The sequence below is a fragment of the Gardnerella sp. c23Ub_4 genome, assembly GCF_055804115.1.
This window is the reverse complement of sequence record NZ_JANUYO010000001.1, coordinates 172,136-287,478: the sequence shown is the minus strand read 5'-3', so window position 1 is coordinate 287,478 and position 115,343 is coordinate 172,136. Positions and strand designations below refer to the sequence as shown.

94 protein-coding genes and 3 tRNA genes (1 of these 97 cut by a window edge) are annotated in these 115,343 nt (G+C 42.9%); 39 read left to right on the top strand and 58 right to left on the bottom strand.

Translation table 11 applies throughout. From position 1 onward, the window contains the following. Window positions 1-1,260, top strand: the 3' portion of a protein-coding gene (locus tag NYP67_RS01285) for a ParB/RepB/Spo0J family partition protein (protein WP_473411208.1). 105 nt of this gene lie to the left of the window's left edge; the window shows 1,260 of its 1,365 coding nt (coding positions 106-1,365); its start codon lies beyond the left edge, outside the window; its stop codon occupies window positions 1,258-1,260. Between the two features lie 64 nt (window positions 1,261-1,324). Here NYP67_RS01285 and trxB read toward each other — a convergent pair whose 3' ends face one another. The 5 genes from trxB to NYP67_RS01260 all read right to left on the bottom strand — a co-directional run bounded on the left by trxB (window position 1,325) and on the right by NYP67_RS01260 (window position 9,938). Beyond that, the gene (gene trxB / locus NYP67_RS01280) at window positions 1,325-2,278 is read right to left on the bottom strand and encodes a thioredoxin-disulfide reductase (protein WP_421778690.1); all 954 of its coding nucleotides are present in this window, start codon (window positions 2,276-2,278) and stop codon (window positions 1,325-1,327) included. A 37-nt stretch (window positions 2,279-2,315) separates the two neighbouring features. Continuing rightward, the gene (locus tag NYP67_RS01275; RefSeq protein WP_473411100.1) at window positions 2,316-4,916 is read right to left on the bottom strand and encodes a protein kinase family protein; all 2,601 of its coding nucleotides are present in this window, start codon (window positions 4,914-4,916) and stop codon (window positions 2,316-2,318) included. Window positions 4,917-5,045: 129 nt separating this feature from the next. Next, window positions 5,046-6,833, bottom strand: coding sequence for a murein biosynthesis integral membrane protein MurJ (murJ, locus tag NYP67_RS01270; protein ID WP_473411099.1), 1,788 nt, complete (start codon window positions 6,831-6,833; stop codon window positions 5,046-5,048). Continuing rightward, window positions 6,830-9,211: a DUF6049 family protein gene (locus NYP67_RS01265; RefSeq protein ID WP_473411098.1), complete on the bottom strand. Its 2,382-nt coding sequence runs from the start codon at window positions 9,209-9,211 to the stop codon at window positions 6,830-6,832. The genes murJ and NYP67_RS01265 overlap by 4 nt, the downstream gene beginning before the upstream one ends. Further along, the gene (locus NYP67_RS01260; protein WP_473411097.1) at window positions 9,174-9,938 is read right to left on the bottom strand and encodes an NUDIX hydrolase; all 765 of its coding nucleotides are present in this window, start codon (window positions 9,936-9,938) and stop codon (window positions 9,174-9,176) included. The genes NYP67_RS01265 and NYP67_RS01260 overlap by 38 nt, the downstream gene beginning before the upstream one ends. A gap of 42 nt (window positions 9,939-9,980) precedes the next feature. Here NYP67_RS01260 and NYP67_RS01255 point away from each other — a divergent pair, with 42 nt between their 5' ends. Further along, entirely contained in the window at window positions 9,981-11,450 is a 1,470-nt protein-coding gene (locus NYP67_RS01255; protein WP_473411096.1) for a CCA tRNA nucleotidyltransferase, read from the top strand. A 48-nt stretch (window positions 11,451-11,498) separates the two neighbouring features. On the opposite strand, the gene NYP67_RS01250 is transcribed toward NYP67_RS01255, so the two are convergent. From NYP67_RS01250 to NYP67_RS01225, 6 genes are all read right to left on the bottom strand, one after another. Beyond that, on the bottom strand, window positions 11,499-12,122 hold the full coding sequence (locus NYP67_RS01250) for a LytR C-terminal domain-containing protein (protein ID WP_016832410.1): 624 nt from the start codon (window positions 12,120-12,122) through the stop codon (window positions 11,499-11,501). Between the two features lie 114 nt (window positions 12,123-12,236). Further along, on the bottom strand, window positions 12,237-13,127 hold the full coding sequence (rsmA, locus tag NYP67_RS01245) for a 16S rRNA (adenine(1518)-N(6)/adenine(1519)-N(6))-dimethyltransferase RsmA (RefSeq protein WP_004131144.1): 891 nt from the start codon (window positions 13,125-13,127) through the stop codon (window positions 12,237-12,239). 3 nt (window positions 13,128-13,130) lie between these two features. Beyond that, window positions 13,131-14,588 carry an aggregation-promoting factor C-terminal-like domain-containing protein gene (locus NYP67_RS01240; RefSeq protein ID WP_004131142.1) on the bottom strand — a complete coding sequence of 486 codons (1,458 nt, stop codon included), beginning with the start codon at window positions 14,586-14,588 and terminating at the stop codon, window positions 13,131-13,133. 471 nt (window positions 14,589-15,059) lie between these two features. Next, window positions 15,060-15,136, bottom strand: a tRNA-Thr gene (locus NYP67_RS01235). Window positions 15,137-15,243: 107 nt separating this feature from the next. Continuing rightward, window positions 15,244-16,182, bottom strand: a complete 939-nt coding sequence (locus NYP67_RS01230; RefSeq protein ID WP_004131134.1) for a DsbA family protein — start codon at window positions 16,180-16,182, stop codon at window positions 15,244-15,246. Between the two features lie 84 nt (window positions 16,183-16,266). Beyond that, on the bottom strand, window positions 16,267-18,021 hold the full coding sequence (locus tag NYP67_RS01225; protein WP_101889484.1) for a serine/threonine-protein kinase: 1,755 nt from the start codon (window positions 18,019-18,021) through the stop codon (window positions 16,267-16,269). 348 nt (window positions 18,022-18,369) lie between these two features. Between NYP67_RS01225 and NYP67_RS01220 the strand changes: the two genes are divergently transcribed. From NYP67_RS01220 to NYP67_RS01210, 3 genes are all read left to right on the top strand, one after another. Then, a complete protein-coding gene (locus NYP67_RS01220) occupies window positions 18,370-19,497 on the top strand; it encodes an ABC transporter ATP-binding protein (protein ID WP_018639842.1) in 1,128 nt (375 codons plus the stop codon). Window positions 19,498-19,675: 178 nt separating this feature from the next. Continuing rightward, window positions 19,676-21,124 carry a DUF4032 domain-containing protein gene (locus NYP67_RS01215; protein WP_473411095.1) on the top strand — a complete coding sequence of 483 codons (1,449 nt, stop codon included), beginning with the start codon at window positions 19,676-19,678 and terminating at the stop codon, window positions 21,122-21,124. Window positions 21,125-21,399: 275 nt separating this feature from the next. Further along, complete coding sequence (locus NYP67_RS01210; protein ID WP_004131125.1) at window positions 21,400-21,846, top strand: RbsD/FucU family protein; 447 nt, start codon at window positions 21,400-21,402, stop codon at window positions 21,844-21,846. A 164-nt stretch (window positions 21,847-22,010) separates the two neighbouring features. Here NYP67_RS01210 and NYP67_RS01205 read toward each other — a convergent pair. Both NYP67_RS01205 and NYP67_RS01200 read right to left on the bottom strand, forming a co-directional pair. After that, window positions 22,011-22,083: transfer RNA gene (locus NYP67_RS01205), tRNA-Lys, on the bottom strand. A gap of 59 nt (window positions 22,084-22,142) precedes the next feature. Next, on the bottom strand, window positions 22,143-22,406 hold the full coding sequence (locus tag NYP67_RS01200; RefSeq protein ID WP_016635485.1) for a mycoredoxin: 264 nt from the start codon (window positions 22,404-22,406) through the stop codon (window positions 22,143-22,145). A gap of 205 nt (window positions 22,407-22,611) precedes the next feature. Between NYP67_RS01200 and ftsY the strand changes: the two genes are divergently transcribed. The 10 genes from ftsY (at window position 22,612) to NYP67_RS01150 (ending at window position 33,138) form a co-directional block, all read left to right on the top strand. Beyond that, the gene (ftsY, locus tag NYP67_RS01195) at window positions 22,612-23,733 is read left to right on the top strand and encodes a signal recognition particle-docking protein FtsY (protein WP_415680873.1); all 1,122 of its coding nucleotides are present in this window, start codon (window positions 22,612-22,614) and stop codon (window positions 23,731-23,733) included. Between the two features lie 121 nt (window positions 23,734-23,854). Further along, complete coding sequence (locus NYP67_RS01190; RefSeq protein ID WP_004131119.1) at window positions 23,855-25,372, top strand: ammonium transporter; 1,518 nt, start codon at window positions 23,855-23,857, stop codon at window positions 25,370-25,372. Between the two features lie 241 nt (window positions 25,373-25,613). Continuing rightward, a complete protein-coding gene (locus NYP67_RS01185) occupies window positions 25,614-26,969 on the top strand; it encodes an MATE family efflux transporter (RefSeq protein ID WP_004131118.1) in 1,356 nt (451 codons plus the stop codon). A 158-nt stretch (window positions 26,970-27,127) separates the two neighbouring features. Beyond that, window positions 27,128-28,591, top strand: a complete 1,464-nt coding sequence (dnaB, locus tag NYP67_RS01180) for a replicative DNA helicase (protein ID WP_415694443.1) — start codon at window positions 27,128-27,130, stop codon at window positions 28,589-28,591. Next, window positions 28,575-29,963: a Mur ligase family protein gene (locus NYP67_RS01175; protein WP_004132342.1), complete on the top strand. Its 1,389-nt coding sequence runs from the start codon at window positions 28,575-28,577 to the stop codon at window positions 29,961-29,963. The genes dnaB and NYP67_RS01175 overlap by 17 nt, the downstream gene beginning before the upstream one ends. A gap of 14 nt (window positions 29,964-29,977) precedes the next feature. Beyond that, the gene (locus NYP67_RS01170; protein ID WP_473411094.1) at window positions 29,978-30,784 is read left to right on the top strand and encodes a type 1 glutamine amidotransferase; all 807 of its coding nucleotides are present in this window, start codon (window positions 29,978-29,980) and stop codon (window positions 30,782-30,784) included. A gap of 80 nt (window positions 30,785-30,864) precedes the next feature. Continuing rightward, window positions 30,865-31,062 (top strand): type II toxin-antitoxin system HicA family toxin, encoded by a 198-nt coding sequence (locus NYP67_RS01165; protein ID WP_018634701.1) that lies wholly within the window; start codon window positions 30,865-30,867, stop codon window positions 31,060-31,062. Continuing rightward, window positions 31,062-31,481 (top strand): type II toxin-antitoxin system HicB family antitoxin, encoded by a 420-nt coding sequence (locus NYP67_RS01160; protein WP_004116411.1) that lies wholly within the window; start codon window positions 31,062-31,064, stop codon window positions 31,479-31,481. Before NYP67_RS01165 ends, NYP67_RS01160 begins: the two co-directional genes overlap by 1 nt. Window positions 31,482-31,697: 216 nt before the next feature. Further along, window positions 31,698-32,720: an amidase domain-containing protein gene (locus NYP67_RS01155; RefSeq protein WP_004131108.1), complete on the top strand. Its 1,023-nt coding sequence runs from the start codon at window positions 31,698-31,700 to the stop codon at window positions 32,718-32,720. Next, window positions 32,707-33,138 (top strand): hypothetical protein, encoded by a 432-nt coding sequence (locus NYP67_RS01150; RefSeq protein ID WP_004116406.1) that lies wholly within the window; start codon window positions 32,707-32,709, stop codon window positions 33,136-33,138. Before NYP67_RS01155 ends, NYP67_RS01150 begins: the two co-directional genes overlap by 14 nt. A 132-nt stretch (window positions 33,139-33,270) precedes the next feature. Here NYP67_RS01150 and upp read toward each other — a convergent pair whose 3' ends face one another. The 3 genes from upp to NYP67_RS01135 all read right to left on the bottom strand — a co-directional run bounded on the left by upp (window position 33,271) and on the right by NYP67_RS01135 (window position 36,111). Further along, a complete protein-coding gene (upp, locus tag NYP67_RS01145) occupies window positions 33,271-33,909 on the bottom strand; it encodes a uracil phosphoribosyltransferase (RefSeq protein WP_004120306.1) in 639 nt (212 codons plus the stop codon). Between the two features lie 284 nt (window positions 33,910-34,193). After that, the gene (locus NYP67_RS01140; RefSeq protein WP_016832426.1) at window positions 34,194-34,853 is read right to left on the bottom strand and encodes a hypothetical protein; all 660 of its coding nucleotides are present in this window, start codon (window positions 34,851-34,853) and stop codon (window positions 34,194-34,196) included. Window positions 34,854-34,899: 46 nt separating this feature from the next. Then, on the bottom strand, window positions 34,900-36,111 hold the full coding sequence (locus NYP67_RS01135) for an NUDIX hydrolase (protein WP_102704836.1): 1,212 nt from the start codon (window positions 36,109-36,111) through the stop codon (window positions 34,900-34,902). 223 nt (window positions 36,112-36,334) lie between these two features. On the opposite strand from NYP67_RS01135, the gene dcm reads away from it, so the two are divergent. Then, window positions 36,335-37,609, top strand: a complete 1,275-nt coding sequence (gene dcm / locus NYP67_RS01130) for a DNA (cytosine-5-)-methyltransferase (RefSeq protein WP_115757053.1) — start codon at window positions 36,335-36,337, stop codon at window positions 37,607-37,609. A gap of 97 nt (window positions 37,610-37,706) precedes the next feature. Then, on the top strand, window positions 37,707-39,203 hold the full coding sequence (locus NYP67_RS01125) for a Sau3AI family type II restriction endonuclease (RefSeq protein ID WP_115757051.1): 1,497 nt from the start codon (window positions 37,707-37,709) through the stop codon (window positions 39,201-39,203). A 635-nt stretch (window positions 39,204-39,838) separates the two neighbouring features. Here the strand turns inward: NYP67_RS01125 and nucS are convergent. The 31 genes from nucS to gatC form a co-directional block, all read right to left on the bottom strand. Continuing rightward, window positions 39,839-40,633, bottom strand: coding sequence for an endonuclease NucS (nucS, locus tag NYP67_RS01120; protein ID WP_473411093.1), 795 nt, complete (start codon window positions 40,631-40,633; stop codon window positions 39,839-39,841). Window positions 40,634-40,709: 76 nt separating this feature from the next. Next, window positions 40,710-42,182 (bottom strand): amino acid permease, encoded by a 1,473-nt coding sequence (locus NYP67_RS01115; RefSeq protein ID WP_004131089.1) that lies wholly within the window; start codon window positions 42,180-42,182, stop codon window positions 40,710-40,712. Between the two features lie 112 nt (window positions 42,183-42,294). Continuing rightward, window positions 42,295-45,087 carry an ABC transporter permease gene (locus tag NYP67_RS01110; protein ID WP_473411092.1) on the bottom strand — a complete coding sequence of 931 codons (2,793 nt, stop codon included), beginning with the start codon at window positions 45,085-45,087 and terminating at the stop codon, window positions 42,295-42,297. Window positions 45,088-45,093: 6 nt separating this feature from the next. Then, window positions 45,094-45,795, bottom strand: coding sequence for an ABC transporter ATP-binding protein (locus tag NYP67_RS01105; RefSeq protein ID WP_016636087.1), 702 nt, complete (start codon window positions 45,793-45,795; stop codon window positions 45,094-45,096). Between the two features lie 60 nt (window positions 45,796-45,855). Beyond that, on the bottom strand, window positions 45,856-46,476 hold the full coding sequence (locus NYP67_RS01100) for a DUF5701 family protein (RefSeq protein WP_004131086.1): 621 nt from the start codon (window positions 46,474-46,476) through the stop codon (window positions 45,856-45,858). A 51-nt stretch (window positions 46,477-46,527) separates the two neighbouring features. Next, on the bottom strand, window positions 46,528-47,595 hold the full coding sequence (locus NYP67_RS01095; protein ID WP_473411091.1) for an aspartate-semialdehyde dehydrogenase: 1,068 nt from the start codon (window positions 47,593-47,595) through the stop codon (window positions 46,528-46,530). An 87-nt stretch (window positions 47,596-47,682) separates the two neighbouring features. Further along, window positions 47,683-48,264, bottom strand: a complete 582-nt coding sequence (locus NYP67_RS01090; protein ID WP_004132324.1) for an ACT domain-containing protein — start codon at window positions 48,262-48,264, stop codon at window positions 47,683-47,685. Between the two features lie 105 nt (window positions 48,265-48,369). Then, on the bottom strand, window positions 48,370-49,134 hold the full coding sequence (locus NYP67_RS01085) for an aspartate kinase (protein WP_004131083.1): 765 nt from the start codon (window positions 49,132-49,134) through the stop codon (window positions 48,370-48,372). Window positions 49,135-49,321: 187 nt separating this feature from the next. Next, window positions 49,322-49,930: a recombination mediator RecR gene (gene recR, locus NYP67_RS01080; RefSeq protein ID WP_018632978.1), complete on the bottom strand. Its 609-nt coding sequence runs from the start codon at window positions 49,928-49,930 to the stop codon at window positions 49,322-49,324. Continuing rightward, on the bottom strand, window positions 49,931-52,201 hold the full coding sequence (dnaX, locus tag NYP67_RS01075; protein WP_473411090.1) for a DNA polymerase III subunit gamma/tau: 2,271 nt from the start codon (window positions 52,199-52,201) through the stop codon (window positions 49,931-49,933). It lies immediately after the preceding gene. Window positions 52,202-52,332: 131 nt separating this feature from the next. Beyond that, complete coding sequence (locus NYP67_RS01070; RefSeq protein WP_004132318.1) at window positions 52,333-52,737, bottom strand: Rv3654c family TadE-like protein; 405 nt, start codon at window positions 52,735-52,737, stop codon at window positions 52,333-52,335. Further along, a complete protein-coding gene (locus NYP67_RS01065; protein ID WP_396230268.1) occupies window positions 52,734-53,195 on the bottom strand; it encodes a TadE family protein in 462 nt (153 codons plus the stop codon). Before NYP67_RS01065 ends, NYP67_RS01070 begins: the two co-directional genes overlap by 4 nt. A gap of 181 nt (window positions 53,196-53,376) precedes the next feature. Beyond that, complete coding sequence (locus NYP67_RS01060; protein WP_115761453.1) at window positions 53,377-53,652, bottom strand: DUF4244 domain-containing protein; 276 nt, start codon at window positions 53,650-53,652, stop codon at window positions 53,377-53,379. Window positions 53,653-53,802: 150 nt separating this feature from the next. Further along, the gene (locus tag NYP67_RS01055; RefSeq protein ID WP_004132314.1) at window positions 53,803-54,420 is read right to left on the bottom strand and encodes a type II secretion system F family protein; all 618 of its coding nucleotides are present in this window, start codon (window positions 54,418-54,420) and stop codon (window positions 53,803-53,805) included. Between the two features lie 77 nt (window positions 54,421-54,497). Further along, entirely contained in the window at window positions 54,498-55,136 is a 639-nt protein-coding gene (locus tag NYP67_RS01050) for a type II secretion system F family protein (RefSeq protein WP_004131072.1), read from the bottom strand. Between the two features lie 81 nt (window positions 55,137-55,217). Continuing rightward, complete coding sequence (locus NYP67_RS01045) at window positions 55,218-56,252, bottom strand: CpaF family protein (protein WP_004131070.1); 1,035 nt, start codon at window positions 56,250-56,252, stop codon at window positions 55,218-55,220. Continuing rightward, window positions 56,233-57,366 carry a CpaE/TadZ family protein gene (locus NYP67_RS01040; RefSeq protein WP_018632991.1) on the bottom strand — a complete coding sequence of 378 codons (1,134 nt, stop codon included), beginning with the start codon at window positions 57,364-57,366 and terminating at the stop codon, window positions 56,233-56,235. Before NYP67_RS01040 ends, NYP67_RS01045 begins: the two co-directional genes overlap by 20 nt. A gap of 140 nt (window positions 57,367-57,506) precedes the next feature. Beyond that, a complete protein-coding gene (locus NYP67_RS01035) occupies window positions 57,507-58,865 on the bottom strand; it encodes a ClC family H(+)/Cl(-) exchange transporter (RefSeq protein WP_421778672.1) in 1,359 nt (452 codons plus the stop codon). A 131-nt stretch (window positions 58,866-58,996) separates the two neighbouring features. Then, window positions 58,997-59,416 carry a fluoride efflux transporter FluC gene (locus NYP67_RS01030; protein ID WP_020757983.1) on the bottom strand — a complete coding sequence of 140 codons (420 nt, stop codon included), beginning with the start codon at window positions 59,414-59,416 and terminating at the stop codon, window positions 58,997-58,999. After that, window positions 59,413-59,970, bottom strand: coding sequence for a fluoride efflux transporter FluC (locus NYP67_RS01025; RefSeq protein ID WP_115761457.1), 558 nt, complete (start codon window positions 59,968-59,970; stop codon window positions 59,413-59,415). The genes NYP67_RS01030 and NYP67_RS01025 overlap by 4 nt, the downstream gene beginning before the upstream one ends. A gap of 66 nt (window positions 59,971-60,036) precedes the next feature. Next, the gene (locus NYP67_RS01020; RefSeq protein WP_115761458.1) at window positions 60,037-61,338 is read right to left on the bottom strand and encodes an adenylosuccinate synthase; all 1,302 of its coding nucleotides are present in this window, start codon (window positions 61,336-61,338) and stop codon (window positions 60,037-60,039) included. A gap of 141 nt (window positions 61,339-61,479) precedes the next feature. Beyond that, window positions 61,480-62,535, bottom strand: a complete 1,056-nt coding sequence (gene fbaA, locus NYP67_RS01015) for a class II fructose-bisphosphate aldolase (protein ID WP_415680883.1) — start codon at window positions 62,533-62,535, stop codon at window positions 61,480-61,482. A gap of 54 nt (window positions 62,536-62,589) precedes the next feature. After that, window positions 62,590-62,967, bottom strand: a complete 378-nt coding sequence (locus NYP67_RS01010; RefSeq protein WP_102704890.1) for a chorismate mutase — start codon at window positions 62,965-62,967, stop codon at window positions 62,590-62,592. A 7-nt stretch (window positions 62,968-62,974) separates the two neighbouring features. After that, complete coding sequence (locus NYP67_RS01005; RefSeq protein WP_004132301.1) at window positions 62,975-63,472, bottom strand: Lrp/AsnC family transcriptional regulator; 498 nt, start codon at window positions 63,470-63,472, stop codon at window positions 62,975-62,977. Between the two features lie 292 nt (window positions 63,473-63,764). Then, entirely contained in the window at window positions 63,765-65,678 is a 1,914-nt protein-coding gene (rho, locus tag NYP67_RS01000) for a transcription termination factor Rho (RefSeq protein WP_032819478.1), read from the bottom strand. A gap of 188 nt (window positions 65,679-65,866) precedes the next feature. Then, window positions 65,867-67,486, bottom strand: a complete 1,620-nt coding sequence (locus NYP67_RS00995; protein WP_473411089.1) for an NAD(P)/FAD-dependent oxidoreductase — start codon at window positions 67,484-67,486, stop codon at window positions 65,867-65,869. A gap of 103 nt (window positions 67,487-67,589) precedes the next feature. Beyond that, a complete protein-coding gene (locus NYP67_RS00990) occupies window positions 67,590-67,904 on the bottom strand; it encodes a DUF2469 domain-containing protein (protein WP_004105898.1) in 315 nt (104 codons plus the stop codon). Further along, window positions 67,901-68,890, bottom strand: a complete 990-nt coding sequence (locus NYP67_RS00985) for a GNAT family N-acetyltransferase (RefSeq protein WP_248901432.1) — start codon at window positions 68,888-68,890, stop codon at window positions 67,901-67,903. Before NYP67_RS00985 ends, NYP67_RS00990 begins: the two co-directional genes overlap by 4 nt. A gap of 178 nt (window positions 68,891-69,068) precedes the next feature. After that, window positions 69,069-70,568: an Asp-tRNA(Asn)/Glu-tRNA(Gln) amidotransferase subunit GatB gene (gene gatB / locus NYP67_RS00980; RefSeq protein WP_016795486.1), complete on the bottom strand. Its 1,500-nt coding sequence runs from the start codon at window positions 70,566-70,568 to the stop codon at window positions 69,069-69,071. A gap of 32 nt (window positions 70,569-70,600) precedes the next feature. Then, window positions 70,601-72,142 (bottom strand): Asp-tRNA(Asn)/Glu-tRNA(Gln) amidotransferase subunit GatA, encoded by a 1,542-nt coding sequence (gene gatA, locus NYP67_RS00975; RefSeq protein WP_004574820.1) that lies wholly within the window; start codon window positions 72,140-72,142, stop codon window positions 70,601-70,603. 2 nt (window positions 72,143-72,144) lie between these two features. Beyond that, the gene (gatC, locus tag NYP67_RS00970) at window positions 72,145-72,441 is read right to left on the bottom strand and encodes an Asp-tRNA(Asn)/Glu-tRNA(Gln) amidotransferase subunit GatC (protein ID WP_004114131.1); all 297 of its coding nucleotides are present in this window, start codon (window positions 72,439-72,441) and stop codon (window positions 72,145-72,147) included. Window positions 72,442-72,939: 498 nt separating this feature from the next. On the opposite strand from gatC, the gene vly reads away from it, so the two are divergent. Then, window positions 72,940-74,490 (top strand): cholesterol-dependent cytolysin vaginolysin, encoded by a 1,551-nt coding sequence (gene vly, locus NYP67_RS00965; RefSeq protein WP_004574832.1) that lies wholly within the window; start codon window positions 72,940-72,942, stop codon window positions 74,488-74,490. Window positions 74,491-74,632: 142 nt separating this feature from the next. Here the strand turns inward: vly and NYP67_RS00960 are convergent, their stop codons facing one another. The 6 genes from NYP67_RS00960 to clpB all read right to left on the bottom strand — a co-directional run bounded on the left by NYP67_RS00960 (window position 74,633) and on the right by clpB (window position 82,682). Further along, entirely contained in the window at window positions 74,633-75,637 is a 1,005-nt protein-coding gene (locus tag NYP67_RS00960) for an ABC transporter permease subunit (protein ID WP_004114129.1), read from the bottom strand. Further along, on the bottom strand, window positions 75,634-76,653 hold the full coding sequence (locus tag NYP67_RS00955) for an ATP-binding cassette domain-containing protein (RefSeq protein ID WP_473411088.1): 1,020 nt from the start codon (window positions 76,651-76,653) through the stop codon (window positions 75,634-75,636). Before NYP67_RS00955 ends, NYP67_RS00960 begins: the two co-directional genes overlap by 4 nt. 131 nt (window positions 76,654-76,784) lie before the next feature. After that, entirely contained in the window at window positions 76,785-77,591 is an 807-nt protein-coding gene (locus NYP67_RS00950; RefSeq protein WP_004132281.1) for a TrmH family RNA methyltransferase, read from the bottom strand. A 70-nt stretch (window positions 77,592-77,661) separates the two neighbouring features. After that, complete coding sequence (locus NYP67_RS00945; protein WP_473411087.1) at window positions 77,662-78,510, bottom strand: hypothetical protein; 849 nt, start codon at window positions 78,508-78,510, stop codon at window positions 77,662-77,664. Between the two features lie 57 nt (window positions 78,511-78,567). Further along, window positions 78,568-79,908 (bottom strand): DNA recombination protein RmuC, encoded by a 1,341-nt coding sequence (locus NYP67_RS00940; RefSeq protein WP_473411086.1) that lies wholly within the window; start codon window positions 79,906-79,908, stop codon window positions 78,568-78,570. Window positions 79,909-80,087: 179 nt separating this feature from the next. Beyond that, on the bottom strand, window positions 80,088-82,682 hold the full coding sequence (clpB, locus tag NYP67_RS00935) for an ATP-dependent chaperone ClpB (protein WP_032840367.1): 2,595 nt from the start codon (window positions 82,680-82,682) through the stop codon (window positions 80,088-80,090). A 341-nt stretch (window positions 82,683-83,023) separates the two neighbouring features. On the opposite strand from clpB, the gene NYP67_RS00930 reads away from it, so the two are divergent. Next, on the top strand, window positions 83,024-83,839 hold the full coding sequence (locus tag NYP67_RS00930) for a fumarylacetoacetate hydrolase family protein (protein ID WP_473411085.1): 816 nt from the start codon (window positions 83,024-83,026) through the stop codon (window positions 83,837-83,839). 49 nt (window positions 83,840-83,888) lie between these two features. On the opposite strand, the gene NYP67_RS00925 is transcribed toward NYP67_RS00930, so the two are convergent. From NYP67_RS00925 to NYP67_RS00915, 3 genes are all read right to left on the bottom strand, one after another. Then, complete coding sequence (locus NYP67_RS00925; protein ID WP_115761465.1) at window positions 83,889-84,689, bottom strand: YggS family pyridoxal phosphate-dependent enzyme; 801 nt, start codon at window positions 84,687-84,689, stop codon at window positions 83,889-83,891. 34 nt (window positions 84,690-84,723) lie between these two features. Next, on the bottom strand, window positions 84,724-85,758 hold the full coding sequence (locus NYP67_RS00920) for a glutamyl-Q tRNA(Asp) synthetase (RefSeq protein WP_473411084.1): 1,035 nt from the start codon (window positions 85,756-85,758) through the stop codon (window positions 84,724-84,726). Window positions 85,759-85,843: 85 nt separating this feature from the next. After that, entirely contained in the window at window positions 85,844-86,575 is a 732-nt protein-coding gene (locus NYP67_RS00915; RefSeq protein ID WP_473411083.1) for an MIP/aquaporin family protein, read from the bottom strand. A 130-nt stretch (window positions 86,576-86,705) separates the two neighbouring features. On the opposite strand from NYP67_RS00915, the gene NYP67_RS00910 reads away from it, so the two are divergent. Together NYP67_RS00910 and NYP67_RS00905 are read left to right on the top strand one after the other, a co-directional pair. Beyond that, window positions 86,706-86,900 (top strand): hypothetical protein, encoded by a 195-nt coding sequence (locus NYP67_RS00910; RefSeq protein WP_473411082.1) that lies wholly within the window; start codon window positions 86,706-86,708, stop codon window positions 86,898-86,900. A gap of 282 nt (window positions 86,901-87,182) precedes the next feature. Further along, window positions 87,183-89,420: an RNA degradosome polyphosphate kinase gene (locus NYP67_RS00905; protein ID WP_004131519.1), complete on the top strand. Its 2,238-nt coding sequence runs from the start codon at window positions 87,183-87,185 to the stop codon at window positions 89,418-89,420. A gap of 370 nt (window positions 89,421-89,790) precedes the next feature. On the opposite strand, the gene NYP67_RS00900 is transcribed toward NYP67_RS00905, so the two are convergent. Beyond that, window positions 89,791-90,786, bottom strand: a complete 996-nt coding sequence (locus NYP67_RS00900; protein ID WP_473411081.1) for an FKBP-type peptidyl-prolyl cis-trans isomerase — start codon at window positions 90,784-90,786, stop codon at window positions 89,791-89,793. Window positions 90,787-91,070: 284 nt separating this feature from the next. Here NYP67_RS00900 and NYP67_RS00895 point away from each other — a divergent pair, with 284 nt between their 5' ends. The 4 genes from NYP67_RS00895 (at window position 91,071) to NYP67_RS00880 (ending at window position 95,469) form a co-directional block, all read left to right on the top strand. Beyond that, a complete protein-coding gene (locus tag NYP67_RS00895) occupies window positions 91,071-93,005 on the top strand; it encodes a hypothetical protein (protein WP_473411080.1) in 1,935 nt (644 codons plus the stop codon). Between the two features lie 21 nt (window positions 93,006-93,026). Beyond that, the gene (locus NYP67_RS00890; RefSeq protein WP_473411079.1) at window positions 93,027-94,046 is read left to right on the top strand and encodes a DUF8094 domain-containing protein; all 1,020 of its coding nucleotides are present in this window, start codon (window positions 93,027-93,029) and stop codon (window positions 94,044-94,046) included. Between the two features lie 75 nt (window positions 94,047-94,121). After that, window positions 94,122-95,141 carry a tetratricopeptide repeat protein gene (locus tag NYP67_RS00885; RefSeq protein ID WP_473411078.1) on the top strand — a complete coding sequence of 340 codons (1,020 nt, stop codon included), beginning with the start codon at window positions 94,122-94,124 and terminating at the stop codon, window positions 95,139-95,141. A gap of 88 nt (window positions 95,142-95,229) precedes the next feature. Then, window positions 95,230-95,469 carry a CopG family transcriptional regulator gene (locus NYP67_RS00880; protein ID WP_230479111.1) on the top strand — a complete coding sequence of 80 codons (240 nt, stop codon included), beginning with the start codon at window positions 95,230-95,232 and terminating at the stop codon, window positions 95,467-95,469. A gap of 54 nt (window positions 95,470-95,523) precedes the next feature. Here NYP67_RS00880 and NYP67_RS00875 read toward each other — a convergent pair. Then, a tRNA-Met gene (locus tag NYP67_RS00875) sits at window positions 95,524-95,597 on the bottom strand. A gap of 380 nt (window positions 95,598-95,977) precedes the next feature. Between NYP67_RS00875 and atpB the strand changes: the two genes are divergently transcribed. The 14 genes from atpB to NYP67_RS00805 all read left to right on the top strand — a co-directional run bounded on the left by atpB (window position 95,978) and on the right by NYP67_RS00805 (window position 115,078). Continuing rightward, window positions 95,978-96,838, top strand: a complete 861-nt coding sequence (gene atpB, locus NYP67_RS00870; RefSeq protein WP_473411077.1) for a F0F1 ATP synthase subunit A — start codon at window positions 95,978-95,980, stop codon at window positions 96,836-96,838. Window positions 96,839-96,928: 90 nt separating this feature from the next. After that, window positions 96,929-97,162, top strand: coding sequence for an ATP synthase F0 subunit C (atpE, locus tag NYP67_RS00865; RefSeq protein ID WP_004105752.1), 234 nt, complete (start codon window positions 96,929-96,931; stop codon window positions 97,160-97,162). A gap of 60 nt (window positions 97,163-97,222) precedes the next feature. Beyond that, complete coding sequence (locus tag NYP67_RS00860; protein WP_004131533.1) at window positions 97,223-97,765, top strand: F0F1 ATP synthase subunit B; 543 nt, start codon at window positions 97,223-97,225, stop codon at window positions 97,763-97,765. Between the two features lie 99 nt (window positions 97,766-97,864). Continuing rightward, window positions 97,865-98,446 (top strand): F0F1 ATP synthase subunit delta, encoded by a 582-nt coding sequence (locus tag NYP67_RS00855; RefSeq protein ID WP_004131534.1) that lies wholly within the window; start codon window positions 97,865-97,867, stop codon window positions 98,444-98,446. Window positions 98,447-98,462: 16 nt separating this feature from the next. Continuing rightward, on the top strand, window positions 98,463-100,139 hold the full coding sequence (gene atpA, locus NYP67_RS00850; RefSeq protein ID WP_004131535.1) for a F0F1 ATP synthase subunit alpha: 1,677 nt from the start codon (window positions 98,463-98,465) through the stop codon (window positions 100,137-100,139). A 3-nt stretch (window positions 100,140-100,142) separates the two neighbouring features. Beyond that, window positions 100,143-101,147 carry a F0F1 ATP synthase subunit gamma gene (locus NYP67_RS00845; RefSeq protein ID WP_004131536.1) on the top strand — a complete coding sequence of 335 codons (1,005 nt, stop codon included), beginning with the start codon at window positions 100,143-100,145 and terminating at the stop codon, window positions 101,145-101,147. 6 nt (window positions 101,148-101,153) lie between these two features. After that, entirely contained in the window at window positions 101,154-102,641 is a 1,488-nt protein-coding gene (gene atpD, locus NYP67_RS00840) for a F0F1 ATP synthase subunit beta (RefSeq protein WP_473411076.1), read from the top strand. Window positions 102,642-102,643: 2 nt separating this feature from the next. Next, window positions 102,644-102,958 carry a F0F1 ATP synthase subunit epsilon gene (locus tag NYP67_RS00835; RefSeq protein ID WP_004131539.1) on the top strand — a complete coding sequence of 105 codons (315 nt, stop codon included), beginning with the start codon at window positions 102,644-102,646 and terminating at the stop codon, window positions 102,956-102,958. A 305-nt stretch (window positions 102,959-103,263) separates the two neighbouring features. Further along, entirely contained in the window at window positions 103,264-105,153 is a 1,890-nt protein-coding gene (locus tag NYP67_RS00830; RefSeq protein WP_473411075.1) for a hypothetical protein, read from the top strand. Between the two features lie 523 nt (window positions 105,154-105,676). Beyond that, window positions 105,677-107,167 (top strand): ATP-binding protein, encoded by a 1,491-nt coding sequence (locus tag NYP67_RS00825; RefSeq protein WP_473411074.1) that lies wholly within the window; start codon window positions 105,677-105,679, stop codon window positions 107,165-107,167. Between the two features lie 523 nt (window positions 107,168-107,690). Continuing rightward, window positions 107,691-108,719 (top strand): FAD:protein FMN transferase, encoded by a 1,029-nt coding sequence (locus NYP67_RS00820; protein WP_060785890.1) that lies wholly within the window; start codon window positions 107,691-107,693, stop codon window positions 108,717-108,719. Between the two features lie 256 nt (window positions 108,720-108,975). Beyond that, window positions 108,976-110,580 (top strand): type I restriction-modification system subunit M, encoded by a 1,605-nt coding sequence (locus NYP67_RS00815; RefSeq protein WP_473411073.1) that lies wholly within the window; start codon window positions 108,976-108,978, stop codon window positions 110,578-110,580. Further along, entirely contained in the window at window positions 110,577-111,728 is a 1,152-nt protein-coding gene (locus NYP67_RS00810) for a restriction endonuclease subunit S (protein ID WP_473411072.1), read from the top strand. Before NYP67_RS00815 ends, NYP67_RS00810 begins: the two co-directional genes overlap by 4 nt. 38 nt (window positions 111,729-111,766) lie before the next feature. Next, entirely contained in the window at window positions 111,767-115,078 is a 3,312-nt protein-coding gene (locus tag NYP67_RS00805) for a type I restriction endonuclease subunit R (RefSeq protein ID WP_473411071.1), read from the top strand. The last annotated feature ends 265 nt before the right edge of the window (window positions 115,079-115,343 follow it).

The following is a 115,343-nucleotide window of genomic DNA, read 5'->3' as shown; positions in this document are numbered from 1 at the left end:
GTTTCACATGAAACATTAGAGAGTAGCGACACTTCGAGCACTGTTTCACGTGAAACAGACAGTAAAACCGTAGATAAAAATACGCAAAAAAATGTTTCACGTGAAACCAAAGTGTTTGTCAAAAAGACCGCCAAAGTTCCTAGCGTTGATGACTCAATTTCCCCGCATTTAAGCCAAAAATTAGATAAAAATAATTCTGTTTCACGTGAAACAGTGCCGTCAATCGCTAGCAAAAATAAGCATTCAGCAAAGCGAACTTCTATGCCGTCAATTGATGACGTTACAAGGCCAATTGACTTTTTCTTTGGTGATTCTGCTTCTAAGTCATTTGTTTCTTCAAAGCAAAAGAACGAAGATAATGATAAAAATAAAGTTGCAGAAAAAATATCGCAAGATAAACAAACAAGCCAAGCGCAAGATCTAAAGCCCATTGAAGGTGGCTATTTAGAGTATTTAGAGCCGAGCGATATTGTTCCAAACGCTCATCAGCCGCGTACGATTTTTGACGAAGAAGAGCTTCAAGAATTATCTGCTTCAATCAAAGAGGTTGGAGTTTTGCAGCCAATTGTTGTGCGAAAAATCAAGGATGTAAGTAAAGATGATTTACACAATGCTCATTATGAGTTAATAATGGGCGAGCGAAGGTGGAGAGCAACACAGCTAGCTGGTCTTAAAAAGATTCCAGCGATTGTTAGAACCACTTCGGATGAAAACATGCTTAGGGATGCCCTTTTGGAGAATTTGCACAGAGTTGCATTAAATCCGTTAGAAGAAGCTGCAGCTTACGCTCAAATGATTGATGATTTTGGACTTACGCAAATTCAGCTTTCTAAATCCGTTTCTAAGTCCCGTCCTCAAATCGCAAACACCTTGCGACTTTTGAATTTGCCAGCCAGCGTGCAAAAACATATTGCGTCGGGAGTGCTTTCTGCAGGTCACGCCCGCGCTCTTCTTGCATTAGCTTCTACAGAAGAAATGGAAAATCTCGCAAAACGTATTATTGCAGAAGGCTTATCGGTTCGCAGTACGGAAGAAATTGTTTCGATTAAAGTAGACAATGGAGACGATTCTTCTAGAAGAACTAGAGTTAAACGAAACAACAAGTGGGTGTCTTCTCCAATTAGAAAGCAGCTTGAAGATCGATTCTCCACAAAAGTTGCCATTAAAGGAAGCGAAAATCACGGAAGAATCGAAATAGTATTTTCTTCTCCAGAAGAACTGCATCGAATAGTCAATATTTTAGTAGATAAAAAAGATTAATAATAAACCCCCAATAAGCTGCTAATACAACTATTGGGGGTTATTGTTTCACGTGGAACAAAAATTATTCTTCGTTCAAATTAGTTAAATCATTCAAATAGGCTTGTGCATCAAGAGCCGCGCGGCAGCCCATGCCAGCAGCAGATATTGCTTGCCTATACACGCTATCTACAACATCGCCAGCAGCAAAAACGCCAGGAACTGAAGTTTTAGTAGATGCTCCTTGCACAGCAATAGTTCCATCTTCATTAAGCTCTAAAGCACCATTTAAGAAACTTGTAGATGGGGAGTGGCCAATAGCAACAAAAATTCCGCTTGCCTCAATATTTTGAGTCTCGCCAGTTTTAACATTCTTAACAGTTACAGATTGTGCATCTCCATCCACGCCGTTTACAGAGCAAACAACAGAATCTAAAACAAAATTGATTTTGCTGTTTTTGCGCGCGCGGTCAACCATAATCTTAGACGCGCGGAATGAATCGCGCCTATGAATAAGCGTTACGCAAGAGCCAAAACGAGTTAAGAAAAGCGCTTCTTCGAAAGCAGAATCACCACCGCCTACAACAACAATAGGCTTTTCCCTAAAGAAGAATCCGTCACAAGTTGCACAATAAGAAACACCGCGGCCCGAGTACTCCTGCTCTCCTGGAACGCCTAATTTGCGCACTTGTGAGCCCGTAGAAACGATTACAGCCTTAGATGTATAAGTTACACCATCGTCGGTTGTAACCGCTTTTAAATCGCCATTAAAATCTACGGAAACAACATCGTTAAGCAAGATTTGTGCTCCGAATTTTTCTGCCTGTTTTTGCATTGCTTCCATTAAGTCTGGGCCTAAAATGCCTTCTGCAAATCCTGGATAATTTTCCACTTCGGTAGTGTTCATAAGCTGCCCGCCAGGTGTTAGTGCTCCAGCAATAACTAGAGGGCTGTATCCAGCGCGCGCTAAATACAAAGCAGAAGTGTATCCAGCAGGACCAGAGCCAATAATAATTACGTTTTTTTGTACAGTTTTCATAAAATATTCCTAATATTCCTAATAGTTTTAATATTTTTTAGTAAATTCTAACGTAGTTTATATATAGCCCATTCATTGGTATAGACCCTTGTGGAACCCACAAGATAAAGTCTTGCGCAGTTATAGGCTTTTTGAACTTTACGTCTGTTACTCCGCTAGCGTCAAAAGTAAAGTCTGCAACTTTTTCTCCAGCGCTAGGATCGTTCTTGGAATTTGCAATCAAATACCCATGCCCGCCCGAAGAGCGAATCGAAACAACAAACCTGTATGCTTCTTGAGGCTGAGTTAAGTGCATGTAGTAGCCGTAGCCGCGCTGATTGCCCGTATCTTCCAAGAATTGCTGAATATCTATAGGGTAAGGCGTGTTGTTAGTAGGCATTTTAGGCTTTGGTACTTGCTTTACTTTCTTGCGTTTATTTTGTTTCTTATGCTTGTTTTTAAGGCTATTATTATCCTTATTGCTCTTATTCTTTTCGCCAGCCTTCTTTTCGCCAGCCTTACTCGTATTGTTCTTATTTGGTTGCTTTTCTTTAGATGAATCGCTTTTATCTTCCGAAAGAACGCCTTGACTTCCAAAAGGCACATTTTCAACACTTTGCGAATCCCAAGAATTAGATTTTGCAAAGTTTGATGGCGCTTCGTGAGAGTTAAAAAGACTATGCAAAGATATTGCAAAAACAACAACTACCAGCAATGCAACAACGCCAATAGCTAAGACTTTTGTAGAAAGTCCTCCAAAAATCTTAGCATCCGCAATATCTACATTGTTTTGATTTGAAGATTTCTTTGCTTTTAAGTCGTCTTGATGCTCGTGAGGCTGGAAGCTAGGAGGCATGGATGAGTGAGACAATAATCCAGCATTTTGGCTGCTGTAATCGCCATATTCCTCGTTTTCTAGCTCCTCTTCTCGCAATGCTCTAGCGGATTCTTCGCCAGGAGCAACAAAACGCCCATTGCTGTCTACAACAGGCACTCTTCCTGTTGATTCGGCTTCTAATGGCAAGATTTGCGGCTTAGAAAGCAACTCCGTGTGCTTTGTGTTACTGCTTAGAAGGTCTTCAAAGTCGAATCTTCTAGGCATTAGTGGAGAAGATAAGTCATCTTTTTGTGAATAATCGTTTCCAGAAGTTAGCGAGTCTAAAGTGTTTAACGCGCTTTTATTGCCATTTTCTTTTGCGTACGAGTCGTTTGTAGAATTATTGCCAATGTTTGCATTCTTGCTATTCTCGTTATTTTTATTTTCGCCAACCTTATTCTCTTCGCTTGCTTGCGATTTATCGGTTGAATAGCTAGGGAAGCTTGTGTATGTTGAAGACAAATTGTGGAAAATTGAATCATCGGCGTCTAGCTCAGTTGGAGCTAAAATATTCGCCATTTCTGCTGCAGCAATATCGTGGAAGTCGTAGTCCGTTCCAGTTGAATCGGACTCTGGCAAAGAATCAAGTTTTTTCCCAGAATTATCACCATTTCTTTTTAGCAAAGCACTTAAAGCACCAATGGTTTTGCTTGCATTTTTAAGACCAGTATTTTTAGCGTTTTTGCCAAACTTGTTAGGCTTTTCGTCTTCGTTTTTTATTGATAAATCACTTGAATCTAAAATACCAATAGATTCTTGACTTGATAGTTCGTTTTCAAGCAAATCTTCGTTCTTAGATAATCCTTCTGGAAAATCAATAAGATCATTGTCTTTGCAAGGTAAAAGTAATGCTTTTTGAATAGAAGATTCGCTTGCATCGTTGTTAAGAATAATATCTTTTTCGCTAAGCTTTTTAACAGGAGTATATGTGCCTAAAAGTGCCAGAAGCTCCCCAATAGATGCTATTGGAATAATGCTTGAATCCTTAGCAGAAGAAAGGCCTCTTTTGCAAATCATAACAAATTCGCCAGGAACGCCGTCTGCAAGTCTAGAAACGTTAAAAACTGTGTTATTTTGCGTGTATCCAGTGCGCGTAAGAAGAGCATATAAAAGCGCAGAAAGCTGATGTGTTGCAATGTTTTCTACACTTTGTGGCAAGTTTTTAGACTGTTCTTCGCTTTTATTTTGATTTTCGCTTTTGTTTTGCGAATCCTGCGAATTCTGTGAATCCTGCGCGTCTTGCTTATTTTTAGTATTCGGCTTATCTTGTTTGTCTTGCGAATCCTGATTTGTGTATTCAACAGTAACGTCTTTTAGTAGAGGGCTTATTGGCGCGCAAGCTAGCTCTACTCCATTATTTGTGATTCTTACCGTGTTTGTTGAAATAGCATAATGAGTTATTCCAGATGCAAGAAGTTTGCTAAGCGCGTTTGCTGCTTCGGCAACAATAGAGCGTATAGCTTCGTAGCTAAGTGTAGAGCTATGCGATTTTATGTAGTCGTCTACAGTTATTCCAGAATCCAACTCAGTTATAATAATAGCAACATCGTCTATGTTATGAATTTTTAGAACTGGCGTAAATTTGCGGATTCTAGAGAGTGCAAGAGTAGAAGATATAGTGTTTACTTCGGGAAGGAATCTACGGTCGCGCACAATAAAGAGCTGGCAATCTCTAGCAAGTATGCGGTCGCTAGCTTTCCATACTTGAACGCCTGCTTCTTCTCGCAAAGGTGATATTAGAGCATAGCGATTAAGTATAATATCTCCCAACTGAGGTTTCATCTACTCCCCGTCTTCCTACATGAGTAATGAATATGCGTAAATAATAAATTCCATCAATTATTTTAATTGCAGAATTTAGTAAACGCTCCTTATTTTTGCAATTATTGTTGTTTAATTATTTTGATTTAATTATTGCTCACTGTGTTGATTTATTTTCGATCTAATAATCCTAGTATGTGCATTTTTATTATTTTCACTATGATTAGTCTGTTTATTATTTAACTTGCTTTTATTGATGTTTTCAAGATTCAACAAAAATGGCAGTTTTACACCGATTCTTCTAAGAATTGGATTAATAAGACCTGCCAATTCGCTTGTTCTTAAAAGCAAAAGAGTAGATACGTAAACGATTACAAGAATAATAGTTATAATTGCGCAAACAAAAATCGCAAGCAACCATCGATTAACACCACGAAGCTTTGGTGAATCTAAAGAAATCCACTTGTAAACAAATTCTCTAGTCAAAATTCCAACAACAATAGAAACAATCGAAGCTGCAATCACCTTTATGTGAGTAACAATAAGCTGCTTATCGTCTAAATTATTGTTAAAACGAGACCTAATCATTTTAACAAGAGCAGGAAAAGTAAGAATGTAGCTAAATGATGCAGCTGCTGCTAAAGCGCTAACCCAGTAGTTTGGCGGAAGGAACTTTATGCAAGAAAACACAATAACAAGTTCTACGCAAAGTTGCGCTGCGCAAAACATAAATGGATGCTTTCCGTCTTCAAAAGCGTAGAATGTGCGTTGAATAATCAAATAGGCGCTAGATAGTGGCAAACCAATAGAAAGCATCATAAGAGGATCGGCCATCAAGTATGCTTCTTTTATGCTAATTGAAGGAAGCAGAGCCAAAGAGATAGGCATTGGAATAACAATAAAAGCAACGCTAAAGAAGCACATTAAAATGCTAACGCTTCTAATGCAAGAGCTTAAATCTGCGCGAACTGTAGATAAATCGTGTTGTGCAATCGACTTGGAGATCTTTGGAAAAACAGCGGTTGCAACCGATACAGCTATAAGCGAATATGGCAGAATAAACATTGTGTATGCGTTTTGAAAAGTGGCGTTTCCTGCAACATCAAATTGGCTTAATCCCAATGTTTCTTCGGCTATAGAAGGTGCGCTTGTTGTTATGTGAGTTGTGGCCATTGTAGAAAGCTGACTAACAGCCACGATTGCAAAGCTCCAAGCTGCAACGGGGCCCATAGAACGCAAGCCAATGCCACTAATGCCAAAACTTGGCTTATACTTTAATCCGATTTTTTTAAGAGGAATAAACAAAACAAGTGCTTGAGCTGCAACGCCTAAAGTCCAAAAGCCTGCAGTTAAAAGCATTGTAGTGTTGTTCCAAAAATGCGCAGGCTGCCTACTTGCATTTCCAAAAATCGCAATAAACACGCCAAATCCCGTGCAACTAACAATGTTTGCAGCAACCGAGCTCCAAGCGTACATTGCAAACTTGCCTTTAGCAGCCAGAACTTGGCCGAGTACGGTATAAAGGCCGTAGAAGAATATTTGAGGCATACACCATAGCGTAAAAGCGTTTGTAAGTGCAATCATTGCTGGGTTTGATCCAACGTAAAGCCATGTTAAAACAGGTGTGGCAATCGCCATTAAAATAGTTACGCCTAAAAGCAGAATAATAGCAAATGTTATTAGCTTATTTAGCCTATTTTTTGCATCTTGTTTTTCTAGAGTCTTAACGATTTGTGGAACAAGAACAGCGTTGAAAATTCCGCCAGAAACAAGCGTATAAATAAGCTGAGGAATCATAGACCCAGCCTGGTAAGCGTTTGCTGCCAAGCCAGTTGTGCCAAGGGCTGCGGCGAGCAAAATTGTTCTAATCTGGCCAGTTATTCTAGAAGCAGCTGTGCCGCTTGCCATTATAATCGAGTTGCGGCCTACTGAATTCATTCGTCTGGGTCCTTTTTACGATTAAACTGCCTCCAAAGCCCCAAAGCTCCAAGTGCAAAAGCAAATATTATAATAATCGTACCGCTTTTATCGCTGATTTGCAGCGTGCTTGTAATCGCTGTTTCTTTAGTGCCACTAAAAACGTTGTGGTTTCTATCTTCTAGAGCAAAAGTGGCTTTAACTTTGCTAGACGTTGTAGATCTAAGCGGCAAAATCACCTGGGATTCGCTATTTGCTGCGATTTTAACTGGTGTTTTTCTTCTAGTTACTATTTCCATAGAATTGGTATACGCAGTTAAATATACGCTAATTGGGTATGGGTTTGTGTTGCTTATTGTAATCGGCATAGTTGCTGTTTCGCTTACAAGAGTAACGTCTTTTGGAGGAATAATATTTATTCCAGAAATGAGCATTTTAGCCAAATCGTGAGTGCCATTTTTGGTTTGTGTCTGCGATTCGCTAGCGTTGTTCGATTTACTAGCGTTACCTGGTTTACTAGCGTAGTTGTTTGATTTGCTAGCGCTATTTAACGTACTATCTAGCTCTCTTTGAGCCATTGCGTCAAAAAGTTTAATAAGATTTTCGCTCCAGCTTTTGCTATTTTGATTAATTTTTAGCTTTGCATTTTGTTTTGCAAGAGATTGAGCATCTGATTCGCTAGTTTTATGATGATTAAGCTCATTGCAATCAAGAATGCTGTTTATAAATTGGTTTACTAGCATTCTATCGGAAGCTAGTTGGTTAATCTTAGCTTTGCTTGCGATTAATGATTTTCCTTCGATTGAACTCGCCTTAGGAACTGGGCTATATCCAAGGTGCTCTTTAGTAATCGCCTTTGATTGTGTTAAAGAATTTATATCTAGAAGACTAATCCAAGGCGATTTTTCTAGAATGCTTACAACTGATTCAATTAAGGGTATAGAAGAATCTGGGCTAAAAGTTAGTAGCAAATGCCTAGGCATATAAGGCTGTTCCATCTGATAGAAGGCGCTTTGCGCTGCAAGCCTGTTTAGAAGGCCTGCGCTAGTAGATTCTGCTGCTGATTGAACGTTTGTAAAATGTCCATTTATTAGCTCGTTAAGTGTTTCTTGGCAAGAAAGCACTTTTACTACGCCAGAAGATGTTTGAACCTCGTAAACACCATTTTTTACTGCAAAACGGTTTGCTAGAGGGTCGAATCCGCTAGTGGCCACTACTGTTTTGTATCCGTTTGCGGCAGCCTGTTCTAGTGCGCGTAGAGTCCATTTTTCGCCTGTTTGAAAAGCGTAGGAATCAATATTTAACGGCTCTGTTGTGGTATTTTCTAACACAGATGATTTTTTACTCCAAGAATCTAAACCAATTCCAGCTAGTTTATAAGAAACATGATTTTCAGATTCTGCATACCGGCTTATGTTAAAACCGTTATTTTGCATAAATACGGAAGGTGTAAATGTTGGTTCACTAAATTTAAGAGTGTTTGGGTCTGCTATTGTTTGCAACTTTGGATGCTTTTGAACAAGATTTATCAAAGAAGTAATGCGCTTAATACTGCTTTTACTAAGCCTGATTTTTCTGTTAGTTGTAGAACTTGCTGTAGAGCCTGTTGTAGAGCCTGACAAATCTTCTTGCGATTCACTAATCGTGTTAATAGAAGGAGAAATATTGTGCTTGCTAATGTTAAAACGCCAATCGGAAGATTTTGCGATTATTGGCATTAGTAAAGTCACATTAATTGGCGGAGTTTGAACGTTTTTAATGCCAATATTTGCTCGAGTTACAAACGATTTAACAGAATAATAATGCTTAAAATCTAAAGAAGAATACGTTATTGAAACAGGTTTTGGACCCCAATAAATAATGTTTGAAAGATTTTGACTGTTTGCATCAACGTCGATTTGCGCGCTATAGGATTTTCCGCTTGCAAGCGCTGGAACACTAATTTCGCCTATTAGCTGAGGCGTTGGAATCCTAGACTCGGCTTGGCTCCATTTTTGCAAGTCGGTTCTAGACATAAAAGTGTACCAAGGGTTAAAAGTGACTTGAATTTTGCCTTCTGGAAAATCTTTAGAACTGTTGTTTTTAAGCAGAAGACTAATGTGGTATCCGCTTTTATCTGTAAGAATCGAAGTTGACTTTACTATTTTTAGCGAAATTCCTTTGGATTTTGTGTTATACAAAGAGTAGGAGCTTAGGGAAGACTGATTAGCATACGCGACTTTTGGTGCGAAGAAAAATGGGAAAGTCGCAAGCAAGAGTGCCATTAGAATTGTGGTTACGCAAAGTCTTAAAAACGCGTTTTTTTGCGACTTACGCAACTGGTTTTTTGAAAAATCAATCACATTAATCACATTAGTAACGTTAATCACGGTTTTGCCGCCTATTCGCCTTTTTAGCATACATCCATGCTATTTTTCGTTCGTTTGGGTAGCTTAAAATGTCGTTAAGGTTCTTAAAATCAACCCAAATCGCGTCTTCTGCTTCGTGATCTGGGTCTCCAAGAACAGATAATTCGCCGCTAACATACTTAAGCGCAAAGTGGTGAACAAGTTTATGCACACGCTGGCTTGTTCCAGTAAACCAGTAGTCGATAGTTGCAATTGAATCAACAACTTCGCCAAGAATACCCGTTTCTTCGCGAATCTCCCTAACTGCTGTTTGTTGCGGTGTTTCGCCTTTTTCAATATGGCCTTTTGGCAAACACCATTCCATGTGGCCACTTCGCGAATGCCGTGCTATAACCGCGACACGCCCAAGAGAGTCAAAAACTAATCCTCCAGCGGAATATTCTCGAACAATAGGCAAATCCTGTGCGTCTAGAGAAGCAAAAGTTTTAGGGCCGTCATTAACTCTTCTTTGAGGCATTAATGCAGGAGAAGGAGCATTAATAGAAGATATTTGCTGCCTGGATTCCGTTATATTAACATGAATGTTTTCAACAGTGTAACTGCCCGAAAAGCCCGAAATATCAACAAAAATCGACTCCTCTTCTTCGGCTTGTTGTGGCTGAATTTTGCTTTTCATTCTAGCAACATCAAGAGGAGTGACTCGAATGCTTGGAGCGTTTTGGGTATGATTATCCGAGGCTCTGGCGAGCATGCGTCTTAAGTCTTTCGGAGTAACCATACACTCCACCTTACTCAATCCGCTGTGCATTGGGGTAACGGTATGCTGGAATGTAGTTTGATTTTTGCTGAAAGGGTGTTTTTAAGCGTGTCTGTGAACTTTGAAGTTTGGCCAGAAGCCATAGAGTTGGGTAAATTATTTGCCGATCACAATTACGAGTTGGCGCTTGTTGGCGGCCCTGTGCGAGACATGCTTTTGCATAGAATTTCGCACGATCTTGACTTTTGCACATCTGCTAAGCCAGAAGAGTTTGAACCACTTCTTAGGTCTTGGGGTCATGACGGTTTTTGGGACATGGGTCGAAAGTTTGGCACGCTTGGAGCTTTGAAGCGTAGAAAAGACGGAACCGAAGTAAAAGTAGAGATAACAACTTACAGATGCGATGCTTATAATCCAGATTCTAGAAAGCCAGAAGTAAAATATGGCGATACTTTGGAAGGTGATCTTTCTAGACGCGATTTTACTGTAAATGCAATGGCTTTGCGTGTACCAAGTCTAGAATTTGTGGATCCATTTGGCGGAGCAAGCGACTTATCTAAAGGTATTTTGCGAACTCCAGTAGACCCACGTCAATCTTTTGACGACGATCCTTTAAGAATGATGCGTGCTGTTCGCTTTGTTGCTCAACTTGGATTTAGCATTGAAGCAAGCACGGCTGAGGCCATTTTGAGCATGGTTTCTAGATTAGATATTGTTTCTGCGGAGCGCGTTCGCGACGAAATAACAAAGATGCTTCTTTCGGCAAATCCGCGCGCAGGAATTGAAGCAATGGTTGATTCTGGTATTGCAGATAGGGTTTTGCCAGAAATTCCTGCTTTGCGCTTAGAAATTGATGAGCATCACAGGCATAAGGATGTTTTCGAGCACACAATGATGGTTCTTGAGCGCGCAATAGCGCTTGAAACAGATGACGAAGGTGCTGTTCCTGGGCCTGATTTGACTTTGCGACTTGCGGCTCTTTTGCACGATATTGGCAAGCCGCGTACTAGAAAGTTTGAAGACGGCGGAAAAGTTAGCTTCCATCATCACGATATTGTTGGAGCTAAAATGACTCGAAAACGCATGAAAGCTTTGCATTTTGACCATCATATTATTGACGATGTAAGCGAGCTTGTGAATTTGCATTTGCGATTCCATGGCTACGTAGACGAGCCTTGGACGGATTCTGCAGTTAGAAGGTACGTTAAGGATTCTGGGCATTTGTACGAGCGGCTAAATCGCTTAACTCGCGCAGACGCTACTACACAAAACAGGCGCAAGTCGCTTATGTTTGAGCATGCTATGGACGAGATGGAAGATCGCGTACGCGAATTAAAAAAGCAGGAAGATTTTAACGCAATTCGTCCAGACTTGGATGGCAATGAAATCATGAATCTTCTTGGCCTAGAGCCTGGCCCGATTGTTGGGAAGGCATACAAGCACATGTTGGAATACAGACTAGATAATGGTCCTGTAGAGCACAGTGTTGCTGTTGAAGAGCTTAAAAAATGGTACGAAAGTCAAGCTGAATAAAGCGAATCACGCAAAGCGTCTATATAAGCGTCTATACAAGCTAGAATACTACTGAATAGGCTTGTGGTTTGCAGCTTTTGGAAGATTCTTAATTGTGTTATACGCTGCGCAGCCTCTAATCTCGTTAATCGTAGCTCCAGCAGCAGGAACGTCGGTTTTAGGACGAAGATTGCTAAAAGTGGTTCCTAAAACAACGTCAATAAGCTTATCTTGACGGTCGTCCATGCGCAAAATAGCGTCCTTAAAATTGGCAACTAGTGTATAAGCTTCGTTAATCGACTGTTTTCCAAAATAGATTGTTGTGCGCTTAACGCGTGTTTCGCTATTTCCAACTTCGATTAAGTTAAAACCGCGATTTCTAAGGCCTTCCCCGACTGCTCGCGCAAATCCGCGGAATTTTGTTCCATTTAGAACGCGTATAGAAACAGCGCGATTATCTATATAAGACGCTTTATTTTCGTCTTTGTTTTTTATAGCACAAGGCGCTTGAACGCCATAGTTTGGGTCTACTTCTGGAGTTCTAGGAGCAGCGATTCCAAAAAGATGCGATTGCACAATAAGAGCTAGAACAAAGGCAATTGCAACTCCGATTGCAACAGACGATAGCACAAATCGTTTTCTTTGATACATGAACTCTCTTCGGGCTAGTCGCTCGTCGTAAAACTGCGTCATGCTAACTTCCGATCTGTACTGTGTGCTTGTATTGTGCGCATTGTGCGTGCGTATGCGTATGCATAAGTGTTAGCTATTTTACTTACTATGCATGACGGCATTTATCAGCGTACTTTAACTGTTAAAAGCTTTAGACAGAGCTAAAAATTCGTCGCAAGTTAAAGTTTCGCCTCGTCTTGTTGAATCAATCTTAGAAAGTTCGTAGGCTTCTTTAGGAACAATGCCTTTCAGTGCTGCATTTAGCGTTTTTCTTCGCTGTTGGAATGCTGCATCAATAATCTTAAACACTTTTTCTTTTTCTTGCTCGCTGCCTTTTGGATTATCGTTTCTCTTAAAGTACACTAGCGCGGAGTCAACGTTTGGAGCAGGCCAAAATACGTTTCTGCCGATTAAACCCGCTTTTTGAGCAGTACCGTACCAAGCCAACTTTACGCTTGGAGTGCCATACGTTTTATTGCCAGGCTGCGCGCATAAGCGATCTGCAACTTCTTTTTGAACCATTACAAGAAAGCTTGTAAGATTATCGAATTTTTCTAAAAGAGTAAGAATAATCGGTGTTGCAACGTTGTATGGAAGATTTGCAACAAGCGTAAAGTGCGCCGCTTTTGCTAAATCGGGAACGTCTTGAGCGTTTACCTCTAACGCGTCTTTAAGAATCACATTAAACCGTTCTAAAGCATTAGGCATAAATTCTTTAACGGTTCTTGGCAAACGCTTAGCAAGATGCGGATCTATTTCTACAGCAGTAAGATTTGCGCCCGCTTGAAGAATCGCAAGTGTAAGAGAGCCAAGACCAGGGCCTACTTCCATAACAAAATCGTTTGAATTAATTTTTGACGCAGCAACGATTTTTTTAACTGTTCCTGGGTCAATAACAAAATTTTGACCAAACTTTTTTGTAGGCGTAATGCCCTCTTGTGCTGCGATTGCGCGAATATCTACTGCTCCAAGAAGACGGCCTTGTTGATTTTCAATATTATCTTTCGTCAATTTAATACCATCCAAACTTTAATACCATCCAGTTTCTTGTGAATGCTTCCACGCTTCGCTAGGATTTCCGTATTTACTTCTAATGTAACTAAGACCCCACGTTATTTGTATTGACGCATCTTCGTGCCAATTTGCTCCCGCGCTCGCCATTTTATCTGCTGGAAGTGATTGCGGAATTCCGTACGCGCCAGAGCCTTTATTTTCTGCGTTCCAGCGCCAATTCGATTCTTTTGTCCACAATTTAACAAGGTCTTCCCACATTGCTCCAGTCCAACCAAGTTGTGCGCACGCTGCTTGAGCGTAAAGTTTTGCTTGTTCGGGCGTTGCATGAACCATGCCGTTTGGGTTATCTGCGGGTGCAGGTGCGGGTGCAGGGGTTGGTGTTGGTGCAGGTGTTTGTTTTATAGCTTGTGAAGTTTCAGCAGTTTGCTTAGAATTTTGCTGATTGTTGTTATTATTTTGTTGAATGTTTTGATTTTGCGCGCCCTGTTGTGCGCTCTTGTTTTGTGTATTTTGTTGATTCGTGTTTGTTTTTTGCGATTGAGTTTGATTATTTGGTTTCTTGTTTTCTTCTTGTTTATTGATTCGTTTGCTTGGCTTAGACTCGTTTTGTGTTCTAGGAGTAGACTTTGCGCCAATTGCAACAATTTGATCAATCGACGGCTTAACAATTGACTGCTTTATTAGCGTTGCACTTTGAGCTTTGCCATCCACATAAGTCACGTTATACAAATCTATGCGCTCGCCATTTACGCCAGCTTGTTTAATAACACTAGCTCCTATTGCAAGACTTGGGTCGATTATGTTTACAGTGCTAAATGGAATAACAACGTTTCTAGATTCTTTTCCATGCGTTACTCTAAGAATGCGAAGCAATGTTTTTCCGTTTTCTTCGCTAACAGTTACTTGGTCTTCTTTTCCTAAGACTATTCCTAAAGAATCAAGAATGGAGCTTGCTGGCAGTGTTCCGTCTGGAACAACTCTTGTTTTGTTATCGCAAATAACTGTGACTGGTCCTTTTTTGTTTATAGAAAGTCCACCAGTAAGCTTGTTATAAATGTTTTGCAAATTAACAGTTATTTTTGCAGCATGATCTGCGTTTGCTTGGAAGAATCCGATTAATTGGTCAATGCTTGTTGCAACAGTCCAAAATGGTATTGTTACACCGTCTACTGTAATGGATGTTTGATAAGCGCTTCTAACGGTAACAGTTGCGCGATCTGCTAGTACGTCTCCCGAAGTACTAATAACTTGGTCGTGTGTTTTAACTGGTACTTTTTGTTCTTGTAGAAGTCTTTGTGTAGTAGATGCATAAGTTGTTACTACTTTAGTTTTGCCATTTATGATTAAAGCAATAGATTTACGCGCAGAAAGTGCAAAAATCCCAGTGCTAGAAATAACAAGAGCTAGAACGCATATAAAAACGCGTAGTCTTCTCATTATTACAAACCGCTGAGGCGTCCATCTGCGTGCCATTCAACCTCACTTTCAATGCAAAACTGAATTTTAATTATAGCAATGATTACAATCAGCCAAAAATAAGACTATAAGCATATGATCTAACTCATTAAAAATGCGTTAAGAAGAATCAGTCTTAAATTATAAAATTATAAAACTATAAAACTATAAAAGGTAAAGGGGGGCAGGAGAGAAGGGGATTTGTCCTGCCCCCATGAGGAGGAGCTGGTTGGGGGACGCTCCATCCTCATGCTCGGAAACCCTGAGTTGGGGGAAGGTTCCCGAGAACTTACTCAAGCGAAGTAATCAGCATAAAGTATTTTTGTAAGCTTTACGATTCATCATAAAATAAATCTATTTATAATTTATTATCTTATTATTGTTATTGTAAATTTACTAAAAACTTTTTATATGCTTATGACTCATAATATGCATACAAGTGGATTTTTATAATTTAGACCGTTTTTGTTATGCAAAACGCCTATAAAATGGAGCCTCCTGCCGGGGTCGAACCGGCGACCTGCCGCTTACAAGGCGGCCGCTCTGGCCATCTGAGCTAAGGAGGCGAGTTCTTGCACGCTAGTTAAAAATCTTCGCGAGCAAAACATTGATTAGTGTATCAGCACCCGTTGCCAAGTGCAACTTTTGGAACCAACACACTAATCAACAAGAACTAGTCAAGAGGATTTGGCTGATCTTTATCTGTTACCTTTGGCATAACACCTTCAACTCCAACCTTAGACTTGTCTAATCCAATAGACTTAAGAATTGCATCTGGAGTACTAAGCTTATTCTTACTAACCGCAACCATATCTAGCAACTTTCCGTTGATAGTGGTTGTTGGCGTTGTCATAGCTCCCTTATTCGCTCCACTAACATTCCACAAAGCCTTGCGATTTGGTGTATCGGCATTAATAGCGTTTTGCCAATCAAGATAATTTCTGTTGAATGCTTTGTTTGCCACTTCTTCGCTAACGCCCGCGTTTATGGCTTGCTCAATCAGCTTTTTGTTGCTAACAGGCTTGTAGTCGTCGCCTTCTTCTGGCTGGAAGTCTTCTGCAAAAATGTTGTTAATAAATTGAAGTAAGTGCGAAGGATTGTCGTCGTTAGAAGAAATGTATGCGATTGCGCCAGTTACGCGTGTTGAATAGTGGTCGCTAGAAATTCTATCCAAGAACGACATTGGGTGAATCTCAAGGTTGATTTGGCCGGCTTTCATCATTGCAATAAGCATTTGATCGGAATCGCGATTAAAATTACCGCATCCTGGGCACAGAGGATCGGCATAAACCGCTATAGTCGGAGCGTTTGGAGCCGTTGTGTTATAGCCGTTTTTGCTGATTAAAATTCCGCCTTGTTCGTTTGCGTACTTAGGCTTTTGATTAGTCGTAAGATTTTTAACAGCTCGTCTTGCTTGTTGAGCTTGCTCGACATTCTTTTGATTTTGCGCATTAGTGGCGTTAAGAGCTGTAATTCCAATTGCTGCAATCATGCCAATTAAAATGACAACAACAACAATTCCAACGATTGTTTGTTGGCGTAATTCTTTAGCTTTGCGCGCTTGAAGATTTTGATTTGATTGATTTTGCGCGCTTTTGCTACTGTTAGGCATGCCTATCCTTTCCCTGATTTTTACAAATAACATACATAAGTAAATTAATCTAAAAGAATAGTTTAGATTACGGTATCAACGGGCTTAATCGCCATCGGTTGCTTGCGATTTTCCCGCTCCGCAAATGGCCCCTGCTCCAACGGCGAATATTTTAGTTTTACCTAATATAAAAGAAATAATCCATCCTGCAATAAATCCAATAATGTATCCAATTGAAGTTGGTGAACAAATATCTGGAGCGTATGTTGGTAAAATCACGCTAATTGACCAAACTTGAACTTTGACTAATTGGCTAGATGCGTGGATTAAAATTGGATACACATATGCTCCAATAATGCCTGCTATTGCAAGAGTTAGGATTTTTTCAATCGAGTATGCGATTGCTTTAATAAAATGCCACGGTATGCTAGCGATTCTTATGAATACGTCTTTTCCGCCAACGGATTCGTTAGCGCATTTTCTGCGTACGCTTGAGCAAACATTGTATCCGATTGTTGCTGTAATTAGCATAAAAATAAGATTTGCTGCAAGCGCATCTATTGGAGAAATCGCAGCTAGTAAGCTTGCAAGAGTAAGGAATATAGCCGACGCCACTCGCCCACGAAATAAGTATTTATTTACGTTTGGATGCGGATTTTCGTCTGGATTAGGCAGCACAGCAATTTCGGGCGCTTGTTCTGGATCGTTTGCGACTTGTTCCGTCTCTGCAACTTGTTCTGGGTTGTGCGCGTAGACTTTGGTAATAGATGTGCTAGTGGCGTCTAGCAAAGATGTTGGCGCGGAATCTATTAAATCCGATTCTGTAGAGTGTAACAAAGTTGTATTGTCAACATTCTTAGAAACCCACATTTTTCTAGGGTTTTCTGGAAGTTTTTTTGTTTGAAAAGTCGTGTTAAAATCGTGAGTTTTGGCATTATTAGGTACAGTTTCTCCACTAAAGCTGTTCTCAAAAGGGTAGCTTGAATCCTGCCAGTCTGTAGGGTTCATGGCATCTTGGAAAATTGCGTTTTCAAGCTGTTCTGGAGTGCATCGCTCGCTTCTTTTAGGATTCAATGCGCTTTTGAACGCTTGCATTGTTCTTATTGGAAGGCCATTAAGATTTGCGTTCCCAGATGCTGCTCTTTCTAAAACTGCCATTATTGGCTTGGTTCCAAAAACAGGCTTTCCTGTTGCTGCAAAAGCTAAAACGGCAGCTACGCTCCACCAATCTGTAAGTTCGCTCGATTCTCCACCTTCAATGATTTCTGGAGCAATAAATCCTGGGGTTCCCATTACAAGGCCAGTTCGCGTAACATGCGACTCGCCCTGCCCCATAGATATTCCAAAATCAACTAAAATGGGGCCTGTAGTGGAAATCATTATGTTTGTAGGCTTAATATCTCGGTGAATTATGCCCGCGCTATGAACTGCTTTTACGGCGTCGATTAGTTTGTGCGCAAGTCGTTCTAAATCGCCACCAACGTATGGGCCGTTAATTGCAACGTCTTCTTTAAGATTGTGGCCGTCAATAAGTTCTGTGACTATAAAAGCGATTGAAGCATCAAGCTCCATGTCTACTATTGAGCACACGCCTTCGTGGTGTATTTTTTGCAAAGCTAGCGCCTCGCGCCTAAGTCTAAGTCTTGCTTGCTCTTGCGGATTGCTAACTTCTGCAGATTCCAAATCATCGTCTTGGTTTTCTAGCATTGATGCGCGCAAAATCTTCATTGCGTAAAAATGGCCGCCGTCGTCTTTTACTCGCCAAACGGAGCCCATCGCGCCGCCGCCTAGTCGCTCAATCAGCGTGTATCCGCCAACATTTTGGCCAGAGCGCAAGTCAAACATGCTCACATCTTCCATAATGCATTATGTTAGTGTGCAGCTATGCCAATTTGTTTTTTAACACTAAACACGCGATTTTATAAACAAATGTTTATATATCTACTGTAAAAGTAATCGTGTTTATAAGCCTTTGTTTATGAGTGATTTTTATACTCGACACGCCGAAGTGTTAGAAAATACTGTAATTTTGCTGTTTTTACTGAATAAACATGATATATTGAATCATGGCTCAACGAAGAGAACCTTCAATGAACCATGTAAGTAAATGTGGACGATTGACGCCGCCGATGTAGGACTTGGGGTCTTGAGTGCACACCCTTCACAACGGATCGTTCGGCACGTACCTGCCGATGAAAGGAAAATATCATGGCAGAAGTTGTATTTGATCATGTAACTCGAATCTACCCAGGCAACGATAAGCCTTCGGTTGATGATTTGAACATGACTATTAAGGATGGCGAGTTCCTTGTACTCGTTGGTCCATCTGGTTGCGGTAAGTCCACAACGCTGCGAATGTTGGCTGGTTTGGAAGAGGTTAACAAAGGTCGCATTCTTATTGGTGGTCAAGACGTTACTACAATGCAGCCAAAAGATCGCGATATTGCAATGGTGTTCCAGAACTACGCATTGTATCCACATATGACTGTTGCAGATAACATGGGCTTTGCTCTTAAGATTGCAGGCGTAAACAAGGAAGAAATCCGCAAGCGCGTTGAAAAAGCTGCTGAAGTTTTGGATTTGACTGAGTACTTGGATCGTAAGCCAAAGGCTTTGTCTGGTGGTCAGCGTCAGCGCGTTGCAATGGGCCGCGCAATTGTTCGTGAACCAAAAGTCTTCCTTATGGATGAGCCTCTTTCTAACCTTGATGCAAAGCTTCGCGTACAGACTCGTACACAGATTGCAGCCTTGCAGCGTCAGCTCGGCGTCACTACCCTTTACGTGACCCACGATCAGACTGAAGCTTTGACAATGGGTGACCGCATTGCTGTTATTAAGCTTGGCGTTTTGCAGCAGGTTGGCGCTCCAACCGAGCTTTACGATCGACCAGCAAACGTGTTTGTTGCAGGCTTCATTGGTTCCCCATCTATGAACATTAACCAGCATCCAGTGGTTGATGGCAAGGCTCAAATTGGCGAAGATTCCATCACTCTTCCTGCAGAAGCTGTTGATAAGCTTACGGAAGAAGATAAGGGTCAGATTATTGTTGGCTTCCGTCCAGAAGATGCAAGCTTGGCAACTTCCGACGATCCAAACGCCTTCTCCTTAAAGGTTGTAAACGTGGAAGATCTTGGCTCCGACGGTTACATCTACGGAAACATCATCACCGATGGATCTCCAGAAGAAGCATCTACAATGATGAGCGATCAGAACAAGCTCACAACGATTCGCGTGAACCCACGTGCGCTTCCAAAGGTTGGTGACGTTGTAAAGATTAAGATTGATCCATCCAAGATGCACCTGTTTGCACCTTCTACAGAGTTGCGTTTGAACTAGCGTTTTCTTGAGCGCTTGATTCTTGTTTGATTCTTGTTTTAAGCGCTCAAGATTTCTGTATAAGGGTATGGCGGGGTTCGCTAGGCGAGCCCCGTTTTTGCATGATTTAGCCGTTTTTAATTTATATTTAATTTATATTTGATTATTTGCGTTCATCTTTACATGTAGACTAGATTTTATGGAATGGAACGAAACTCCTTTAATGGATCCGCGCGCTGCACAAGCAACATCGGTTTCTGCTCTTAGCGAGACCGTATCTTCTGCGGAACCTCCAGCGTTGAAGATTACTGCTGCAAGCTCTAATCCTCAAATGTTTATGCTTCCTTGGGAGCTGCCGCTTTCTCAATGGCCTACAAATCTTTTTGTTAACCTTCCTCGAGGCATATCTAGGCACGTTGTGCGTTTTGTGCACGTAGGCGACGAAGTGTACGCAATGAAGGAGATTACTCGTCAAGTCGCGGAGCGCGAATATGAGCTTTTAAGACGTTTGCGCAAGCTGGAACTTCCAACAGTTAAGCCAATAGCGGTTGTTGCTGGTAGAAAAGATAAGAATGGTGAGCCGCTTGAAGCAATGCTTGTTACTCGTCATCTTAAATTCTCACTGCCTTATCGAGCACTATTTGCTAGAACCTTGCGCCCAGATACTGCGGAGCGTTTGATTGATGCTCTTGCTGTGCTTATGGTTCGCTTGCATCTTTCGGGATTCTATTGGGGAGATGTTTCGCTTTCTAACGTTCTGTTCTTGCGAGATGCAGACGCATTTACTGCGTTTTTGGTGGACGCGGAAACTGGCGATTTGCACGGAAGCCTTACCGAAGGCCAGCGCGAGTACGATATTGACTTAGCTCGCACAAATATAATCGGCGAATTAATGGATTTGAGTTCTGGCCAGCTTTTGCCTGGAGAAGTTGACGAAATTAGCATTGGAAACAGGCTTGTAGATCGATACCATTCGCTTTGGAGCACGCTTACAGACGTAGATAAGTTTAGTCCAGACGAAATGTGGCGTATTGAGCGCCGCGTGAATCGTCTTAACGAGCTTGGATTTGATGTAGACGAGCTTGAGATGAAGACTTCCGAAGATGGTCGAAGAGTTTTGGTTAGACCGCGAGTTGTGGACGCTGGATACGCTTCGCGCAAGCTTCTTCGACTAACTGGCTTAGATGTGCAAGAAAATCAGGCGCGCAGGCTTCTTAACGATTTAGACGCGTACCGCACCTCTACATGGCGTCAAGGTGAAGAGCTGGAGATTGTTGCTACAGACTGGATGCGCGAAGTGTTTGAGCCTACTGTTCGCATGATTCCGCCTGAGTTTAGGTCGCAGATTCAGCCAGCGCAGTTCTTCCATGAAGTTTTGGATCATCGTTGGTTTATGGCAGAGAGCGTAGGTCATGACGTTTCCATGCAAGATGCAGTAACAAGCTACATTAATAACGTCTTACCTCAATACAAGATGGATAAGCGTGTTTTGGCTGCGATTAATGCGGATGCGGATTCTGGCGTTGTAGACGACGAGTACACGTATTCCACGCCTGCGCCTGCAGCTGCTCCTGCAGCCGCTCCTGCGGTTGCGGCGAGCGACGACGATGACGAGTACGATCAAGACGCAAGTGTTTGGGCAAGCTGAGCTTTTTGTGAGCTTTTGCGTGCTTTTGTGAGCATTTTTGTTTTGCTAGCGTTTTAAGAGATTCCTTACTTTGCATCTGTTTTACACCTGTTTTACATTTGCTTTACTTTTGTTTAGTGAAGTGTGGAATTATTCTCTCTGAAATGTGGAATAATTCGTATTTATTTTAGGAATTTTGTTAATTTCTTTTGTGAATGGTGATAGAATTTTCTTGTTAGTTGTCAATGATTGCCAACTAATCATAGTTATTTATCAATTAATCAAGGGAGATTATTATGTTAAAAGGTGTAGATTCTATAATTCCTCCAGCGTTGCTGAAGGTTCTCTGCGAAATGGGCCATGGAGATGTTTTAGTATTGGCCGATGGAAATTTTCCAACTGAGTCTGTAGGAAAAGACGCTATAGTTGTACGCTGCGATGGTCATGGAACTTCGGAATTGCTAACTGCAATCTTAAAGTTGATGCCACTCGATCAATACACCGATAAGCCAGCTACACTTATGGAAGTTGTTCCAGGAGACCCTTGCGAAACTCCAATCTGGAAAGAATATGAAGATATTATTGCTAAATACGATAAACGTGGAGCAAGCACTTTAGGAACTCTTGAAAGATTTGCGTTCTACGATGAGGCAAAGAAGGCATATTGTGTTGTTGCCACGGGTGAGCGTGCTCAATACGCTAACATTATGCTGCGTAAGGGCGTGGTGTTTGCTGGAGAGTAGCGTAAATAGGTAAATAAGTTTATATTTATATGCTATTTATCTGTTATTTGCTTGTTATCTGTTTGTAGAGATATAGAAATCTAAGTGTTATAGCATAAAAGCACTGCGTTTAACAAGATGATTTGGAATTTAAGAACCATCTGCTACGTGCAGTGCTTATTTTGTGCCCCCTGTGGGACTCGAACCCACAACCCAAGACTTAAAAGGACTCTGCTCTGCCAATTGAGCTAAAGGGGCAACAAATGCCTAGTATACTACATTTTGTAGACTAATCCAACTTCTCCGATGTTGGCGTGTTAATTTGCAAGTTGTCCTAATTGCATAAGCTTATCTTTGATTTGACTTGCAGATGGCTCAACCATAAAGCTGCCGTCGCTAAAAGTCACAACAGGAATATGCTTCTGACCGCTAATTTCAACAGCTTTTTGAGCAGCTCCGTCTTCGGACTCAATATTGTGCCAAGTAAAAGCAACGTTAAACTGGTTAAGCGCGGACTTTGCGCGAATGCAATCGCCGCACCAATCGGCTCCGTAAACATTGACTAATGGCAAATTTTCCATAAAATATCACCCCAATTCAGTTTGATTGTAGAGTGGCCATTAAAGTGGCTTGCAAATGTAGCATAAATTTGCACTCATAATGGTCTGTAAAATCATTGTATTAGAACACTAATATTTGTGTAATTTTTGCGAATAATCAACAATTTTAACTAAAATTTGAGCAAATTCCCTTTAATGTGTCCCTTTAATTTCATAGGCTTATTATATGAACATGGTTATGGACTTAAATTTGGTTATATGGTTTACTGTTGGCGCAGTTATTTTAGCTGTTGCTTTAGTGGCGGTAGCTGTTGTTTTGCGAATTATTGGAAAATCGAATGGCCCAGTAATACCTACTAGCAAAGAAGACCCATTGTCTAGTAGTGCTGAAAATAATGGCGATTTTAGCGCACAATTACCAGAAAATGCAACGTCTAGAATGGCTAGGCTTAGAGGCAAGCTTGCAAATAGTCAAAATCCTTTTGGACGCGCGCTTTTTAACATTTTAAGCAAAGATAATATTAGTGAAGACGACTGGCAAGATGTAGAAGATACGCTTTTAATGGCAGATGTTGGCGCTCAAGCAAGCGAAGAATTAGTTGAGTCGCTTAAAAAAGACGCCAGGATTTCTGATGCTGCCAGCTCGCAAGAGGTTCGCGAAACATTGCGCGCGAAACTTCTGGATGTTGTTGGAGTCAAAGCAGATAGAAGTCTAAAAGCAGATTTGCAAGATGCAAATAAGCCAAGCGTAATCATGATGGTTGGCGTAAATGGCACTGGAAAAACCACTACTGCTGGCAAGCTTGCGCGACTAATGGTTTCTAAAAATCGTTCTGTAATTCTTGCTGCTGCCGATACTTTCCGCGCGGCTGCTGCCGATCAGCTTGAAACTTGGGCAAATGCTGCAGGCGTTAAAGTTGTTCGTAGTCAAAAAGATGGCGCAGATCCTGCTTCCGTGGCTTTTGATGGCGCTACAGCTGCCAAAGAAGAAAACGCAGACGTTTTGATTGTAGACACGGCTGGAAGGTTGCAAAATAAGGCAAATCTTATGGAAGAGCTTGGCAAAATCCGCCGCGTAATCGAGAAAACTGTTCCCGTAGACGAAGTGCTTTTAGTACTTGATGCTACAACTGGCCAAAATGGAATGGCTCAAGCAAAAGTTTTTGCTCAAGCTATTGGAATTACGGGCGTTGTGCTAACAAAGTTAGACGGCTCCGCAAAGGGTGGAATTGTGATTTCTGTTCAACGCGAGCTTGGAGTACCTGTAAAGCTTGTTGGATTAGGGGAAGGTCCAGACGACCTTGCGCCGTTTGATCCAGAAAGCTTTGTAGATGGCATTTTGGCGTGAGCTGCTTTTGGTTTTAGTCGCATTTTAGATTAAGTAATTTTGCTTTAGTAACTTTTAGCTTGAGTTGATTAGAATATAAATTAAATTGCAACCACCGATGGCTGCGTTTGTGAGGTGAAAAATGACCGCAATGGATCCGCAATGGGCGTTACTAGCTGCCGCATTAGTGTTTATAATTACGCCAGGAATCGCACTGTTTTATGGTGGCCGCGAGCGCGCAACGTCAATGGTTAACATGATGATGCTTTCCGCTGGTGCAATTGCGGTAACAACTATAGTTTGGACGCTTTGGGGTTGGTCAATGGCCTTTGCTGGAAAAGACATGATTGGCGGCGTTGTTGGAGACCCTGTAAGCGGATTGCTGCTACGCGATTCGATGGTGGCAGATCACGGCATTTTTACTTCGATGGACGCAAACACTGGTCTTGCTGGCGGAATTCCAGCGGCATTTAGACTTGCGTGCGCTGTTGTTGCTGTGGCTCTTATAACTGGAGCGCTTGCTGGTCGAGTGCGCTATGCGATTTGGCTAATATTCGTTGCTGTTTGGGTAACGCTTGTGTTTGCACCTCTTGCGCACATGGTTTGTGGAGGCGGTCTGCTTTCTCCTAATGGCGCTATATCTCAGGCTCTTGGAATCCAGGTTCATGATTTTGCAGGCGGATCTTTGTTGCATGTAGCTGCGGCAGTTTCGGCTTTAGCAATTGTTCTTATTATTGGCGGTCATGCTCATTTTCCTCTTAAGAATTTTGTTTTGCATACTAAATCTTTTGCGTCTTTGGGTGGCGCAAATTCGGAGCACAAGGGCAATTTAGTTCGCGCGCTTTTGATGGAAGTAGCAAAGTCTAATAAGACTAATGATTCTGCTGCTTCTAGCGATGATTCTAAAGCTAAGGGCGATTCTTCTTTAGAAAACGCTAGCGAGCTTGCGGTTAATGGCCATTTTTCCAATGTTTCTGCACGAGCTCCGCACAATGTTCCATTTGTTGTTCTTGGAATTTTCATCATTTGGTTTGGATGGCTTGGCTTAATGATTGGATCTTCTGTAGGTCTTCCAGGAGTTGCTGGATATGCATGGGTTAGCTCAACTATTACAGCGTCTGCGTCTATGCTTGCTTGGGGCGTTACGGAACGCTTGCGCTCGGGGTGCTTTAGTGCTGTTGGTGCAGCTAGTGGAATCATGGCTGGTTTGGCTGCTAGTGCTGCCGCTGCAGACGTTATAGCGCCTTTGTGGGCGGTTGTATTGGGTGCAATTGTTGGAGTTGTTACATGCCTTGCTACGCATTCTAAGACTTTTACTCGCTACGATGGTGCGCTACACGTTGTAAGCGTAAATGGCATTGCTGCGCTTATTGGCATTCTAGCTGTTGGATTATTTGCGGATGCAAGCGGATTGCTTTCCACTGGCGATTGGCATCAGCTAATTGCGCAAATATGCCTTCTTGCAATCACAATTCTTTATTCTGGAGCCGTTAGCGCGTTGCTTGCATTTGGATTAGAGAAGCTTTTTGGTTGGAGAATATCGGAAGCTAAAGAGCGTAAGGGCGTTGATTTAGCGGATCAAGGTGAGCGTGCGTACGATTTTTCTGGTATTGCTCAAGAAAAATCTGCGATTGACGCTGAAGATAAGACGCAAATGTGACACACTCGGATTGCGCAATGTGGATAAAACTTTTAGTTATCCACATTTTAGGCGTGTTGCTGTGTATATCTATAAAAGTTGTCCACAAATGGGGGATAACTTTGTGGATATCCTGCGGATAACTTTTTTGAAATCATATTCAGTTTGCAATTCAAAAAGTTTTATGATAGCGATTGCATAATTCAAGATAAATGATTCAATTACCAAAAAGGCATGAAAAGGCGTTAAATAGGCCATTATTATGAGCGATCAGAGTGAAAATGTTAACAAAAAAGACCTATTGAAACATATATTTTCTCTAGCTATTCCTACATTTGGCCAGCTTATTGCAGAGCCAGCGTTTGTTTTAGTAGACACTGCAATAGTTGGGCATTTAGGCAAAATGCAACTTGCAGGGCTTTCAATAGGCTCAACCGTGCTTTTAACAACAACGGGGCTATGCCTGTTTTTGGCGTACAACACCACAAGCCAAGTTGCAAGGCTACTGGGTGCTGGCAAAAATCGCCAAGGGCTAAGCGTTGGAATGGATGGATTGTGGCTTGCGCTTGGGCTTGGAGTTGTTTTAACGCTTGCTTTAATGCTGTTTGCGCGTCCGCTTTGTCAAAGCTTTGGTGCAAGTGGCGAAACGCTTAAAAACGCGATTATTTACACTCAAACTGTTATGCCTGGATTGTCCGCAATGTTGCTAATTTACGCTGCAAATGGCATTTTTAGAGGACTTAGCAAAGTAAAAATCACGCTTTTTGCTGCAATAAGTGGAGCTGTACTAAACGCTATTTTAGATATTCTATTTGTGTTTGGAATGAACCTTGGCATTGCCGGGTCTGGAATAGCAACGATGATAGCGCAATGGTATATGGGCATTGTTTTAACGCTACCAGCGATTTTTTGGGCAGCTCGAGAAAAAGCACGTTTGCGTCCACAAGCGCGTAACATACTTAAAAGCGCTGGAAGTGGCGTTCCGCTGTTTATACGCACATTGGCATTACGCGCGTGCATGGTGGCAACTGTTGCAGCTGCTGCGCGACTTGGAACGAACACTTTAGCTGCATATCAAGTTGCAAATTCTTGCTGGAATTTTGTTATGAACATATTAGACGCTATAGGAATTGCAGCTCAAACGATAGTCGCCTCCGCGCTTGGAGCTGGATTATTAAAACGCGCTAATGTAATCACAAAAGTTTGCGCGCAAGTAGGAGCATTAAGTAGCGTAATCGTTGGAATTCTAATGATATTTGCAGGATGGTTATGCTCTCCGCTGTTTAGTCCAAATGCAGAAGTGCAACTTTTGGTTTCAATCGGAATGACGATTCTTGGAATTTTCTTGCCTCTATCTGGATTTATGTGGGCTTTAGACGGAGTGTTAATCGGGGCTGGAGATCACAAGTATTTAGCCAAATCGTGCTCAATTACAGCAGTTGTGTATCTTATTGTAATTAGCGCGGTTTGTGTGGCAAATGTGGCTCTTTTTGCGGGAGATATTACTAAAACAATATCGCTGTGGGTTGCTCTTAACGCTGTGTATATTGGCGGACGCGCGCTTGGAAATTCGCTTAGAGTTAAAACGGATGATTGGATGAAGTGCGCAAATCTGTGATTTGTTAGGTTGATTTTTAAGTTGATTTGTGACTTGTGATTTGTGACTTGTTACTTTTAAGTTGATTTGTAAAATCGCAAAGCATTTAACTTACGATTTGTGTTAGTTTATATAAACTTTTGTTTGCGTGCTCCGTGCAGACGTTTATACTCGATTTTATGGCAGATAATGATATGTGGCAGTCAAATCGAAAAGACTCAAACCGATTAAACAACGCCAACGCTAATGTTAGCTTGTTTGACAAGGTTCCGCCTCACGACGAAGATGCGGAAATGGCCGTTTTGGGCGGAATGCTAATGAGCAAAGATGCTATTGGCGAAGTTTCGCAAATCCTAGAAACAGCAGACTTTTATATTCCAAAACATCAAACAATTTACGACGCGATTATAAGCCTGTTTTCTGGGTCGCAACCAGTAGACGTTGTTTTAGTTGCAAACGAGCTTCTAAAAGACGAAAACCTGGAGAAAATTGGCGGAGCAGATTACTTGCATAGCCTTGTAGCATGCGTTCCTACAGCTGCGAACGCGCTATATTACGCGGATATTGTGCACAAAAATGCGATTTTGCGAAACGTGATTGCTGCTGGAACAAAGATTGCGCAAATGGGGTATTCGGCTACGGGAGATCAAGCAGAAGATGTTGTGAACCTTGCGCAATCCGAAGTTTATGAGATGAGCTCTGGCAAAGTTCATCAAGATTATTCCGCTATTGGTCCAGTTGTGCAAGACGCTCTCGAACAGTTAGACAAGTTGCAAAGCAACGAGATTGAAAAAGGTGTTCCAACAGGATTTAGAGATATTGACGACATGACGCAAGGCTTGCAACCAGGGCAAATGGTAGTCGTAGCTGGTAGGCCTGCAATGGGAAAGTCAACTCTTGGAATCGACTTCGCTCGTTCTGCAGCGTTGCATCACAATATGACAACAATCGTGTTCTCGCTAGAAATGAACAAATTGGAGCTTGCTCAAAGAATAATCGCAGCCGAAACGGATATTCCAATGACGGCAATGCATCGCGGAACTGCAGAAGACATTACAACAGATAGGTGGACTAAGCTAAACGCGTTTTGGTCAAAAATGAAAGACGCTCCGCTTTTTATAGACGATAGTCCAAATATGAGTCTTATGGAAATTCGCGCAAAATGCAGGCGACTAAAGCAAACGAACGACTTAAAGCTAGTTGTAATCGACTATTTGCAGCTTATGACTTCTGGAAAGAAAGTTGAATCTAGGCAGCAAGAGGTCTCCGAGTTTTCGCGTGCGTTAAAGCTGCTTGCAAAAGAGCTAGAAGTGCCAGTTGTTGCATTAAGCCAGCTAAACCGAGGGCCAGAAATGCGAAACGATAAAAAGCCTCAGCTTTCGGATTTGCGCGAATCGGGATCTATCGAGCAAGACGCAGACGTTGTGTTTCTTGTGCATAGGCCTGATTTTTACAACAAAGAAGATCGCCCTGGCGAAGCAGACATTATTATGGCAAAGCATCGCAATGGTCCTACAGAAACGTTTAATCTAGCTTTTCTTGGAGCAACGTCTAAGTTTAAAGATATGCCGCAAGGATACCAGCCGCAATCATATGCGCAAGGGAACGATGCTGTTGGAGGCTATGATGGCCATGCTGCTTGATGCTTTTATGCCTGCTGTAGGAAAGCTGGTTCGCGCGGTTTCTAGAGCGTTGCGCCACGGTGGAAGCGCCTTACCAGGCAAAGTTGTAGAAACACTAGACCGTGGGTTTTTAGCTAGAACGCTAGGGAGTTTGCCTTACGGAGTTGTGCTAATTTCGGGAACTAATGGCAAAACTACTACGACTCGCATGGTTGCGTCTATGCTCAGAGATGCTGGATTGCGCGTGTTTACAAATCCTACGGGATCGAATTTTACGCGCGGAGTCGTGGCGTCGCTTGTGCAAGAAATGCCTGTTTTTGGCACAAAGTTAGATGCGGATATAGCTGTTTTAGAGCTTGATGAAGCTTATGCTGTGCATTTTGTAAATCAAATAAAGCCGCGCTATTCGCTTCTTCTAAACGTTATGCGAGATCAGTTAGATAGATTTGGCGAGATTGACACTACAGCTAAATTGCTGAGTAATGTTGCGCACGCGACTAAGCGAGTAGTTGTGTTAAATCGCGAAGATCCGCGAATTTCCGCGCTTTCTAAAGACGTTTTGTCGCCTTGCAAAGTAAAGTATTTTGGTTTGGATGATTCGTTAAGAAGCATGTTCCCAACCGACGACGATTTGCATAGTGATTTGTATGGCGATTTGGCTGGCGATTTGGATGGCGATTCGCGTAGTGATTCGCATGATGATTCGCGCAATCTTCCGCATGCAGATGTTGTTTTGGCAAAAGTTGATGGCAATAAAGCTGATTTTTTGATTGATGGTCATAGAAAAACTACGAGCGTTAAGTTGCGAGGCGTGTATAACGTTTTTAATGCTGCTGCTGCGTCTACGATTGTGCGCGCTATTTTGGCGGATGCTGCTAAAAAAGATGCAACGCTCGCAAAATTCAACGACGATGCGCTTATGGATGCGATTTCTCGCGTAACGCCAGCATTTGGGCGAGGTGAAGTAATCGAAGTTAACGGCGCTCCTGTGGAGCTTGTTCTAGTGAAAAATCCTATTGGATTTAGACTTGCGCTCGCTTCTTGTAAGCCTGCAAATCATGACACAATGATTGCAATTTGCGACGAATACGCGGACGGTCGAGACATGAGCTGGCTGTGGGACGTTGATTTTACGAGCCTTAGCAGCACTGGAGTCGCTTGCGTTTCTGGCACACGCGCGTGGGATATGGCTTTGCGTTTGCAATACGACAAAGTTGCTTCTAGAAACGTGAACACTGATTTAGAAGAAGACGTTAAAGCCTTTGTAAATGGCGATTTTAGTAGCGATGATAAAAATGCAAAACGCATATATTGCACATACACTGCAATGCTTCGCGTGCGAGCTACATTGGGGCAAATCGCAAGCGTTAAAGACGTTGGAGTTGGAAAGTAAAGAAAGTAGTCGTAATGAATAATATGAGTGATATTAATGATATTAGTCAAGCGAACGCTACTAATAAAGCCGAAAATCGCGTATTAGACATTGTGTCGCTGTACCCGAAAGACATGAATATTTACGGCGACTATGGCAATGTGCTTACGATTATGCGTAGAGCGGAATTGTACGGTTACAAGCCTGTGCTTAACGAGTACAATGTTGGTGATGCTTGGCCAAAGCGAGTAGATATGATTCTTGGCGGAGGTGGCCAAGATCATGGTCAAAGTAGAGTTACAGATGATTTATTTGCACGCGCAGACGCGATTCGTGATCTTGCAAAAAATGGCGTTCCAATGCTTATGATTTGCGGGCTTTACCAGCTTTTTGGAGAGTATTTTGAAACCGTTGATGGGCAAAAGCTTCAAGGAATTGGAATACTTGGCGAGCATACGGTTGGTAAAGACGTGCGCATGATTGGAAATCTTGTGGAGCATAGTGCCGATTTTGGAGATATTGTGGGCTATGAGAATCATTCTGGGCGCACAAGCTTGCAAGATGGAACGCAGCCACTTGGATTGGTTGATGGCGAAAATTGCGGAAATAACGGTGAAGATCACACGGAAGGCGCTCGCAAGTACAACGTTATTGGCACTTATATGCACGGTTCGGTTTTGCCAAAAAATCCGCGTTTGTCTGACTTTTTAATTCGCACAGCTGCGCAAAATCGTTATGGAGAATTTGCGCCAAAGCAAAGTGACGCTCAGCGCGCAGAGCTTGCTAAATTAGACGAATTAGCAGATCGCGCTCGCCAAGTGGCCGTAACTCGTCCGCGGTAAATTAACATAGGCATATGCGCGATTTAGTAAAAATTTGATTGATTATTTTATTTTATGCGCATAGTGTGTATAATCTTTTTATGAGATACAAAGAGATTGAAAAACGTCTTAAGAAGGACGGCTGGATACTTTTTGCACAGCGTGGAAGTCATTGTCAATTCGTACATAAAACTAAAACAGGTAAAGTCACAGTGCCTAAACATCCAGGTGATATTAACCCATCTGTTGTTAAGTCAATTTGGCGTCAGGCGGGAATTAGTGAAGCAAAGGTGAAATGATGAAATTAGCGTATCCTGTTATTCTTACTCCATACGAAGATAATAGTGGGGGTTTTGTTGCAGAAGTCCCTGATTTGCCAGGGTGTGTAACTGGCGGTAGTAATCTTGCAGAGGCTCTGATTATGGCAGAAGATGCAGCAAGTGGATGGGTTCTTACAGAACTCGAAAGTGGTAAGACTGCGCCAAAAGCTAGTGATATTAGTGATATTGTTGTAGAAAATCCTAATTCAAAGTTGTCTATGGTTGCGCTTGATATGGATTCCTATGCTGCAAAATACGGTTCTCAGGCAGTTCGTAAAAATGTTACTGTTCCAGCTTGGCTTGACACTTGGGCACAAAAAGCTGGCATCAGCTACAGTGGGGCTTTGCGCGATGCTTTAGAGGCTTTATATGCTAAAGGAGCTGTGAATAAAGCTTAGTTGTATTATTAGCTATATTATCTGATTTGTTATGCAATATTGCACAATCAATTAATACAAAAGCCTGCTGAAGCTTGCAAAGTGTTGCAAATCAGTAGGCTATTTAAATGTAGAACTGATGAGTATATGATTACATAGCCGCTGTGTATATTTGACAACTGGTATTTATTGTGATAAAATAATGAAAAGGGATTTTATATAATAATGGAGTTATATATGAAAAACAAAGTTGTCTTGCATTATACATTTATAGCTGCGCTATTTTCTATTATTTTAATATTGTCATTTGCTAATGTTGCTCAAGCTGAATCATCTGACTATAAATCAGAGACTTATGTAGATTTTCCCAAAAAGCAGCATAAGACAAAATTTCAGAGTATGTATTTTTCTTTACTAGATACTTATGAAAATCCAGAGTTAGTAAAAAAGTTCTATATTTCAAAATATTTTACAGAATTACAAAGAATACAGAGCGAAGCTATGCTTCCTTCTCTTAGTGAAGAAACAGCTACTATTTACAAAAATTCTCTTTTTAATTCCTCGCATAAAGATAACAATAATGTAACAAAAATATTGCAATTTCTAGATATATATGAGAATAAATATGAAAATAATCAGATTCTATCAGAATTGCATAAATTAGAGTTAAAAGTATTAAAAAATGAACTAACACAAAAGGAAGCTATTAATATTGCAAAATTGTGGCTTCCATCAAAGCAGGAGGTTACACCTCGCAAACCTTTACTTACTGAGAGAAATTCAGGCATAAATCTTGAAGCGGCCAGAGCATATGCGCGAGAATGGGCGTGGAAAATAAATCCAAAATATGGTGAAGAAAAAAGTAAGTTAATATTTCCGGCAGATTGCACAAATTTCGCTTCGCAAATTCTATATGCTGGTGGTATTGGTATGGATAAGCATAATGATGTATTTAAAGGGTGGTGGTGGAAAGCTAGAGGAGATCGTTCGGTTTCTTGGATTAATGCCAATGTTTTTAAAAATTATATGGGGTATGGATTTAGTACAAGTTATTGGGGAATGTTAGTAGATAATGTTAGGGATGGAGATTTTATTGGTGTTGATGAAAGTAATGATGGTACTGTCGATCACATAGGGTTTGTATTCCTAAAAAGCAACGGTAGATTGCGTATAGCTCAACACACTGAAAATTATTTAGATTGGGATAAGAATTGGTATTCATTCAATGGTGAAGGAGCTTATTATCGTGTTCGTCGTTAAATATTGGAAAGAATGGTTTTTACCATTATCTTTTGTATTTTTAGCAGTTTTATTGCTTATTAAAATGCCAGGAAAGTATCCAGCAGATTTTGATTTAAGTCTTTTGGGTGTTGTGTTAGTTTCAATTATTTCACCAATAATTCAAATGATTGTTGGGTTGTGTAATAGAGGATTAATTCGTAAGAAAATATTAATTATTATTGATAGCATATTAATACTTGCTGGCTTTATTGAAATATTCTTTGGCCAATTTATTGTTGTACATGTTTTGAATCGTGGAATGGTCAAGTACACAATGGATCGTGGACCGCAAGTTAATGTTGCTACTGTTGCAGCTGCATCTATCGTAGTTGTCTCAATGGTATTATGGAGTATTCACGAACTGGAATTTAATAGTAATAAAATTAAACGAATATGAGACCGACAAATAATTAAAGATGTAAATACAAAAGCCTGCTGAAGCTTGCAAAGTGTTGCAAATCAGCAGGCTATTTTGTAGTTTTATTTCTAGCTTTTGATTCTAGTTTTCGTTTGATTTAGCTGGTGATTATTAGTCAATCAAGCCGTACAAACGATCGCCAGCGTCGCCAAGACCTGGAACAATATAAGCTTTGTCGTTCAAATGCTCATCTACAGCGCAAACAACAACCTTAAAGTCAATAGAAGGATCAATCTCCTTCTCAATGCGCTCCAAGCCTTCTGGCGCTGCCAAAATGTTAATAGCAGTAACATCTTTAGCGCCGCGCTCTGCCAAATAATGCGTAGCAGCAATAAGAGTGCCACCAGTAGCAAGCATTGGGTCAAGAAGGAAGCATTGACGACCAGTCAAATCTTCTGGTAAACGATTAGCATAAGTGACGATGTCGAGAGTTTGCTCGTCTCGCTTCATGCCAAGGAATCCAACCTCAGCGGTTGGAAGAAGGCGAGTCATGCCGTCGAGCATACCAAGACCAGCGCGCAAAACAGGCACAACCATTGGGCGTGGGCGGTTCAAATGCTTGCCAGTCATCTTGCAAATAGGAGTTTCAATCTCGCGATCGCTAACTTCCAAATTGCGTGTTGCTTCGTATGCTTCGAGAGTTACCAATTCGGAAACTAACTCGCGGAAAATATTAGATGGTGTATTCTTATCTCGCAAAACGGTGAGCTTGTGGTCCACCAGCGGATGATGTAAAACATGAAGATCCATACCTTCTAGATTAGTGCAAGCATTGCACGTTAAGCTAGCGGCGTGCCGTGATTATTTAGAAAAAATATAAACAATTGTTAATGAGGGTATAAACAATTGTTAATGAAGGTTGAATTTTGTGAATTGTTGGAGAATATAAAACATCTTAAAAACGCTGACTTGCGAAAGCGCCTGTCGGCGCAAACGCCGCTCGCAGCGGCAAAAAATGGAGCCCGGGGCTTAAGCACAAGCCAGCGTCACTCCCGAGTATACATGCTTTTCGATTTCAGCGCGCCGCGAATAATCTAATCAAGCTTGCCTGCCTGCCATAATTTTGCGCCGCTAGCAAAGTCTAAAGAAAGCGCGTGCATGTTTGCGCAAGTGTGCAAAACGTTGGCAATTTTTTGCGCGCTGCTGCTTTCAGAATTTTGCGTCTGGCCTAGTCTTTTTGCGTACGTGCGCATTCCGCGCGAAATAATCGCGCTAAACGCAGAAGCGCGATATAGCGCAACAGCAAAATCGCCAGTAAACGCGCCAGAAAGAATCGAGTCTGCAAGTCGCGCAATATCTTCTTTTGTAGGAGACTCGTCAACTCCAGTAATCGCCGAAGCGCTAGTGGCCTCTGGCTCGCCAATGCGCCAATATGCAGCATAAGAGTCGCCATTCTTGCGTAGTGATGTTCTAAGCAAATACAGTCTCCAAAGCATTCCAGGAAGCGATTGTGCCTCTGCTTTACTCCACAAATCCGCAATAATCTCAATGCCTTCGTTTTCTACCAAGTTAAGCACGCGCGCAACAATCTCGGGAGTTTGCGTTTTATGAACGCGGTTCAGCAAGACGGCTGCGGAAGTGTGGCTAATCTCGCTTACGATTTGCGGGTCGGTGCCACCTTCGATTTGCGCGAGCATGGCTGGATCCATTTGCGCTGGCCTGCTAGGGCGATTTGCGCCGATTGGACTTGGCATAAACGCAGATCTACTCGAGTGAATTGAGCCAGATTTTGAATTTAGATTAGTAGACAATTGGCAAAACCTTTTCTATGTTTACGATTTTAGGGCCTTTTTCGGTGCTTATAATATGCAAAACTACAGCACTTCCTGTAGGCATGTATGGGGATTTTTGACTAAGTATGCGTTTATTTGCTTTTGGCTTAGAGATATCCCGTAAATGCGCAAAAAATGTTCCAATAATTGGGCGATGCAGACACATAACTGTTGTTGTTTCTGATTTTGTTTCTGATTTTGCTGTTGCTGTGTTGCCATCGCTAGCTTCATCTATAAGATTTTTGATTTCACTTACTAGCACGTTTAGAGTTGACTTTGGATTTTTCTCGTGAAAATCTTCTGTAAGCTCCGCCACTTTTTCTATATTGATTGAAGAGTTTTTTGCAAAAGCGTCTACAGTTTCCAAGCATCGTTTCCAAGGAGACGAAACAATTTTGTTTGGAGCATAGCAAGCAAGCTCGCGACCAAGCGCGTAGGAGGCGGCGGAGCCAAGAGGCGTGATCGGGCGAGTTGCTTCGCTTCCTTGCCAAGCTTTTCGCGATTCCGCTTTTCCGTGACGCACAAGAATAAGCGTTTTATAATTTGCTTGCCCAGATTTGATTCGCTCAAGGAATGCGTCTAAAACAAGTTGATCACTATCGTGCGTAAGTTTTTTGCGTGCGTCTTTGGGCGCAAGCCAAATAACATTGCCGATTTCCGTAGGCTTTGCTGGTTTTATTGGGCCAAATGCTGGAAGTCGTTTTATTGCATCGCTTTCGCTTATTTCGCGCATCATCCAGTAGTGGATTCGCTTGATTACTTCTGGCTGACTGTTATTTTGCGAGCCGCTTTTTGTGCTGCTTTTTGCAGACGATTTTTTGCCTTCGTTTTCGAGTGGATACTCGATTTGCGCAATGTGCGGCCCCAGTGTAACCGCGTATCCTGTTTCTTCGCCAACTTCGCGCACAGCAGTGTGACGATGCGATTCATGGGCTTCGTTCTTACCTTTTGGCCAGCTCCAATCGTTGTATTTTGGGCGGTAAACAAGGCAAAGCTCTATGTTGTTTTCGTTTAACACTTGATTGCAAGCGTTGGAATCGCTGCCAACATTACCGAAATCTTCGTTTGGATTTGTGCTGTTCGGCTTGCTTGGCTCGCTCTTTTTGCTAGTAGTTTTGCGCAAGCGGTAGATGATTCCGCCAGCTGCTTCAACATATCTCTTCGCTGCTGTTGCACTCATATTCACTATTTTAGCGTTTTTCTTTCGCAACTTTTAGTTGTGCTTTAATCTTTTATGTTTTTAATGTTTTATATTTTGTACATAGTCATGACTGATATAAAAGTGCGTAGAAAATCGGATTTGGGATTGGAATTTATAGTTGAATTAAATTTGATCTTTTTGTGTATTGAATTTATACTAAATTATGTAGTTGTTGAAATTCGCTAGTGCTGTGAGGGTTTATATGTCCAAGACAATAAAAGTTGCTGAACTTTTTGCAGGAGTAGGTGGATTTCGTCTTGGATTAGAAGGATATATGCCTTCCGAAGGAAACGATTTTACGGCAGTTCCAGCAGGGCCTTTCAAAACAGTTTGGGCAAATCAGTGGGAACCTGCTGGGCAAGAATCCAAGCAATTTGCGTGGAGATGCTATGAGAAGCGTTTTGGTAAAGGTAGCTGTGTTAATGAAGATATAGCAGAAGTGCTCAAAAAATTTGAACACGGGGAATGTGATATTCCAGATTTTGACATGCTTGTTGGTGGTTTTCCTTGTCAAGATTATTCTGTGGCAAAACCGTTAGCATTGTCTTCTGGAATTGACGGCAAAAAAGGCGTTCTGTGGTGGAGTATTAATAAAATGTTGGAATTGCGCCACCCTAAATATGTTCTACTTGAAAATGTTGACCGTTTATTAAAATCACCTGCCGCACAGCGCGGTAGGGATTTTGCCATTATTCTCTCTTGTCTTTTTCGCTTGGGGTATAGCGTAGAATGGCGTGTTATTAATGCTGCTGAGTATGGAATGCCGCAAAGGCGTAGACGCGTATATATTTTTGCAGAGCATGATTCTAAAAAATGGCCCAACAAGCTTTCTCAGCTTTTGCAAAACGGTGTTATAGCACGAGCTTTCCCAATATCTGTTGCAGAAAAAAATGCTGCGCAATATGAATTTTCTATTAGTGACAATCCGTATGCTATATCTCAAGATTTCGGCAAACAAGCTAAAGTGAGTCTATTCCAGAATGCTGGTGTTATGCAAGATGGAGTAGTTTATACCGTTAAAACGGATGCTGTGTTTTCTGGCAATGCAATGACACTAGGTAGCGTTTTAGTCGATGCCAATCAAGTGCCTAAAGAATATTGGATTGAAGAAGATAAGCTTGCTTCTTGGCAGTATCTTAAAGGCGGTAAAAGGGAGTTGCGAACAGCTTCGAATGGATTTGAGTACATGTATTCCGAGGGGCCTGTTGCTTTTCCAGATAAAATTGATGCACCAAGCAGAACTATTCTTACAGGTGAAGGTGGGAAAAGCGCTAGCAGGACAAAACATGTTGTTATGCAAGATGGCAGATTGAGAAGGCTCGTTCCAGATGAGCTAGACCAGCTGCAAATGTTCCCTAAAGGTTGGACGAATGATGGAATGAGTGATGGCCATAGAGCGTTTTGTATGGGAAATGCGCTGGTTACTGGTATTCCTCATAAAATTGGTGAAATTCTCGCTAATGACATTTTGGTATAAAGTTCATATCTAAATAATTATGATTATTTGTAGGTTGCGTAGGAATTGAGTTAATAGGAAAATGTAATAAATAAAGTTGTGCGTAAGAAGAGACAGAATGGTGGAAAACATGTTTAATCATATAGGTGATAATCGCAAGTTTTCGGACATTGACGAAATAACCGCTCTTCTTACTGGAATCAATGGCAAAACTTTTCGCGAGATTGATAAAACTGGTCGTGGTGAAAAAGCAGGCAACAAGGGTTCTTTAGGCAATATTATTGAAGAATCAGTTTTCGGGTATTCTATAAATTCCGATAAGCAACCAGATATTATGGTTGCTGATGAATTTTATGAATTGAAAGTTACGCCTATTCGTTCAAATAAGAAAAATAAAATAGTTGCTAAAGAACGTTTGGTCGTTGATATTATCAACTATTTGACGCTGTGTAATGAGGTTTTTGATAATTCATCATTTTGGCAAAAAGCGCGTCAGATGATTATTATTTATTATCTTGATAACAGGATTGATAAAATTAACCAATCCAGACTTGATTGCACTATTTACGGTTCTTTTGTATTGAAATATGAACCTGGTGAGCTAGAAACAATTCGTAAAGATTGGGAATACATAAAAAACAAAGTAGCTTCTGGTTATGCAGATAGGTTAAGCGAGTCCGATACTAATTATCTTGCTGCTTGCACTAAGGGAGAAACGGCTGCAAAGTCGTTGAGAGATGCTCCTGCGCCAAGTGGATTTGAAAGTAAATATATACGTGCAAAACAACGCGCGTTTTCGTATAAGCCTAGCTATATGACCATTGTTGCACAAAGAGTTTTAGGTGACGGTAGTCTTTTTGAACGGTTGCCAATATCTATTAACGAAAATCTTAATGATTATGTGCAAAAGAAGATTGGGCAATATGTTGGTTCTAAAATTTCTGATTTGGCCAACAAATTTAATGTGGAGCTTAAAACGCATTATTCTTTTAATTCGCAGCTTGCACTGAAGATGTTGGGTGTAAAAAAGAACAGAATAGAAGAAATTGAACAGTTTGCTGCAGCGAGTGTGACTCAATTAAAAACTACTGTTTTGTATGATGATGGTAAACCAGAGCAGAATATGTCTTTCCCTGCATTAAAAGAGGATGATTGGGCCGAATTGGCAGATCCAAATATGCAGTGGCATGATTCACGATTGTATAAGTTCTTTGAGAATAATAAGTTCTATTTTGTTGTTTTTAAAAGCAATGGGAAAAATAGAAAATCAACTTGCTATAAAGATGATGTTTTAGTTGGTGGTTTTTTATGGAATATGCCCGAAGAAGATATTGAAAAATATGTTGCGCCTGCATGGAATAAAGTGCATGAGATTATGATATCTGGTAAATCTACTGGCTATGGAACGGATGAGAATCAGCTCCCTAAGATGTCATTTAATCACGTATTTCATATGAGGCCACACGGTAAAAATGGCAATGATGTTATAACACTTCCAAACGGTGAAACTATCACCAAACAATGTTGGTGGCTAGATAGGCTGTACATTGCCAAAATAGTTGCTGAGCATATTGGTCAGATATCGCAGGAGATGGTGCCCGAGATAATCAGGTGATTACAGCTTCAGCTTCCAATCCTTAAGAAGATAGGAATAGAACTGCTATATAGTATGTGAACAATATTATAAACACTCAATTTTCACATAAATTCTCCCAAAACTGGCAAATTATGGCGTAAAAAACTTCCTAAAACTGGCAAATTATTGCTCAAAAAACCTCCTAAAACTGGCAAATAATTACTCAAAAAATCTCCTAAAACTGGCAAATTATGGCGTAAAAAACCTCCAAAAACTGGCAAATTGTATGTAAGTTTGTGAGATTTAGTGTAAGTTAGTGGCGCTTGCGGGAGCGCGGGCGTGCGTGCGAATCGCTCGTGCGGAGTTTAGTATTGGCTTATAGCAAATCAGTTGCCAGTTTTCATATATTTACGCTGCCTACTTGTTATTTTCCTAGTGCTTTTACTGTCATCTTCACTGTCGTAATATCACAGTCATGACTGTGATAAAAGTGTTGTGACTGTCATTTTTTCGATTTTGAACGTGATTTGCTATATTTTGACAGTGATATTTCGCGATTTGACCGAGATGTGCTGATTTATGACAGTCATTCTGGCTGACATGACTGTGTGTATGCGCGACTGTGTGTATGCGCGACTGTGTGGATCCACGCAGAACGCGATTCGTGAGTATGCCTAAAAAAGTCGCAGCTCGTCTGAATCAGCACCGCGCATATCGTCATAATCCAAAATAAGGCAAGTAAATCCTCTGTCTTGTGCAAGAACGCGCGCTTGTGGACTAATTGTTTGAGCTGCAAAAATGCCGCGAACGGGCTTAAGAAGTGGGTCGCGGTTTAGCAATTCGCAATATCGCGTAAGCTGCTCAACGCCGTCAATGCCGCCATTTCGCTTAATCTCAATAGCAACGTGAACGCCGTTAGAATCCTTAGCCATAATATCCACTGGTCCAATCGCAGTAGGGTATTCGCGTCGAACAAGCTTTGCGCCTTTGCCAATGCGTTCAATTTGCTCTGCTAAGTAATGCTGTAAATGCTCTTCCACGCCGTCTTTAACAAGACCTGGGTCTTCGCCTAAATCGTAGGAAGAATCGCTATAAACGTGTTGCAAAACTATGCGAAGTATGTCGTTGCCCTTTTTTGCTGCGATTTTTAGAACAGTTCCATTTGCAAAAACAGATTCGGCATTAGACACGGTATTAGATTCTTCGCTAGATTCATTAGATTCGCTATCTAATTCAGATTCGCCAGATTCGCCAGATTCACTATCAGATTCTTCAGAATCGCCAGAATCCTTCTCAACGTGCATCGTGCACGGAGCAACCATCCAATTTAGTGGTTTATAAGAGCCAATCTCCGAAAAAATAAGCACGCTTCCGTCTTCTTTAATAAGCAAAACGCGCTTAGCTGTTGGAAGACTTGCGTTAAGCCTACCCGTGTATTTTGCACTACAATCCGCAACAATAATTCGCACACAAAAAGCGTAGCATAAATCGCGTAACTATCTGCACAAAAACTATCTACCCAAAACTTCCGCTAAATCGCGTAAACTATCTGCCCAAAGCCGCCGCTAAATCGCGATTCTGCCAGCGCTGATGCAACGCGCAATAGCCTCCAAAAAGCAAGAGCCAAATAAGGCCGCCAATCGCAGATCCACGAGTGTCTTCGCTAATAAACAGCGTTATGTACACAAACACAAAGAACGCAATCGTTAGCGAATTAAGCAACTTATAGTGCGGCATAACAAAGCCGTCTGGCATAAAATCAGCCGAAGCGCGGTACTTTCTGTGCGTAACCATAATCAAAATGTAAATCATGATTATTACTGCCGAAGATGCAGAAGCAAACACAATAAACGCGCCATGCACTCCAGGAATTGAGTTAATAAGCGGCGAGAACAGGATTAGTGCAGCAGAGAAAATGATTGCTCGCGCAGGAACCTTAGTGCGCGAAACCTTGCGCAAATGCGAAAGAACAGGAGAATTAGATTCCAGAGCAATTTGATACATGTGCCTTCCTGCAGAATAAAGCAGTGAATTAAGCGCAGAAGACGCTGCTGTAATAACAACAAAGAACACGAGCGCCGAAGCCCAATGAAGTCCCGCATATTGGAAAACCATAATAAACGGAGACATGTAAACGCCTTTAGAATCGGTAGCTTTAAATTGTTGCCAAGGAACAATCAGCATGATTGAAGCGAGCGCTCCAACGTAGAAAATCAAGATTCGCATAATGATTTCATTAATCGCCTTTGGCAAAACTTGGCGAGGATTCTTAGTTTCCGAAACTGTAACGCCTACAAACTCAATAAGCTGGTATGCATAGAACACCATTTGGAAGCTCATCAAAAATGCCAGCCATCCATTTGGCATAAGCGAGAAGTTGTTGAAAATATTGTCAAAGCCTGCGTGGCCTGCAGGATTTGCAACGCCACTAATCTCCGTTGCAGGGTAATGGTAGCCAATAATAACCATCACGGCAGCAGTTACAATAAGGGCAACGATTAGCGTTATTTTGATCATTGAGAACCAAAACTCTGTTTCGCCAAATAGCTTTACAGCAACCAGATTTATGCACACTAAAGCAGCCAAAAACGCTACTTCTATAAGCCATTTCCAGCTGCTAACGTCTATGCCAAAAGTTTGGAAGAAAGTAACGCAATACGTGCTAACTGCCGTAATCTCACTCATGCCAATAAGCACAAGCACTATCCAATACGACCATCCTGCAAAATTGCCCCAGCCTTTGCCTAAATATCGCGTAATAAAGCTAATAAACGTGTGCTGATTTGGGTCTTTATACATGAGTTCGCCAATGCCACGCATAAGCAAAAACATGATTAGGCCAACAATTATGTACACAAACATAATGCTTGGGCCTGTAAGACTAATGGATTTGCCCGAGCCTAAGAATAGGCCAGTGCCGATTGTTCCACCTATAGCAATGAATTGAACGTGTCTTTTTGTAAGGCTGCGCTCCATCTTGTTAGTGTGACCATTGTTTGTGTGGTCAATATCACTCATTGCTATAACTCCATTCTTTTAGACGTGAGCTTTCAATTTTATAGGAACCCTTAAATATTGGATTATTTATATTATTTGGATTATTGTTAAACATTTTTTAACGCATATAGGATTATTCCACACTTTTAAGCGAACTTACAGGGTCAATGCGGTCCAATGCGGGATTAGTTGACCATTGAACAATCAAAGCAAAAATCAGCGTTGCAAAGCCAGCAATCGCATAGCTTAATGGAGAAACCTCAACCTCAAAATACAGTGCAGGCATCTTTAATGCGTTTGTTAATAGACTTGCGACCAATCTTCCAAGAGGTAAGCCAACAATCACGCCGATTAGAGTAAGAGTAAACATCTCTTTATGAACGTAAGCGTGAACTTCTCTACGGTAGAATCCAAGAACTTTTAGCGTTGCCATCTCTCGCGAGCGCTCCGAAATATTTGTGCTTGCTAACGTGAATAGCACGGCTAATGCTAAGCCAGCAGCCAAAGTTACTATAAGCGCAACAACTGCATTCATTAAATCGAAGCTAAAAGCGTGTTTCATACGCGTAATGCTCATAACAGCTAGAATGCCGTTTTTGTTTGCAAACTGATCTGCGTAACGCATTTTTGCGTCATCGTTTCCGCGAAGGCGCATCATTAGTGCATTATTCTTAACATTTTTCCCATTTTTAAAACCGAATATTCTTTCATAGCAACGAGAAGTCATATAAATGTTTGAACCAATAAGATTACGCACGATTGCGCGCAACTTCACTTTTGCACGCTTAAAACTTGAGTTTGTTATTGTAATGTAGTCTCCACTCGAAATGCCCAGCGAAGATGATGCGCTTTGTGAAAGAAGCGGACCCGAGTCATCAAGCGAAATATTTTGCAAATTATTGTTAACATCTTGAAGGCGAATCATTTTAGACAACGTTGCCGAATCTTTAACAACTACGATTTGCACGCTTTCGGAATCTTCAACGCTGCTATTATGTGATTTGCTGTTAGATTTGCTGTTAGAATTACCATTATTCGCATTGCTTTTTGCGATTTCTCCAGAGCTAATGTAGGCAGGCAAAATGGCATCAACAAGATTGTTGGATTTATCTTTTTGCACGCTTTTCTTCATATTCTGGAATGCATCTGGAGTAGAAATAGAAATCATATCGTAGTGGTAAATGCCGTCATATTGGCGTATTCCAAGAGTTGCTACAGTATCGTTTAACGCTAAAGCACATACGATTAATGCCGTGCAACCAGCTACGCCACCAATCGTCATAAATAATCTGCTTTTAAAACGAGCTAGATTTCTTATAGATACTTTGTTTAGGAAGCTTAGACGATTCCAAATAAAAGGTAATCGTTCAAGAATCACGCGAGCTCCAGCTTTTGGAGATTTTGGACGCAATAATGCCGCTGGAACTTGCCTTGTCTCCCTCCAGCTTACGATTATTGTGCATATTGCAACTGGTATTACAAACGCGAGCACACAAAGCGAACCGTAAAGCCAGTCGTATCGCAAAACAACTCCAGGAACTGTGTACAATCCGCGCAAAATCTTAAGTAGTAAAGATGGAATCGCTAAGAATCCTAGAATATCGCCTATTCCACCGCCTATAAAGCATGCAAAAATCGCAAAGAAAGCGTGTCTTGTTATTGCTGCGCAACGACCATACCCTAAGCTTAAGTATGTTCCAATTAGCCCTCGCTCTTCTTCTACCATTCTTGCCATGGATGTAAGGCTCATCATCATTGCTACTACAAGAAAAAGCACTGGGAAGGCATATCCAAGTGACTGAATTGAAGCTACGTCGGATCTTAAGCTAGCATAGCTTCCATTCTCAACGCGAGTAGTAATATACCATTTTGCTTTAGGAACATTCTTTTTTACTTCTGTCTTAATTTTTGCGTAAATTTGCGCACGAGCCTTAGCTAAAACCGAGTTGGGAGCGTTTTTAAGCATTGGCATGTTGACTATAGTTTGATCTACTTTTTGATTAGCTTGGTCTTCTATAACTTGATTTGTGCGCGCTTCTTCGCAATCATTTTGCACGCCATTTTTAATTTGGTTTGAAGCATTTGCCACAATTGCGCGATACTTTTGTGAAAAATTGTTAACTCGTTGAGTCTCATCTAGGCGCACAGAAATAGACGTGTATGGAAGATTATTTGTGTTTTCAGTAATCGCAGAGGTAAAAATTGGGTAGCGCGATACTACAGAATTGCGGAAAGCTTTTGATTGATACCCTTTTGGATTGTCTAAATCGTTTATGTCTAGCACGCTTCCTGTGATTAGAAGCTTATATTTTTGATTTTGATTCGGTTGATTAGACGAATTATTTTGATTATTTTGATTAGCATGATTAGCGTTCTGTTGCATACTCAAAAACAGTGTGCTACCAACGCGCAATCCACTATCGTGCAAAAATCGCTCAGTTACGGCAGCTTGGTGATTATTAGTTGGCATATTGCCGCGCAGTAGATGCAGTCGATTTAGATTTTTAGAATTGTGATTATATTGAACGAGGTTCATTGCGTAAGACAAACTGGCATTATTTAGCGGGTGGGCGGTGGCTTTAAAAGACTTTTCGCCCTCGGCTTCGCTAACAATGGGCAATTTTTTGATTGCTTTAACATCGTTTTTAGTTAATCCAAGAGTAGATACGATTTGCAAGTCGTAAGCTTTGAGATTTGTGTAAACATTGTTTGCACCAAGAAGCATGTCGTTGCAGCCTGCGTAGATGCCTGTCATAACAGCAACTCCAAGCATTGCTATAACGGCGAGTACGCAAAAACGGCGCCATTCATGAATCCACATTCGTACGGCGCTAATAAAAACTATTGGCAAAATGGAGTGTGCGCGCTTAGTGCGAATCGCAGTTTTACGCTTGATTATCTTGGATTTTACAGTCTCAATACTCACTACAAATCACCATTCAATATCTGCAATTGCTGTAGGATTTTCTTGAACAGTTTCGCTTACGACTTTCCCAGAATGGAATCGCACAACTTTGTGTGCCATAGGAGCAATCGCCGCGTTATGCGTAATAATAAGAACCGTCATGCCTTCTTTTTGACAAATATCTTGAAGTAATTGCAAAACAGCTTTTCCAGTTTCGTAATCTAATGCGCCCGTTGGCTCGTCGCATAAAAGCAGCTTAGGTTTTTTAGCTAGTGCGCGCGCAATAGAAACTCGCTGCTGCTCGCCGCCCGAAAGCTGGGCTGGAAAATTGTTAAGTCTGTTTTCCAAGCCTACGTCAATAAGTGTTTGAGCTGGGTCAAAATGATCCGAGCAAATCTGGGAAGCAAGCTCCACGTTTTCTAATGCCGTTAAATTTGGAACAAGATTATAAAATTGAAAAACAAATCCAATATCTTCTCTTCGATACTTTACAAGCCCACGGCCATTTAGCTTTGTAACATTTAAATCGCCAACAGTTACGCTACCGCTTGTTGCTGTATCCATGCCGCCTAAAATATTCAATGCTGTAGTTTTTCCAGCTCCCGAAGCGCCTAAAATAACAGTTAGTTTGCCGCGCTCGGCTGTAAAACTGGCATCATCTAGCGCTCGCACGACGCCTGTACCAGATGGGTACTCTTTTACAACATGATCAAATGTTATGTATGCCAAAATTACACCTTACTTATGGGACTTGCTGGGTTTTCTGGGTTTGCGGGGTTTGCGGATGCTCTATTGAAACAGCGATACGCCGCGTCTTGCAGTACAATATGCGTTGCCAAGCCAAGTGTGCCTTGAATTTGGCCAAACAGCGCCAAGACGCGCGGCTCCTTGACTTATCCAAATACTTGGAACCCTTCCATCGGAGCTTTTTGAGCCTAAAAGATTAAATCCATTCTTACTCTCAAGCCAATCAGGATGCTGCGTTGCAATCGCTAATCCTTCTTCTAAAGTTAAAGGAAGGCGCTCGTCGGAGTCTATAAGCTTTCTAGCAACATCTGGCTCGCGATTCAAATACGATGTACCCGTATGTGGGTCAATCGCAAGGTAAAATGGCCCTTCTGGAGGCTCAAAACCATCTTGTGGCAAGAAACTAGCTATATCTCGAGGCGGCATTGTTGTAAACCCAGCCATTCGCTCAATGCTAGTTCGAGAAATCAAAGATTCTGGCGAAACTAGCTCGCGAGTAGGAACAAGAAGAATGTTTGTTCCCAAATCGCTTTGCTCAAGCGCGCGAATGAGTGGCAATGCTAAAGCGCGAAACGCCGCTGCGCTCATATCTGCAACATCTGGGTAGCCGAGAGCCACAATGCGGTCAAGCTGCTTTTGTATTTCTTGCGAAGCAATAGACATAATTACATCTTACGTAAAATTTTCTACAATCGCGAGTGCGACCTAGCTCGATTAATACGCAAATCCGCGCTTTTTAGCTACGATTTCCGCCAATTGTACAGCGTTAAGCGCAGCGCCTTTGCGAAGATTGTCGTTTGTAATAAACATTGCTAATCCGCGCTTTCCATCAACTGCTTGGTCTTGGCGAATGCGTCCAACGTAGCTTGCGGACTTTCCTGCAGCAAGCTGAGGAGTAGGAATATCGTCTAGCGCAACGCCGTCGGCCGATTTCAACACATCGCGAGCCATCTCTGGAGTTACATCGCGATTAAATTCGGCATTAATGCTCATTCCGTGGCCTGTAAAAACTCCTACGCGCACGCATGTGCAGCTTGCTGCAAGATTTGGCAAGTGCAAAATCTTACGACTTTCGTTGCGAAGCTTTTGCTCCTCGTCGGTTTCTTGCGATCCGTCATCAACAATCGCGCCAATAAATGGCACAACGTTGAATGCGATTGTGCGCGCAACTTTTGTTGGCTGCGGAAAATCAATCGCATCTCCATCAAACACAAGCTTATCCGCTCCCTGATCTAAAGCCGCTTGCGCTTCGTTCATAAGTTGCAACGCGCCAGCTCTGCCAGCTCCCGAAACCGCCTGGTAAGAAGATACAATAAGTCGTTTTAAGCCAAAAGCGTCAGAAAGCGGTTTTAGAACAGGCATGCACGCCATTGTTGTGCAATTTGGATTAGCAACAATTCCACGCGGAATATCGTTCAAATCTTGCGGATTTACTTCTGCAACTACAAGAGGCACATCGTTATGCATACGCCATTGAGAAGAGTTGTCGATTACTATTGCGCCAGCATCCGCAAATCGCGGCGCCCACACTTTGGATGTTCCACCGCCTGCAGAGAAAATCGCAATGTCTATTCCGCTTAAATCTGCTTTTTCTACGTCTTCTACAACAACATCTTTGCCGCGATAGTTCAAAACAGTTCCAGCAGAGTGTGCGGAAGCCAAAAATCGCAAGTTTTTAATTGGAAAATCGCGCTCGTCTAATACGCGGCGCATAACCATTCCGACTTGGCCAGTGGCACCTAAAACCGCAAGGTTTACGCCCGTGTTGCTTATAATTGCCATTTTGTCTCCCTTATTCTGCGATTATTTTGCGATTTTCTTTGATTTTTGCGATTATTTAAGCGTGATTTTGCGTGATTTTGCGCGCGATTAGCGTCCGCTTCCTCCATAAACAACGGCTTCGACTTTGCTTGCGTCTAATCCGTAGGCTGTGTGAAGAGCGCGAACCGCCTCGTCGAGCTGCTTTACTGGAACAATCGCCGCAATGCGAATCTCGGATGTGGAAATCATAAGAATATTAATTCCGTGATCGCTTAGAGCTGTAAAGAAGGTGGCTGCAAGACCAGAATAGGTTTTCATTCCAACGCCAACAACTGCGACTTTTCCAACAGAAGGGTCCACGTCCATAGACGTAAATTGCAATTCGCCGCGCGCGCCCTGCAAAACCTTGCAAACGGCGTCTAAAGCCGAGCTTGGAGCTGTAAGAGATATGTCTGCCGTCTCTGTGGATGCGCTTGCCTGGGCAATCATGTCTATGTTAACGTCTGCAGCAGCAAGAGTTGTAAATACTTTTGCAGCGTTTCCAGGCTTATCGGGAACGCCTCGAAGAGTAATCATAGACTCGCTTCTATCGTGCGCAACGCCAGAAATCACAGGGGTCTCTGGGCCTAAGTCTGGGAATAAATCGCCCATTGTTGAACGAATATCTACATTTGCTATTTTATTTGCCATTTTGCCGCCTTCTGTCTATTGCCTATGTCTATTGTCTTTTCTTATTTACTTTGTATTATTTACCGTCTTATTTTGTGTTTTATGCCTATATCTTTTAATAAATAATTAACTTAGATTTGGCAGGCTCTTTGGATCTACGCCATTAGGAACAACCAAAGTGCCATTTCTGTGCGAAAAAGAGCTTCGAACGTGCAATGGCATGCTAAATCGTTGCGCATATTCAACGCATCGCAAAGCCAAAACGCGCGATCCGCAAGACGACATTTCTAGCATTGAATCGTAGTCAATAACGGGGATTCGCTTTGCTGTTGGAACAATTCTAGGGTCTGCTGTAAAAACGCCATCAACGTCTGTGTAAATCTCGCAAATATCCGCACCCAAAGCTACAGCCAGCGCCACTGCCGAAGTATCTGAGCCGCCTCGCCCAAGCGTTGTGTCGTCGCCAATCTCGCTAATTCCTTGGAATCCTGCAACAATAGCAACACTGCCTTTTTTAAGCGCGTGCTGAACGCGATCTGGCTTAACAGCGCGAATATGCGCCGCTCCAAATTGCGCGTCCGTCATAAAACCAGCTTGCGAGCCTGTAAAAGAGTATGCGTGCGAGCCTTGCGCGTGAATCGCCATTGCTAGAAGGCTCATAGAAATGCGCTCTCCTGCAGTCATAAGCATATCCATCTCTCGTGCAGGCGGATGCGCATTTACGCTCATTGCTTGGTCAATCAGATTGTCTGTTGTGTCTCCCATAGCAGAAACAACAACCGCAACGTCGTTTCCAGCAGCTTTTGTATCGAGAATCCTTTTTGCTACGCGTTGAATTGCGTCCGTGTCTTCTACAGACGAACCGCCGTATTTCTGCACTATAAGAGCCACTCTAACCCCTTATGTTCAGCCGTATGCTTCTAAAGCACGCGCGTTAGAAGAACTAATCTAAAATCAGACTACAAAATCAGATTACCAAGCGTGCTCTATTTATTTTTATTTTGCAATATATTAGTGGCGTGCATTCTGGCTAGCGGCTGCTTGCGACTTTTCCGCGTGCAATTTCCGCGTGCAATCTCTAAACATCTTGCCTTCCTGCAAAAGCGCGCCCAAGAGTCACTTCGTCTGCATACTCAAGGTCTCCACCAACTGGCAATCCGCTTGCAAGCCTAGTCACCTTTATATCAAGCGGCTCAAGCAGTCGTGCTAAATACGTAACTGTTGCTTCGCCTTCTATATTTGGATCTAGCGCTAAAATAACCTCTTTTATTTGCGCGTCTTTTAAGCGCTCAAGTAGTTGCGTTATTTTTAAGTCTGCAGGTCCCACGTTTGCCATTGGATTAATCGCTCCGCCTAAAACGTGGTAAACGCCTGCGTACTCGTGCGTGCGCTCAATGCTCATAATGTCTTTTGGCTCTTCTACAACGCATATTTTTGTGTGATCTCTTCTAGGGTCTAAGCAAACAACGCAAGGGCTTTGTTCGCACACGTTACCGCAAATTTCGCAAAATCGCACGTTTTCTTTTAAGTCGTTAATCGAGTTGATTAGTTCTTGCGCTTGCGCGTTAGAAGACGAAAGTATGTAAAATGCAATTCGTTGTGCGCCTTTTGGGCCGATTCCAGGAAGGCTAGAAAATGCGTCTATAACTCTGCCGATTGCGCCTTCGTACGATGACACATTATGCATTTATTCCTCTTGCTTTCTTTTACGAGCATGCGCGTTTTTAGGATTATTTGGGTCGCTTGCGCCGAATTCTTTTACAGATTTGACTTCAAACATTTTTTCCAAGTCGTCTATGCTCAAATTTGTAGCGGATTCTAAAGACTCGTCTTGCATTGAGCATTCGTCTTCTTGAGCGCCATTTATGCCCTCTGCAGAATGAGTTTGTGCTTGTGACGACTCTTGCGACGACTCTTGCGACGGAGCTTGTTCTTGCAATGATTCTTGCGATTGATAAGATTCTTGCGTTTCTTGCACGTTTTGCGCACTGTTAACTGGCTTTATTGCTTGCTTTTCTTGCTGACTATGCAGTGCTTGCGATTGCTGAGTTTTATCTTGCGACTGCGTTTTATTTTGCGCTCGCGCAGGTGCAATTGCGTCTCCCATTGGAGCGGAAGCCATACTAGCCCAAGCGTCATCTTGTGATGCGTCTAAATGATCATCTAAAGGGTTATCTAAATGATCATCTAAAGAATTATCTAAAGGGTTATCACCGCCTAAAGGGCTATCAGCATTTAACTCGCTTTTCTCGCTTGTGTTTTTGCCAAATCCTTTTACAATTCCAGCTTTGCGCATAAGTAATTCGCGCTTAACTTGCGCAAGCTTTTGCGGATCCATTTTTGCTACAGACTCAACTTTTTGTCCATTTTCCGCAACAGAATCAGGCGCGATTGAAACATCTTTACCAAAAACGTCTTTTACTTTGCTCATAACAACAACTGGCACTTTTTTGCCATCGTAAGGAGCAGTCGTGCAAAGAGCAAGAGCAAAAGCATGCTGACTTATAGGCTCATCAAATGTTAAAACAAGCTTTCTTTTTAGCGGATTGCTTTCGTCTAATCTAACTTTTGGAACGTGATTTATTTCTACGTATTCGCGAACATCGCTTGGAAGACTTTTAACAAGATTGTTCCAAGCTTCGTCAACGTCTAAAATTTGAGGCGCGCTTGTAGTTGCGCTTGCATTTGCATTTGTGCTAGCGTTTGCGTTTTCTGGCTGTTCTGGCCACTTTGCAGCTGTTTCTGCAGTTTCAATCGCATTTGCCGCAGCCGACCCAATAAAATGCTTTACGTTCGCTTTTGGCGCTTCAACATTTTTTGCATAAACTTGTGTTTGAATGTTTTCGCTCGAATCCGTTCTAGTGCAAAGTAAGCGTGCAACAAGAATTTCAAGATTCATTCTAGGCGAAACAGCATTTGCCATTCCTGAAAAAGCATTATTTACGATTTCTGCCATTCTAGACAAGCTTCGCAAAGTGAGCTGACTTGATTGACGTTGCAAAACTTGCATGTCTTCTGGCGATAAATCCCCAAGCAAGTTTTTAGCACTATCTACTCCAGCAGAAGCCAATAGTAACAAATCGCGCAAGCGACCAAGCAAATCTTCTACAAACTTGCGACTATCGAAGCCTCCAACAATAACCTTTTGCACAGTTTCGTAAAGTTTTGCTCCGTCTTTTTCAATAAGAGCGTCAACAACATCTCCGATTAAGTTAGAAGGCGTAAATCCAAGAAGAGCAACCGCAGAATCTAGCGATATAACGCCATCTACGGAGCCAATCATCAATTGATCTAACACAGAAAGCGTGTCTCGCATGGAGCCGCCGCCTGCGCGCATGGCAAGTCGAAGAACGCCTTTTTGTGCTTTAATGCCTTCTTTTTGGCAAATACTCTCTAAATACGGCCCCATTACTTCTGGCGGAACTAGTCTAAACGGGTAGTGGTGAGTTCTAGAACGAATTGTTCCAATCACCTTATCTGGCTCAGTTGTAGCAAAAATAAACATAACGTGCTCAGGCGGCTCTTCCACAATCTTAAGCAAAGCGTTAAAGCCTTGAGGAGTTACCATATGAGCTTCGTCTAAAATAAAAATCTTATATCTATCTCTTGCTGGTGCGAATCCTGCACGCTCGCGTAATTCTCTAGCGTCGTCAACGCCGTTGTGACTTGCTGCGTCTATTTCTACAACGTCTATAGAACCTGGGCCGCCTGTTGCAAGATCTTTACAGCTTTGGCATTTTCCGCACGGCTTAGAAGTTGGCCCTTGTTCACAATTAATGCATCGCGCTAAAATTCGTGCCGAACTTGTTTTTCCACATCCGCGCGGTCCAGAAAACAGATACGCGTGCGTAATTTTGCCTTGATCAAGTGCTCTAATAAGCGGAATCGTAACCTGATTTTGACCAATAACACCTTCAAAAGTGTCTGGTCTATATCTTCGATACAACGCAAGTGCCATAACTATAACCTACCGCCAACTAGATATTAACTTAAATCCGCTTACTGTTTAAGCAAATCATCTGTTCCATTTTAATCATCTAAGTACTGACATGCTAACGATGCGCACTCTACTACATGTTACATTATGGTTCACTCGCTACAATCCACTAAACCCGCTTTAGCGCTTACTGTTATTCTAGAGGCCATTGGAACGTGTAAAGGAACGCTTAATTTTAGCGATACATCGTTATCTTTTTCCACACAAGACTCAATTTTTGCATTGTTTGCTGTAGCCGTGTTTTGCGCGATTTTGCAAGCGTCTCCGTGCATGTTTTGTATAGCAACTGCTCCCGATATTGCCGCTGCATTTGCTAACGCGTAGGCGCGATGTTTTGAAACAAGAATCGTTCCAATAACCGCACAAAGAACCAGAATAGAGCAGATTGCGGTTACTAATCCTATGCCAAGCATAGTTCCAGATCCGCAATCCGCTCCGTGCAAATGTTTAGCTTCTAAGCATTGCGTTATTAATCGCTTAGCTCTTTTTTGATTCATATTAAAACCTGACTAATGCGCGCTTCTACTTGCATTGGCAAAATCTTCAGCGGGTCTGGCACAACTGGGCAACTAACAACAATATCTGCCATATTTTCAACATATTCGACTTTTACAGAACTATTTTTTCCAGATACTTTATGCACTATATTTTGAGCTTCTTTAGAATCGTGTGTTGATGCAATGTAGTAGGCAACTTGGCCTGCTGCATCGTTGCAATTCATTGTATTTACTACTGATTTGCCTACAAAAATTAACACTATAGCAAGAATCGCAACTGTAGGTAGAATAATCGCAAATTCTGCGGTTACTGCACCTAAATCTTTAGCATCTTTAACATTTTTAGTATCTTTAGTGAATTTAGTGCTTTTAGTTTGCTTGTAACTATTTATGCTTGTATTTTTTGCATTCCTTTTGTTGAAAATATTCAAAAATATATAATTCTTCATTTTTCTCATTTCTTTCGCATTAGTGAATCTCCATTATTAGTGTTTATGCTTAGTTCTTTAGCATTTCTTTAATCTTGTTTAACTGAATCTTGTTTAACTGAATCTCGTTTAATCTCATCAAATCTTGTTAAATATCAACAAGAGCTTAGAATGTTTCACGCAATGTTTCACGCGTATATTCTTCTGTACATTAGCTAACGTGCAAAGCTCTTTTAACAAGTTCGCTAATAGCTGTGTGCACAGCTTCCGACTTAGCAATAGCAATAAGAACTGTTGCAAAAGCTGTAGCAGCTATAAGAACAACCGCATATTCTGCAGTAACCGCTCCTTCGTCTAGTTTCTTTAGACTGTTATCCAAGCGGTTTTGCATACTATTGCACGCCTGTTCTGCTTTAATCAATCCTTTGTTTGCGTTTGTTGTAAACTTGCAACAAAGTTTTGAAAATGCTTTAGCAATTGTTTTCATGTTACTTACCTTCCTTTCTTTTATTTATTGTTTATTTTTTATTTATGTACCCAGTTTGGATACAAATTTTTAAGTGCCATTTTTAAGACTTTTATATGCGACTTTTTATATAAAATCGTTTTCACTGCGATTTTTCACTTCGATTTGCAGCTAGTGCATAAATGATGCAACTGTTGGCAAAATGCCAACAAAAATAAACGCTGGCAAAAAGCACAATCCAACTGGTAAAAGAAGTCGTACAGAAAGTTTAGAACTTTCTTTTTTTGCAACATTCTTCATTGATTGCTCGTAGTTTTGCAAAACGGCGTTAAGTACTGGTACGGGGGAGCTTCCGTAAATCCAAGATTCACGCAAAGAATTTTTTAGCCATGTGCTCAAAATCAAAGACGTGTAAGCGTTCTTATCTTTTTTACTAAAGCAAACATGTGGCTCACTCCAAGCTTCTCTCCAAGTGCTGCCCGAAATAAGCGCCTTAGAAACGCGACTTAGCCAAATTCCTTTTGATGCAGGCAAAGAACAACCAACTACGTCTAGTGCTCTAGTTATTGCAACACCACTTTTTAGTGCAACTATTATCATTTGCAAACCAAGAATCGGATCTATATCGCTTAGTATGTTTTGTCTAAAATCATAAGTGTTTTGCATAAAAACGCTCGGTTTAACGGCGCGCTCATAGAGTGAGCTAGATGCCATTTGCTTAGAAAAAAGTTTGCACAAAATAATTATGTATGCAACTAAAATAAGCCAAATAATAATTGCTCTTAGCATTTATCCTCCTTTACTGCATTAAGTTTTGACTAAAAATACTTCTTAGATTATTTTTTTATTGCTGTTTTGATTGCGTTTTAATTGCCATTAAAAGAAGCAGATTGCATTGCGTTTCTAGAATTTTTAAGGATGCGCGCAACCCAAATAACTCCAACCGCGTAAAATGCCATTCCAACGCCTAAAAGCGTATAGCCCTTGTAGTTTGTAAAAATCATTAGTATTGGGTTTGCTCCCAAAAGCTGACCAGTTAAAAGAGACAAAAATGGCAGTGCAATAAGCAACTTAATAGTGGCTTTTGGCATTGCAAAAACTTCCGCGCTTAAATCATCAACCCTTTTGTTTGCATAATAAGAATCCGCAACAGATTGAACGCAATCTGCCATTGGGCAGCCAATCGAATTACTTAATTTGTATACACTCATAAGAGATTGCGCTATTTTACGAATGTCTTTTTGTTTTTTGGCATTTTTATAATTTTTTGTATTCTTTGTATTCTTCGCGTTTTTGAAAGAGCTATCTAAACTAGACGTGATTGTGCTTTCGCTTAGTCTAGAATCAAACCACTGTAATATGGATTCTGCATTTATTTGCTTGTTGTATGCTTTGCGCGCATTGCCATTAGCATTGCAATCTGAGCATACGCCAATAATTGACTCAAACGAAGCTCCCGATTTTAATGATGCAACAAGAGATGCTAGCGACTCTTCAATACTCATGTTAAATCCTTTGTTAGCTTATTTTGCTTGTTAGTTTGCTTGTTAGTTTGCCTTATTTTTGCCCGTTTTGCTTTTTGCTTGTTAAGCTCTTAAAACTATTTGCGAATTTAGTGGCAAATGCCATTTAGACGAAAACTCTTTCCATGCTAAAGTGGCCTCTATTTGCGTGTCTTTAACTCTTAAAACAGGAACGCCTTCTAGTGCGCCAGAATCATTAGATCTTAAAACTCCAAGCTCCTTTACAACGCGTATCCCGTTTACGCGCTCGACGTGAATAACAACGTCGAATGCGTCTGCAGCAAGAGCGCAAAGTGCCATTGGCTCCAGCCCTGCGAGCAGACCAAGTGCCATTAATCGTGCTGGAACTTTTTGCACTTTATCTGCGTGCAAAGTCGTCATTCCGCCTTTGTGTCCGCACGTAAAAACGCGCAATAAATCAGCGATTTCTTTTCCTCTGCATTCTCCCAAAATGATTCTGTCTGGCCGCATTCGCAAAGTGGCTTTTACAAGCTCTTGTAAATCAATGCATCCTGCGCCTTCAACGTTTGCCTCTCTTGTTGCTAAAGAAACGTAATCGTTAGAAACGCATCCCAATTCCCTAGTTTCTTCAACAGTAACTATTCTGTCTTTTGGATTACAAGAAGCTAACAGAGCCTTCATAAGTGTTGTTTTTCCCGAACCTGTGCTACCTGTAATCAAAATATTTGCGCGACTTTCAACAAGTAAATAAAGAATTCTAGATAGTTCAATTGGAAACATGCCTTTGCTACTAAGCTCCGTTAAACAGTAGTGTTTTAGTGCAGGGAAGCGAATAGAAATGGCAGCTCCGCTCAAAACTATCGGTGCAATAAGCGCGTGAATTCGCACACCAAGTGGACTAGAAGCGTCTGCAATTGGGCATGCGTCGTCTAATCGTTTACCCAATTGAGCACAAAGCCAGACGGCATATTCGCGCAAAACACTGGGATTATCAAACGGGATTCTTGGATTGTATTCATTAAGCCCAAGTCCAAAGTCTGCCCAAACTCTTCCCTCGTCTGTAACAACAATATCCGTTACATTTGGATTATCTGCAATATCTTGCAAAATTCCAAAATCAATATCTTGTAAAGCCATGCCTACCACCAACTATTTTTGAAAATCTGCCAAACGCATAAGAAGAATCACCTTGCGTGCTAGATGCCATTAAACCCGATTTGCGCGAGTCGCCAAGCAGCCATATGGTGATTTTTTCTACCGCACTTTGCGCGCATTTTGGTATGCTTCTAATCCCATACCCACCAATTATGTCTTCGTACATCTTAGAATCGTGACCAATTGGGCCTTCTACATTGCAAAGTAAATAATCACAAGCTTCTGTAATCTCTACTGGGCAAAATCTGTTAGAAAGTCCGCGTGGATTTAAGCCTGCAACAATATAAGTTAGATTTTCCGCGTAATTTTTATGATCCAACTCTAGATTTTTTAGATGCGCTCGCAATCGAGCTAAACCTAAAACGCTAAGCTCCGATGCAAAAATTGTTGGAACATTCGCTAGAGTTGGAAGACTTTGTAAAAGCCTTCTTGCCGAAAATCCAGATCCAATATCTACAATCACAACGTCGCAAGCTTTAGCAAGACCTCTAATTGCGGCCTCAATAACCCATGGCTTAGGCTCCTGATTTTTCCAAGGTGAGTAGGCCAGAATATCCACATTGTTCCAATGCAAAAGCTCGCAACGCAAAACGTAACCGTCTAGTCTTCCTAAAGGAGCTTGAACCTCTTGCAATCTTCTGCCTTCGTCTTGCTCCAATCCAAGTAAAACATCTAAACCGCCATTAGAAATATCTGCATCGATTAAAGCTACAACGTATTTTTTACTAGCAATATTGCTTGCAAGAAGTGCAAGAGTAGTGCTTAAGCCAATTCCGCTATTTGCTGCAGAACCAATTACAACATTTTTTGGAAAAGGCTTTAGCGAGTAGTTCAAGCTTCCAGTAGTTTTTTGAGCAACACTATTATTGCGATCGTCTTGAAGAACACGATTGCTTATAACGCCAAAATCTTTGTTAAACGTAGGATTTTCAGCCAGTTCACAACTGCGATTAAAAGATGCAATAACAGTTGAGTCGTTAACATTGTTAGACTGATTAATGGCGTTTTTAAGCGCACTCGCCTGCGGAGGGTATGTGTTAAGTACCCTAGCGGCGCACGAAGGCGCATCGTAATTATCAATACTCATATTGCTCATGCAGCTATTGAATCGCATACAAAATAAATAAGCAATACTTTTGTAAGAATGTGGTTAAAGGCTCAATAAACGTTGCAAATCCGCCAAAAAGTTATCCACATTGCTGTTTTAGCGTATTTTTGTATAAGCGTATAAGCATATTAGCGCACGAGTTTTGGATTGGAAGCCATGTACCTTTCCAGAAGTTCGCCATAGATTGGCTTAGTGTGCAAAATATCGGATACAAGAAGCGCAATAAAAGCAGATGCAGCAACTGGAAGAGTGTGAATCATTGTTCCCGACATTTCTACAGTTAGCAAAATCGAAGTGAGCGGAGCTTTTACAGAAGCCGAAAGCGTGCCAGCCATAACACACACTGTAAAAATTGGCATTAGCTTTGCGTCAATGCCAAGAATCGGAATGCTTATTATTGCGCGCGCAGCAACGCCGCCTGCTAGCGCTCCAACAGCAAGAATTGGCATAAAAATTCCGCCAGGCGCTCCGCACCCAAAGCTTGTAGAAGTAAATAGCATTTTTGCAACAAACAGAATGCACAGAAGCGCTATGCTTGCTTTTCCATATTCAGAGAGCTTAACAAGATTCGAGCCTCCGCCAAGAACTTCTGGCAAATATAAGCCAACAGGAATCGCGATTAAGCATGCTATAGATACAGGAGCCCACTTTGGCAAATATTTATACATCGTTTGCAATCCAAGTAAGGATCTATTCATTAAAGAGCCAATAAGTCCCGCAAAAATGCCAAGCGGAATCAGCCAAAAATGAAGTGTCATTGGTAAGTCTGGAATCCTTCCAAAGTCTAAAACAGGTCGAAGTCCAAAGCATGTTTGAGACACAAAGTCCGCGCAAATAGATGCAGCAGCAGCTCCCATAAGAACTGTAGAAGACAATCCGTGTTGAACTTCTTCCATAGCAAACATAAGCCCAGAAAGTGGAGCGCTAAATGCTGCAGATAAGCCAGCTGCAGCTCCAGCGGTTACAACATAGTGTTCTTGCGTATCGTTTTTATTGCCTTTTCTAAAAATGCGAGACATCATTTGCGCGCCGCAAGCTCCGATTTGAATCGAAGGGCCTTCGCGCCCAAGAGATAAGCCAAATAGCGAACCCAACAATCCGCCTACAAATCGAACAGGCAAAATAGTGTTCCAACACATTTTTAGACCGCGCTGAACGTATCCAACAACTTGTGGAATGCCGCTTCCAGACGCCATGCTTTCTTTGCGACTCATCCAGCCAATAAAGAATCCAGCAACAATCGCAAAAATCACGCAAGGCGCAATCCAAAGCATGTTTTGCAGCATTCGCGCATACATCCATCGCGCAAAATCGGTTCCGTACTCAATCCCAAGTCTATAAGTTGCTACAAGCGCTCCCGAAACAAGGCCAACAACTACGCCTGCAAGAACCATCTTCCATCTAAGATGCTTAAGTGTTTTAAGAATGCGATCCGAAAAGTCGCGCAAAAAGTCGCGTATAAAACCGCCTACGTTCTTTAAAGTCACAATAAACCTATTCTTAAATCAAATCGCAAACAAATACACAAAGCATTTTAACATTTTAATAACACAATAAACGTTAATTAATAAAATACATTAATTAATAAATAAAATACGTCAATTAATAAAATTAAAAACTAAGACTTTAGAAGTAAAAACATTACAAAACACGGTCCAGCGTATGCAATAAATGCGCACAAGAATGGCACTATTAGTTCGCTAATAAAAAGACATAGTCCAAGCTTGATTTTCTTTAGCTTAAACAGGCTTACGATTTCTAAGATTGCGGTTGAAAACGTTGAAAATCCGCCTAAAAATCCCAATGCGCACGTGTAGATAATAGTCGAAGCAAAAGTTAAATCGTATATAATCGAAGAACTTAAAAATACAACTAAGCCCATTATAAAAGACGCAAAAGCGTTGATTAGCAAAGTCGCGATTGGAAAATCATGGTTATAAACGCGCCCGATTGCGTCAGATATTGCGCAACGAAGAACGGCGCCAAGTCCCGCAAAAACAAGAGGCAGCCAAAAAAGAACGTATGCGTAAGACATCATTTTGCACCGCCCCTGTTAGCGTCTATTTTATTGATGGCGTTTGCATCACCAGCATTTTTTACGCTGCCATTGCCTTTAAAAGCAAAAATTTTATCTCCAATTAGACTCCCAACAAGCACTGCTAAAACGCCAAGAACCATAGACAACGCCATAATGGCAATTACTTCTACAATGTTCATTGCAGTAAATGCGGAATGCGCGCCCTCAAAGGCAAAAGTAGACATTGTTGAAAGTCCGCCGCAAAATCCTGTGCAAAAGCCGTATTTTATTAAGTCTTTATTTTTGCTGCGCAATCTATTTGCTACAAGCGAACTTACTAAAGCAAGAATAAAACATGCTAAAACGTTAGATAAAAGAGTTGCAAAAGTAAAGCGGCTAAAAAGCATAGAATATCCCGAATCCCAATGCATGCCGTACGTAAAAACGCCTATTTCACTACGCACAAAAGCGCCAAGCAATCCGCCAATAAAAACAACAAAATAGATTTTTAATCCAAGTGATTTATGCTGGCGCTTTTTAGGCAAATCTGGGCGATTTTTTCTCGGAACACTCATATTTTTAGCCGCCTTAAATCGCATTTAATATGTATTTAGTCAACTATTTAGTCAGCATTAATAGCATTAATCGATCAACGAATGAACGCTAATAATGTGGTCGCGCTGAGGGCCAGTGCCAATTGCAGAAACACGGCAATGGGAAAGTTCTTCCAAGCGCTTTACGTAGCTTTGAGTGTTTGCAGGCAAGTCTTCAAACTTGTGCACTTTAGAGATATCTTCGCTCCAGCCTGGAAGCATCTCGTAAATTGGCTTAGCGCTAGCAAACAAAGACTGATCTACTGGCATCTCGTCCACACGCTCAACGCTTCCGTCAGTTAAAGTTACATCGTAAGCTACGCAAACGGGAATCTCTTTTAAGCCAGTCAAAACATCTAGCTTTGTAAGAACAATATCAGTTAGGCCATTTACGCGAGTAGCATAACGGCTAACAACAGAGTCAAACCATCCGCATCGGCGAGGGCGACCAGTAGTTACGCCATATTCGTGACCCTGCTCGCGCAGCCAATCGCCGCTTTCGTCCAAAAGCTCTGTAGGGAATGGGCCTTCGCCAACGCGCGTAATATAAGCCTTAGCAACACCGATTACGCGATTAATGCGAGTAGGACCAACGCCCGTACCCGTGCAAGCGCCTCCAGCTGTAGGATTAGAAGACGTTACAAATGGGTATGTTCCGTGGTCAACGTCTAGCATAGTTGCCTGGCCGCCTTCAAAAAGCACGGTTTTACCATTTTCCATTGCCTGGTTTAGCACAAGCGAAGTGTCGGCAACGTATGGCTTTAAGCGCTTTCCAAGTTCTACGAGCTGGCTTGTAACGGCATCAATATCAATTGGGTGCTGGTTGTAGAGCTTAACAAGCATTTGATTCTTTTGATGCAAGCTGGCTTCTACTTTATCTCGCAAATGATCCGCGTTAAACAAATCGTGTACGCGAATTCCAACGCGATTAATCTTATCGGCATAAGTCGGTCCAATTCCGCGACCCGTTGTGCCAATCTTGTGCTTTCCAAGGAATCGCTCCGTAACTTTATCGATTACGCGATGATAAGGCGTAATAACATGCGCAGACTCGCTAACAAGCAGCTTCGAGCAGTCAACGCCGCGTGATTCTAGCGCGTCAATCTCTTCAAAAAGAACCTCTGGGTCTACAACAACGCCGTTTCCAATAACGGGAGTTACGTTTGGGCTGATTATGCCGCTAGGAAGTAAGTGCAATGCGTAAGATTCGTTTCCTACAACAACAGTGTGGCCAGCATTATTGCCGCCATTAAAACGTGCAACAATATCTACCTTAGAACCAATTAAATCAGTTGCTTTACCTTTGCCTTCGTCACCCCATTGAGCGCCAATAAGCACAATTCCAGGCATGCTGAACCTCCATTTTTGAGCTAACGTTGCCCAAATAAACACAATTCCTACGTGTTAAGATTATCGCAAAGCCAATACCGAATAATGCCAAATAACGCCTAATAATATTTGCGATTGCGCTATTTTAGAGCTGTTCTAAAGCTATTTTAAAGCTTTTCCAGCAGACCCAAGCTGCACGCATGCTTCAACAACACGCTGAGCCATTGCTTTTTCTGCCTCTTTGCCCCAAGACCTTGGGTCGTAAAGTTTCTTGGCACCAACTTCGCCGTCGATTTTAAGAACCGAGTCGTAGTTGTGGAACATGTGGTCGGCGATTGCGCGCGTAAAAGCGTATTGCGTATCTGTGTCAATATTCATTTTTACAACGCCATATTTTACAGCTTGCGCAATTTCTTCTGCTGTAGAGCCAGATCCGCCATGGAACACTAGCAAGAATGGTTTTGTTGGCACGCCAAACTTGCGATTGCACAAATCAAGCTTGTACTTGTTGTATACAGCGCTTTGAATGTTGTCTAATAACTGCGGCCTAAGCTTAACAACGCCCGGCTTGTATGCTCCATGAACGTTTCCAAACGTAAAAGCTGCCATGTATTTTGCGCAGTCCTCTAAACCTAATCGCTCAACAACGCGCATAGCGTCTTGGGGAGTGGAGTACAGCTTTTCGTCAATATCTGCTCTGTGGCCGTCTTCTTCGCCGCCAACTGCGCCGATTTCAATCTCTAGAATCGTGCGCGCTTTATTTGACTCTTCTAGCAATTCTTCTGCAATGTCTAGATTGTGCTCAAGTTTAACTGTGGATCCATCCCACATATGCGACTGGAAAATCGGCTCTTTGCCGTTCGCAACTTGATCTGCTTCATAAGCTAAAAGTGGCCTAATCCAATCGTCTAAATAGGCTTCTGCACAATGATCTGTGTGCAATGCAACCGTAATGTTTGGGTATTGTGCAGCAACTTGATGCGCGAATTGCGCAAATGCGATTGATCCAACAACGCGATTATTTACGCACTGGCCAGAAAAATATGCGGATCCTCCAACAGACACTTGAATAATTCCGTCGCTTTGTGCTTCGGCAAATCCTTGTAGTGCTGCGTTTAAGGTCTGTGTGCTAGTAACGTTAATCGCAGGGTAGGCGTATCCGCCTTTGCTGGCTGCATCAAGCATTTGTGCGTAACGTTCAACGGTTGCAATAGTCATATTTTTATTATGACTCTAAGCGCGCATATTTTTCAGATTTTGCTAGATTTGTTACTATTTTTGATTATTTTTGATTTCTTGATGACGCTTTTTTGCGGCAGCTACAACAAAATGTAGATACTCTAGCGCGATTTCTTCTTTTAATCCAGATTCTTCAGCAATTTTTTTAAGTCGATTCGCCTGGCGATTTTCCCTAGACTTATCTTCTGTAGCAAGATTTGCGCGAGCTTTTATTTCTCCGACTTTTTCCGTAACTTTAAAGCGCTCTGCTAGAAGCGAAACAATTGCATTGTCAATATTGTCAATCGACTGACGCAGCGCAAAAATCTCATTCATTGAATCGTTGCAATCACTATAATCGCTGCAATCGTTGCAATGCGATTCATCAAAATATTCGCGTGCGTCAATCGACTCTTTAGAAAAGTTGAACATGCTATTTTTAGTCAAAATAAGTTTGCAAAACCATTGTTGTTTCTGTGCTAACTGGAACAACACGATGAATTGTGTTGATTAGTTCTTCTAGCTTGCTAGGAGTTGCAACGCGAACAACAAGCATAAAGCTTGGGCTTCCAGTAATCGAATAGCACGCTTCAATGCCGTCAATGTCTTTCAACTTGGTTGGAACGGAAGCTTCTTGCTCAAAATCAAGAGGCGTAACCGCCACGAATGCGCTTACTGGCAAGCCTCTGCGCTCGTAGTCAATCAAAGCGCGATATCCAGTTATGATTCCTTTGCGCTCGAGCTTTTGAACTCTGGATTGCACAGCGGAAACAGACAGTCCAGAAGCTTTGGCTAGCTTGGTTAATGTTGCACGGCCATCGTGCTCAAGAATATCTACAATAATTGCATCCGTAGAATCGATCGGAGCAACTGTGCTCGCGCTGGTTTCTAAGCCAGAAGGAATATTATTTTCAATCCTATGAGAGTTTCCCGTCATGCGATCTCCATCCTCATACAGCGCCACCAAAATCTTTGTTTTGCTTCTTCGACTTTAGCTGCGCCCCCTGCAGTCTCTTCAATCGTATCGTATTTTTTAATGAAAAAGAACAAAATTAGATAAAAAATCACGGTTTTTCACATTATTTAACACATGTTTACATATATAAACTTTTGACCATTCTATTTTTATGTATGTTTTTTGTATGTTTTATGCATGAGATTATTAAAAATGCCTCATGATTATTAAATCAAGAGGCATTTAATTTAGATTATTATTTTACGCGAAAACTTTACGCGATTGCGCCTGTTCCGCCATTTGTGGAATTGTTGGCTTGCTGAACAATAGCCGCAAGAAAATCGCGATTAGAAGCGGTCTTCTTTAAGCGCGGAACCAAAGTCTGATAAGCCTGTTCTGGCTCCAGTCCGCCGAACAATCGCCTCAAGCGATAAATAATCGGCAACTCTTGAGCAGGAGTAATCAACTCTTCGCGGCGCGTGCCAGAAGAATTGATATCTACAGCTGGGAACAGTCGCTTATCTGCCAAATCGCGGCTCAAACGAAGCTCCATGTTTCCAGTGCCCTTAAACTCTTCGAAAATAACTTCATCCATCTTTGAACCAGTTTCCACCAAAGCAGAAGAAATAATAGTCAAAGAGCCGCCATTTTCAATGTTTCGTGCAGCACCAAAGAACTTCTTAGGAGGGTAAAGCGCTTGAGCGTCTACGCCGCCAGAAAGAATACGGCCAGAAGCAGGAGCAGCAATATTGTATGCGCGAGCAAGGCGAGTCATGGAATCAAGAAGAACAACAACATCTTGGCCAAGCTCTACAAGCCTCTTAGCACGCTCAATCGCAAGCTCTGCAACAGTAGTGTGGTCTGATGCTGGGCGGTCGAATGTAGAAGAAATAACCTCGCCCTGAACAGTGCGCTCCATGTCTGTAACTTCTTCTGGGCGTTCGTCTACAAGAACAACCATCAAATGTACTTCTGGATTGTTAACAGCAATCGCGTTAGCAATATTTTGCAAAGTGATTGTTTTACCAGCCTTAGGAGGCGAAACAATCAAACCACGCTGACCCTTGCCAATAGGTGCCACAAGATCAATGATTCTGCCAAGCATGCGATTTGGCGTAGTCTCTTGCTTTAAGCGTTCATGCGGATACAAAGGTGTGAGCTTAGCAAATTGTGGGCGATTTTGAGACTCTTCTACGCTCATGCCGTTAATGCTGTCAACACTTTGCAAAGGAACGAACTTTTGACGCTGATTCCTGCGATCTCCCTCGCGAGGAGCGCGAATAGAGCCTTGAACCGCATCTCCCTTGCGTAAGCCGTACTTTTTGATTTGGCTCATAGAAACATAAACGTCATTTGGACCAGGCAAATAGCCAGAAGTACGCACAAATGCGTAAGATTCAAGCACATCTACAATGCCAGCAACTGGAACAAGCTCTTCTTTTGGCTCTTCGCGACGTGGAGCTTGCTCGTGAATCTCGTGCTCTTCACGAATCTCGGAGCGTTCCGCACGTTCAGTACGTTCCGCTTTAGAATCGTAGTCGTCTCTAGTGCGTCGCGTTCTGCGCTGGAATCTATCAGATCTTTCTGCTTTAGAAGTGTAATCATTTTCTTCGCTAGAGCGAGTAGACATACGCATTCTGCGCGATTCCGAGTTGCGGTTAGCGTTTGGAGCAGAAGACTTTTCGCTTGGCAAAGTGGCAAGAATCTGATCTAAATTAGCATCCACTTCGTCTGTTTTAGCAAAATTACTACCATTATTTTGCTCAGCGTTTACGCTTGCATTTGTACGAGCGTTATCTTCTCTCGTAACATTTGCAGAGCCTTCTTTGCGATATCGATGAGTCTGATTTTCGCGCGCAAAATTGCGATTACGCGTCCCACTATTTGCATCGCTTGAATCAGAAGAATCATTAAAATCGCGATTCGTGTCAATGCTCGAGCGGAGTTCAAAAGAAGATGAATTGTTTTGCGTTTCGTCGTCGCTTTGAGAAACACGATTTATTCGTAAAGTGCTTTTAGGAACATGAACGCTAACACCAGCTGGAGCATCCCCACCATTGCGCGCAGCAGTTAGCGTAGCAACCAAATCTGGCTTGCGCATTGTAGACGTACCGCGCAGACCCATTTGCTTTGCAAGATCCTTAAGCTCCGAAAGCTTCATATCATCAAGATTTTGGCTTGTTGCCACAGTTATGCCTTTCCCTAACTCCAAGATAGACTGCTTGGAGCTTTACGTGGAAGATTACGGAAAATCCGTTGTGAATATAACGACAAACACATATCAATGTGTATTAATCGCTGATAAATGTATGCTACTACACTCATACGACTCACAACACACGCGTGGCAATGCAGACGTTATAAACGTTACAAGCGCTACTTCTTTTCGTGATACGATTTTTCGGTATTAACAGACCAAACGTTATCTTTAGACTTCTTACCACTATCGATGTTTTGTACAGCTTCAATAGCAGTTGCCATTGAGTGATCCTGGTTATTGTAGCGGTGCTGGCCATTTCTACCAACGCAATACAAGTTGCCAAAACCGTCTAAGTACTTAACAAGCTCAGGCATTTGAGCATAAGTGTCAAAGTAAGCAGGGTAGGCCTTTGGAACGCGTTCGCGATGAGCGTCTAAAACGTCATCTTCGCTGTCAATAACTTGCATGCGAATCAGCTCGTCAATGGCGTTTTTGCGAGCCTCTTCGTCGCTCATATTCCAAAAATCGTCGCCTTCGCTGCAGAAGTATTCAAGACCAATCCAAACGGTATTATCAACATCCTTAACAAGGTATGGACTCCAGTTGTTAAAGATTTGCAAACGTCCAACCTTGTAGCCAGGGTCTTGAACGTAAATCCAGCAATCTGGCACAATAGGTGGGTTGCCAAGCGTTGGAATGTCGGTAGTGTTGCGCAAACGCATGCGCTTAACAAGCAAGCCAACAGTCACAAAATCGCGGTAAGGAAGGCCAGACGCAACTTTTTGCAAGTCTTGTGGAACTTCTGCATTTGCATCGCCATGCGCGCCTTGCTCAATAGACGCAACCAAATCTTTAATTGGCATAGACGAAATAAACTGATCTGCACGAAGCTCGCTGCGTTCGCCATTTTGATTTTCAACAACAACGCTGCAAATCTTGCCGTCCGCCTGCTTTATGGCAACAACCTTAGAGCCAGTTAAAACAGTAGCGCCATTTTCTCGGCAACGGCGTTCAACAGTCTCCCAAAGCTGACCTGGACCAAGCTTAGGGTACCAAAATTCCTCAATTAAAGAAGTCTCAACTTCTTTCTGGCTTGCCTTATTTTTAGGCATAAGCTTAGAAATAGCGTTCTTCAAAACTTCAACAATGCTCAAGCCTTTAACGCGCTGAGCGCCCCAATCGGCAGAAATCTGGCTTGGATGCCTTCCCCAAAGCTTTTCGGTGTATCCTTCAAAGAACATGGAATACAGCTTTTTGCCAAAGCGATTAATGTAGAAGTTTTCGAGGTTTGTTTCTGGCAACTTGTGAATCATGGACCAAAGGTAGCTAAAACCAACTTTCATGGTAAGAGCAAAGCCCATAGATCGCAAGGTGGATGCAGAAAGAGAGATAGGGTAGTCAAAGAAATGATGATTCCAGAAGATTCTAGAAACACGATGACGCTTAAGCATAACCTCATCTTCCACTTCTGGGTCTGGGCCTCCAGCCTCTAAATCGTGATGCCTGCCAAGCTTCTTATCGTCGTAAGAAGGAGCGCCCTGAAGAGGCAGCATATCTCGCCACCATTGCATAATGCGATCGTCTTTAGAGAAGAATCGGTGTCCGCCAATATCCATGCGGTTTCCGTTGTATTTTACGGTGCGAGAAATGCCACCAAACTCGCTGGTTGCCTCAAGAACAGTCACATCGTAGCGGCTAGAGCCGCCATCTTTTACAAGCTCCCAAGCTGCCGTCAACCCTGCCGGACCGCCACCAATAATCACTACAGATTGTTTCTGGGATTGTGTATCAGCCAATTTTCCTCCATAACTAAAAACCGCTTTATAAAGTCAAAAACGCAAAATTGCAAGCACGTATATGTATTAAAATCTAAACGTAAGCTTTACTAGCATACTCTTATCACGCGATAGATTCTGGAATATCGATATCCGTTTTTTGAACTTCCTCAACGTTTACGTCTTTGAAAGTAACGATTCTAACGTTTTTTACAAATCGCGAAGGTCGGTAAACATCCCACACCCAAGCGTCTGTTAATTGAACGTCAAAGTACACGTCTTGACCTGCGGAGCGCACGTTAAAATCAACCTTATTTGCCAAGTAGAATCGGCGTTCTGTTTCTACAACGTACGTAAAAAGCTTAATAACGTCACGATATTCCTTGTATAACGCAAGTTCGGCGTCTGTTTCGTAATTGTCGAGGTCTTCGGCGCTCATCGCTTCCCTTCCGTTGGTGTGATTGATGTGATTGGTGCGATTGACGTATTTGATGTAGTTTTATCGGCTGCTTCGTCTTCTTGAGCACGCTTGCGGCCTCGTCCTATAATACGCCACCATGCGCGCTTAGAAGAATCATGTGTGTGCTTAGCACTAGACTCGGCTTGTTCGGTTGCTTGCGACTTGCGCAAATCGCCATTTTTAACTGGGATTGCAATCGAATGCTCGTGCGCGCTTAGGGCCTCGCAAACTCCAGGATTATCTTCGATAACGTGTAATCCAAAAGCGTCTAGCGAGCGAATCGCATCGTACTCGTCTACAAGAGTGTCCATAACAACAAAATCTTGATACTTTTGGCTTTGAGAATCCCAAAGCGCATCGCGAGCAGTTCCCGTCTTCATAAATCCAAGCGACTGATATACCGAAAGTGAGCGCGTGTTTGTTGCAGGAACGCCAACCCAAATCCTGTGCAAAGCAAGACCAACCTCGCTTGGCGCAAAACCGTAAGTCATAACTCTAGGCATTGCATCCCTAGAATACCCACGACCCCTATAGTCGCGTCCTAGAATCACCTGGATCCTAGCGGATTTAGACCAACCGTCAATGTCAATCAAAAATATCATTCCAATAATATTGCCATTAGCATTTTCGGAGTCATCAATAAAATCTGGCACAATTGACCATGCGATTGTTGGGCGCGATTGAGCGTCGCTAGAGGCGGCATCATGATTAGATTTTGCCTCAGTGCTTCCAGCCGAAGACCATTGCACCGAACGATTCACCCACGCGTGAACCATGGCGCGCTCCGATTGCGAATCTTTGCCTGTTATAACGGCTGCTCCATCAAAAGCATGCAATGCGTCCAGTTGCGCCAAATCTTCGATTGTTGCTGGCCTAAGACGTGCCATTTCGCCGCGTATTGGTGGAATTGTAATATTTTCTGGCAACTCGCGGTGGCTTGTAGAATCAGCATTGAATCCTTGCATATTCACCTTTTTCGTACAATCGACTTACGTGTTACAAAAGCTTACAAAAAGCGCTACAGCGATTAGTAAAAACCGCGTTATAAAATCGCACTTTTTGCACCCTATACAATGCTATAAAACACAAAGTTAAAACGCAAAGTATAAAGCGCAAAAAGTGCAAAGTAAAAGCTAATCTAAACTAGCCCTTGATTTTTGCCATTACAATCTTAGTAACAGCTTTAGCATCAGCCTGACCCTTAGTTGCGCGCATAACAGCACCAATAATCGCGCCCATCGGCTTCATATTGCCTGCCTTAAGCTTTTCTGCAACTTCAGGATCGGCTGCAAGAGCAGCGTCAACAGCAGCTTCCAAAGCGCCGTCATCGTTCATAACCTTGAATCCGTGCTTATTAACAACTTCATCAGGCTTGCCCTCGCCGGCCAAAACGCATGCAACAGTTTGCTTAGCGAGCTTATCGTTAAGCTTACCGTCTGCAATTAGCTTTTCAACTTGCGCCACATCTTGCGGAGTAATAGGCAATTCTTCCAAAGTTACGCCACGAGTGTTTGCTTCGCGAGCAAGCTCACCAAGCCACCACTTCTTAGCGCCAGCAGCACTTGCACCAGCTTTAACGGTTTCTTCAACCAAATCAAGAGCATCCGCGTTAAGAATATCTCGCATTTCAAGATCGCTAATGCCCCATTCGCTTTGCAAACGGTTACGGCGCTCGCGAGGCATTTCTGGCATTTGTGCCTTCATGCGCTCAATATGCTCCTTAGTGATGTGGAGCATAACCAAATCTGGGTCTGGGAAGTAGCGATAATCGTCGGCGTCCGACTTTACTCGGCCGCCAGCAGTAGTCTGAGTTGCCTCATCCCAGTGACGAGTCTCCTGCAAAATCTCGCCGCCTTCGCTCAAAATAGCAGCCTGGCGACGAATTTCGTATTGAAGCGTCTTTTCGATTCCGCGGAATGTGTTCACATTCTTAGTTTCCGAGCGCGTACCGAATGAATCGGTTGGCTTTCTGCGGAGCGAAACGTTTACGTCTGCGCGCATATTGCCCTGCTCCATACGAGCATGGGAGATGTTGAGAGCGCGAACAATATCGCGAATAGCGCGCATGTATGCGCCTGCGATTTCTGGAGCGCGGCTGCCAGCACCTTCGATTGGCTTAGTTACAATCTCGATTAAAGGAACGCCTGCGCGATTGTAATCAACCAAAGAATGATTTGCGCCTTCAATACGACCGTCAGCGCCGCCAACGTGAGTATTCTTACCAGCATCATCCTCAATGTGAGCGCGCTCAATCGGAACTCGGAACACAGTGCCATCTTCCAGCTCAACATCCAAGTAACCATTGCCATTAGTAGGCTTATCGTACTGGGAAATCTGATAATCGCGAGGCATATCTGGGTAGAAGTAGTTTTTACGAGCAAATTGGCTCCACTCAGCAATCTCGCAATGCAATGCCAAACCGAGCTTAATCGCGTAATCAACTGCAGTCTTGTTTACAACTGGCAAAGAGCCTGGCAAACCAAGGCTTACAGGAGTTAGCTGAGTATTTGGCTCGCCACCAAAAGATACTTCTGCTGGGCAAAACAGCTTTGTGCGCGTGCTAAGCTCAACGTGAGTTTCCAAGCCGAAAACTGGGTCAAACTGCTCCACAGCATCGGCGTATTTCATAAGTTTTTCAGCCATGAGAATCCTTCTTATTTAAGCTTTATTTCACTTTACTTAGCCAATGAATCGAGCCAACCAGCTTTAAGCGACTTCCAGATTGGGCCGCTCCACTTTTCTTCGAGCGCTGCTTCCAACGCTGCTGCAGGCTTGTACATCTTTTCATCATGGCATTGCGGAGCAATAATCTGAATGCCAACAGGCAAGCCATCATCGCTCAAGCCAGCTGGGAGGCTCAAAGCTGGAACGCCAGCCATGTTTGCAGGAATCGTAGCAATATCGTTCATGTACATAGAGAGTGGATCGTTCATCTTCTCACCAAACTTGAATGCCGTTGTAGGGCTTGTTGGGGAGACTAGAACATCTACCTTATTAAACGCTTCTTCAAAGTCGCGAATAATAAGCGTACGAACCTTTTGTGCAGAGCCATACCAAGCGTCGTAGTAGCCAGCGGAAAGTGCGTAAGTGCCAAGAATAATACGGCGCTTTACTTCGTCGCCAAAGCCAGCTTCGCGAGTTGCAGCCATCATGTTTGCAGCAGTTTGAGGCTTATCTGCTGGTGGCATTACGCGCAAACCGTAGCGCATGCCGTCGTAGCGAGCCAAATTAGAGCTAACTTCGGAAGGCATAATAATGTAGTAAGCAGCCAGCGAGTAAGGGAAGTGAGGGCAGGAAACTTCCGTAACCTCTGCACCCATATCCTTAAGCAGCTGCACAGCCTCATTAAAGCGAGCTTCAACGCCTGGCTGGAAGCCATCGCCACTAAGCTCCTTAACAAGACCAACTTTTACGCCCTTCAAATCTCGGCGAGCGCCCTCGCGCGCAGCCTGAGCCATTGGAGGAACAGGAGCTGGAATCGAAGTGGAATCGCGCCTATCGTTGCCGCCAATAATCTCTTGCAAAAGTGCAGAGTCAAGAACGGTACGAGAAACAGGTCCAATCTGATCCAAGGAACTTGCCATAGCGATTGCACCAAAACGGCTAACACCGCCATAAGTTGGCTTTGCGCCGACTGTACCAGTTAAAGCACCTGGCTGACGAATAGAGCCACCTGTATCTGTACCCAAAGCAATAGGAGCCTCGAATGCAGCAACAGCTGCAGCTGAACCGCCGCCGGAACCACCAGGAACACGCTCAGTATCCCAAGGATTGCAAGTAGTTTGATAAGCAGAATGTTCTGTAGAAGAACCTTGAGCAAACTCATCCAAATTAGTCTTGCCGAGAATTGGCATGCCAGCTGCTTTGAGCTTTTCAATAACAGTAGCATCGTAAGGCGGAACCCAGCCTTCAAGAATCTTAGATGCTGCAGTAGTAGGAATGCCCTTAGTAACAATCATGTCTTTAATGGCAATTGGAACGCCTGCAAGCTCAGGTAAGCCTTCGGCTTCGCCATTAGCGTTCTTTTTATCAAAAGCATCTGCTTGTTCAAGTGCAACATCTGCAGAAACATGCAAGAATGCTTTGATTTCTGGCTCGGCTGCTTCGATTACTGCCAAGTGAGCTTCAACAAGCTCGCGGCTAGAAACTTCTTTAGCTTTTACAGCTTTTGCCATATCGGCAGCAGAAAGCTTTACTAAATCTTGAGTATTAGTCATGTTTATTCCTCCCCCAAAATTCGAGGTGCTACAAACATGCCAGACTCACTTCTAGGAGCGCCAGAAAGCGCTTCTTCTTGAGTCAATGGCGTAGCAGGCTCGTCTGGGCGCAAATACGCTTCAAGAGGTACTGGATTTGCAGTAGGTGGCACATCTTCGCCAGCAACTTCCTGCACTTTGTTAATAGATTCTGCAATGACGTTTAATTCGCCTTGCAAGCGACTGATTTCTTCGTCGCTAAGCGCAATCTGGGATAGAACGCCCAGATGCTCAATTTCTTCGCGTGTGAATGTTGGCATAACCTCAACTATATGTGTGATGCGTGACCTTCTTATAGAAGAAAAAAGCAATATTGATAAAAGATTTACACACGTTACTGTAGAAATATTTTCCCAATTTTAGAACATGATTGTCGATCCATATTTTCTAGGGAAAATTATGTGTAATATTAAAAAAATTTTATTAGTGAGACAATAAGCGAAATAACAATTATTATCACATACAGTTTTCATAAAATTAACGAGTATAAAATAGTGAAGACGAGGGTCTATGCATGTCAACACGCCATGAAATGGAAATAATTCAATAAAAGAATGTTGGCATTCCAACCTTCTTCATACGTTTATTTGCAGAATAAAAAAATTTGTTTTATTTCACTATCCCAGAAATAAAAAAGCATGTAATAATTAAATGCTATGAGATATTAAGCTAATGCAGCGAAGCATTCCATGCATAGAAGCAAATAAGTTACGGTATCTCATAAAAAATAACATAAAATATAAAATTGAAGGACACATATGAATAACACAAAGTTCTACCGTAATGCAGCAATGTTGCTCCTCGCGGGCGCAACTATTATTCCACAATGCTTAGCAGCACCAGCAATGGCCGCTCCTGCAGCTAAGGATTCTGAGCCAACCGCATCTTGCGCAGCCAAGAAGGACTCGTTGAATAATTATTTGTGGGATTTGCAATACGATAAAACAAACATTCTCGCCCGTCATGGCGAAACCATTGACAACAAATTCTCTAGCGATAGCTTCAACAAGGGCGATGAATTCGTTGTTGTTGAGCATCAGAAGAAGAACATCACAAATACAACTTCAAACTTGTCGGTTACTTCCGCCAACGATGATCGCGTATACCCAGGTGCTCTTTTCCGCGCTGACCAGAATTTGATGGACAATATGCCAAGCCTGATTTCCGCAAACCGCGCTCCAATCACGTTGAGCGTTGATTTGCCAGGCTTCCACGGCGGCGAAAGTGCTGTAACTGTTCAGCGCCCAACCAAGAGCTCTGTAACTTCCACAGTGAACGGCTTAGTTTCCAAGTGGAATGCACAGTACGCTGCAAGCCATCATGTTGCAGCTCGCATGCAGTACGATTCTGCAAGCGCACAAAGCATGAACCAGCTCAAGGCAAAGTTTGGTGCTGATTTCGCCAAGATTGGCGTTCCGCTGAAGATTGATTTCGACGCTGTGCACAAGGGCGAAAAGCAGACTCAAATTGTGAACTTCAAGCAGACCTACTACACCGTAAGTGTTGATGCTCCAGATAGCCCAGCTGACTTCTTCGCACCATGCACTACGCCAGAAAGCTTGAAGAGCCGCGGAGTAGACAGCAAGCGTCCGCCAGTATATGTGTCCAACGTAGCTTACGGCCGTTCAATGTACGTAAAGTTCGACACCCGCAGCAAGAGCACCGATTTCCAGGCTGCTGTTGAAGCTGCAATCAAGGGTGTTGAAATCAAGCCAAATACCGAGTTCCACCGCATTTTGCAGAACACTTCTGTAACTGCTGTAATTCTCGGCGGCAGCGCAAACGGTGCAGCCAAGGTTATTACCGGCAACGTCGACACGTTGAAGGCTTTGATTCAAGAAGGCGCAAATTTGAGCACCTCCAGCCCAGCAGTTCCAATTGCTTACACCACTTCCTTCGTCAAGGATAACGAAGTAGCAACTTTGCAAACCAATAGCGATTACGTTGAAACCAAGGTTTCTTCCTACCGCGACGGCTACTTGACTTTGGATCACCGTGGAGCTTACGTAGCTCGCTACTACATCTACTGGGATGAGTACGGCACCGAAATTGACGGCACTCCTTACGTGCGTTCTCGCGCTTGGGAAGGCAATGGCAAGTATCGTACAGCTCACTTCAACACCACTATTCAGTTCAAGGGCAATGTGCGTAACCTCCGCATCAAGCTTGTTGAGAAGACCGGCTTGGCTTGGGAACCATGGCGTACAGTATATGACCGTTCCGATTTGCCACTGGTTCGCCAGCGCACAATCAAGAACTGGGGCACCACCTTGTGGCCACGAGTTGCTGAAACTGTGAAGAACGACTGATACTTATCACAATTTCAAAAAATAACTTAATAAAGATAATTTAATAAATAATAAATTAAATATAAGTGAATACAATTAAGGGCTTTATCTTGTAGTCGGTTACGAGATAAAGCCCTTGTTGTTTGCTAAATATTATTTGTAGTTAAATATCGCGATGTTTTTCAACAACGTGGCCAATTGCATACATGACTACGCCCCAAGCGAGAACCACCAAGCCTGATTGCCACCATGTAAAAACATATGCGTTTGGTGGAAGTTGCCGCCCAGAACTAGCGGAGACTCCTAAGAATTGGCTTGCAGCATTGCCTGGCAAAATCTGAATAAGTATTGAAGTCCACTTCGCAAAATTGCTTGCAAGCATAATAATGCTAACAATGGCCTGCAGAATCATCACGGCTCCAATAACGCACATAATTCCGCCAGCAGTTGACTTGCAAATCATGCCAAAACCGTAGGCCATTGCTGACACAACAACCATAATTGCAGGAGAGCCAAGGAACAGAGTAAGCGGCAATTTCCACACGTTGCTTCCCGATAATCCGGAAATGTTATCTCCCATAAAAGCTAATTCTGCAGCAGCTAAAGAAACTGCCATTGCAATAAGTTGGGCTACAAAAACATAGATTGCAACCGCAATAAACTTAGCCGTAAAGAACATACCCCTTTTAGGTACAGCCGTAAGAGAAGCCTGAATTGAAGTCGTAGAATGTTCCGCAGTTACAGCAAGCACTGCAAAAATCGCCAAAACAATCAAAGATATAGAAGCAAAGCTAACGACCAAGCGGAAAATGCTTTCTTGAGATGCAATAAGGTCACTTTTATCGCTCGGTCCAACAGTAATTGCAGCGCTTGATTTACTTTGATTTGCTCCATTCTTAATGTCAACTTTAGACATTGCTTTCTGCACAAGCGCGATTATAAAGCTGAAAATTACTGGCAAAACAATTGTTAATGCCATGCACCACCACGTAGACGCAAGTCCGCGCAGCTTAACAATTTCAGATTTAAGCGTGTGCATAAATGTAAGGCGTAAGTGCTGAGCGTTCATGCTACGGCCAGTCTTGTATGCGTTAGATTGATATGCATTAGATTGGTGTGCGTTAGATTCAGCCAATTGCACTTGCTGATTTGCTACTTGCTCACTCATTTTGCACTCCCATCATTATTAGATTGCTCTACGTTTTGCTCACTCGGCTTTTGTTCACTCGGCTTCGAGCCGCTGCTAGGAACAGCCTTCGTTACATACTGCTCTTGACCGTGTGTAAGAGCCAAATATGCTTCCTCAAGTGACGCGTGCTCGTAATTAAGCTGATATACCAAAATTTGATTATCCGCAATTTCTCGCGCAATTTGACTTAGTTCGCAATCTGTTATTCTAAAAAGTTCGCCTTCTTGAACGTCTTGAGGTGTGCGATTATCTGGCAAAATCTTGCACTCAGGATGATTTTGAGCAAGCACTTGCTTTAGCTTTTCGCCTTCTGGAGTTACAAGTCGCACAGCGTGCTGCGAATGTGCATCAACAAAATCTTGAACCGTTGTGCGCTTCAAAATTTCGCCATGCGCAATAATCACAAGATTATCTGCAGTAAGCGCAACCTCGCTCATTAAGTGGGAACTAAGTAAAATTGCACGGCCTTCGCTTGCGTAATACTTGCATAATTCGCGAACCCACTTAACGCCCTCTGGGTCTAAGCCGTTAATTGGCTCGTCCAAAATAAGATTGTGTGGGTCTGCTAAAAGTGCTGCAGCAATCGAAAGACGCTGACTCATACCAAGCGAGAAGGATCCCGCTTTGCGGGTTTTAACACTTGATAATCCAGTAATATCAATCACTTCGTCAACGCGCTTTTTTGATATTCCGTGAGTTAACGCGAGTGAATACAGGTGATTGTAAGCCGTACGGCCCCTGTGAGCAGACTTTGCGTCAAGAACTGCTCCAACTTCTGTCATTGGAGAGGCAATTTTTGCGTAAGGTTTGCCGTCAATAAGAGAAGTGCCACTATTGGCATGAATAAGATTTAACACACAACGCATGGTAGTAGATTTACCAGCGCCGTTAGGGCCCAAAAAGCCCGTGACTTTACCGTCTTCGGCAATAAAAGAAACGTCGTTAAGCGCTGTTTTTTTGCCAAAACGCTTTGTAATATGTTGGAATTCTAACATAAATTAACAATATCACAAATAAAAAAAATACACCTAAAATGTAAGTGTTTATGAGTACAGGCTAATGCGTTTTAATTAATATTTTTGTTGAGATTTTGCTGCTGAAATTTCAATTAATTGCTTATTAATATTCAGCAATTTGGTGCTGCATGCTGAGCAATCCACGCGTGCATGGAAACAGCCGCGGCTGCTCCTGCGTTTAGCGAGCGAACAGAGCCAAATTGCGAAATGTAAACAACGTCATCTGCCATTTCTAGTGCTTTTTTAGAAAGACCCGGACCTTCTGCACCAAAAAGCATAAGGCAACGTTTAGGGAACTTGTATGTTTCCATAGCAACTGCGCCTGGAATAATATCTAGCGCTATAACGCGCGCATTTTTAGCGTCTTGTTCTTGAGATTTTGCGATTTTTTCGGCTTCTTTATTGCCTTCTGCTTGTGCTTTAAGCAAAAGTTGATGCGCTTCTTCTGCTTCTTTAAGCATATTTTCGCGCCAATTAGTTACTAGAGTTTCAATAGTTGGGCAGCACTCAACGTATTGGTATAGCTCGGTCATTAACGAGCCTTTACGATTCCATTTATGAGGCCCTACGATATACACTTTTTTCGCAGTAAACGCGTTTGCAGTGCGAACCATAGAGCCTATGTTGAAATCGTGAGTCCAATTTTCTACAGCTACTTCAAACTCATGACGACCTTTAGAATCGAGATCCGCTTTTATGGCTTCTACTTTCCAGTACCGGTAACAGTCTAAAACGTTACGCTGGTCGCCTTTGTCTAGTAATTCAGTGCTAAACCGCGCATCATAATTTGGCGATTCTGGATTATTTGGACGAGGCTCACCTGGGTGTTCTTCTTCCCACGGGCCAACTCCTATAGGTCGAAATTCTGGCTCATCGGAAGCTTTTGCAGCCAAAGTAATTGGATTCGGTTCGTGCATGTGTGAGTTTTGCTCCGTTTAATACTTTTGCTTAGTATTGGCAGCTAGTCTTTGCAGCTAGTCATTACAGCTAGTCTTGGCAGCCGTCTGTTGCGCAATCGCCTGTGCAACCTGACTTGCAGTGGCCTCCGCAGCAGTTGTCTTCGCAGCATGGCTCAGTGCAACCGTCATGAGCACAATCACCAGTGCACTCTACCTTGCAATGGCCACCGCAGCAATTATCTTCACAGCAAGGCTCAGTGCAACCATCGTTAGCACAATCTCCCGTGCATTTAACCTCGCAATGACCGCCACAGCAGTTGTCGTTGCAGCAATCTTCGTGATCTGCATCTGCACGTAATTCTTCTTCACTGAAAGCTTGAACAAATGCCATTTTAGTACTCTCCTCGCTTATTGGATTTACTAATTGAAGATGCCTCGTGCCTTGTTCGTCGGCGTCAACACCACCAATTAATGCAACTATAGCAAGAATTTGCGCGCCTTGCTGATTAACAATGCCAAAATCAAGACTTAATTCATTTCCGTGTCGTAAAGTCACAAGCGAAGAAGTTTGAACATACGATTTTTCAGAAAGCCAAGAATCAAGCAACAATACTCGCTTGCCTTTAACTGACGGACCTTTTGTTGCAGGGAAAACAAAATCCATAACGAAGCCGTCGAGTGCAATTCCTTTACGTTCTGCAGCATGAATAAGTGCAAAAACCATCGGCACTGCAGCAGCAGTTAATGCTCCAACTGCGTCAACATCGCGCTCTAACGAATACCCAGCTTTCTCAATTGCATCAAAAAGAACATCACCAACCAGCTTAGAGCCGCGCTGATTAAAAGTAACAGAAAACAGTTCGCTAAATGGTTTCGCACTCATATCCGCACAAAGCATGCGTTTAAGTTCCGCGCGTTCCTCTTGTAATTCTGTCATTTTTGCACTCCTTAGCGTTAGAGTTCTTCAATTTTTGATGCTTTGATGTTTTTACGCTTAATGATCTTCTACTGATACTTCTGGAGCGCTCAGCTCTTTAACATCAGCTTTATCAGAATCGATAAGATCTATTGAAGCAATAACTTTACTTTGATCTAACTTCTGAAGTTTACGCGCTGTTACCAACACTCGCGACTCAAGCGAGGAAGCAAACTTATTGTAAGCTGCGACTGTTCTTGCCAAAGATACGCCAAGTTTTGAAGCATTTTCTCCAAGAACCGCAAAGCGATCGTACAATTCTCGAGATAAATCGAAAAGTTCTTTTGCGTCATCTGTAAGACTTTGCTGCTGCCATGCGTATGCAACAGACTTAAGCACGGCCCACAAAGTAACTGGGGAAGTGAGTGCTACTTTTTGCGCAAAAGCATCATCCATAAGCGTTGGGTCCGCTTCAAGAGCTGCCTGAAGCAACGCTTCGTTTGGAATAAACGCAACTACAAAATCTGGTGCTGTTTCAAAAGCCTGCCAATACGCTTTAGCTCCCAATACTCGCACGTGTTCTCGCAAAGCCTTAGCGTGCGCTTTTAGAAGCTCACTTCTTCTAGCCAATTCTTCGTCACTTGCATTATCTGGAATTTCACAAGCACGTTGATAATCCGCATATGGAACTTTTGCATCAACTGGAATTGTTTTGCCTCCTGGCAGATGCACAACCATATCTGGCCTCTGCTGTTCGCCATTTACTCCCGTTACAACAACTTGCGTATCAAAATCAACATGCTCAAGCAAGCCTGCGGATTCCACAATATTCTTTAGCTGAGCCTCGCCCCAAGCTCCGCGAACCTTGTTATTACGCAATGCTGCAGAAAGCGAACTTGTTTCGCGGTCAAGCCTTGTTTGCTGCTCGCTTAATCCTTTAAGCTGAGTGCTCAGCACACCCATTTCTTGCTTGCGGCCTTCTTCAATCTGCGAAACTTTATTCTTCAAAGCTTCGAGATTGTCTTTTACTGGAGCAAGCGCTTCCAAGACTTTGCCTTGCTCTTTCAAAGTTTTTTCACGATTTAACCGTTCGCGTTCTTCTCGTTCTGCTCGCAATTGTTCTTCGCGATTCACTCGCAATTGTTCTGCTTGCTGCGCTTTAGCAAGTTCTGCTTCAACAAACTTTAATCGCTCAGCAAGCTGCTCTGATTGTGTGCGATATCGTATAGCCTGATTGCCATTTTCTTGAGCTTGAGCGCGCGCTTGCTCGTACTGCGAGCGCAATTCGTTAAATTCGCGTTGACTTACGCCATTAACGCCTTGCGTTCCAGAGTTGTGCTTAACAATAGCCAACACAACAATGGCGGTTATTACAACAGCAACCACCATTAAAACAAACATCACAATATTATCGAACATACGTTCTATTAAACACTACTGGTTCGACTTTTGAAACATAATTAGACACGCGTATTATTGCATAGAAAAATAAGCGTTATGCAACAAAATAGCGCGCTGCCTACTGGAAAATAATCCAACAAACAGCGCGCTTTGTTTTATTTGACTACATTATTTGGCTACATTGAAGAATGCAGGCACTACGCAATCTTTAGGGTCACATGGTCGCTAGTATTCTCACAATCCGCAACTACGCGAGCACCATCATGCACCTTTCCAGAAAGCAGCAATCGAGCAAGCTGATCGCCAATTTCCGTTTGAACCAATCTACGCAAAGGACGAGCACCATAAACTGGATCATAGCCATGCTCCGCAAGCCAAGCGCGAGCAGAGTCACTCACATCCAAGCTAATGCGGCGGTCGCTCAAGCGTGCAGCCACTTGACGAACTTGAATATCCACAATTCCACCAAGCTCTTCGCGGCTCAACGGATGGAACATAACAAGCTCATCCAAACGGTTGATGAACTCTGGCTTAAACTCAGCGTGAACAGCGTTCATAACAGCCTTGCGTTTAGCAGTATCGTCCAAGCCTTCTTGCACAAGGAATTGCGAGCCCAAGTTTGATGTCATAATCAAAATCGTATTCGTAAAATCAACCGTTCTACCCTGACCGTCAGTCAAACGACCATCATCCAAAACCTGCAACAAAATGTCGAATACTTCTGGATGTGCCTTCTCAACTTCGTCAAAAAGCACTACAGAATACGGGCGCCTACGCACAGCTTCAGTAAGCTGACCGCCTTCCTCGTAGCCAATGTAGCCAGGAGCAGCACCGATTAGACGAGAAACGGAAGCCTTTTCCATGTACTCGCTCATATCGATGCGAACCATTGCACGCTCGTCGTCAAACAAAAAGTCAGCAAGAGCCTTTGCAAGCTCCGTCTTACCAACGCCAGTAGGACCCAAGAATAGGAACGAACCAGTTGGGCGATTTGGGTCTGCAATTCCAGCACGGCTTCTGCGCACAGCATCCGCTATAGCCTGGATTGCTTCGCTTTGGCCAACAACGCGCTTAGAAAGCTCCTTTTCCATGTTTAGCAGCTTCTCATTTTCGCCTTGCATTAAACGACCAACAGGAATACCCGTCCATTCGCTAACAACTCCAGCAATAGAATCAGCATCAACCTGGTCTGGAACCATTGGCTCTTTCGCTTCACTCTTAGCATTAGCAGCCTGTGATTCCGCTTCTTCCAAAGCTTTTTGAATGCTTGGAATTTCGCCATACAAAATACGGCTTGCTTGCTCCAAATTGCCTTCGCGCGTGAATTTGTCGGCTTCTACGCGCTTAGCATCGAGTTGCGCTCGCAAATCGCCAACCTTGTTATGGCCAGCTTTTTCCGCATCCCAACGCGCTTTCAATCCAGAAAGCTTTTCACGAGAGTTAGCTAATTCTTCCTGCAACTTTTCTAAGCGTTCGCGCGCAGCAGCATCTTCCGCTTTCTTTAATTGCATTTCTTCCATTTCAAGACGCGTAACTTTGCGCTGCAATTCGTCGATTTCTTCTGGCTGAGAATCAAGCTCCATACGCAAGTGAGCTGCCGCTTCATCCACCAAATCAATCGCCTTATCTGGAAGTTGTCTACCAGTAATATAACGGTTTGAAAGCGTTGCTGCAGCTACGATTGCATCGTCACTAATCGTCACCTTGTGATGCGCTTCGTAACGTTGCTTAAGCCCACGCAAAATCGTCACCGTATCTTCAACAGAAGGCTCGCCAACAAACACTTGCTGGAATCTGCGCTCAAGAGCGGAATCCTTTTCAATATGCTCGCGATACTCGTTAAGCGTAGTTGCGCCAACCAAGCGCAGCTCGCCGCGCGCAAGCATTGGCTTAAGCATATTGCCAGCATCCATTGAACCTTCTGCAGATCCTGCGCCAACAACAGTGTGAATTTCGTCAATAAACGTAATAATTTGACCGTCTGATTGTTGAATTTCCTTCAACACTGCCTTTAAGCGTTCCTCAAACTCGCCGCGATACTTCGAACCTGCAACCATCGAAGCTAAGTCGAGGCTGATAAGACGCTTATTTTGCAAAGTCGTAGGCACATCTCCTGCAACAATTCGCTGAGCCAATCCTTCTACAACTGCCGTTTTACCAACGCCAGGCTCGCCAATTAGCACAGGATTGTTCTTCGTGCGGCGAGAAAGAATCTGAATCACGCGACGAATCTCCTGATCGCGCCCAATCACAGGGTCAAGCTTTCCCTCACGAGCGCGCGCAGTCATATCAACCGAATACTTTTCGAGCGCTTTGTAGTTGCCTTCCGCGTCCGGACTTGTCACTTTCGCACCTCCGCGCACAGTTGGCACAGCCTTGCGCAACGCATCTGCCGAAACATTGTGCTTTTTGAAAATATCTGCAACAGAATTCGGCGCGCTTGCAACTATGCCAATAAGCATGTGTTCCGTAGAAACGTATTCGTCTCCCATTTCGCGCATCTCTTTTTCGGCTTGACTTAGCGCAGCTAAAAGCTGACGACTTGCATCTGGCTTAGTTGTAGTTGAGCCAGTAGATGAAGGCAATGCCACTAATGCGTTGCGAATTTCAGCTCCGATTTGTTGCGCATCTGCACCAGCCTGAGCAATAAGCGCGCGCACGACGCCCTGCTCTTGGCGAAGCAAGGCATCGGCCAAATGTAACGTATCAACTTGCGCATTGCCAGCTGCCGCCGCGCTTTGCACAGCATCACTTAATGCATCTTGCGCTAAGGTTGTAAACTTTTGTTCCATATTTACCCCCATTTGCACCGCTATCTAGCGGATTTTAGGTGATTTGCGTGCGATTTTTGCAATTACACTCAAACCACATTCTGTCAATTTCTAAAACTTGAGTCTACTACACTCAAGTTTTGTTTTCAAGATGTTTGTGGCGTTTCCTTAAATCTTCGGTTGCTTGCGACTTTTCCGCAGCAAAGTCGTCAATCGCAAAGTCGTCAGTCAAATATCAAAAATAAATAAGTATCAAAAATAAATAAGTATCAAAAATAAATAAGTATCAAAAATAAATAAGTATCAAAAATAAATAAGTATCAAAAATAAATAAGTATTAAATATGTCGTAATCTTAAAAATATGAGAATTGCACGTTTTTCCTATAATGAAGTTCCTCAATACGCGTTTGTTCAAAAAGACGAAGCAGACGGCAAGGATTATTTAGTAGCGCTAGAAGGTCATCCACTAAGCCCTCAAGGAGTTAAGCCAACAGGCAAGCGCTACGAGTTAGATGCCGATGGCGTGCGCCTGCTTGCGCCAGTGATTCCTTCAAAAGTCTACGGATTGGTAAAAAACTACGATACGCGTTCTGCTGAAGAGCGCGCATCTTCTGCTGCGGCCGCGTCGCATACTGCAGCGGATATGGTGATTTTTACAAAGCCAAGTACTTCTGTAGTCGGTCCAGACGATCCGATTGTTATTCCTGCTTTTTCGAACGATATGAATTTTGAGCCAGAAGTGGCTGTTGTTATGGGCAAAATCGCCAAAAATGTGTCGGCAGATGCTGCAATGGACTATGTTTTTGGCTTTACTTGCGTAAATGACGTGACTTTGCGCGATTGCGCAGGCAGCGACCCAATGTTTACGCGCGCAAAGGGCTTTGACACTTCTTGCCCACTTGGCCCATGGATTACAACAGAGCTAAATTGGCGAGACGCGCATATATCCTTTACGCTTAATGGTAAAGATGTGACAGAGGCGGACGGCACTACAGCACGATTAATCCACAGTATTCCAGAGCAAATTGCTGCGATTTCAAGCTTCTCAACGCTTCTTCCAGGAGATGTGATTTTGACTGGAACGCCGTATCCAGCAGGAACTTTGCGCGCTGGTGACGAAGCGATTGTGCATGTAGATGGCATTGGTTCGCTGCGCAATGTGATTATGCATGCGTAACGGCAATAAAAGTAAAAGATAAAAATCAGAAGCTAGACAAAACTTAATACTACACAAATGCGCGCGGGCCAAAGATTGCCGAACCGATTCGAACCATCGTCGAACCTTCGGCAATCGCCCACGCAAAATCGCCGGACATTCCCATTGAAAGCTCTAATTTTGCAGAGTTTCCATCATGATCTTGCGCTAGTTGTTCACTCACGCAATCTCTAATTTCTCGCAATTTTGCGAAACCACTTCTCACTATTTTTTCATCATTCACGCGCGCTCCAAGCGTCATTAATCCGCGCAAATTAAGCGATGGCAAACTAGATATAGCGAGTGCTTCGTCAATCGCACGTTCTGGAGCGCACCCAGATTTCGTAGCTTCTCCCGAAACGTTCACTTCCAGCATAACGTTTGTGCAAAGTCCCAAATTTTGCGCGCGAGCAGATATTTTTTGTGCAAGATCAATGCCATCAACCGACTGAATCCCATTTGCAAGCGGCAAAACTTTGTTTATTTTATTGCTTTGCAGCTGACCAATTAAGTAGAGCGGAATTTCGCCGTTTACACCAACGCTTAAGCCTTCTTTAGCAGCCTCTGCGCGTAAAATCTCGGCTTTTGCAACAATTTCTTGCGTACGATTTTCCCCAATTACGCGCACTTCAGCACGAAGCGCTGCCATGATTTCGCCAACATCGCGCGTTTTAGTTGCAGCAAGCAGCGTAACAGACCCAGCTTTGCGCCCGTAACGCGATTCGGCTTGAGCAATGGTGTCTTGCACGATGTGCACGCCGTCGGCAATTTGACGCGTACGAACACAATCAACCTCAGTATTCGCTAAATCTTTTTGCGTCATATATGCCATTTATTGCCCCAATCTATCAGTCTAAATACATAGTTTAGTCGAGGAAGGGCACGGATTTGTCGGCTAGGTTTGCGCGAACAGAATCCCACGGCGTGTCAAAGTTTTCAAACAACGCAAGCGCATCGTTTGCGCTCATATCTACAGGCTGATTTTGACCAGGATTCCTGTATCCCAAAAGATACATGCAATAGCCAATCATGCGCTCGGCGCTCCAGCCAGATTCTCGAAGCGCGCCAACGTCTAGCGAGTGCTTACTTTTTGCGAGTCGCTCTCCTTGAGCGTTATCAATCAGTGGCAAATGCGCAAATTTTGGCTGCACATAATGCACGCCATGAGCTGCAAAAAATCCAGACTTTTCTAGCAGCTCACCAATCCAAATCTGAAGCGCAGCAGAACGAAGCAAATCGCGGCCGCGCACAATATCATTTACTCCGCTTAAAACATCGTCAACAACAACAGCAAGCTGATAAGAAAAAACGCCATCCGCGCGGCGAATCACCATGTCTCCCAAATCGCGATTAATGTTAAACGATTGCTCCCCAAAAATCGCGTCTTCAAAACTCACATTCGCTTGCGGCGAATCAGCCGAGGGAACAGCAAGTCGTAAAGAATGTTGCTGATGATTTTGCAAACGCTTTTCGATTTGTGCCAGGCCTTCCGCAGTTTTGCGCAGATTTCTGCACGTACTCGGGTAGCGTATAAATCCGTCGCCTTCTTGCGGCGCTGCGATTGCTCGAATATCGGAACGCGAGCAAAAACACGGGTAAATCAACGAATTTCCGTCGTCGTCTTGCAAAGATTCCAGAGATTCCAGAGCTTCTTGGTAGATTGCATTGCGATTATGCTGATAAATCTGCTCGCCAACCCAATCAAGCCCAGCCCAATGCAAGTCGTCAATCACTCGCGCGCTTGCATCTTTTGGCATTCTAGCAATGTCCAGATCTTCCAGGCGCAAAATCATGCTTCCACCTTGCGACTTTGCGGAAAGCCAAGCCGCAAGCATAGCAACCATGTTTCCAATATGCATACGCCCAGAAGGAGTGGGTGCGAATCTACCAATTACGCTCATTTATTATGCTCTAAAATTGTGCTTATAAAATTACGCTAATAATTTATGCTAATTTACGATAAGTCTAATTTACGATAAATCTAATTTACGCAAATAGCGACTTAAACATAAGCACGCCCAAGATTGCGCCAGCAGTAGGAGCTACGACTGGAATCCACGCTTCGCACCAGCGAGAAGAACCCTTGTGCGGAATTGGCAAAATGGCGTGAAGCAAACGCGGCATAATGTCTCGAGCGGGATTCAAAGCAGGACCAGTTGGGCCGCCCATAGAAGTCACCAATCCCCAAACAACAAAGCCAACTACGATTGATGCGCCAGCCAAATTCTTCTCTCCCCAAGGAGAAGTTAGGCAGCAAAGAGCTGCCAAAACAAGCACGAGCGTGCCAAAGAATTCGTTGAGGAAGTAGTTAAGCTTGTTATTGTAGGCATCCGTAGTGCAGAACGTGCCAAGAATTGCTTCTGGCTCTTCAGTCTCGTTGTAATGTGGCAAATAAGTTACGTACACAATAAGCTGGCCAACAAGCGCGCCCAAAAGCTGAGCAACAATATAAGGTGCAACATTTTGCCACGGGAACATGCCATTTATGGCTTGTGCAATTGTCATAGCAGGATTTATGTGTGCGCCAGAAATTCCGCCGAACATGAGCACTGGGAACATAACGCCAAAACCATAGCCCATAGCAATGTTTAACCAGCCTGCGTGATGACCTTTAGTGTTTTTAAGTTCAACATTGGCAACGGCTCCATTGCCAAAAATCATAAGAATGGCAGTGCCAATAAACTCGGCTGCCAACATTACTGTAAATGAATGTTGCATGGTTCTTCGATCCTTCTTAATTGTTTTGCTGCTACCTAATAAATCATTTTCAAAGAAGCTAAGAAAATGAATTTCAACAATATTGTTTCAGCAATTGTTCTTTGATAGTTTCCCCTAAGAGCCAGACAGTGTGAGTGGCATAGCGCGTGCAATGCGTGTAGTGGGAGACTTAGTAGACGGCGGCGAACTAAAATCCACATCAAAAGAGGCTCACCACCTTGGCGAGCCTCTTGTTTACAAAAACAATCTTGCGGATTCATCTGCACAACATCCTCGTTGCAACGGTAAAAGTCTTAAGTATCCGTCCAACGTAATTGGAATCTAACATCCATACATTTTTGTGGGTTACCGCTCTTTTAATTTGTTCTTGTGATTATTATTATCACAACTTTTTACTCAAGAGTAAAGTGCAAAATTGCTTTTGTTAACATATTGTAATTAGTGTTCATTCGCACATAAAAAATAGATGGTTTTGCATCATTTTGTGAACATGCAATGGTTGTCATGTTCAAATGCGTTCGCATATTGAAGATATCGGCGTGTCGAGCACTAGCCACCGCCGACACTCAGTCGCGCACATCCCTTACAGCGCATACAATTACGGAGTATGGTACAAATTTTTGACGCTCCCTCAAAGGCGATTTTGCGCGGCCAGATTGCAGAGCACATCGCCGAAGACGAAAAGGCAGAAAAACGTGAAGCTCGTGAGGGCGAGCTACCGTTGCCAAAAGATCGCTTCTTTGACCGCGAGCTTAGCTGGTTAAAGTTCAATCGTCGCGTGCTTGAGTTAGCGCAAAATACCGATTTACCACTTCTTGAACGCGCTAACTTTGCAGCCATCTTTGCCTCCAACCTAGACGAGTTCTTTATGGTTCGAGTTGCAGGCTTAAAGCGCAGAATCGACTCAGGAATCGCAGTAACCGCTGCAAGTGGGCTTAGTCCACGTCAACAATTGCGCGCGATTAGCGAGGTTACGCATCGTCGTCAAGATGAGCATGCGCATTATGTTATTGACCACATTTTGCCAGAGCTTGCTAAGCAGCGCATTGTTATGCTCAGTTGGGATAAGCTCACTCAATCCGAAAAAGATAGGCTTTCAGATTATTATCGCAAGCAGGTTTTCCCAGTATTAACGCCACTTGCGGTAGATCCTGCACACCCGTTCCCATATATTTCTGGCAAGTCAATCAACTTGGCTGTTATTGTTGAAAATCCAAATTCTGGAAAGTCGCATTTTGCTCGCGTAAAGATTCCAGATAATTTGAATCGTCTTGTTCCAGTTGATGATTTAACAGACGAAGAAGGCCGCGAAGAGCGCTACGGATTCATTACTATGGAAAAGTTGATTGCAGCGCATTTGGAATCGCTTTTCCCAGGCATGATTATTAAAGAAGCTCGCTCATTCCGCGTTACGCGTAACGAGGATATTGACGTTGAGGAAGACGATGCAGAAAACTTGCTTAACGCTATGGAAAAGGAGCTTTTGCGCCGCAGGTTCGGACCGCCTATTCGTCTTGAGATTTCCGACGAAGCTAGCCCATTCTTATCGCAGCTGCTGGCTAATCAATTGCGCGTAAGCCCAGAAGAAGTCTATCGTTTGCCTTCGCCGCTAGATATGACGGTTCTTTTTGAATTGCAAGCGTTGGATCGCCCAGATTTGAAGTATCGTCCGTTTATTCCTACTACAAATCGTCAGATTGCAGAAGTGGAAACTAGCCACGCGCAAGATATTTTCGCTTCGATTCGTGAGCACGACATTTTGTTGCATCATCCTTACGATTCGTTCTCTACGTCTGTTCAAGCGTTCTTGGCGCAGGCGGCGGCGGATCCAAAGGTGCTTGCAATTAAGCAAACGCTGTACCGCACGTCTAGTAATTCGCCGATTATCGACGCTCTCGTAGACGCGGCTCACGCTGGCAAGCAGGTTCTTGCGCTGGTGGAGATTAAGGCGCGATTCGACGAAGATGCCAACATTGCTTGGGCACGTAAGCTTGAGCGCGCAGGCGTTCACGTTGTTTACGGCATTGTTGGATTGAAGACGCATTGCAAGCTTTCGCTTGTGGTTCGCCAAGAAGCCGAAGGATTGCGCCGCTATTGCCACGTTGGAACTGGCAACTACAATCCTAAGACGGCTCGCCTTTACACAGATTTGGGCTTGCTTACTTGCGATCCTGTAGTTGGTCAAGATTTGACTCGCTTGTTTAATCAGCTTTCGGGTTATGCTCCAAAGTCTAGCTTCCATCGCTTGCTTGTAGCTCCTCGCACAGTTCGAACTGGCATTATTGAGCGAATCCGCAGGGAAGAGGCGGCGGCTCTTGCTGGAAAAGAAGCGTGGATTAAGATTAAAGTCAATTCTGTTGTTGACGAAAAGACGATTGACGCTTTGTATCGTGCGGCTCAAGCTGGCGTAAAGATTGACATTGTGGAGCGTGGAATTTGCTCGCTAAAGCCTGGCATTGAAGGCTTGAGCGAGAATATTCGCGTTCGCTCTATTCTTGGCAGATTCCTTGAGCACAGCCGAATCTACGCTTTTGCTAATTCTTGCGGTCCGCAAATTGGCGACGGCCCTGCAAGCGGACCAGAAGTGTGGATTGGTTCGGCAGATCTAATGCACCGCAACCTTGATAGGCGCGTTGAAACGCTGGTTCGCATAAGCGCCCCAGACCAGGTGGAAGCGTTGATTCAGTACATTGACTTGCAAATGGCGGATTCAACGGTTTCTTGGTGGATGGATGGCGACGGCACTTACACGTTGCATTCTCGCGATGCAGAAGGCAGGCCATTGGTAGATAGCCAAGAATACTTGATTCGCACGCATACGCGTAAGCCGCGCGGTGTTAATTAGCTTACGATTAGCCAAAAGCCAGGGCATTTAGCTCTGGCTTTTTTGCTTCTACTGCCTTCGCGCTTTGCCCAAGATTTGTTACATTTGTCTCGGCGGTGAGACGTTTGTAACGCTGGCGGTTTCCCGACTTTGTACCAAATTTGGCAAATAGTTCGCGCGTTACAGCGCGCTCACGTCTTCGCCGCGCGTAAAGTCCACTGGACTTTACGTTTGAGCGGCTCAGCGCTCCGAATTGCCTTCGCGCGCTACGCTCAAAGCGCTCAGGCAGGTCGGAGCGCGTACAAAAATTCCGCGCAAGATTTATTCAAGCGCGGCATAACATTAATCGCAGTTTAATCGCAAGTTAACTTGCAACTGAATTCGCAACTAATCACGAAGCGTAGAGAATATCTACAACAAAGTAAAGCGTTGAATTTGCAGGAATCGTTACGTTTCCTTTTGCGTCCTTCTTGTCTTCTTTGCCATATCCATCTTCTGGCGGAATTACCAAAAGAACTTGTGATCCAACTTTCTTTCCAGCTAAGCCTTTAGTCCATCCTGGAATAACTTGACCAGCCAGCGAGAAGTCTGCAGGAGTGCCGCGCTTCCATGATGAGTCAAATTGGTACAATTTTCCGTCTTTGTCTGTAGTCCATCCAGTGTAGTGAGCGGTTACTGTGCTTTTTTCGGTAACCACTTTGCCGTTGCCTTCAATCAAAGTTTGAGAAATCAACTTTCCATTTGGCACGTAGTTATTCTTATCTAATGACGGTGCGCCAGACTTATCAAGAGTTACCTTCGGCAGATTTTGCGGAATATCTTTGACCTTGTTGCCTGTTGCGCGATCAAGAGTTTTCATTGCAGAAACAAGAGTTAACACCATTACGTACGCGTCTTGCTTAGTTTGTGGATTTGCAGGAATTCCAAACGCAATCGTGGAATTAATCTTCCTGCCCTTAAGCAGCGTGTAGTAAGACTTGCTAGTAACACCCTTTTTAACAACAATTGAGCAGTCTGGCTTTCCTTGCTTCCAGGTGTTCATAAGCTCTTTGCCGTTTTTAGCGTTGTATACAATGCCATTAGCGCATACGCGACTATTTTCTGGGATTTTAGCGCCATTTCCGTCTTGCAAAATGGCGTAAGAATTTGGCTTAACATCTATAGGCGCTGTTAACTCAACCTTTGGCTGCTTTCCTAAAGCTCCGCTAGCCTTAACGCCGCTTAAAACGCTCATTCCAGCTGCATTTGCTTCGCTGCTTGCTGCGCCATTGCTTGACTCGCTGTTTGCGCTACAAGATGCTAATCCAAAGCACATGGCAATTGCGCTCGCAGCACAAATTACTCGAGTTATAACTGATTTAGTCAAATTTAATTTGGTTTTTGTCATAAGTTTAAGACTATAACTTGCATGTGATTTTGGTGTGATTTAACTAGCGATTTGTGTGCGATTTTAGTGTGATTTAACTAGCGATTTTAGCGCGATTTAAGAGCGATTTAGTCGCAATTCCAGCGTGATTTATTGCGCAAAACATCAAACCTTATAAAAGATTAGTAAAGATTGTAGAATAGATAGCAGTGGATAAAATATAACGAATTTAGAATTACGTTAATAAGTTTGTGCGCGTGCGGGGTGCCTAATTGGCGGCGTGCCAAGCTTAAGAAAGAGGTTTGATGCAACGTCCTACAAAACGAGCTAGGTTTATGCGAGGAGTAGTGGCCCCAATTTTTGGCCTTCTTGCTGCTCTTAGTATTGTTCTTGGTGTGCTTAACGCAACTGTTTGGAAGCCAAGCTCTATTGTTTCGGCGCATGCAAACGTGTATGGGTCTAGATACATTGTTACAGATCCAGGCGTTTTGAATCTTGTTGACTATAGAGTAAAGATTAGCGTTGCGGCACTAAATAGTCGCAAGCCGATTTGCGTTGCAGTTGGCTTAGCTAAAGATGTTCGTGGATGGACTAAGGGTTATTCCGTTCAGCGAATAACGGGCCTTAATAACTGGAGTAGTCTTTCTACCGATGTTATGAAGGCAGACGATAACGCGCGTGTAGATAGCGCAAAAACGGCCGATTCTAAGGTTTCTAAAGACGTTTCTAAAGATGCTTCTAAAGACGTTGATTTTAAGGATTCCGATTTATGGACTAACGCCACTTGCCAAATGGGTTTGGCAAAGTTGTTTGTAAATGCTGCCGACTTTGAGCAAGTGGGGAATGCGGCGGATTTAGCGATAAAGCAGGAGTCGCAAGAGCAAAATAGTGCGCAAAGCAATGCTCAAAATGGCGCGCAATCGCAGACTTCTCATCAAAAATTGTCGTCGGAGTTGCAATCAAAAATTGCACGCAGGGTTCTTATAATCGATCTTGGTAAGAATTCTCCCGAAGCTTTCGTTGAATTGCGTTGGCGCAGGCATAATCTTCCTGATTTTGCTACTCCTATGTATTTTGTAGGAGCGCTGTTTATTTTGCTATGTGGCCTTTCGGCTTCTGTGTTTGCAATGGCTCCGCATCGCAGACGAAACAAGCGACTTGTTGCAAGCAGAACGGGATTGATTAGTGTTGAAAACAATAGCCAAGAAGAAGTTAAGTTCTCGGAGGCTTTGGCTGGAACAATAGCTGGCATTTTTGGCGGTCGCAAAGACAAAAAGTCTAAGCATAAAGTGGGTTCTGGTGCGCATGCGCGTCACGGAGTTCACGCAAGAACGCGTACAACAAAGTCGCAAGCCGCTGGAGATTCTTCTATAAGCGTAAAGTCTGGTCTAAATTCTTCCCCTACTGCGGCTTTAGACGAAACAACTGTTATTTCTAAAGATGATTTGCAAGCTTATTTTGCAAGGCTTGCGAGCGAGTCGGGTTCTGATTTTAAGGGCGATTTTGCAGCAGGGAATAATGCTGCAGGGAATAACGTTGCAGGGAATAACGCTGCGGAGAATAATGCAGCGGAGTCTTTCGACTTGTCTAGCGCGAATCAGTCGGAGCAATCGAAGGATTTGCATGAATCTGCGGAATCTAGCGAATCTAGAAATTCGGGAATCGCAGGGAAGCCTGGAGAATCACAAAAATCAGAAAAATCAGAAAGCGCATCTAAATCGGAATCTGGATTTGCAAAAAAGCGCTACAAGAAGGAATCATATAAAAATCGCAGCGATCGCAATAATCGCAAAGAAAATTCTGCTGGAGGCTCCAAGAAAGCCAATCGCGGTGAGCGTAAAAATCGAGATGGCAGAATGGATGCAGAGTGTTATAAAGACGATGCTGGGCGTAAGAGCGATAATCGCATTGTCGAAAATCTTGGCAAACCGTCGGCTGCTTTCGATTCTACTAGTGCAAAGCCTGGCGATGCAAAGCCTGGCGAAGCAAGGCGAAAGTCGCGTAACCAGTTTAACCATCGTGACTACAGAAGCCAAAATCGTGGCAAAAATCGCAAGTATAAAGGCTCAGAGAATCGCACGAGTGGCTCTGCAAGTGGCGGAAATACCAACGGCAACAAGTCCAGTAATAACGCTAATCATGATGCAAATGGCTTTAATAATGCTAGCCATCAAAATGCCAGCCGCCAAAATGGTTCACAAAATGGCTCCTCAAAACCTTTAAAAAACCGCAAAAAATAACGTATTTTGGAAAGTGTGACTATGTTTTATGCTCATAAAATCAAGCACTATGCGCGTTTTGCGTGTGTTTCGGTAGTTGCTTCTGCAATGTGCCTTACGCTTTGCGCTTGCGAAGGCCAAGTTCCTAAGGCTGCAGAAGGCTCTAGCGTTAAAGAGCTTCCAGATGTAACGCCAATCAAAGAAAAAGATATACGTTTAAGAGTTTTGCGCTCTTTAGAAAAAGCTAACGAAGAGAAAAACGCAAGTAATCTTGCAGAATACATGAGCGGACCTTCGGCTCTTGTGCGCGCAAGCGAGCTGGCGATTGCTGCAAAAACGGGCAAGCTAGATGCAAAAACCACTATTCCGCGTGAAGTTGCTCAAACAATTGTTCCAACAAACGCAAGTTGGCCGCGCGATTTAATGACAATTACCACAACAACAAAAGACCAGCAGTCTAAACGATTGTTGGTTATTCGCCAAGATAGTGCGCGCTCAAACTACAAGCTTTGGGCTGTTGCAAGGCTTTTCCCTGGCGTGCATTTGCCAAAATTCCCAGTTCCTTCAATAGGAGCTTCTATGGGTAAAGCTAATGATTCGGGACTTGTTATGTCTCCACACGCGGCTGCTGCAGCGTATGCGGATGTTTTGCAAAGAGGAGAATCGAGCAAGTTTGCAAAGTATTTTGCTAATGATTACTTGCGATCAAAATTAAGCGAGCTTTCTAAAACAGTTCAAGCTGGAATGGAGCGAAATAAGGGATCTCAAGAACAAGTTTTTACTCCTGTAACGAACCAGATTAGCGTTATGCGCGCAAGCGATGGGAGTGATTTGGTTATTGCTCGCATTGATTCAGTTTGGACTAGAAAAGCGGGAGAAGGCCGCGAATCTAGGCCAGCTTCCGACGAAGAAAAAGCGTTATTTGGGGATTCTAAGGCCACTTCTACAATGCGCGTGACTTATGTGAACGTTATTGCGATGGTTGTGCCTCCTGCTGGTTCGGACGCAAAGATTATTCCAGTTGGAGCAGAACGTCAGCCTATAAAGGTAGAAGCGTTGTAGAAGCGCCTTAGGCTTTCTGTAATGCGTTTAACGCCTTATAGATATTTGTAAAGCAATACAAGCAAAAGAGGAAATATGGTTGATTCACAATCTATGGGTATGAACCCAGGCGGATTTTCGCTTGCTGGTGCAGTAGACCTAGAAGGTGTAAAGCGCAAGGCTGAGGCTCTTGCAAAGCGCGAAGCTGCCGAAAAATCTGGCAAACCGCAGTCTAAAATTCCACTTGCAGGCGGATATGTGATTGATGTTAACGATCAAACTTTCCAAGCAATGGTTCAAACTTCCGTAAGTTTTCCAATTATTTTGCTTGTTTGGCAAAAAAGTGACGAAACTTCTTACGACTTAGCGCAAAAACTTGCGGATTCCGTTAGTGCCTTAGATGGCAGAATGCAGCTTGCGCGAATTGATGCGGATGAAAGCCCATCGATTGCTCAAGCTTTGCGCGCGCAGCAGCTTCCAGCTGTATATGGATTGGTTGGTGGCAGGCCAATGCCTATTTGCCAAGGATTGCCTAGTGAAGATGAGTTGAATCAGATTTGTAGTGCCATTTTGCCGCAATTAGTTAAAGTTGCGGAAAAGTCTGGTGTTGCTGGAACGGCTCCTTATGTTGATTCGGCATATTCTGGTGTAGACGATAATTCTGCGGATTCTGGCGACTCTGCGGATTCTGGCGACTCCTCTAGCATTCCACCTGAGCACAAAATTGCACACGATGCAGCTATGAATGGCGATTATGCTCTTGCTGCGCGCGAGTATGAAAAAGTATTGCAAGCTAATCCGAATGACGAATTGGCATCTCGTGAGCGCGCTAAGGCTTTGCTTCTTAGCAGAAATATGAATACAAACGTGGAGGCTGTGCGCAAGGCTGCTGGCGATAATCCTGGCGATGCTTCCGCTCAGCTTGCTGTAGCAGATGTAGATATGATTGACGGCCACATTGACGATGCTTTTGGCAGGCTTCTTGATTTTCTTGCTTCTCACAAAAATTGCGCAGAGGAAATTAAAAACCGCATGCTTGAGTATTTTGCAATGCTTCCAGCTGGCGATGAGCGTTTGAATCGCGCTCGCCGCCGCCTAGCAATCCTTCTTTATTGATACATCAGATATGTCACGCTAAAGAAATTGAGTTAGCTAAAAGAAGGTATTGAAAATGAATGAAGAGAGTCTGCTAAGAAAATTTGGAATGACATCCGAACAAATTGATAAGGATGTTGAGGTTTTAGAAGATGAGAACCAAGATGATGGAGTAATAGGACCTGTATATTATGGGCTACATGCGGCTTCTGCAAAAGATGAACCTTTAGTTAGTATGACAATAAAACTCCCTAAAGCGCAGCTTGAAAGCATAACAAGAGCATCGAAAAGTTACCATATAAGCAGAAGTGAATATGTTCGCAGAAAGCTTGCAGGAGCAGTTAGTTAGTAAAAGAAAAGCCAAGATTCGCATTCGTGAGAAATATGCGATTCTTGGCTTAAGTAGCGGGGCATGGATTTGAACCATGGACCTCTGGGTTATGAGCCCAGCGAGCTACCGAGCTGCTCCACCCCGCGTCGGCTACTTTTAGCAGCTCTATCTACGATAGGGGCAAATTTGGATTTGTCAAGTCTTCGGCGTGTTTCTCGCATAATTTTATCGCGCAAGCAGTTTAATTCTAAACAAATGTGGAGTATAATAAACAAGTGACTAAAGCTAGTTATTAAGAATTTGCGCACTTGCTATAATCGCAACACTCGTTAATAATCAGCAATATAACTCAAATATAACTCAAATGTACAAACTAAGAGTAGAATCAGCTTTTTAGAGATATGTTTTCGTTTCGCACATACGTCAACGAATGAATTTACAGGATTTACGGTTTTACAAACTAGCTTGTGAATAACTTTATACTTAACGCAACTGTATTGTAAAAGAGTCCTAAAAGGAGGCACGAATGAGTGGAGCTATAGAAGTTTTAGCGAAAGCTGCGCATATAAATGTTGCGGCGTTGCTAGCTTCAGCAAAGCCAGAGATGCCAAGCATTAATGACTTTTTGCCGCCAGAGATTTTATTCCAAGGCACACCTTTTGCCATGAATCGAATTATTATGGTGCGTCTTATTATGGCCGTAATCGTTATGATTATTTTTGGCATTGGAGCAGCCCGCGCAAAAGTGGTTCCAGGAAGATTCCAAAGCGTGCTAGAAATTCTAATGGACTTTGTGCGATTTAACATTGTGTACGAAATGATTGGCGAAGAGCGCGGAAAGCGTTATGTGCCAATGATTACAACTCTTTTTATAACAATATTCTTCTTTAATCTTTGCTCAGTTATTCCAGGCTTAAATATAGCTGCAACCGCAACTATTACAGGGCCATTAGTGTTTGCTCTTTGGGTTGTGTGCCAATACTTAATCACTGGAATTAGAGAAAAAGGATTCCTAACGTTCTTCCGCGAATCCTTGTTCCCAGCAGGAGTGCCATGGCCGATTTACTTTATTCTTACGCCATTGCAGCTGCTGGAATTATTGATTGTGCGACCACTTTCGCTTACAATCCGTTTGTTTGCGAATATGATTGCTGGCCATTTGCTGGTGGCCACTTGCCTAGTATTCACCAACTTCTTTGTGGTGGATTCCAGCAATAAACTCCTTGCCTTAGGCGGTGCATTATGGCTGCTTGGTGGCATTCTGTTTACAGTATTCGAAATAATAGTCGCAGGCTTGCAGGCGTTTATTTTTACAGTTCTTGCATCTGTGTATATTTCGGAAAGTTACCCCGAGAAAGAAGAAAAATCTGCTGTTGCTATTGCATAGATAGTTAAAACTAATTAAAGCAAACAAATAAATCAGGTTTAATAATCTTAGGGTTTATAACTGGTTACTGTTCCTAAAGAAAGGAAACCAATGAATAGTATCATCGCTCTCGCAGGATTGACGGGCAACCTTAGCATTCTCGGCTTTGCCGTTGCTACTCTTTCCCCTGCTATCGGAATGGCAATGGTTGTATCCAAGGCTATGGAATCCACTGCACGTCAGCCAGAAGTCGGCAACCGTATTCAGTTGTTCATGTTTATTGGCTTGGCATTCATCGAGGTTCTGGGCTTGCTCGGATTCGTTGCCTACATTATGGGAAGCTGAACCGAACGAAACAACTCGTTCCAACGCATACAAGTGTTGAAAGAATAGAAAGGACAAGCCATGGCATATGCAGCCGAAACTAATAAACTGGCGTTGTTCTTGCCGGAGCCTTACGACGTTATATGGTCGCTGGTTATTTTAGTTGTTCTTGCAGCGTTTTTCTATAAGTTCGTTATGCCTAAATTCCAGGCAATTCTTGATGAGCGCGCAGAGAAAATCGAAGGCGGAATGTCTAAAGCAGCCAACGTGCAGCGTGAAGCTGATGAGCTAAAGAGCCAGATGGAAGAAGAACTCGCCCAAGCTCAAGCAGATGCTGCGAAGACTCGCGAACAGGCTCGTGCACAAGCTTCCAAGATTGTTGATGAAGCAAGACAGCGTGCAGAGAAAGATGCTGCGAAGATTATTAGTGAAGCTCAGCATTCCATTGAAGCTCAGCATAAGCACGCCATGACTAGCCTCCAAGGAGAAGTCTCGGTACTCGCTGCGGCGTTAGCTGGAAAGATTCTTGCTTCTAAGCTAGATGACGATACCGTAGGCTCCAAGATCATTGATCATGTGATTGATGAAGTAGGAGACGTTAAGGATTCGGCGCAAAACAAGTAGTCAAAGCAAGCTTTCACTAAGTCTTAAGTTTTAAGTCTTATGTCTTAAATCTTAGTGTTGCTAATCGCTACTTAGTTTTGCATAAATGAGGAGGTACGGATGCCAGAAAAGGCATCGCGAGTGAGCGAAAACTTATCGCGTTCTTCGCTTGCGCAAGCCATTTCAGATGCTCATGACGAAGCTCAGCGCATATCTGATGAGCTTTCAACAATGATGGATACGATCGAAAAGTATCCAGAGCTTTCTGACGCCATTACCGATCCAAATAGGTCTTCGGAAGATAAATCTCGCTTAATAGACGAGCTTATTGGAGGTAAGGCGCATCCCGTTGTTTTGCGCATTATGCACTACCTGGTAGGAACTTGGCATGGTGGCGCAGAAAGTGGCAAGACGGGCAGCTTTGGCGGCGCATGGTCTGGTTTTGAGCGCGAAGCAGGCGAAACTTTGGTTACTGTTACAACCGCTCAGCCTCTTACGGATAAGCAAATCAAGCGTTTGATTGAGATTTACAGCAATAAGTTGGGTCATCGTGCATACATAAACCCAATCGTAGATCCAAACGTGCTTGGTGGAATGCGTATACGTATTGGCGATCAAGTAACAGACCGCACAATGTTAATGCAGCTTAAGCAGCTGCAGCGTTCTGCGCGCAATGGCGCTTGGACACAGGCAGTGAAGTAATAAATTAAGGAGAATTATGGCGGAACTATCTATTGATCCCGCCCTTATACGCAAGGCACTTGACGGGTTTGTTGACTCGTACAAGCCAGCAGACATGCCAACGCAAGAAGTTGGCTATGTTGTTACGGCTGGTGACGGCATTGCGCACGTAGCTGGATTGACTGGCTGCATGGCAAACGAGCTGCTCACCTTTGAGAACGACACCCTGGGTCTAGCGTTTAACCTTGATGCTCACGAAATCGGCGTGGTTATTCTAGGCGATTTTACGGGCATTGAAGAAGGGCAGGAAGTTTACCGCACTGGCGAAGTGTTGTCTGTGCCAGTGGGAGACGCCTATCTTGGTCGTACAGTAGACCCATTGGGTAATCCAATTGATGGTCTTGGTGCGATTGAGTGCAAGGAGCGTCGTATTCTTGAAGCCCAGGCTCCAGACGTGATTCATCGTCACCCTGTGGATGAGCCTTTGTCTACTGGCTTAAAGGCTATTGACGCAATGACGCCAATCGGCCGCGGTCAGCGTCAGTTGATTATTGGCGATCGTCAAACTGGTAAAACCGCAATCGCAATCGATACGATTATTAACCAGCGCACAAACTGGGAAAGTGGAGATCCAAAGAAGCAAGTTCGTTGCATTTACGTAGCAATCGGACAAAAGGGTTCAACAATCGCTGCTGTACGTCAAAGCCTAGAAGAAGCAGGCGCTATGAAGTACACAACAATCGTTGCAAGCCCAGCTTCGGATTCTGCAGGTTTTAAGTACATTGCTCCATACACTGGCTCTGCAATTGGTCAGCATTGGATGTACAACGGCAAGCACGTTTTGATTGTTTTCGACGACTTGTCTAAGCAAGCAGAAGCATATCGTTCAATTTCTTTGCTTCTTCGTCGCCCACCTGGGCGTGAAGCTTACCCAGGCGACGTGTTCTATCTTCACTCTCGTCTGCTAGAAAGATGCGCAAAGCTTTCCGACGATATGGGCGGAGGCTCAATGACTGGCTTGCCAATTATTGAGACCAAGGCAAATGACGTTTCTGCATACATTCCAACTAACGTGATTTCCATCACCGATGGTCAGATCTTCTTGCAGTCCGATTTGTTCAACGCGGGTCAGCGCCCAGCAGTCGATGTTGGTATTTCCGTGTCTCGTGTTGGTGGTGCTGCTCAGGCTAAGGCTTTGAAGAAGGTCTCTGGCATGCTTAAGATTTCGTTGGCTCGTTACAAGTCTTTGGAATCCTTTGCAATGTTTGCTTCCGATTTGGATGCAGCTTCCAAGGCTCAGCTCACTCGTGGCGCTCGCTTAACCGAGTTGCTTAAGCAGAAGCAGTTCTCGCCTCGCTCTATGGAGCAAGAAGTTGTTTCCGTGTGGGCTGGTACTCATGGAAAGTTAGACGACATTCCTGTAAAAGACGTGCTTCGCTTTGAAAGCGAGATGTTGGATTATCTCGATAAGGGAACCGACATTTTGCAGGTGATTCGCGATACCGAGGACTTTACAAAAGAGACAGAAGCAAAGCTTGATGCCGCAATCGAAGATTTCCGTAAGTCATTTAAGACTTCTGCAGGAAAGCCTTTGATTGTTAAGGATTCTTTGCCTCCTGCCGAGAATCCTGCTCCTGTTGAGAAGGAAAAGCTTGTTGCAAAGCCAAAGTCGGATGGTCGCGATTCAAGCAATAACGAGTCTGAGGGGAAGTAGCGTATGTCTTCCCAACTTGCATTGAAATCGAGAATTATTTCCACACAGTCTTTGGGTAAAATCTTTAAGGCTCAGGAAATGATTGCGTCTTCGCATATTGCAAAAGCGCGAGATATTGCACTTAACGCTAAGCCATACAGCGACGCAATTTTCGATGCCGTGCAGGCGTTGGTAGCTCATCACGAAGCAAACATTAAGCATCCAATCTTTGGAAAAGAGCGTGCGGGTAATCGCGTAGCCGTTCTGGCGTTGACTTCCGACCGCGGAATGGCGGGCGCGTTTACGTCTTCGATTATTCGAGAAACCGAGGCGCTGCTTACAAAGCTAGACGCCGAAGGAAAGCACGCAGAGTTGTATGTGTATGGTCGCCGAGGTGCAACCTATTACAAGTATCGTAATCGCGACGTTGCAGGCACTTGGGAAGGGTCTACGGATCATCCTGATGTAACAATCGCAGAGCGAATCTCCGATACTTTAATGGACGCGTATATGACTCCCGAAGAAGATGGCGGTGTTAGCGAGCTTTACATTGTGTTCACTGAGTTTATAAACATGGTGAGGCAAAAGGTTCGCACTCTACGCATGCTTCCAGTTGAGCTGGTTCCGTTAAAAGACGGCGAAGAGTTTGCTATGCATCGTCCTGACTACGAAGCAGCTTCTGGCCCTTCGGCTTCGCTTTCTTCTACGGGTGCGGTTTCGGCGCGTGAAGAAGCTGTTAGTCGCAGTAATCCAGATGCTGTGGAATATTGCTTTGAGCCTAGCCCAGACGAAGTTTTGGATGCAGTTTTGCCAAAGTATATTCAGTCGCGTATTCACGAATGCTTGCTTACATCTGCAGCTTCCGAAACGGCTAGTAGGCAAAATGCTATGCATACGGCTACAGACAACGCCCGCAATTTGGTGGATGATTTAACGAGAAAGCTTAATGCTTCTCGCCAGGCTTCCATCACACAAGAACTTACCGAGATTATCGGCAGCGCTGATGCGCTGAATAATGAGGAGGAATAGGAGCATATGGCTGAAAATCAGACCACAGCACCTCCAGAAGATGCAAAGGAAGACGACCCAACGGCTGGCCGCGTAACCCGTGTTCAGGGTTCCGTGATTGACGTTGAGTTTCCAGTTGGCTATCTTCCAGATATTTACAATGCTCTCAAGGTTGATATCAACACCGTTGGAAACACGGAGGGAGATACCGTACACGAGATTACGCTGGAAGTTGAGCAGCACCTTGGGGATTCAACTGTGCGAGCAGTGGCGCTTAAGCCTACGGACGGCTTGGTTCGTGGCGCTTTAGTGCGAGATACTGGTGGCCCAATTTCTGTGCCTGTTGGAGATGTTACAAAAGGTCACGTTTTTGACGTTACTGGCAACATTTTGAACGCTAAACCAGGTGAAAACATTGAGGTAACTGAGCGCTGGCCAATCCACCGCAACCCACCTGCTTTCGATCAGCTTGAGTCTAAGACTCAAATGTTTGAAACGGGCATTAAGGTTATCGATTTGCTTACCCCTTACGTGCAAGGCGGAAAGATTGGTCTGTTCGGCGGTGCAGGCGTTGGCAAAACCGTGTTGATTCAAGAGATGATTCAGCGCGTTGCTCAGAACCACGGCGGTGTGTCTGTGTTTGCTGGCGTTGGCGAACGTACTCGTGAGGGTAACGATTTGATTGGCGAAATGGCAGAGGCTGGCGTTTTGGAGAAAACGGCGCTTGTCTTTGGCCAGATGGATGAGCCTCCTGGGACTCGTCTTCGCGTGCCTCTTACCGCTTTGACTATGGCTGAGTACTTCCGCGATGTGCAGAATCAGGATGTGTTGCTGTTTATTGATAACATCTTCCGCTTTACTCAGGCTGGTTCCGAGGTTTCTACGTTGCTTGGTCGTATGCCTTCTGCAGTTGGTTATCAGCCAAACTTGGCAGATGAGATGGGTGCGTTGCAGGAGCGTATTACTTCTACGCGCGGCCATTCCATTACCTCGCTTCAGGCTATTTACGTGCCTGCAGATGATTACACCGATCCTGCACCTGCAACAACGTTTACGCACTTGGATGCAACTACTGAGCTTTCGCGAGACATTGCAGCTAAGGGCATTTACCCAGCTGTGGATCCTTTGGCTTCTACTTCTAGAATTTTGGATTCTCGTTATGTTGGCCAGGCTCACTACGATTGCGCTAACCGCGTAAAGGCCATTTTGCAGCGCAATAAGGAGCTTCAAGACATCATCGCTTTGATTGGTATTGATGAGCTTGGTGAGGAAGATAAGACCACTGTGAGCCGCGCTCGTAAGATTGAGCAGTTCCTTGGTCAGAACTTCTACGTGGCCGAAAAGTTTACTGGCCGCCCAGGTTCTTATGTTCCAGCAGACGAGACGATTGAGGCGTTTACGCGCATTTGCGATGGCGTTTACGACGAAATCCCTGAGCAGGCATTCTCTGGTATTGGCGGTATCGACGATCTTGAGCGTCGTTGGCACGATATGCAGCAAGAGTTTGGTGCGTGATTATGGCAGAAAAGCAAGTGAAAACGCTGCACGTTAGTGTGGTTGCAGCCAGGCATCCTGTCTGGGAAGGCGATGCTAAGTTTGTTGTTATTCCTTCTGTGAATGGCACAATGGGTGTTCTTCCTGGGCATGAGGCTGTGCTTGCGTTGATTGATCACGGATTTGTAAAGGTTGACGACTTGCAAGGCGTTCGTCACGTTTTTAAGGTGACTGACGGCTTTTATTCCGTTGACAACGATCACATTACGATTGCTGTTGAGCATAGTTGCAACGTTGATAAAGACGGCAACGTTTTGCCTAACGCAAAAGTTATTTAGCCTGACTCTTACGGCTTTATAAAACCTAAGCTTAATCGGCTTGTATATTGCAGGAGTTTGCGATTATTTATCGCGACTCCTGCTTTTGTTTTATTTGTGTTTTATCTGTTTTAGCGTTTGATCTGTTTTATTTCTGTTTTATCCCTGTTTATCTGTTATGGAAAGGTTATAACAATACATTAGGGGGGTAGGGTATCTGTATACTTTGTAATGATTTAATTTAAGCCTAAGTTGAATCACTTATTGTGCTGTTTTAGCAAATAGGCTCTTCGCACGATGATTCGTGATGAGAGGAAAGGAAAAGTATGTTAAGTAAAAAAGCGATTGCCGCATTTGCAGCGGTAGCGACTTTTGTTTCGGGAATTGCGTTTGCAATGCCAGCGTTGGCTAGTAGTGCGACTCCAGTTCCAGCGAAAAGCACTGGAGAATCTGCTAAGCATCCTTCTGTAGCGAAGCTCGAAAACCGTGTAAAAAATTCTGGTCTTCTTAAAAGTGAAATTAATGAGATCTTAAAATATGTAGACGATAACGCTTCGAAAGTTACTGGTTATGGTGACGGTAACGCTAGTGTTGTTAAGTACGTAGAGGATATGATTGTTAAATATCGTGCTATGCATCTTGATGTTATTGGTTTGCATGAGCTTGCTAATAAGGTGCGTGGAGAAAAAGACTTTAAGTTGTCATCTGATATTTTCTTTGGCGCCAATGGTCAACCTGCTACTAAAGATGATCGCGATAAGGCTCAAAGCGCATATGCTAATGGCAAAGCTGCCTTAGTTAAAAAAGCTAAAGAATCTGGGCTCGATTCTCTTGCTAACAAGATTAAAGAGTCTAATTACAGTTCTTTAGATTCTTTGAAAAATTTGCTTAACGAAGCAGAGAAGTATGCTAAGGAAGATTTAGTTAAGCAAGCAAAAGCTAAAGGTTTCAACTTTACTGCTACTCTTATCAGCAAAGCCGCAACTCTTAGTGGCGCTCGCGCACTGCTTAATGAAGCTCAAAAAACAATTACAGATAGCGCAATTAAAGGCATAGTAGACCTCGGAACATCAGAGGAAGAGTTTTTGGCGAATTTAAAAAAAGCTGGTAAAACGGCTACGCCTTCCCAGATTGAATTCTTTAGAAAAGAATTGCAAAAGCGTCGCGATGGCCAAGAAAAATCTTATACTAATGCCGTTGAATTAGCTCAGCTAGTTAACACGGGAATGTTTACTGCTACTAGCAATGAAAAAGCTGCTGTTGCACAGTTCCTTGAAGTTGTAAAGAATTTTGGCAATAAGACTTTCAAACAGTTTAATAATGCTGAAGCAAATCAAGCTGGCGCTGCTGCTGTAAACTTTAATAATAAGATTTCTGCAGGTCTTAAGAATGCTATTAAAAACTATAAGGACGAAAAGGAAGCTTTGGCTAAGCAGGCAGACGATCAAGGCTTCCACTTTATAGCTAATTTGATTCGCAAATCTAAGAAGTCTAGATTGCTTTATTTGGAGAATCTTCTTGCAGAAGCTAAGAAGAGCAAGAATAGTGAGCGTGAAAAGAATCCAGGAGCTTCTGGTGATGTTCTTCCAGATAAGTCTGAAGAAAAGCCTGCAGATAAGCCTGCAGAAAAAGCTCCATCTGCTCCTTCTGCTTCCGATTCCAATGCTACTCAAGATTCTTCCACTAAGACTGAGTCTTCTGAGAAGACAGCTCAAGCTAAAGCCGTAGTTCCTTCGGCTCCTGCTAGCGTTGATCAGCTTAAGCCAGAATTAAAAGGTACGCTAAAGGTTGGCTCCAACAACATTGCTGTTGCAGGTTCTGCAAACAAGGTTTCTGTGAACGTTAACAACAAGGCATTCCTTGATCGCTTGCATCGCGAGGGTTCTGCCAAGGCTTACGCGTTTATGTATTCCACTCCTAAGCTTTTGCGTAGCGTGGATGGTAGTGATTACGTGACTGTTAAACTTGGCACTGATGGCGTTCCTTATTTTGATGCGCAGTTCCCGTCTGGTTATTCTGGTAAGCATACTGTTGTGCTCGTAGATGAGCAGGGCAATCAGCTTGCTTGGACGGATATTACTGTTGCAAACAATGCCACTAGCCAGGGTGATGGTAAGAGTGTTTTGCCTGTTACTGGTGCTGCTGGCGTTTTAGTGGCGTTTGCTGCTTTGATGTTTGCGGCTTCTGGTGCAGTGTTGCGTAAGGTGCGTAGCTAATTAATATTACTGCTGCGTGTTAGCGCTATTGTTTTAGGGCTTTCGCGTGTGTTCGTTTGCGTTCACACTCGAAGGCCCTTTTTGTATTCTGCTTATGTGTTTTCCGATTGCGTTTTGTTTGCTGCGTTCTGCTATTTGACTTAGTTTGCGCTAAGTAGCCATTGCGCTATGTCTATTACGCGTATTCCTTCAATGTCGTAGGAATCGTAGTATTTTTCACTTTTGAAAGCAAACACGTATTTCTACTTTCAAAACTGTAATATTTTTTAAGTTTTGAAAGTGAACCGTCTTGTGTAAAATCCAAAGTTTAGGTTATCAATGACTTAAACTTACGAAAAATAAAAGTTTAGGTTATAAATGACTTAAACTTGTGAAAAATCGAAGTTTAGGTCATAATATTTATAAGATTCGTAAGATTGTAAAATTCATAAAGTTTATGACTATGCAATTTTGTGACTTTGCAATCAACGTAAGCATTGTTTTAAGAATTTCTAAATTTTCTAAAGCGGAGTAGAGACTTATTATGGTAAATTTGCAAAAACAGTTACTTGGAAGCGCAAATATGCCAATGCGCAGTAATCGCCCTGCAATAGTCGGCAAAAATATTAAAAATCGCGATATTTACCTTAATCAGCTTATAGCTTTCAAAGATACAGAGCCTGTAAAAGTTGTGACGGGTATTCGTCGCTGCGGCAAGTCAACTCTGCTTAAGCTCATGCAAAAGTATCTACTCAACTCTGGGGTTGAGCAAAATCAAATTATATCTATAAACTTTGAGTCGCTCGAGTTTCAAGATATGAGTTACAAAGACTTATACAATTACGTTAAAAGTCGGATTGAATCCAACAGTATTGAATCCAACAGTATTGAATCCAACAGTATTGAATCCGCTGATATTGAGTCTTCTAGTATTAAGCATCCTAAAAAAACGTATCTTTTCTTTGACGAGCTTCAGCGTATAGATCGTTGGGAAGATGCAATTAACTCGTTTCGTGTAGATTTTGATTGCGATATCTATATAACTGGCTCTAACGCATACCTGCTTTCCTCGGAGTACTCAACGTACTTGTCTGGTAGGTATGTGGAAGTGAAAATGTATCCTCTTTCGTTCAAAGAGTTCGTTGATTTTCAGGATTATTCCATTGAAGAATATAAGTCTCCGCTCGGCGATTTGAAAAAAAGAGCGGTGAGCGCGAATGGTAGTAGTGTAGAGCTTGATGACTTGTTTGCAGCTTATATGCGTTACGGTGGTATGCCTGCAATCTGTGATATTGCTTTAGAATCAGGTTTTGATCAGAGTAGTGCAATGACTTTGCTGGACGGAATTTATTCCACTGTAGTAGTTCGCGATATACTCGAGCGCGAGAAGCGCCGCGGGCAAAGGCAGATTACAGACGCAGATCTTCTTAGAAAAATCATTATGTTTTTGGCAGATAATATTGGAAACAATACGTCATTAAATTCTGTGTGTAATACGCTTTCTTCTGAAAATCTTCTTGATGCTGTTGATAATAATTCTCGCGTCTTGCGCGCGCGCGGCGGCAAGCCTGCAACTCAAACTATATCCGCATATGTTAGTGCGTTAAAAGAATCTTACATGTTTTATGACGTTAAGCGCTTTGACATTAAAGGAAAGGATTATTTGCGCACTCTTGGCAAGTATTACATTGTTGACATTGGGTTGCGTAATTATTTGCTCGGATTTAGAGACAGAGATAGAGGGCATGCGCTAGAAAATGTTGTGTTCTTTGAGCTTTTAAGGCGCGGATATGATGTTGCTGTTGGCAAAATAGATAATTTGGAGGTGGATTTTGTTGCGACTTCTGCTTCCGAAAAGCTTTATATTCAAGTAACTGAAAGTATGATGGATGAGTCTGTGCGCGAGCGAGAGTTAAAGCCGCTTCGTAAGATCCAAAATAATTACGAAAAGCTGGTTATTACTTTGAGTAAGGCTTTAGATGATAATTACGAGGGCATTCGCGTTGAAAACATTGTTGATTGGTTGCTTAAGTAGGGTCTATAAGTAGGAATTACAAGTAGATGCTAGTGTTTTAGGGCTTTCGTTTGTGTTCGCTTGCGTTCACGCTCGAAGGCCCTTTTGTATTCCGCTTATTGCTTTCTGTTTATTATGTTTTGAGGCTTGCGTGAATGTCTTCTCACTTCGCAAAATTAAAAAATTTTCAAATTTGCGAAGTGGGATTTGGCTGGTTTTGCGAAGTGAGGTTTGCTTGGCATTAAAGCGCGTAAATCATGCTACTCGAAACGAGTGGCGTTATGTTGATGTTGTCGATGCTACCTATGTTTCTATAGTGCGTTTTTGCGAAAATGTAGGTATAGATGAGTATTTTTGCGTGCTATGCCTTCATTTTGCCAAAATGTAGGTATAGAATGCGACTGCCTGTAAACCATGACGACATTTTGCTGTTTTGTGGCTTTTGGGGGATATTGTTGTGGTTTTTTATGATTGATAGAGTGTTTGATGTTGGGAGTAAGGCAAATGATGTTTTTGCGTGAGGAAAGCGATGTTTAGGAACGTTGTGGCGATTGAGCGCGCGCTTGGAACTGGGATTATTATCTCTAGCAGCGTGCCGATTTCGCAGCGCGTGCAGAAGCGGATTCGCGCTTTTGTTGAAGAGTATGAATCGGTACTTTCGCGCTTTCGTGCGGATTCGCTTGTTTCGCGCATGGCTTGTGCGGAGCATGGTGGCGAGTTTGAGTTTCCAACGTGGGTTCAGCCACTTTTTGCGCTTTATAGCGAGTTTTACGCTGCTACGCATGGCGCTTTCGACGCGTGCATTGGCGCGGATCTGCTTGCGCTTGGCTACAATAATTCTGTGCAATTCGTTCCAGAGTCGGCAGCTAGCGCGAGTTCTAATATAGGCAGTTGGGCTAATTATCGCCGCTCTTTGCCGATTGCTTGGTCGGATATTTCGCAAGATGGCGGCCGTGCAACGCTTTGCACAAATCAGCCAGTGCAGCTTGATTTTGGTGCAGCTGGAAAGGGCTATTTTGTAGATCTTGTAACACAGATTATTAAAGAGGAGCTTGGTAGTGAGATGCCTGCGGATAGCGATTCGCATGCGGATTTTGATTTTCTTGTAAACGCTGGCGGTGATATGCGCGCTTGTTTTAGCGAAGAGAATGATCAAATAAAAGTGGCTCTGGAAAATCCGTTTGACACAACTCAAGCAGTTGCAGTTGCATCAATCGCAAGCGGAGCATTGTGTGCATCGTCTAGTGCAAGAAAGCGTTGGAAAGTAAAAGAAGCAAGTTGCTTAGGTAAAGATGCAAGTGGCTTTGAGTCTAATTTAATTGCGACTCACTTGATTAATGCGCTTGATGGCATTCCTGCTTGCGATTTATGCGCAAGTTGGGTTTATATTCCTGCTAAAACTTGCGATTTTCCAACAGCTTACGCCGATGCGCTCGCAACTGCGTTGTTTGTATCGCAAGAAAGCGATTTGCAAAAAATCGTGCAAACTACCAGTGCTGAGTTTGCTGTAATCTCGCCAAATAGTGCGCTTCGCAAAACGCGCGTATTCCCAGCGCACTTTTTTGCCGAATGATGCTGAATAATGCAGGATAATGCAGGATAATGCCAACTAATGCCCAATAATGACGATGCAAGTTAGCTGGCTTGCAAGAATCGAAGCTAGACGCAAGCGATGCGAGTGGTGTTGCTGCTGATTGTGCGCGTTTACAGTAGAATATTAAAGAACGCTTATTTAATTATTGCGTAATATTGCGTAATATTGCGCTTGTTTAATTAGCTTATATATTGCGCATGCGCTTGCACGAATTGCACGAATAGGGAGCAGCAGAATGGACACTCGCAAAGAAGAAGAACGCGCGGAATTGCATCGCACGATTTGGAAGATTGCCGACGATTTGCGAGGTTCCGTTGATGGTTGGGATTTTAAAGCATACGTATTGTGCACTATGTTTTATCGCTATATTTCCGAGAATTTATGCGATTATATTAATAAAGATGAGCACGAATCTGAAGGCGGCGATCCAAACTTTGATTATGCAAAAATAAGCGATGAAGATGCTGAGCCTCTTCGCAGTGAAATGATTAGTGAAAAAGGCTTCTTTATACTTCCTAGCGAGCTGTTTTGCAATGTGTTGAAGCGTGCTCCTCAAGATAGCAATCTAAACGAAACATTAAGTCGTGTGTTCCGCAATATTGAAGCTTCTTCTCAAGGAACTGATTCGTCTGGCGATTTTAAGGGATTATTCTCCGATTACGATGTGAATAATATTAAGCTTGCAGATACTGTTGAAGGCAGAAATAAGCGTTTTGTTAAGTTATTACAAGTGATTAGTGAGATGAAGCTTGGCAGCGTAAACAACAACGTGATTGAGGCTTTTGGTGACGCTTACGAATATTTGATGGGCTTGTATGCGTCTAACGCTGGCAAGTCTGGCGGCGAATACTTTACGCCTGCAGAAGTCTCAATGCTGCTCACGCGTCTTGGAACAGTTGGAAAATCAAGCATTTCCAGCGTGTACGATCCCGCGTGCGGTTCTGGGTCGCTTCTGCTAAAAGCCAAAAAAGTGCTTGGTATTGAAAACATTAATGGCGGTTTTTACGGTCAAGAAAAGAACGTTACTAGCTACAACTTGTGCCGCATGAACATGTTTTTGCACGATGTGAATTTTAACAAGTTTGAGATTACTTGCGGAGATACTCTTATAAATCCGCAAATCGATGCTAATAAAAAGTTTGAGCTGGTTGTTTCTAATCCTCCTTATTCCACGAGTTGGGAGGGGGATTCTAATCCGTTGATGATTAACGATCCTCGTTTTGCTCCAGCTGGAGTTCTTGCTCCAAAAAGCAAGGCAGATATGGCGTTTGTGTTGCACTGTTTAGCGCATCTGGCGGAAGATGGTGCTGCTGCTATTGTTTGCTTCCCTGGGATTATGTATAGAGGCGGAGCCGAGCAAAAGATTCGCCAATATTTAGTTGAGCATAATGCTGTTGATTGCGTGATTCAACTTCCGAGCAACTTATTCTTTGGCACTTCGATTGCTACGTGCATTATGGTTTTGCGCAAAAATAAGCGGAATGATACTTCTATATTGTTCGTTGATGCGAGCCGAGAGTTTGTAAAGTCAACGAATAGTAACAAGCTTTCGGACGAGAACATTGAGCAGATTGTTAAGTGGTACACTGCTAGGCAAAATGTGGAGCATAATGCGCACGTAGCGTCTTTGGAAGAAGTGGAATCCAATAAATACAATCTTTCCGTTTCTACATACGTTGAAGCAGAAGATACTCGCGAAAAGATTGATATTACGGAGCTTAACGCGCAATTAAAAACGATTTGCGCTCGCGAGCAAGAGTTGCGCGAGCAAATTGAGAAGATTGTAAGCGAGATTGAAGCTGGCAGCGTTAACTTTGATAATAGCGAGGTGGCTCAATGACTAGCAAGCTTGAGGATTTAATCGCTGAGCTTTGCCCTAATGGTGTGGAGTATAAAGTTTTAGGCGAATTATGTAATATTTGCACTGGTAAGTTGAATGCTAATGCAAAAGATGAAGATGGTATTTATCCGTTTTTCACCTGCGATGCAAACCCTTATAAAATTAATGAATATGCATTTGACACATCAGCAATATTGATATCAGGAAATGGTAGCCAAGTAGGTCATTTAAATCAATATGAAGGTAAGTTTAATGCTTATCAAAGAACTTATGTCTTAGATAATTTTAAACTCGTCATTAAACCTTTTTTATTTCATTTTATGGATGCCTATTTAAAACCATATATTATGGTGAACTGTAAAAAAGGCTCCGTACCATATATCACATTACCAATGTTACAAAGTTTTAATGTCCCTGTACCTCCGTTGGAGGTACAACGTGAAATAGTCCGTATATTGGACTCTTTCACGTTACTTACAGCAGAGCTTACAGAAGAGCTTACAGCTCGTAAAAAGCAATACGAGTATTATCGCGATACCTTGCTCACTTTTAACGATAATAATCCTCTACACTCGCTTATCCAACGCTACTGCCCAAATGGTGTTGAGTATAAGAAGATTGGCGAGATTTGCAATATTTCTGTGGGAGGAGATGTCCCTAAGAATTCAATGTCAAAGCAAAAAACTGAAAAGTATTCTGTTCCGATTATCAGCAATGGAATCGGAGAGAATGCACTTTATGGGTATACGGATGTGCCGAAGGTTAAAGAACCTGGGGTAACTGTAGCGGCAAGGGGAACTATTGGATATGCAGAATATAGAGATTATCCATTTTATCCAATCATCCGTTTGCTTACCGCTATTCCAAAGGATGCGACAGCTGTAAATACTAAGTATCTTTATTACTGTCTGCAAGGTAAACAGTATAGCAGTCCAATGGGTGGCATTCCTCAATTGACGGCTCCAGAACTGGAAAAAGTGAGCATCCCCGTTCCGCCTCTTGAAGTGCAGCGCCAAATCGTACAAATTCTGGATCGCTTTGACGCATTGTGTAATGATCTAACTCAAGGATTGCCTGCAGAAATCGAAGCTAGACGCAAGCAATACGAGTATTATCGCGATCAACTCCTAACCTTCAAGCGTGCGTAATTAAAAATTCGAGTGTGAGTAGATAAGAAGGAAGCAAAATGAAAATTGTGTTAGAGAATCAAGATAGCACTGTAATGTCTACGTTTACGCCAAGCGCGCGCAACGATGGCAACTATCAAAGCGAAGCGCAACTCGAAGAAGAGTTCATTAACATTTTGCAATCCCAAGGCTACGAGTATGCTCACATTCACAACGAGAAAGATCTTATAACAAACCTTCGAGTGCAAATCGAAAAGCTCAACGACTACCATTTTTCAAATGACGAGTGGGAAAGATTTTTCAAAGAAAATATTGCAAACAGCACTGACGATATAGTTGATAAAACAGATACTATTCAGCGAGATAACGTTAAAATACTCAAAAAAGATGACGGCACAGATAAGAACATAACTATTATTGACAAAGAAAATATTCACAAGAATATTGTGCAAGTAATCAACCAGTATGCTGTTAACGCAAACGATAATGCAAACGATAATGCAAACGATAATGATGCAAATGGCCCTGCGCGTAGTAATCGTTACGATGTGACTGTTCTAGTAAACGGCTTGCCAATGGTTCACATTGAGCTAAAGCGCAGAGGCGTGCCTATTAGAGAAGCGTTCAATCAGATTAACCGTTATGCTCGCGACTCATTTTGGGCTGGAAGCGGACTATTTGGATACGTGCAAATTTTCGTAATCTCAGACGGCACTGAAACAAAGTATTACTCTAACTCAACTCGCAATAATGCTTACAAAGAGCAGAAAAGTAGAGGATCTAGCAAAAGCACAACAAGTAACAGTTTTGAATTTACAAACTATTGGTCCGATGCTCAAAACACTATAATCTCCGACTTATGCGATTTTGCTAGAACCTTCTTTGCAAAGCACGTAATTCTTAACATTCTTACAAAATATTGCGTTTTTAATGCAGAAGATTGCTTGATGGTTATGCGTCCATACCAGATTACTGCAGCAGAAAACATAGTGAATCGCGTAAAATACATGTTTGCTAATGCGAGCAAAATGCCAGCATCAGAGCGTCAAAAGGGTGGTTATGTTTGGCATACTACTGGATCTGGTAAAACGCTAACTAGTTTCAAAACATCGCAGCTAGTAAAAGCTTTGAAAGACGTAGAAGGCAAGAATCTTGTTGACAAAGTTTTGTTTGTTGTAGACCGTAAAGATCTTGACTATCAAACAATGAGAGAATACGACAGGTTTGAAAAAGGAGCCGCAAATAGTAACACTTCAACATCTGTGCTTACAAAACAGCTAGAAGACAATACGGAAGAATGCAGGCTTATTATAACCACTATTCAAAAGCTTAGTAGGTTTATAAGCAACAACCCAAGTCATGAAATTTACAAAAAGCGCATAGTGTTTATTTTTGACGAATGCCACAGAAGCCAGTTTGGAGGCATGCATGCAGATATTGTAAAACACTTTAAAAATGCTCTGCTTTTTGGGTTTACTGGCACGCCAATTTTTGAAGCGAACGCTGCTGGCTCCGACGCTGCGCATATTTCTACAACCGAGCAAACCTTTGGACCGTGCTTGCACACGTACACAATCATTAACGCGATTAACGATAAAAACGTGTTGCCATTCCGCGTGGAATACGTTGCTACTGTAAAAACGTCGAGCGAGCTGGAAAAAGCAACCGACGAATTGGTTAAAGATATTAATCGACCAGATGTAATTAGGCACCCAGAGCGCGTGCATAATGTTGTTCAATACATTATTGAGCATTTTACTCAAAAAACGTATCGCAACGAGAAAACTTACAAGTACAAGCGCATTCTTAACGTTAAAGAACTTGCTGCAGATAAGCATAATACTTTAGAGGCTAAAAAATCTTCTGAAGAAGTTGACATAAACGGCTTTAATTCAATCTTTGCTGTTGCAGACATTCCTCTTGCAAAAGCGTATTACAACGAGTTCAAAAAGCAGCAGCAAAATCTGCCACCAAGCGAACGCTTAAAAGTAGCAACTATTTTCAGCTATGCAGTAAACGAGGGTGAATCAGATTCTTCGGCGTACGCCAATGGTATGGGTTCTCTTGGAGAAGAAAATTCCGAAAGTACTGCAAATCTAGACGCAAATTCGCAAGAATTCTTGGAAAGCGCAATAAAAGACTATAACGAAATGTTTAATACTGCGTATGATGCGTCAAATAACAAATTCCAAAACTATTACAAAGACGTTTCAATTCGCATGAAAAATAAGGAAATTGACGTTTTGATTGTAGTTAACATGTTTCTAACTGGTTTTGATGCAACAACTTTGAACACGCTTTGGGTAGATAAAAATCTTCGCATGCATGGGCTTATTCAAGCGTTTTCGCGCACAAATCGAATCTTAAATTCCGTTAAAACATTCGGAAACATTGTGTGCTTTAGGGATTTGAGTTATAGAGTTGACGAAGCGGTAGCTCTTTTTGGAGATAAAGATGCGCAAGGTGTTGTGCTTTGCCCTACGTTTGAGCAGATTTTCAACGGTTACGTTGACGCTAAAGGAATTGAGCGTTGTGGATACAGTGATTTAGTAAATGAGCTTATGGAAAAGTATCCGCTGCAAGGATTCAACATTGTTGGAGAAGAGAATCAGAAAAAGTTTATATCGCTTTTTAGCAATATTTTGCGCTTGCGTAACATGCTGAAAGCTTTCGATCAATTCAAAGGCAAAGAGATAATCAAAGAGCGCGATATGCAAGATTACTTGGGGCATTACCAGGATTTGCATGAAGAGTGGAAGCGCAAAGAGCAAAAAGGCGAGATCGCAGACATTACGGATGACGTTGTGTTTGAGATGGAGCTTGTGCGCCACGTAGAAGTAAATATTGACTACATTTTGATGTTAGTAGAACATTACCATAGCAAGCATTGTAAAGATAAAAATGTTCTTGCCTCTATTAGGGTTGCGGTTGACTCTAGCCCGCAGTTGCGTAGTAAAAAGAAGCTTATTGAAGGGTTTATTGCGCAGCTTAACGAGAATGAGCTTGGGAAGCTTGTGGATTCTGAAGGTAACATTACCGTTTACGATTCTAACGGCAACAAGTTGAGCATTGTTGATTGCTGGAGCGAGTATGTTGAGAAAAAGTATAATCATGATTTGGCGCAGCTTGTGCAAAGCGAAGGATTAAACGATGCTTTGACTCGCAAGTTTATGGAGAAATCTTTTAGCGCTGGCGAAGTAAGTGAGCTTGGTACAGACATTAATGATTTAATGCCTAGAATGAGCAGATTTGGCGCTGCGGCTCAAGCGCGCGCTGAGAAGAAAAGTCGCATTGTGGAAAGTATGAGAAACATGTTTAATGAGTTTGTTGGACTTATTGGCTTTTCTCAATACAATTCGCAAAAAGATTGATAATTATCGTTATCAATATCATTTTTGTAATATTTGCGAGTTTTTTGCTCTGAACTATATCAATCTACCTGATATATCGATATTATGTTCATGGGGTTACTTGCGAGGCGACTTCAAACATAACAAAACGGAACAAGTTCTAATAAAACAGAACAACCGCGTGGAAATCGCCAAAAAATTTGAACGATTAAAACTGAAGACTAAAAACTGAAGCTAAAACTTAAAGATAAAAGCTCCAGCAAAACTAAAAAATAGAACGAAAATA

Coding starts and splice junctions, on each gene's coding strand:
- NYP67_RS00890 (WP_473411079.1), top strand. CDS start 93,027: ATGTTTTATGCTCATAAAATCAAGCACTATGCGCGTTTTGCGTGTGTT.
- NYP67_RS01125 (WP_115757051.1), top strand. CDS start 37,707: ATGGTGGAAAACATGTTTAATCATATAGGTGATAATCGCAAGTTTTCG.
- NYP67_RS00835 (WP_004131539.1), top strand. CDS start 102,644: ATGGCAGAAAAGCAAGTGAAAACGCTGCACGTTAGTGTGGTTGCAGCC.
- NYP67_RS01060 (WP_115761453.1), bottom strand. CDS start 53,652: ATGAAAACAATTGCTAAAGCATTTTCAAAACTTTGTTGCAAGTTTACA.
- NYP67_RS01005 (WP_004132301.1), bottom strand. CDS start 63,472: ATGACGGGAAACTCTCATAGGATTGAAAATAATATTCCTTCTGGCTTA.
- dnaX (WP_473411090.1), bottom strand. CDS start 52,201: ATGGCACTTGCGTTGTATCGAAGATATAGACCAGACACTTTTGAAGGT.
- NYP67_RS01140 (WP_016832426.1), bottom strand. CDS start 34,853: ATGCCAAGTCCAATCGGCGCAAATCGCCCTAGCAGGCCAGCGCAAATG.
- atpA (WP_004131535.1), top strand. CDS start 98,463: ATGGCGGAACTATCTATTGATCCCGCCCTTATACGCAAGGCACTTGAC.
- NYP67_RS01200 (WP_016635485.1), bottom strand. CDS start 22,406: ATGGAAAATTTGCCATTAGTCAATGTTTACGGAGCCGATTGGTGCGGC.
- gatA (WP_004574820.1), bottom strand. CDS start 72,142: ATGACTAATACTCAAGATTTAGTAAAGCTTTCTGCTGCCGATATGGCA.
- NYP67_RS00960 (WP_004114129.1), bottom strand. CDS start 75,637: ATGAGTGAGCAAGTAGCAAATCAGCAAGTGCAATTGGCTGAATCTAAC.
- NYP67_RS01230 (WP_004131134.1), bottom strand. CDS start 16,182: ATGCCTAACAGTAGCAAAAGCGCGCAAAATCAATCAAATCAAAATCTT.
- NYP67_RS01185 (WP_004131118.1), top strand. CDS start 25,614: ATGAGCGATCAGAGTGAAAATGTTAACAAAAAAGACCTATTGAAACAT.
- gatB (WP_016795486.1), bottom strand. CDS start 70,568: ATGGCTGAAAAACTTATGAAATACGCCGATGCTGTGGAGCAGTTTGAC.
- NYP67_RS01190 (WP_004131119.1), top strand. CDS start 23,855: ATGACCGCAATGGATCCGCAATGGGCGTTACTAGCTGCCGCATTAGTG.
- NYP67_RS01160 (WP_004116411.1), top strand. CDS start 31,062: ATGAAATTAGCGTATCCTGTTATTCTTACTCCATACGAAGATAATAGT.
- NYP67_RS01090 (WP_004132324.1), bottom strand. CDS start 48,264: ATGGCAAATAAAATAGCAAATGTAGATATTCGTTCAACAATGGGCGAT.
- NYP67_RS01065 (WP_396230268.1), bottom strand. CDS start 53,195: ATGAGAAAAATGAAGAATTATATATTTTTGAATATTTTCAACAAAAGG.
- dnaB (WP_415694443.1), top strand. CDS start 27,128: ATGGCAGATAATGATATGTGGCAGTCAAATCGAAAAGACTCAAACCGA.
- NYP67_RS01210 (WP_004131125.1), top strand. CDS start 21,400: ATGTTAAAAGGTGTAGATTCTATAATTCCTCCAGCGTTGCTGAAGGTT.
- recR (WP_018632978.1), bottom strand. CDS start 49,930: ATGCATAATGTGTCATCGTACGAAGGCGCAATCGGCAGAGTTATAGAC.
- NYP67_RS01260 (WP_473411097.1), bottom strand. CDS start 9,938: ATGGTTACTCCGAAAGACTTAAGACGCATGCTCGCCAGAGCCTCGGAT.
- NYP67_RS00925 (WP_115761465.1), bottom strand. CDS start 84,689: ATGGCATATATGACGCAAAAAGATTTAGCGAATACTGAGGTTGATTGT.
- NYP67_RS00955 (WP_473411088.1), bottom strand. CDS start 76,653: ATGTTAGAATTCCAACATATTACAAAGCGTTTTGGCAAAAAAACAGCG.
- NYP67_RS01275 (WP_473411100.1), bottom strand. CDS start 4,916: ATGAAACCTCAGTTGGGAGATATTATACTTAATCGCTATGCTCTAATA.
- NYP67_RS01135 (WP_102704836.1), bottom strand. CDS start 36,111: ATGAGTGCAACAGCAGCGAAGAGATATGTTGAAGCAGCTGGCGGAATC.
- NYP67_RS00880 (WP_230479111.1), top strand. CDS start 95,230: ATGACATCCGAACAAATTGATAAGGATGTTGAGGTTTTAGAAGATGAG.
- NYP67_RS01175 (WP_004132342.1), top strand. CDS start 28,575: ATGGCCATGCTGCTTGATGCTTTTATGCCTGCTGTAGGAAAGCTGGTT.
- NYP67_RS01100 (WP_004131086.1), bottom strand. CDS start 46,476: ATGTCTATTGCTTCGCAAGAAATACAAAAGCAGCTTGACCGCATTGTG.
- trxB (WP_421778690.1), bottom strand. CDS start 2,278: ATGAAAACTGTACAAAAAAACGTAATTATTATTGGCTCTGGTCCTGCT.
- NYP67_RS01220 (WP_018639842.1), top strand. CDS start 18,370: ATGGCAGAAGTTGTATTTGATCATGTAACTCGAATCTACCCAGGCAAC.
- atpB (WP_473411077.1), top strand. CDS start 95,978: ATGAGTGGAGCTATAGAAGTTTTAGCGAAAGCTGCGCATATAAATGTT.
- NYP67_RS01250 (WP_016832410.1), bottom strand. CDS start 12,122: ATGACGCAGTTTTACGACGAGCGACTAGCCCGAAGAGAGTTCATGTAT.
- NYP67_RS01165 (WP_018634701.1), top strand. CDS start 30,865: ATGAGATACAAAGAGATTGAAAAACGTCTTAAGAAGGACGGCTGGATA.
- NYP67_RS01155 (WP_004131108.1), top strand. CDS start 31,698: ATGAAAAACAAAGTTGTCTTGCATTATACATTTATAGCTGCGCTATTT.
- atpD (WP_473411076.1), top strand. CDS start 101,154: ATGGCTGAAAATCAGACCACAGCACCTCCAGAAGATGCAAAGGAAGAC.
- NYP67_RS01040 (WP_018632991.1), bottom strand. CDS start 57,366: ATGAGCAATATGAGTATTGATAATTACGATGCGCCTTCGTGCGCCGCT.
- NYP67_RS01115 (WP_004131089.1), bottom strand. CDS start 42,182: ATGAGTGATATTGACCACACAAACAATGGTCACACTAACAAGATGGAG.
- NYP67_RS00855 (WP_004131534.1), top strand. CDS start 97,865: ATGCCAGAAAAGGCATCGCGAGTGAGCGAAAACTTATCGCGTTCTTCG.
- NYP67_RS00805 (WP_473411071.1), top strand. CDS start 111,767: ATGAAAATTGTGTTAGAGAATCAAGATAGCACTGTAATGTCTACGTTT.
- NYP67_RS00950 (WP_004132281.1), bottom strand. CDS start 77,591: ATGCACGAACCGAATCCAATTACTTTGGCTGCAAAAGCTTCCGATGAG.
- NYP67_RS00860 (WP_004131533.1), top strand. CDS start 97,223: ATGGCATATGCAGCCGAAACTAATAAACTGGCGTTGTTCTTGCCGGAG.
- NYP67_RS01215 (WP_473411095.1), top strand. CDS start 19,676: ATGGAATGGAACGAAACTCCTTTAATGGATCCGCGCGCTGCACAAGCA.
- NYP67_RS00985 (WP_248901432.1), bottom strand. CDS start 68,890: ATGCAAGGATTCAATGCTGATTCTACAAGCCACCGCGAGTTGCCAGAA.
- NYP67_RS01070 (WP_004132318.1), bottom strand. CDS start 52,737: ATGAATCAAAAAAGAGCTAAGCGATTAATAACGCAATGCTTAGAAGCT.
- NYP67_RS01025 (WP_115761457.1), bottom strand. CDS start 59,970: ATGAGTGTTCCGAGAAAAAATCGCCCAGATTTGCCTAAAAAGCGCCAG.
- NYP67_RS00905 (WP_004131519.1), top strand. CDS start 87,183: ATGGTACAAATTTTTGACGCTCCCTCAAAGGCGATTTTGCGCGGCCAG.
- NYP67_RS00895 (WP_473411080.1), top strand. CDS start 91,071: ATGCAACGTCCTACAAAACGAGCTAGGTTTATGCGAGGAGTAGTGGCC.
- NYP67_RS01010 (WP_102704890.1), bottom strand. CDS start 62,967: ATGTTCAACTTTTCTAAAGAGTCGATTGACGCACGCGAATATTTTGAT.
- dcm (WP_115757053.1), top strand. CDS start 36,335: ATGTCCAAGACAATAAAAGTTGCTGAACTTTTTGCAGGAGTAGGTGGA.
- NYP67_RS00825 (WP_473411074.1), top strand. CDS start 105,677: ATGGTAAATTTGCAAAAACAGTTACTTGGAAGCGCAAATATGCCAATG.
- upp (WP_004120306.1), bottom strand. CDS start 33,909: ATGGATCTTCATGTTTTACATCATCCGCTGGTGGACCACAAGCTCACC.
- NYP67_RS00990 (WP_004105898.1), bottom strand. CDS start 67,904: ATGAGCGCCGAAGACCTCGACAATTACGAAACAGACGCCGAACTTGCG.
- atpE (WP_004105752.1), top strand. CDS start 96,929: ATGAATAGTATCATCGCTCTCGCAGGATTGACGGGCAACCTTAGCATT.
- NYP67_RS00945 (WP_473411087.1), bottom strand. CDS start 78,510: ATGACAGAATTACAAGAGGAACGCGCGGAACTTAAACGCATGCTTTGT.
- NYP67_RS00815 (WP_473411073.1), top strand. CDS start 108,976: ATGGACACTCGCAAAGAAGAAGAACGCGCGGAATTGCATCGCACGATT.
- NYP67_RS00930 (WP_473411085.1), top strand. CDS start 83,024: ATGAGAATTGCACGTTTTTCCTATAATGAAGTTCCTCAATACGCGTTT.
- NYP67_RS00920 (WP_473411084.1), bottom strand. CDS start 85,758: ATGAGCGTAATTGGTAGATTCGCACCCACTCCTTCTGGGCGTATGCAT.
- NYP67_RS01255 (WP_473411096.1), top strand. CDS start 9,981: ATGCTGGAATGTAGTTTGATTTTTGCTGAAAGGGTGTTTTTAAGCGTG.
- NYP67_RS00900 (WP_473411081.1), bottom strand. CDS start 90,786: ATGACAAAAACCAAATTAAATTTGACTAAATCAGTTATAACTCGAGTA.
- NYP67_RS01095 (WP_473411091.1), bottom strand. CDS start 47,595: ATGGCAATTATAAGCAACACGGGCGTAAACCTTGCGGTTTTAGGTGCC.
- ftsY (WP_415680873.1), top strand. CDS start 22,612: ATGAACATGGTTATGGACTTAAATTTGGTTATATGGTTTACTGTTGGC.
- NYP67_RS00810 (WP_473411072.1), top strand. CDS start 110,577: ATGACTAGCAAGCTTGAGGATTTAATCGCTGAGCTTTGCCCTAATGGT.
- NYP67_RS01265 (WP_473411098.1), bottom strand. CDS start 9,211: ATGCTAAAAAGGCGAATAGGCGGCAAAACCGTGATTAACGTTACTAAT.
- NYP67_RS01225 (WP_101889484.1), bottom strand. CDS start 18,021: ATGGAAGATGTGAGCATGTTTGACTTGCGCTCTGGCCAAAATGTTGGC.
- NYP67_RS01055 (WP_004132314.1), bottom strand. CDS start 54,420: ATGCTAAGAGCAATTATTATTTGGCTTATTTTAGTTGCATACATAATT.
- NYP67_RS01050 (WP_004131072.1), bottom strand. CDS start 55,136: ATGAGTATTGAAGAGTCGCTAGCATCTCTTGTTGCATCATTAAAATCG.
- gatC (WP_004114131.1), bottom strand. CDS start 72,441: ATGCCAACATTCACACGCGAAGAAATTGAGCATCTGGGCGTTCTATCC.
- NYP67_RS01020 (WP_115761458.1), bottom strand. CDS start 61,338: ATGCCTGGAATTGTGCTTATTGGCGCTCAATGGGGTGACGAAGGCAAA.
- NYP67_RS00885 (WP_473411078.1), top strand. CDS start 94,122: ATGGTTGATTCACAATCTATGGGTATGAACCCAGGCGGATTTTCGCTT.
- vly (WP_004574832.1), top strand. CDS start 72,940: ATGAATAACACAAAGTTCTACCGTAATGCAGCAATGTTGCTCCTCGCG.
- NYP67_RS00830 (WP_473411075.1), top strand. CDS start 103,264: ATGTTAAGTAAAAAAGCGATTGCCGCATTTGCAGCGGTAGCGACTTTT.
- NYP67_RS01045 (WP_004131070.1), bottom strand. CDS start 56,252: ATGGCTTTACAAGATATTGATTTTGGAATTTTGCAAGATATTGCAGAT.
- NYP67_RS00940 (WP_473411086.1), bottom strand. CDS start 79,908: ATGTTCGATAATATTGTGATGTTTGTTTTAATGGTGGTTGCTGTTGTA.
- NYP67_RS00845 (WP_004131536.1), top strand. CDS start 100,143: ATGTCTTCCCAACTTGCATTGAAATCGAGAATTATTTCCACACAGTCT.
- NYP67_RS01030 (WP_020757983.1), bottom strand. CDS start 59,416: ATGATGTCTTACGCATACGTTCTTTTTTGGCTGCCTCTTGTTTTTGCG.
- murJ (WP_473411099.1), bottom strand. CDS start 6,833: ATGAATTCAGTAGGCCGCAACTCGATTATAATGGCAAGCGGCACAGCT.
- NYP67_RS00915 (WP_473411083.1), bottom strand. CDS start 86,575: ATGCAACATTCATTTACAGTAATGTTGGCAGCCGAGTTTATTGGCACT.
- fbaA (WP_415680883.1), bottom strand. CDS start 62,535: ATGACTATTGCAACCGTTGAACGTTACGCACAAATGCTTGATGCAGCC.
- clpB (WP_032840367.1), bottom strand. CDS start 82,682: ATGGAACAAAAGTTTACAACCTTAGCGCAAGATGCATTAAGTGATGCT.
- NYP67_RS01240 (WP_004131142.1), bottom strand. CDS start 14,588: ATGGCACGCAGATGGACGCCTCAGCGGTTTGTAATAATGAGAAGACTA.
- NYP67_RS01170 (WP_473411094.1), top strand. CDS start 29,978: ATGAATAATATGAGTGATATTAATGATATTAGTCAAGCGAACGCTACT.